The 115,343-nt window shown below is 64.5% G+C and carries 102 protein-coding genes and 1 pseudogene (2 of these 103 cut by a window edge); 43 read left to right on the plus strand and 60 right to left on the minus strand.

Annotated features, from left to right (window positions below; all coding sequences use genetic code 11):
- Together RX330_RS26500 and RX330_RS26505 are read right to left on the minus strand one after the other, a co-directional pair.
- Positions 1–276: the beginning of a DUF2848 domain-containing protein gene (locus RX330_RS26500; protein WP_317240432.1), read on the minus strand. Its footprint begins 411 nt before the window's first position; 276 of the gene's 687 nt are visible here — the first part of the coding sequence; its start codon is at positions 274–276; its stop codon lies beyond the left edge, outside the window.
- Complete coding sequence (locus RX330_RS26505; protein WP_317240433.1) at positions 269–1,618, minus strand: amidase; 1,350 nt, start codon at positions 1,616–1,618, stop codon at positions 269–271. The genes RX330_RS26500 and RX330_RS26505 overlap by 8 nt, the downstream gene beginning before the upstream one ends.
- Positions 1,619–1,795: 177 nt before the next feature.
- Here RX330_RS26505 and RX330_RS26510 point away from each other — a divergent pair, with 177 nt between their 5' ends.
- From RX330_RS26510 to RX330_RS26520, 3 genes are all read left to right on the plus strand, one after another.
- Positions 1,796–2,209: a Zn-ribbon domain-containing OB-fold protein gene (locus tag RX330_RS26510; protein WP_212081222.1), complete on the plus strand. Its 414-nt coding sequence runs from the start codon at positions 1,796–1,798 to the stop codon at positions 2,207–2,209.
- A gap of 3 nt (positions 2,210–2,212) precedes the next feature.
- A complete protein-coding gene (locus RX330_RS26515; protein WP_212081221.1) occupies positions 2,213–3,352 on the plus strand; it encodes a thiolase C-terminal domain-containing protein in 1,140 nt (379 codons plus the stop codon).
- Positions 3,353–3,494: 142 nt separating this feature from the next.
- On the plus strand, positions 3,495–4,409 hold the full coding sequence (locus RX330_RS26520; RefSeq protein WP_212081220.1) for an SDR family oxidoreductase: 915 nt from the start codon (positions 3,495–3,497) through the stop codon (positions 4,407–4,409).
- A gap of 133 nt (positions 4,410–4,542) precedes the next feature.
- Here RX330_RS26520 and ppc read toward each other — a convergent pair whose 3' ends face one another.
- Positions 4,543–7,341, minus strand: a complete 2,799-nt coding sequence (ppc, locus tag RX330_RS26525; RefSeq protein ID WP_317240434.1) for a phosphoenolpyruvate carboxylase — start codon at positions 7,339–7,341, stop codon at positions 4,543–4,545.
- 1,173 nt (positions 7,342–8,514) lie between these two features.
- Here ppc and RX330_RS26530 point away from each other — a divergent pair.
- Entirely contained in the window at positions 8,515–9,369 is an 855-nt protein-coding gene (locus RX330_RS26530) for an arylamine N-acetyltransferase family protein (protein ID WP_317240435.1), read from the plus strand.
- A 108-nt stretch (positions 9,370–9,477) separates the two neighbouring features.
- Here the strand turns inward: RX330_RS26530 and RX330_RS26535 are convergent, their stop codons facing one another.
- From RX330_RS26535 to RX330_RS26550, 4 genes are all read right to left on the minus strand, one after another.
- Positions 9,478–9,882: a YccF domain-containing protein gene (locus RX330_RS26535; protein WP_212081217.1), complete on the minus strand. Its 405-nt coding sequence runs from the start codon at positions 9,880–9,882 to the stop codon at positions 9,478–9,480.
- A 139-nt stretch (positions 9,883–10,021) separates the two neighbouring features.
- On the minus strand, positions 10,022–10,825 hold the full coding sequence (locus RX330_RS26540; RefSeq protein WP_317240436.1) for an enoyl-CoA hydratase/isomerase family protein: 804 nt from the start codon (positions 10,823–10,825) through the stop codon (positions 10,022–10,024).
- Between the two features lie 110 nt (positions 10,826–10,935).
- Positions 10,936–12,480 (minus strand): acyl-CoA synthetase, encoded by a 1,545-nt coding sequence (locus RX330_RS26545; protein WP_317240437.1) that lies wholly within the window; start codon positions 12,478–12,480, stop codon positions 10,936–10,938.
- 138 nt (positions 12,481–12,618) lie between these two features.
- On the minus strand, positions 12,619–13,428 hold the full coding sequence (locus RX330_RS26550; RefSeq protein WP_317240438.1) for a crotonase/enoyl-CoA hydratase family protein: 810 nt from the start codon (positions 13,426–13,428) through the stop codon (positions 12,619–12,621).
- 116 nt (positions 13,429–13,544) lie between these two features.
- Between RX330_RS26550 and RX330_RS26555 the strand changes: the two genes are divergently transcribed.
- On the plus strand, positions 13,545–14,417 hold the full coding sequence (locus RX330_RS26555; RefSeq protein WP_317240439.1) for an SDR family oxidoreductase: 873 nt from the start codon (positions 13,545–13,547) through the stop codon (positions 14,415–14,417).
- A 302-nt stretch (positions 14,418–14,719) separates the two neighbouring features.
- Positions 14,720–16,297, plus strand: coding sequence for a fatty acid--CoA ligase (locus RX330_RS26560; protein WP_317240440.1), 1,578 nt, complete (start codon positions 14,720–14,722; stop codon positions 16,295–16,297).
- Between the two features lie 175 nt (positions 16,298–16,472).
- On the opposite strand, the gene RX330_RS26565 is transcribed toward RX330_RS26560, so the two are convergent.
- Entirely contained in the window at positions 16,473–17,747 is a 1,275-nt protein-coding gene (locus tag RX330_RS26565) for an acyl-CoA dehydrogenase family protein (RefSeq protein ID WP_212081211.1), read from the minus strand.
- Between the two features lie 215 nt (positions 17,748–17,962).
- Between RX330_RS26565 and RX330_RS26570 the strand changes: the two genes are divergently transcribed.
- Entirely contained in the window at positions 17,963–18,742 is a 780-nt protein-coding gene (locus tag RX330_RS26570) for an enoyl-CoA hydratase-related protein (protein ID WP_317240441.1), read from the plus strand.
- 130 nt (positions 18,743–18,872) lie between these two features.
- Here RX330_RS26570 and RX330_RS26575 read toward each other — a convergent pair whose 3' ends face one another.
- The 3 genes from RX330_RS26575 to RX330_RS26585 are packed head-to-tail and all read right to left on the minus strand — an operon-like array spanning position 18,873 to position 21,025.
- Positions 18,873–19,250, minus strand: coding sequence for a DUF6285 domain-containing protein (locus RX330_RS26575; RefSeq protein ID WP_317240442.1), 378 nt, complete (start codon positions 19,248–19,250; stop codon positions 18,873–18,875).
- A 3-nt stretch (positions 19,251–19,253) separates the two neighbouring features.
- The gene (locus tag RX330_RS26580) at positions 19,254–20,240 is read right to left on the minus strand and encodes a phosphotransferase family protein (RefSeq protein WP_317240443.1); all 987 of its coding nucleotides are present in this window, start codon (positions 20,238–20,240) and stop codon (positions 19,254–19,256) included.
- Positions 20,237–21,025 carry an enoyl-CoA hydratase/isomerase gene (locus RX330_RS26585; protein ID WP_212081207.1) on the minus strand — a complete coding sequence of 263 codons (789 nt, stop codon included), beginning with the start codon at positions 21,023–21,025 and terminating at the stop codon, positions 20,237–20,239. The genes RX330_RS26580 and RX330_RS26585 overlap by 4 nt, the downstream gene beginning before the upstream one ends.
- A 192-nt stretch (positions 21,026–21,217) precedes the next feature.
- On the opposite strand from RX330_RS26585, the gene RX330_RS26590 reads away from it, so the two are divergent.
- The 5 genes from RX330_RS26590 (at position 21,218) to RX330_RS26610 (ending at position 25,547) form a co-directional block, all read left to right on the plus strand.
- On the plus strand, positions 21,218–21,997 hold the full coding sequence (locus RX330_RS26590; protein ID WP_212081206.1) for an SDR family NAD(P)-dependent oxidoreductase: 780 nt from the start codon (positions 21,218–21,220) through the stop codon (positions 21,995–21,997).
- A gap of 131 nt (positions 21,998–22,128) precedes the next feature.
- A complete protein-coding gene (locus RX330_RS26595; protein ID WP_212081205.1) occupies positions 22,129–22,509 on the plus strand; it encodes a VOC family protein in 381 nt (126 codons plus the stop codon).
- Between the two features lie 282 nt (positions 22,510–22,791).
- On the plus strand, positions 22,792–24,069 hold the full coding sequence (locus RX330_RS26600; protein WP_317240444.1) for an acyl-CoA dehydrogenase family protein: 1,278 nt from the start codon (positions 22,792–22,794) through the stop codon (positions 24,067–24,069).
- 113 nt (positions 24,070–24,182) lie between these two features.
- Complete coding sequence (locus RX330_RS26605) at positions 24,183–24,800, plus strand: flavin reductase family protein (RefSeq protein WP_317240445.1); 618 nt, start codon at positions 24,183–24,185, stop codon at positions 24,798–24,800.
- A gap of 18 nt (positions 24,801–24,818) precedes the next feature.
- A complete protein-coding gene (locus RX330_RS26610) occupies positions 24,819–25,547 on the plus strand; it encodes an N-acetyltransferase (protein WP_317240446.1) in 729 nt (242 codons plus the stop codon).
- An 86-nt stretch (positions 25,548–25,633) separates the two neighbouring features.
- Here RX330_RS26610 and yghU read toward each other — a convergent pair whose 3' ends face one another.
- On the minus strand, positions 25,634–26,509 hold the full coding sequence (gene yghU / locus RX330_RS26615) for a glutathione-dependent disulfide-bond oxidoreductase (RefSeq protein WP_212081202.1): 876 nt from the start codon (positions 26,507–26,509) through the stop codon (positions 25,634–25,636).
- 280 nt (positions 26,510–26,789) lie between these two features.
- On the opposite strand from yghU, the gene RX330_RS26620 reads away from it, so the two are divergent.
- Positions 26,790–27,923, plus strand: coding sequence for a nitronate monooxygenase (locus RX330_RS26620; RefSeq protein WP_317240447.1), 1,134 nt, complete (start codon positions 26,790–26,792; stop codon positions 27,921–27,923).
- Between the two features lie 47 nt (positions 27,924–27,970).
- Positions 27,971–29,479: an acetyl-CoA acetyltransferase gene (locus RX330_RS26625; protein ID WP_317240448.1), complete on the plus strand. Its 1,509-nt coding sequence runs from the start codon at positions 27,971–27,973 to the stop codon at positions 29,477–29,479.
- A gap of 151 nt (positions 29,480–29,630) precedes the next feature.
- On the opposite strand, the gene RX330_RS26630 is transcribed toward RX330_RS26625, so the two are convergent.
- The 7 genes from RX330_RS26630 to ltnD form a co-directional block, all read right to left on the minus strand.
- Positions 29,631–30,827, minus strand: a complete 1,197-nt coding sequence (locus RX330_RS26630; protein WP_212081199.1) for an efflux RND transporter periplasmic adaptor subunit — start codon at positions 30,825–30,827, stop codon at positions 29,631–29,633.
- Positions 30,814–33,993 (minus strand): efflux RND transporter permease subunit, encoded by a 3,180-nt coding sequence (locus RX330_RS26635; protein ID WP_317240449.1) that lies wholly within the window; start codon positions 33,991–33,993, stop codon positions 30,814–30,816. Before RX330_RS26635 ends, RX330_RS26630 begins: the two co-directional genes overlap by 14 nt.
- A 169-nt stretch (positions 33,994–34,162) precedes the next feature.
- Complete coding sequence (locus RX330_RS26640; protein ID WP_317240450.1) at positions 34,163–35,860, minus strand: methyl-accepting chemotaxis protein; 1,698 nt, start codon at positions 35,858–35,860, stop codon at positions 34,163–34,165.
- Positions 35,861–36,107: 247 nt separating this feature from the next.
- Entirely contained in the window at positions 36,108–37,799 is a 1,692-nt protein-coding gene (locus RX330_RS26645) for a methyl-accepting chemotaxis protein (RefSeq protein ID WP_317240451.1), read from the minus strand.
- Positions 37,800–37,967: 168 nt separating this feature from the next.
- Positions 37,968–39,245: a 3-oxo-tetronate kinase gene (gene otnK, locus RX330_RS26650; protein ID WP_212081195.1), complete on the minus strand. Its 1,278-nt coding sequence runs from the start codon at positions 39,243–39,245 to the stop codon at positions 37,968–37,970.
- Positions 39,242–40,024, minus strand: coding sequence for a 2-oxo-tetronate isomerase (gene otnI / locus RX330_RS26655; protein WP_212081194.1), 783 nt, complete (start codon positions 40,022–40,024; stop codon positions 39,242–39,244). Before otnI ends, otnK begins: the two co-directional genes overlap by 4 nt.
- Before the next feature lie 11 nt (positions 40,025–40,035).
- The gene (ltnD, locus tag RX330_RS26660; protein ID WP_212081193.1) at positions 40,036–40,953 is read right to left on the minus strand and encodes an L-threonate dehydrogenase; all 918 of its coding nucleotides are present in this window, start codon (positions 40,951–40,953) and stop codon (positions 40,036–40,038) included.
- A gap of 105 nt (positions 40,954–41,058) precedes the next feature.
- On the opposite strand from ltnD, the gene RX330_RS26665 reads away from it, so the two are divergent.
- The gene (locus RX330_RS26665) at positions 41,059–41,745 is read left to right on the plus strand and encodes an aldolase (protein ID WP_212081192.1); all 687 of its coding nucleotides are present in this window, start codon (positions 41,059–41,061) and stop codon (positions 41,743–41,745) included.
- A 163-nt stretch (positions 41,746–41,908) separates the two neighbouring features.
- On the opposite strand, the gene RX330_RS26670 is transcribed toward RX330_RS26665, so the two are convergent.
- The 6 genes from RX330_RS26670 to RX330_RS26695 all read right to left on the minus strand — a co-directional run bounded on the left by RX330_RS26670 (position 41,909) and on the right by RX330_RS26695 (position 47,484).
- Positions 41,909–42,613: an ABC transporter ATP-binding protein gene (locus RX330_RS26670; RefSeq protein WP_212081191.1), complete on the minus strand. Its 705-nt coding sequence runs from the start codon at positions 42,611–42,613 to the stop codon at positions 41,909–41,911.
- Positions 42,597–43,328, minus strand: a complete 732-nt coding sequence (locus tag RX330_RS26675; protein ID WP_212081190.1) for an ABC transporter ATP-binding protein — start codon at positions 43,326–43,328, stop codon at positions 42,597–42,599. The genes RX330_RS26670 and RX330_RS26675 overlap by 17 nt, the downstream gene beginning before the upstream one ends.
- Entirely contained in the window at positions 43,325–44,308 is a 984-nt protein-coding gene (locus RX330_RS26680) for a branched-chain amino acid ABC transporter permease (protein ID WP_212081189.1), read from the minus strand. The genes RX330_RS26675 and RX330_RS26680 overlap by 4 nt, the downstream gene beginning before the upstream one ends.
- On the minus strand, positions 44,308–45,141 hold the full coding sequence (locus tag RX330_RS26685; protein WP_317243974.1) for a branched-chain amino acid ABC transporter permease: 834 nt from the start codon (positions 45,139–45,141) through the stop codon (positions 44,308–44,310). The genes RX330_RS26680 and RX330_RS26685 overlap by 1 nt, the downstream gene beginning before the upstream one ends.
- Positions 45,142–45,335: 194 nt before the next feature.
- Positions 45,336–46,580: an ABC transporter substrate-binding protein gene (locus RX330_RS26690; protein ID WP_212081187.1), complete on the minus strand. Its 1,245-nt coding sequence runs from the start codon at positions 46,578–46,580 to the stop codon at positions 45,336–45,338.
- Between the two features lie 88 nt (positions 46,581–46,668).
- Positions 46,669–47,484, minus strand: coding sequence for a putative hydro-lyase (locus tag RX330_RS26695; RefSeq protein WP_317240452.1), 816 nt, complete (start codon positions 47,482–47,484; stop codon positions 46,669–46,671).
- Between the two features lie 120 nt (positions 47,485–47,604).
- On the opposite strand from RX330_RS26695, the gene RX330_RS26700 reads away from it, so the two are divergent.
- From RX330_RS26700 to RX330_RS26715, 4 genes are all read left to right on the plus strand, one after another.
- Positions 47,605–48,522 carry a LysR family transcriptional regulator gene (locus tag RX330_RS26700; RefSeq protein ID WP_212081185.1) on the plus strand — a complete coding sequence of 306 codons (918 nt, stop codon included), beginning with the start codon at positions 47,605–47,607 and terminating at the stop codon, positions 48,520–48,522.
- A gap of 32 nt (positions 48,523–48,554) precedes the next feature.
- Positions 48,555–49,805 (plus strand): Zn-dependent hydrolase, encoded by a 1,251-nt coding sequence (locus RX330_RS26705; protein WP_317240453.1) that lies wholly within the window; start codon positions 48,555–48,557, stop codon positions 49,803–49,805.
- Between the two features lie 12 nt (positions 49,806–49,817).
- On the plus strand, positions 49,818–50,729 hold the full coding sequence (locus tag RX330_RS26710) for an NAD(P)-dependent oxidoreductase (RefSeq protein ID WP_317240454.1): 912 nt from the start codon (positions 49,818–49,820) through the stop codon (positions 50,727–50,729).
- A gap of 148 nt (positions 50,730–50,877) precedes the next feature.
- On the plus strand, positions 50,878–51,951 hold the full coding sequence (locus RX330_RS26715; RefSeq protein WP_317240455.1) for a malate/lactate/ureidoglycolate dehydrogenase: 1,074 nt from the start codon (positions 50,878–50,880) through the stop codon (positions 51,949–51,951).
- 196 nt (positions 51,952–52,147) lie between these two features.
- On the opposite strand, the gene RX330_RS26720 is transcribed toward RX330_RS26715, so the two are convergent.
- The gene (locus RX330_RS26720; RefSeq protein ID WP_317240456.1) at positions 52,148–53,221 is read right to left on the minus strand and encodes a tartrate dehydrogenase; all 1,074 of its coding nucleotides are present in this window, start codon (positions 53,219–53,221) and stop codon (positions 52,148–52,150) included.
- A gap of 156 nt (positions 53,222–53,377) precedes the next feature.
- Between RX330_RS26720 and RX330_RS26725 the strand changes: the two genes are divergently transcribed.
- From RX330_RS26725 to RX330_RS26735, 3 genes and pseudogenes are all read left to right on the plus strand, one after another.
- Positions 53,378–54,154, plus strand: coding sequence for an SDR family oxidoreductase (locus RX330_RS26725; RefSeq protein ID WP_317240457.1), 777 nt, complete (start codon positions 53,378–53,380; stop codon positions 54,152–54,154).
- A gap of 112 nt (positions 54,155–54,266) precedes the next feature.
- Positions 54,267–55,685, plus strand: coding sequence for an amidase (locus tag RX330_RS26730; RefSeq protein ID WP_317240458.1), 1,419 nt, complete (start codon positions 54,267–54,269; stop codon positions 55,683–55,685).
- Positions 55,686–55,695: 10 nt separating this feature from the next.
- Positions 55,696–56,345 (plus strand): annotated as a pseudogene (locus RX330_RS26735) (aspartate/glutamate racemase family protein).
- On the opposite strand, the gene RX330_RS26740 reads toward RX330_RS26735, so the two are convergent.
- Positions 56,342–56,989 (minus strand): TetR/AcrR family transcriptional regulator, encoded by a 648-nt coding sequence (locus RX330_RS26740; RefSeq protein WP_317240459.1) that lies wholly within the window; start codon positions 56,987–56,989, stop codon positions 56,342–56,344. The pseudogene RX330_RS26735 and the gene RX330_RS26740 sit on opposite strands and share 4 nt — an antisense overlap.
- 153 nt (positions 56,990–57,142) lie before the next feature.
- Between RX330_RS26740 and RX330_RS26745 the strand changes: the two genes are divergently transcribed.
- The 4 genes from RX330_RS26745 to RX330_RS26760 are packed head-to-tail and all read left to right on the plus strand — an operon-like array spanning position 57,143 to position 60,589.
- Complete coding sequence (locus RX330_RS26745) at positions 57,143–57,352, plus strand: ferredoxin (protein WP_212081176.1); 210 nt, start codon at positions 57,143–57,145, stop codon at positions 57,350–57,352.
- A 57-nt stretch (positions 57,353–57,409) separates the two neighbouring features.
- Positions 57,410–58,639, plus strand: a complete 1,230-nt coding sequence (locus RX330_RS26750) for a cytochrome P450 (protein WP_212081175.1) — start codon at positions 57,410–57,412, stop codon at positions 58,637–58,639.
- Between the two features lie 36 nt (positions 58,640–58,675).
- Positions 58,676–59,338: a sulfite oxidase-like oxidoreductase gene (locus RX330_RS26755; RefSeq protein ID WP_212081174.1), complete on the plus strand. Its 663-nt coding sequence runs from the start codon at positions 58,676–58,678 to the stop codon at positions 59,336–59,338.
- 27 nt (positions 59,339–59,365) lie between these two features.
- The gene (locus tag RX330_RS26760; RefSeq protein WP_212081173.1) at positions 59,366–60,589 is read left to right on the plus strand and encodes a bifunctional alpha/beta hydrolase/OsmC family protein; all 1,224 of its coding nucleotides are present in this window, start codon (positions 59,366–59,368) and stop codon (positions 60,587–60,589) included.
- 9 nt (positions 60,590–60,598) lie between these two features.
- Here RX330_RS26760 and RX330_RS26765 read toward each other — a convergent pair whose 3' ends face one another.
- On the minus strand, positions 60,599–62,029 hold the full coding sequence (locus tag RX330_RS26765; protein WP_317243975.1) for a PLP-dependent aminotransferase family protein: 1,431 nt from the start codon (positions 62,027–62,029) through the stop codon (positions 60,599–60,601).
- A gap of 101 nt (positions 62,030–62,130) precedes the next feature.
- Between RX330_RS26765 and RX330_RS26770 the strand changes: the two genes are divergently transcribed.
- A complete protein-coding gene (locus RX330_RS26770) occupies positions 62,131–63,045 on the plus strand; it encodes a DMT family transporter (protein ID WP_317240460.1) in 915 nt (304 codons plus the stop codon).
- Here RX330_RS26770 and RX330_RS26775 read toward each other — a convergent pair.
- The 16 genes from RX330_RS26775 to RX330_RS26850 form a co-directional block, all read right to left on the minus strand.
- Complete coding sequence (locus RX330_RS26775) at positions 63,024–64,082, minus strand: YeeE/YedE family protein (protein WP_317240461.1); 1,059 nt, start codon at positions 64,080–64,082, stop codon at positions 63,024–63,026. The two genes, RX330_RS26770 and RX330_RS26775, sit on opposite strands and share 22 nt — an antisense overlap.
- Positions 64,083–64,084: 2 nt before the next feature.
- On the minus strand, positions 64,085–65,089 hold the full coding sequence (locus RX330_RS26780; protein ID WP_317240462.1) for a zinc-binding alcohol dehydrogenase family protein: 1,005 nt from the start codon (positions 65,087–65,089) through the stop codon (positions 64,085–64,087).
- 76 nt (positions 65,090–65,165) lie between these two features.
- Positions 65,166–66,497 (minus strand): phenylacetate--CoA ligase PaaK, encoded by a 1,332-nt coding sequence (gene paaK, locus RX330_RS26785; protein WP_317240463.1) that lies wholly within the window; start codon positions 66,495–66,497, stop codon positions 65,166–65,168.
- A 25-nt stretch (positions 66,498–66,522) separates the two neighbouring features.
- Entirely contained in the window at positions 66,523–66,972 is a 450-nt protein-coding gene (gene paaI / locus RX330_RS26790; RefSeq protein WP_317240464.1) for a hydroxyphenylacetyl-CoA thioesterase PaaI, read from the minus strand.
- A gap of 101 nt (positions 66,973–67,073) precedes the next feature.
- The gene (gene paaE / locus RX330_RS26795; protein WP_317240465.1) at positions 67,074–68,156 is read right to left on the minus strand and encodes a 1,2-phenylacetyl-CoA epoxidase subunit PaaE; all 1,083 of its coding nucleotides are present in this window, start codon (positions 68,154–68,156) and stop codon (positions 67,074–67,076) included.
- 2 nt (positions 68,157–68,158) lie between these two features.
- Positions 68,159–68,662 carry a 1,2-phenylacetyl-CoA epoxidase subunit PaaD gene (paaD, locus tag RX330_RS26800; RefSeq protein ID WP_317240466.1) on the minus strand — a complete coding sequence of 168 codons (504 nt, stop codon included), beginning with the start codon at positions 68,660–68,662 and terminating at the stop codon, positions 68,159–68,161.
- A complete protein-coding gene (paaC, locus tag RX330_RS26805; RefSeq protein ID WP_317240467.1) occupies positions 68,656–69,432 on the minus strand; it encodes a 1,2-phenylacetyl-CoA epoxidase subunit PaaC in 777 nt (258 codons plus the stop codon). The genes paaD and paaC overlap by 7 nt, the downstream gene beginning before the upstream one ends.
- The gene (gene paaB / locus RX330_RS26810) at positions 69,432–69,719 is read right to left on the minus strand and encodes a 1,2-phenylacetyl-CoA epoxidase subunit PaaB (RefSeq protein ID WP_008136594.1); all 288 of its coding nucleotides are present in this window, start codon (positions 69,717–69,719) and stop codon (positions 69,432–69,434) included. Before paaB ends, paaC begins: the two co-directional genes overlap by 1 nt.
- A gap of 9 nt (positions 69,720–69,728) precedes the next feature.
- Complete coding sequence (gene paaA, locus RX330_RS26815; RefSeq protein WP_212081164.1) at positions 69,729–70,721, minus strand: 1,2-phenylacetyl-CoA epoxidase subunit PaaA; 993 nt, start codon at positions 70,719–70,721, stop codon at positions 69,729–69,731.
- A gap of 77 nt (positions 70,722–70,798) precedes the next feature.
- Positions 70,799–71,665 carry a phenylacetic acid degradation operon negative regulatory protein PaaX gene (gene paaX / locus RX330_RS26820; RefSeq protein ID WP_317240469.1) on the minus strand — a complete coding sequence of 289 codons (867 nt, stop codon included), beginning with the start codon at positions 71,663–71,665 and terminating at the stop codon, positions 70,799–70,801.
- 90 nt (positions 71,666–71,755) lie between these two features.
- Positions 71,756–72,526, minus strand: coding sequence for an esterase/lipase family protein (locus tag RX330_RS26825; RefSeq protein ID WP_317240470.1), 771 nt, complete (start codon positions 72,524–72,526; stop codon positions 71,756–71,758).
- A 202-nt stretch (positions 72,527–72,728) separates the two neighbouring features.
- The gene (locus RX330_RS26830) at positions 72,729–74,015 is read right to left on the minus strand and encodes a DUF445 domain-containing protein (RefSeq protein ID WP_317240471.1); all 1,287 of its coding nucleotides are present in this window, start codon (positions 74,013–74,015) and stop codon (positions 72,729–72,731) included.
- Positions 74,016–74,197: 182 nt separating this feature from the next.
- Positions 74,198–74,653 (minus strand): phasin, encoded by a 456-nt coding sequence (locus RX330_RS26835; RefSeq protein ID WP_212081160.1) that lies wholly within the window; start codon positions 74,651–74,653, stop codon positions 74,198–74,200.
- 199 nt (positions 74,654–74,852) lie between these two features.
- Entirely contained in the window at positions 74,853–75,446 is a 594-nt protein-coding gene (locus RX330_RS26840) for a GNAT family N-acetyltransferase (RefSeq protein ID WP_212081159.1), read from the minus strand.
- On the minus strand, positions 75,443–76,525 hold the full coding sequence (locus tag RX330_RS26845; RefSeq protein WP_317240472.1) for a PHA/PHB synthase family protein: 1,083 nt from the start codon (positions 76,523–76,525) through the stop codon (positions 75,443–75,445). Before RX330_RS26845 ends, RX330_RS26840 begins: the two co-directional genes overlap by 4 nt.
- The gene (locus RX330_RS26850; RefSeq protein WP_317240473.1) at positions 76,522–76,905 is read right to left on the minus strand and encodes a hypothetical protein; all 384 of its coding nucleotides are present in this window, start codon (positions 76,903–76,905) and stop codon (positions 76,522–76,524) included. The genes RX330_RS26845 and RX330_RS26850 overlap by 4 nt, the downstream gene beginning before the upstream one ends.
- A 163-nt stretch (positions 76,906–77,068) precedes the next feature.
- Here RX330_RS26850 and RX330_RS26855 point away from each other — a divergent pair, with 163 nt between their 5' ends.
- Complete coding sequence (locus RX330_RS26855; RefSeq protein ID WP_212081156.1) at positions 77,069–77,983, plus strand: alpha/beta fold hydrolase; 915 nt, start codon at positions 77,069–77,071, stop codon at positions 77,981–77,983.
- Between the two features lie 117 nt (positions 77,984–78,100).
- A complete protein-coding gene (locus RX330_RS26860; protein ID WP_317240474.1) occupies positions 78,101–78,565 on the plus strand; it encodes a nuclear transport factor 2 family protein in 465 nt (154 codons plus the stop codon).
- Positions 78,566–78,585: 20 nt separating this feature from the next.
- On the opposite strand, the gene RX330_RS26865 is transcribed toward RX330_RS26860, so the two are convergent.
- The 6 genes from RX330_RS26865 to RX330_RS26890 form a co-directional block, all read right to left on the minus strand.
- Positions 78,586–79,260, minus strand: a complete 675-nt coding sequence (locus RX330_RS26865; protein WP_317240475.1) for a spermidine synthase — start codon at positions 79,258–79,260, stop codon at positions 78,586–78,588.
- Positions 79,261–79,359: 99 nt separating this feature from the next.
- Positions 79,360–82,596, minus strand: coding sequence for a bifunctional cytochrome P450/NADPH--P450 reductase (locus RX330_RS26870; RefSeq protein WP_317240476.1), 3,237 nt, complete (start codon positions 82,594–82,596; stop codon positions 79,360–79,362).
- 130 nt (positions 82,597–82,726) lie between these two features.
- Positions 82,727–83,722, minus strand: coding sequence for an alpha/beta fold hydrolase (locus RX330_RS26875; protein WP_317240477.1), 996 nt, complete (start codon positions 83,720–83,722; stop codon positions 82,727–82,729).
- Positions 83,723–83,732: 10 nt separating this feature from the next.
- Positions 83,733–85,283, minus strand: coding sequence for a wax ester/triacylglycerol synthase family O-acyltransferase (locus tag RX330_RS26880; RefSeq protein WP_317240478.1), 1,551 nt, complete (start codon positions 85,281–85,283; stop codon positions 83,733–83,735).
- Between the two features lie 47 nt (positions 85,284–85,330).
- Positions 85,331–86,131, minus strand: coding sequence for an esterase/lipase family protein (locus RX330_RS26885; RefSeq protein ID WP_212081150.1), 801 nt, complete (start codon positions 86,129–86,131; stop codon positions 85,331–85,333).
- Complete coding sequence (locus RX330_RS26890) at positions 86,132–86,389, minus strand: DUF6489 family protein (protein ID WP_212081149.1); 258 nt, start codon at positions 86,387–86,389, stop codon at positions 86,132–86,134. It lies immediately after the preceding gene.
- Positions 86,390–86,693: 304 nt separating this feature from the next.
- On the opposite strand from RX330_RS26890, the gene RX330_RS26895 reads away from it, so the two are divergent.
- The 12 genes from RX330_RS26895 to RX330_RS26950 all read left to right on the plus strand — a co-directional run bounded on the left by RX330_RS26895 (position 86,694) and on the right by RX330_RS26950 (position 100,766).
- The gene (locus tag RX330_RS26895) at positions 86,694–88,289 is read left to right on the plus strand and encodes an ABC transporter substrate-binding protein (protein WP_317240479.1); all 1,596 of its coding nucleotides are present in this window, start codon (positions 86,694–86,696) and stop codon (positions 88,287–88,289) included.
- A 103-nt stretch (positions 88,290–88,392) separates the two neighbouring features.
- On the plus strand, positions 88,393–89,373 hold the full coding sequence (locus tag RX330_RS26900) for an ABC transporter permease (protein ID WP_212081147.1): 981 nt from the start codon (positions 88,393–88,395) through the stop codon (positions 89,371–89,373).
- Positions 89,374–89,384: 11 nt separating this feature from the next.
- Positions 89,385–90,356 carry an ABC transporter permease gene (locus RX330_RS26905; RefSeq protein WP_317240480.1) on the plus strand — a complete coding sequence of 324 codons (972 nt, stop codon included), beginning with the start codon at positions 89,385–89,387 and terminating at the stop codon, positions 90,354–90,356.
- A gap of 28 nt (positions 90,357–90,384) precedes the next feature.
- Complete coding sequence (locus RX330_RS26910) at positions 90,385–91,371, plus strand: ABC transporter ATP-binding protein (protein ID WP_317240481.1); 987 nt, start codon at positions 90,385–90,387, stop codon at positions 91,369–91,371.
- Positions 91,368–92,357, plus strand: a complete 990-nt coding sequence (locus RX330_RS26915; RefSeq protein WP_317240482.1) for an oligopeptide/dipeptide ABC transporter ATP-binding protein — start codon at positions 91,368–91,370, stop codon at positions 92,355–92,357. Before RX330_RS26910 ends, RX330_RS26915 begins: the two co-directional genes overlap by 4 nt.
- 81 nt (positions 92,358–92,438) lie before the next feature.
- Entirely contained in the window at positions 92,439–94,244 is a 1,806-nt protein-coding gene (locus RX330_RS26920; protein ID WP_317240484.1) for a gamma-glutamyltransferase family protein, read from the plus strand.
- Positions 94,245–94,253: 9 nt separating this feature from the next.
- Positions 94,254–94,964: a DUF1028 domain-containing protein gene (locus tag RX330_RS26925; RefSeq protein WP_317240485.1), complete on the plus strand. Its 711-nt coding sequence runs from the start codon at positions 94,254–94,256 to the stop codon at positions 94,962–94,964.
- Positions 94,961–95,950, plus strand: coding sequence for an ABC transporter ATP-binding protein (locus RX330_RS26930; RefSeq protein WP_317240486.1), 990 nt, complete (start codon positions 94,961–94,963; stop codon positions 95,948–95,950). Before RX330_RS26925 ends, RX330_RS26930 begins: the two co-directional genes overlap by 4 nt.
- Positions 95,951–96,125: 175 nt before the next feature.
- The gene (locus tag RX330_RS26935; RefSeq protein WP_317240487.1) at positions 96,126–97,229 is read left to right on the plus strand and encodes an ABC transporter ATP-binding protein; all 1,104 of its coding nucleotides are present in this window, start codon (positions 96,126–96,128) and stop codon (positions 97,227–97,229) included.
- A 23-nt stretch (positions 97,230–97,252) separates the two neighbouring features.
- Positions 97,253–98,776, plus strand: a complete 1,524-nt coding sequence (locus tag RX330_RS26940; protein WP_317240488.1) for an ABC transporter substrate-binding protein — start codon at positions 97,253–97,255, stop codon at positions 98,774–98,776.
- 157 nt (positions 98,777–98,933) lie between these two features.
- On the plus strand, positions 98,934–99,875 hold the full coding sequence (locus RX330_RS26945) for an ABC transporter permease (protein ID WP_317240489.1): 942 nt from the start codon (positions 98,934–98,936) through the stop codon (positions 99,873–99,875).
- A gap of 3 nt (positions 99,876–99,878) precedes the next feature.
- Positions 99,879–100,766, plus strand: a complete 888-nt coding sequence (locus RX330_RS26950; protein ID WP_063196278.1) for an ABC transporter permease — start codon at positions 99,879–99,881, stop codon at positions 100,764–100,766.
- Between the two features lie 49 nt (positions 100,767–100,815).
- Here RX330_RS26950 and RX330_RS26955 read toward each other — a convergent pair whose 3' ends face one another.
- The 9 genes from RX330_RS26955 to RX330_RS26995 form a co-directional block, all read right to left on the minus strand.
- Positions 100,816–101,562 carry a hypothetical protein gene (locus RX330_RS26955; RefSeq protein ID WP_212081137.1) on the minus strand — a complete coding sequence of 249 codons (747 nt, stop codon included), beginning with the start codon at positions 101,560–101,562 and terminating at the stop codon, positions 100,816–100,818.
- Positions 101,563–101,571: 9 nt separating this feature from the next.
- Entirely contained in the window at positions 101,572–102,822 is a 1,251-nt protein-coding gene (locus RX330_RS26960; RefSeq protein WP_317240490.1) for an adenylate/guanylate cyclase domain-containing protein, read from the minus strand.
- Complete coding sequence (locus RX330_RS26965; protein WP_212081135.1) at positions 102,819–103,208, minus strand: response regulator; 390 nt, start codon at positions 103,206–103,208, stop codon at positions 102,819–102,821. Before RX330_RS26965 ends, RX330_RS26960 begins: the two co-directional genes overlap by 4 nt.
- Entirely contained in the window at positions 103,205–105,253 is a 2,049-nt protein-coding gene (locus RX330_RS26970) for an ATP-binding protein (RefSeq protein WP_317240491.1), read from the minus strand. Before RX330_RS26970 ends, RX330_RS26965 begins: the two co-directional genes overlap by 4 nt.
- 155 nt (positions 105,254–105,408) lie before the next feature.
- Complete coding sequence (locus RX330_RS26975; RefSeq protein WP_212081133.1) at positions 105,409–108,504, minus strand: MexW/MexI family multidrug efflux RND transporter permease subunit; 3,096 nt, start codon at positions 108,502–108,504, stop codon at positions 105,409–105,411.
- 71 nt (positions 108,505–108,575) lie between these two features.
- Complete coding sequence (locus RX330_RS26980) at positions 108,576–109,769, minus strand: efflux RND transporter periplasmic adaptor subunit (protein ID WP_317240492.1); 1,194 nt, start codon at positions 109,767–109,769, stop codon at positions 108,576–108,578.
- 1 nt (position 109,770) lies between these two features.
- Positions 109,771–110,457: a TetR/AcrR family transcriptional regulator gene (locus RX330_RS26985; RefSeq protein WP_317240493.1), complete on the minus strand. Its 687-nt coding sequence runs from the start codon at positions 110,455–110,457 to the stop codon at positions 109,771–109,773.
- A 158-nt stretch (positions 110,458–110,615) separates the two neighbouring features.
- Positions 110,616–111,206, minus strand: coding sequence for a thiamine pyrophosphate-dependent enzyme (locus RX330_RS26990; protein WP_317240494.1), 591 nt, complete (start codon positions 111,204–111,206; stop codon positions 110,616–110,618).
- Positions 111,203–111,745, minus strand: a complete 543-nt coding sequence (locus RX330_RS26995; protein ID WP_212081129.1) for a phosphonopyruvate decarboxylase — start codon at positions 111,743–111,745, stop codon at positions 111,203–111,205. The genes RX330_RS26990 and RX330_RS26995 overlap by 4 nt, the downstream gene beginning before the upstream one ends.
- Positions 111,746–111,850: 105 nt before the next feature.
- On the opposite strand from RX330_RS26995, the gene RX330_RS27000 reads away from it, so the two are divergent.
- Both RX330_RS27000 and rocD read left to right on the plus strand, forming a co-directional pair.
- On the plus strand, positions 111,851–113,071 hold the full coding sequence (locus RX330_RS27000; RefSeq protein WP_317240495.1) for a cytochrome P450: 1,221 nt from the start codon (positions 111,851–111,853) through the stop codon (positions 113,069–113,071).
- Positions 113,072–113,278: 207 nt separating this feature from the next.
- Entirely contained in the window at positions 113,279–114,493 is a 1,215-nt protein-coding gene (rocD, locus tag RX330_RS27005; RefSeq protein WP_317240496.1) for an ornithine--oxo-acid transaminase, read from the plus strand.
- Positions 114,494–114,842: 349 nt separating this feature from the next.
- On the opposite strand, the gene RX330_RS27010 is transcribed toward rocD, so the two are convergent.
- Positions 114,843–115,343 carry the 3' portion of a hypothetical protein gene (locus RX330_RS27010; RefSeq protein WP_317240497.1) on the minus strand. The gene runs 267 nt beyond the window's last position, so 501 of the gene's 768 nt are visible here — the last part of the coding sequence; the start codon falls outside the window, past its right edge; the stop codon is at positions 114,843–114,845.

Here is a 115,343-nt window from a genome sequence, read left to right on the forward strand (position 1 = left end):
GCCCTGCCAGCCTATCAGCACGAACTCGACCTCGCCGGAGGAATCACCGCCGGTGCATTCGATGCTCTCTTCCTGGGTCAGCCGCCGCGCCGATGCGCGATAGTAGATCGGCGTCGAGGCCGGCGGGGCAATGCCCATCTCCTGCAGCTCCTTGATATGCTTGTCGCGCGCAACGGGATCGCGGCCGGTCCAGCCGGCGATGACCATCTGGTCGATCGCCAGCGTCAGCGGCGTGGTGGTGTCCCGGGCATCGACGGTGAAAGTGAGATCAAACACGAATGACGGCCTCCATGCCGGCAGCAAGCTCGAAAATACGACGGTCCGATCCGCCCGCGCCCGCCAGCATCAGGCCGACGGGAACTTCGCCCTGGCGATGCGCGGGCAGCGAGATGGCGCAGCCGTCGATCATGTTGATCAGGGTGCAGTTGCGCAAGGCGCGCAGGTTCTCCCTGGTGAAGGCCTTGTCGTCGGCGAGATCGGCGATCTTCGGCGGCGTGTTCGCGGTGGTCGGCAGCACCAGCGCGTCATAGGGCGCGATGCGCGCGTTGACGCGGGCGATCAGCGAGCGGCGCTCGTTGAGGAGATCGATGTAATCGGCCGCGCTCTGCGCCTCGCCGCGCATGATCCGCACGGAGACGCGGGGATCGTAGACGTCGCCCTTCGCGTTGATGAGATAGCGATGCCAGGCGTAGCTCTCGGACGCGGCAAAGCCGCCCTTGGCGTTCATCGGGCCGATATCGTGGAACTCCGCCATCTCGATGCGCTCGATGATGGCACCATGATCGGACAGCGATTTCAGCGCTCGCTCGAAGGTATCAGCCACCTCTGTGTCGAGATCGTCGAGTGCGATCGTGGTCGGCACCGCAAGCCGCATGCCCTTCACGGGCCGCGGCTTCAGCGCCGTGATCGGCTCGTTGGCGAGCACGGCATCAAGTATGGCACAGCAACTGACCGATCGTGCCAGCGGCCCGATGCTGTCGAGCGAGAACGACAGCGGCACGGAGCCATCGAGCGGCACGCGCCGCTGCGTCGGTTTGTAGCCGACAATACCGTTGAAAGCCGCGGGAATCCGGCAGGAGCCGCCGGTGTCGGTGCCGAGTGCGCCATGCGCCATGCCGTCGAGCACGGAGACCGCAGCGCCCGAGGACGAGCCGCCGGGCACGTGGCCTTCGGCACGGTTCCAGGCACCTTTCGGCGTGCCGTAATGCGGATTGATGCCGATGCCGGAATAGGCGAACTCGGTCATGTTGGTGCGCCCGATCACGACGAAGCCGGCCTTGCGCAAGCGCGCTACCGTCGCGGCATCCTGCTCGGCCGGCGGGGAATCGTCGAGCGCGCGCGAACCGGCGCGCGTCACCTGGCCCCTGATGTCGAACAGGTCCTTGATCGAGATCGGGATGCCGGCATAGCGCGACGGCGCCGCTTTGGCTTTGCGCAGGCCGTCCATCGCGTCGGCCGCCGCAAGCGCGGCCTCCTTGTCGACATGGATGAAGGCGCGCTGGCCTTCGCCTGAGGGATCGGCAATCCTGGCGATACAGGCCTCGACCAGCTTGCGGGCGGTGGTGCGGCCGCTTTCGAGGTCCTCGGCGAGCTTCGCCAGTGTCGGAAATTCGGGCATGTCTGTCTCACGGAATATTGTCGCGCGCAATCTATAGCGCTGCCTCAGTTCGACACAAGCATTGTGCGCATGATGGCATGCATGCGTATTGCTGGACCGTTGACGCCCCATGGTCGATTGTCGCATCAAGATCGAAACAGGCGGGCGTGAAGCCTGTCTCCTGGAGGAGCCGCCGAGATGGCCGAACCGCAGCGAGCGCGACCGAAACCGACGCCGGAGACCCAGCATTTCTGGGACGGCACGAAGGCAGGCGAATTGCGCCTGCAACGCTGCGACGCCTGCGCGCATGTCTACTTCCCGCCGCGCCCATTCTGCCCCTCCTGCGCCTCGCGCAAGGTTTCGGTCTTCAAGGCGAGCGGTAAGGGCTTCCTCTACAGCTACGTGATCAACCACCGTCCCGCCGCGCCCGGCTTTACACCGCCTTACGCGATCGCGGTGGTCGAGCTCGACGAGGGGCCGCGCATGATGAGCAACATCGTCGACTGCCCGCAGACGCCGGAAGCGCTCGAACTCGACATGAAGCTGGAGGTCGCCTTCCAGGCACTCGACGACAAGATCACCCTCCCCGTCTTCCGTCCGGCGAAAGGGTAAGTCATGCGCAGCAACCGGGTTGCCGTCGTCGGCGCTGCCGAGACCACCGAGCTTGGCGTCATTCCCAACGCCTCGCAGCTTCAGCTTCACGCGGATGCCGCGCTCAACGCCATCGCGGATGCCGGGCTCAAGCTGTCCGATATCGACGGTTTTGCCACAGCGGTCGAGACGCCGCAGCAGGTCTGCCACTATCTCGGCATCAAGCCGACCTGGGTGGACGGCACCTCGGTCGGCGGATGCTCCTTCATGCTGCATGTCCGCCATGCTGCGGCGGCGATCGAGGCCGGCCTGTGCAAGACCGTGCTCATCACCCATGCCGAGAGCGGTAAGTCGATGATCGGCAAATTGCCACGCTCGACGCCGGCCGACAGCCTCAACGGTCAGTTCGAGGCGCCCTATGGCGTCTACGGTCCGCCCAGCATGTTTCCGATTCCCGTGTTGCGCTTCATGAAGACCTACGGCATCACGCATGAACAACTCGCCTCGGTCGCCGTGGTGCAGCGGGAATGGGCGGCGAAGAATCCACGCGCCATGATGAAGGACCCGATTACCGTTGCCGACGTGCTCAACTCGCGCATGATCGCCTATCCGTTTCGCCTGCTGCAGTGCTGCCTCGTCACCGACGGCGGCGGCGCACTGATCCTGACCTCGGCCGACCGCGCCAGGGATTTTCCGAGGAAGCCCGTCTACATCATGGGCACCGGCGAGAGCGTGGAGACGCCGATGGTCAGCCAGATGGAGACCTTCAACTCCTCGCGCGCGTTCAAGACCGCGGGTCCACTGGCCTTTAGGGAGGCCGGCATCGCGCACAGGGACGTCGATCATCTCATGATCTACGATGCGTTTGCGCATCTCCCGCTCTTCGGCCTCGGCGACCTCGGCTTCATGCCGTATGAGGAGACCGGACAATTCATCGCGGACGGCAATACACGGCCCGGCGGCAAGCTCCCGCTCAACACCAATGGCGGCGGATTGAGCTACATGCATTCGGGCATGTACGGCATGTATGCGCTCCAGGAGAGCGTGCGCCAGATGCGCGGGATCGCGCCGGCGCAAGTGCCGAATGCGAAAATTTCGGTGTGTCACGGCGTCGGCGGCATGTTCGCGGCGAGTGGCACGATCGTGTTTACGAACGAGAGGTAACTGACTGTCATTCCGGAGCGCGCGCGGCGCGAGCCCGGAATCCATCTGACCGCAACGACGGTAGCGGGATGGATTCCGGGTTCGTCGCTTCGCTCCGCTCTGGAATGACAGCGGAATTTGAAACGTATAGCGGAGAACCCACATGAGCAAATCGCTGCAAGACAAGGTCATCATCGTCACCGGCGCAGGCCGCGGCATCGGGCGGGAGATCGCGCTGCTCTGCGCGGCCGAGGGTGCCAAGGTCGTCGTCAACGATCCCGGCGGCGCCGCCGACGGCGCCGGCTCGAACGCTGCGCCGGCCGAGGAGGTGGTCGAGGAGATCAAGAAGCGCGGCGGCACCGCGGTCGCCAATTTCGAATCGGTCGCCGAAGCCGTCCCCGCCAGCAAGATCGTGAAGACCGCGACCGATCATTTCGGCCGGCTCGACGGCGTCGTCAACAATGCCGGCATCCTGCGCGACATGATCTTCCACAAGATGAGCGTGGAGGCGTTCGAGGCCGTCATCAAGGTGCATCTGATGGGCTCGTTCTACGTCTCTCACGCCGCGGCGCGTATCTTCCGCGAGCAGGAGAGCGGCTCCTTCGTGCACTTCACCTCGACCTCCGGCCTGATCGGCAATTTCGGCCAGGCCAACTACGCCGCCGCCAAGCTCGGCATCGTCGGGCTCTCCAAGTCGATCGCGCTCGACATGGGCCGCTTCAACGTCCGCTCCAACTGCGTCTCGCCGTTCGCCTGGACGCGCATGATCGGGACCATCCCGACCGAGACCGAGGCCGAGAAGGCGCGCGTCGAGAAGATCAAGCAGATGGGACCTGAGAAGATCGCCCCGCTCTGCGGCTATCTGATCTCCGATTCCGCCAAGGACGTCACCGGCCAGATTTTCGGCGTGCGCATGAACGAGATCTTCCTGTTCAGCCAGAACCGCCCGATCCGTTCGGTGCAGCGGAGCGAAGGCTGGACTCCCCAGTCGATCGCCGAACACGGCATGCCCGCGCTGAAGGGCTCGTTCTACAAGCTCGACCGCTCGGCCGACATCTTCACCTGGGATCCGGTGTAAGCAGCACACTCTCTACGCGTCATGGCCGGGTTCGTCCCGGCCATCCACGCCTTGACCCACGGCACGAAGAACGTGGACGCCCGGGACAAGCCCGGGCATGACGTCGGGAATGGAGCGGCAACATCGCTCTCAATTACCCCGTATTCCGCAGCCCTGCCGAGATGCCGTTGATCGTCAACTGAATCCCGCGCAGCACCTGCTCGTCCGGGTTCTGCGCGCGATGCTCCTTCAAGAGCTCGACCTGAACGTGGTTGAGCGGATCGAGATAGGGGAAGCGGTGACGGACCGAGCGCTCCAGCAGCGGATTGCCCTGCAGCAGCCGGTCCTGGCCCATGATGTCGAGCAGCGTCTCGATGCAGGAATGCCATTCGCGGCGGATGCGGCCGAAGATCTTCTCGCGCAACGCCTCGTCCGGCACGAGCTCGGCATAGCGCGAGGCGATCGCGATCGAGCTTTTCGCCAGCACCATGTCCATGTTCGACAGCAGCATGCGGAAGAACGGCCATTCCTGGTAGAGCTCTTTCAGGAACGGCATGCCCTTGTCGGGATGATCCGCGATCCACTGCTCGACCGCGCTGCCGAAGCCGTACCAGCCCGGCAGCATCAGGCGGCATTGCGCCCAGGAGAACACCCACGGAATCGCGCGCAGATCCTCAATCGCGCGGGTCTTCTTGCGCGAGGCGGGGCGGCTGCCGATGTTCAGCGTCGCGATCTCGTTGATGACGGTCGAGGACCAGAAGTACTCCACGAAGCCGTCGGTCTCGTAGACGAGGCCGCGATAGGCTTTGAAGGCGAGGTTCGACAATTCGTCCATCGCGGTGAGATATTCGCGGCGCGGCGCGCTCTGGCGCGGATGCAGGAGACTTGCTTCGAGCGTCGCAGCCGCCAGGATCTCCAGATTGTTGCGGCCGACCTCGGCATTTGAATATTTCGACGAGATGATCTCGCCCTGCTCGGTGATGCGGATCTGGCCGTTCACCGCGCCGCCGGGCTGCGCGATGATGGCATCATAACTCGGCCCGCCGCCACGGCCGACCGAACCGCCGCGGCCGTGAAACAGGCGCAGCCGCACATGATGCCGCTCGAACACCTCGACGAGACCGATCTCGGCCTTGTAGAGCTCCCAGCCCGAGGTGACGAAGCCGCCATCCTTGTTGCTGTCGGAATATCCGAGCATGACCTCCTGCACGCTGCCGCGGCTGTCGACCAGACGGCGGTAATCGTGCAGCGACAGCATGCGGTCCATGATGCCGCTTGAGGCCTGCAGATCCTCGATGGTCTCGAACAGCGGCACGATGTTGATGGCGCTGCGCCCGGAGGGATGGACGAGACCGACCTCCTTCAGGAGCACCGCGACCTCGAGCATGTCGGACATGCCCTTGCACATCGAGATGATGCATTGGGGGATGGCGTCCGAGCCGAACTTCGCGTGAGCTTCCGCGGCGGCATGGAAGACGTTGAGCTCCCCCATGGTCTCGTCGCTGTACTTCACGAAGGGCGAGACCAGCGCGCGCGTCGAGCGCAGTTCGTTGGTGAGCAGCGAAATGCGGGCGTCCTCGCCGAGCGCGAGGTAGGACATGCCCGGGTTCGCGGCGTCCATCAGCTCGGCGATGGTGCGCTCGTGCACCGCCGAGTTCTGGCGGATGTCGAGCCGGGCGAGGTGAAAGCCGAAGCAATCCACCGCGCGCCTGAGCAGCCGCAACCGGCCGCGGGCAATGACGCGCGCGTTGTTGGAGATCAGCGAGCGGTGCAGCACGTCGAGATCGGCCTGCAACTCCTTCACGCTCTCGTAAGGCTTGCCCTTGCCGACCGGCCGGCGCGTGATCTCGACCTCGAGCTTCTCAGCCGTTGCGGTAAGGCGCGCATAGATGCCGGAGACCGCGAGGCGATAGGGCTCGCCGCTCCGGTGCGGCGAGGTATCCGGCGAGCGCTCCGCCAGGTTACGCAGCTCCTCGGAGACATCGGCCAGATGCGCCGCGATGGACAATTCCGAGCCGAGCACGTGCACTTCGTTCAGATAGAACTGCATGACGCGGCTCGACTGCAGCCGCAGCGTGCCGCGCATGACGTCGGCGGTGACGAAGGGGTTGCCGTCGCGGTCGCCGCCGATCCAGCTGCCCATGCGCAGGAACGAGGCAAGCTCGCCCGCCGCCTGCTCGCCGCCCTCGTCGAGCTTGTCTTCCAGCGCATTGACGAGGCGCGGCACCTCGCGCAGGAAGGTGTAATCATAGAACGCCAGGCCGTTGGCGACCTCGTCGAGCACAGTGAGCTTGGTCCGGCGGAGCAGATTGGTCTGCCACAGCGTCAGCACCTCGCGGCGCAGCTGCTCGTCGCTGGCATCCGCCTCTTCCGCGGTCAGCGCGATGCGCTCGCGCCGATCCAGCAGCGCGGCCACCTGCATTTCGCGGTCCATCGTGCTCTTGCGGCGGACTTCGGTCGGGTGCGCGGTCAGCACGGGGCTGACGAGAGCGTCCTTGAAGAACGTCCTCAGTTCGGCCGCGCTCAAACCCGCATCCTTGGCATTCGCCAGCGTGCCCGCGAGCATCCCTGCCCCGCCGCTCCTCGAGGCGCTGCGTGCGCGCATCTGGCGGATGTTGTTGTGGTCCTCGGCGATGTTAGCAAGATGCGAGAAATAGCTGAAGGCGCGCACGATCCGCAGGGTATCGGGGATCGACATGCCGTCCAGGATTTGCTCGAGCTCGCGGCGGGCGAGCCGGTCCTCGTCGCGGTGAAACCGGATTGAGGTCTGGCGAATGCGCTCGACCAGGTCGAATACAGCAGCGCCCTCCTGGTCGCGCACAGTGTCCCCGAGGATGCGCCCGAGCAGACGGATGTCATCCCGCAGCCGCGTCTCCGCTTCCGTGGCCTGGACGTCCTCGGGACGGTTGGGGCGCTGCTCGGCGCTATCGGATGGAATGGTCTGGAGGGACATGGCTCGCTCCTCTCGCAGAGCTCCCTGCGGCTCCCCGGCCTGTCGAGTGTGCGATATTTTTCTACCGCAACGCAAGATGAACTTGGGAGCGGTGCACACGGCCACTGCGCCGTGTCCCGGACCTGCTGCAATGCCTCCTAGCGTTGCTGCGCAGAGCCGACCCCGGAGCCGCACCGTTCCTGCCGCGATGTGGGCCCCGGCTCTGCAGCGTGTCGCTAAGGAGTGCCGCGTTGCGTCCATGGCAGTAGAGCCGATCTCGGCAAGCACGCCTTCGCGGCCTCGCGGCGCGTTCCGCCCGAGCTTTTGCTGTCCGTTTCGCCCCCATCGAGAACAAAGGGCGCAGGGAAGGCCGGGCGCCGGCTGGCACCCAGGGTCCGCACGCGAAAGACGCACGCGGGGTGACCACAGGTGACGCCGGGACATCCCGGCCTTCCCTGCGCAATGGTTTTACGGCTTATGGCGTGCTCTCCCCGGGGAGCGATGCACTATTGCCCCCGTCGCCTTGCGGATCGCTGATGCGCGCACCCGGTCGGGCCGCGTCATCACCGCAAGCCTTGACGCACAGACCCCGGGCGTCAGGACCACACGCTTTTGCCGTCCGCGGACGTCCCTCCCCGGACAGTGGGAAGCTCGCGCGTGCTCGCCCCCAACGCCGAAAAGAAACGCTGTGACCGCGCCGTGTCGTATCGCGGATCGCGATGGCTCACGAGGCTTGCCCGCCCTGCCATCCCGTCGCGCGCCGGCGCTACCGCGTCCACCGCATCCCGGCCACCGTATCGTGACGATCGCGAAACGTCCCTTTGACGGGCCGGGATGGAATGCGGTTTAGCCGAAACATCGAATTCGGTCAATCAGAATATTTCGCAGTGATGTCCCTTGACCTTCATGTGGCGTGTTTTGCCCGTCGGGTGGCGCGAGGCGTTGTGTGGGCAGCACCGACTGAGAACGCGTAACGCGCAGGATGGGTCGAGCCTTGCGAAACCACCTACCTCGTCATCGACGGACGGATGGATGGGTTTCGCTGGCGCTCTACCCATCCTGCGAGCCAAGCACGCCTGCACAACCGATGCGTTAGTCACTGACGGGCGCTGCCATCGATCCACGTAGCACCGGCCGTTGCTCCGATTCGGCTTTCCGGATAAATTCCATCGAAAGCTCGGGGGAGCCCATCCAATGAGTGCGCCTTCATTTGATCAGAAAGCTTGGTTGGATCGCATCGGACATACAGGCTCGCTTCAACCAACTCTCGATACTCTGCACAGACTCATTTTTTCTCACTCTCATACGATTGCTTACGAATCTCTCGACATCATGCTCGGCAGAACGCCGAAGCTCGACATTGCTTCTCTGCATCAAAAGATGATTGTCGGCGGTCGGGGCGGCTACTGCCTCGAGCAGAACATGTTGTTCCGCGAAGGCCTTCGGTCGCTTGGCTACAATGTCACCAGTCTGCAAGGGCGAGTCGTGCGGGGTATGGCGATCGACGCGCCGCGCCCGGCGATCCATATGCTGCTCCAAGTGAACTTGCCCGAGGGTCCATATTTGGCAGATGTCGGCTTCGGCAATCTCGCGCCGACGTCAGCCCTGCTGCTGCGTGAGCATGTCGAGCAGGATACGCCGCACGAGCCCATGCGCTTCATAGAGGTTGGCGGAGAACTCACGCTGCAGGCAAGGCTTCGAGACGAATGGGAACATATTTATCGAGTGATCCCGTACCCGAAGTACGACGGCGAGTATGAGATCACGAACTGGTATACGGGCACACACCCGGATGCGCCCTACCAGAGCAACATCATCGCGGCGCGCCCGGGCCCCAATCGAACACGCATCACTATATTCAATCGCCGCATCACCGTACGACATGCAACGGGAGAAGCGGACAGACGCCAGGTGGCGGACGAGGCCGAGTTCCAAACCGTACTGCGAGACCAGTTCGGACTCAACATGTCGGATGAAGAGATCCGAACCTGTATCGATGTCATGGAGCGCAAGGGCGAGAAGGGCGCCCCTCATCCATTCTTCGCTTGACATAGCCACAAATGAGCGAGGCGAGGCGTGGAGAGATAGTTTTCTTATGCGCGCCGATGAGGTGCTCGAATGACTGAAGCCCACTCCTGAATCCTGCCGGTACGCGCCTCAGGCGGGCACGATCACCTTGCCGATCGGCCAGAGCGCGATGCCGGCGAGCTTCAGGTGGGCCCAGGCAAAGGGGATGCCGATGATGGTGATCGCGAGGGCCAGCGCAGTCAAGAGGTGGCCCAGCGCCAGCCACCAGCCGGCGAGCACGAACCAGATGATGTTGCCAATCAGCCCGAGCGGGCCGGTTCCGATATCGCTCATGCCGGTCACGTCGTAGCGGTTGACCGCTCGCGAGCCGAACGGCAGCAGCGTGTAGACGGCGATGTTGAACGCCGCCCGCGCCCAGGGCAGGCCGATGATGGTGATGGCCATGATGATCGCAGCGATCAGCCAGCCGAACGCCATCCAGGCGCCGCCGATGAGGATCCAGAGGATGTTGAGGAGGATGGAAACGGGGGCCATGGGATGATCCGTTAGACGATGACGCCCTCTATATAGGATCTAAATCTGTCTCTGCTAAGACGGCAAGGTAGCCCGGATGAACGAAGCGACATCCGGGACTTAACTCTCACCGTCCCGGGTATCGCTGCGCTCACCCGGGCTACTGCCCTTCAAATTTCGGCTCCCGCTTTTCCATGAACGCCTTCATGCCCTCGGCCATGTCCTGGGTTTTGAACAGCGGCAGCAGCTGGAGATAGACGTGGTGGACGTGGTCGTGGAAGGTCTCGTTGAGGCCCATCCGCATCATCCGCTTGGAGGCCTGCACCGCAAGCGGCGCGTTTGCGGCGATCTCGCGGGCGATCGCGGTGGCACGGGTCATCAGCTCCGCGTCCGGTACGACCTCGTTGGCGAGGCCCCATTCGAGGCATTCGCGGGCACTGAGGGTGCGGCCGGTGAAGATCAGCTCGGACGCCTTGGCCCAGCCGAGCATGCGCGGCAGCAGCCAGGTGCCGCCGGATTCCGGCACCACGCCGCGCTTGACGAAGGCAGCGGCTAGTTTCGAGGACTCCGCCATGATGCGGATGTCGCAGCCGAGCGCGGTGTCCATGCCATAGCCGGCCGCGCCGCCGTTGACGGCGCAGATGGTCGGCTTGTCCATCGCCTGCAGGACTGTCGGCGGCGTGTTGCGGAGGTTGATCGTGGTTGGCGACGACGCGGCGCTGAGGCCGTTGCCGTCGCGCTCTTTGCGCAGATCGAGCCCGGCGCAGAACGCCCTGCCCTTGCCGGTGAGGATCACGACGCGGACGTCCTTGTCCTCGTTGGCTTCGGTGAGCAGCCGCGCCAGATCGTTCAGCATCGGCCCGGAGATGGTGTTCATGCGTTCCGGCGCGTTCAGGGTGATGGTCGCGATGTGATCGGCGATCTTGTAGAGGACTTCGTCGGTCGCAGCTGCCGCGTCGTTCATGGAGGTCCCTTCCCTGATCGGTTCTGTAGCCCGGATCAACGAAGCGACATCCGGGGCTCTACTCTCATATCGTCCCGGCCATCGCTGTCGCTCATCCGGGCAACGGACTGTCAGATCTTCCGACCCGTCTGCTCCCAATAGGGATCGCGCAGGCGGCGCTTGAATATCTTGCCGGAGTCCTCGCGCGGCAGGCGGCTGCGGATCTCGATGTGCTTGGGCACCTTGTAGTCGGCGAGATGCGCCTTCAGCGCGGCACGAACGCCGGCGGCCTCGAGCGTGACACCAGCTTGCGGCTCCACCACGGCCATCAGCGCCTCGCCGAATTCGGCGTCGGGGATGCCGAACACGGCGCAATCATGCACGCCGGGAACGGCATGCAGCACGGACTCGATCTCGGCCGGGTAGATGTTGACGCCGCCCGAGATCACCATGTCGCGCTTGCGATCGCAGATGAAGACGTAGCCGTCTTCGTCGATATAGCCGACATCGCCGGAGGTGATGAAGCCGTCGCGGTCGATCTCGGCGCGCTTCTCCGGCTTGTTGTGATAGGTGAAATCGGCCAGTTCGGCCATGCGGGAATAGATCTCGCCGATCTCACCCACGCCGAGCAGGCGACCGTCCTCGCCGAGGAAGCGCAGCTCGGCGCCGGGCGAGATTTTGCCGACGGTGCCGGGCTTCTTCAGCGCGTCCTCGGAGGTGGCGAAGGTGACCGCGCTGGATTCGGTCGAGCCGTAGAATTCATAGATCACCGGGCCCCACCATTCGATCATGGCGCGCTTGATCTCCGCCGGACACGGCGCGGCGGCGTGGATGACGTGGCGCAACGAGGAGACGTCGTATCTCCTGCGCACCGCCTCCGGCAGCTTCATCAGGCGGATGAACATGGTCGGCACCATGAAGATGGTGTCGATTTTGTAATGCTCGATCAGCTCCAGGAATTCTTCGGCCTCGAAGCGCGGCATCAGCACCAGCGCGCCGCCGAGTTTTCCGGCGCGGATGCCGAACGAGTTCGGCGCGGAATGATAGAGGGGGCCCGGCAGCAATGCGCGGGCGCCGGGCTTCAGCCCATAGATCATCGCGCGCATGCGCTCGCCAGCCGCCTGCTGCTCCGGCGTCGGGGCATTGCGGCGGACGCCCTTGGGATGGCCGGTCGTGCCGGACGTGTAGATCATGTTCATGGGCTGCGGCACCACCGGGCCGTCATAGGGCTGGTATCGCGCGAGCCAGGATTCGAAATCGATCGCGAAGCCGGGCGTCGTCAGATGGTCTGGATCGATCCTGTAGTTGGACAGGATCTCCGGCGGCGTCGGCACGCTGAGCACGGTGACGCCCTCCGGAATCGCATCGCGCAAGGCGTGCAGCATGTCGGCATGTCCGATCAGCACCGACGTGCCAGTATCGTCCAGGATGTAGTTGATCTCCTCCGGCTTGAAATGCCAGTTGATCGGAACGCCATAGGCACCGAGCCGCATCGCGGCATAGGCCGCCTCCAGGAACGCGATGTCGTTGCGCATCAGCATGCAGACGCAATCGCCTGGCTTCACCCCGATCCTGGCGAGGCCGGAGGCGATGCGGTCGGCACGGGCTGCGACTTCGGTGTGGGTGCGGCGGCGATCGCCGGAGACGATGCCGAGGAAGTCGGACGTTTCGCTCATTTTTGCTTTTCTTTGGAGTTGTGATCGTCATTCCGGGGCGATGCGAAGCATCGAACCCGGAATCCATTTGGCGACGGAGCGTGTGGCTCGATGGATTCCGGGTCTGCGCCTCCGGCGTATCCCGGAATGACAGGAGGGCTAATCCGCATACTTCGCCGCGCGCTTCTCTAGATTGGAGCGCACCGCCTCGGTCTGGTTCGGGCTGCCGATCAGCTTCTGCTGCTCGACTGATTCCGCGAGCAGCGCCGGACCCGGATCGACGGAGAGATTGTTGAGCAGCCGCTTGGCGGCGCGGATCGCATCGGGACTCTTGCCAGCGATCTCGCGCGCGGCTTCCAGTGCCGCGGCGCGCGGGTCGTCGCAGATGCGGGTGGCGAGGCCGTAGGTCATCGCTTCCTGTGCCGAGAAGATGCGGCCGGTGTAGGTGAGATCGCGCAGGATATCGTCGCGCACGAGGCTTGCCAGGATCGGGGTGCCCGCCATGTCAGGCACGAGGCCCCATTTGATCTCCATGATCGACATCCGCGCATCCGCCGAGAGGAAGCGCATGTCGGCGCCGAGCGAGAGCTGGAAGCCGCCGCCGAAGGCGACCCCATGTACTGCTGCGATGACGGGCACCGGAAGCTGGCGCCATCCCCACACCGCCTGTTGCGGGAAGTTGGCCTGGCCGTGCGTGCGCTTGGTGAGATCGCGATTTTCGCCACCCGGAATTCCGTTGCCGCCCTTCTCCTTCATGGCGGCAAAGCGCCCCATGTCGAGCCCGGCGCAGAAGGCGCGGCCCTCGCCTGAAAGCACGACGGCGCGCACGCCTTTGTCCTTCGAAAGCCGGTCTGTGGCGGCGACAAGCGCCTCGAACATCGCCTGATCCAGCGCGTTCATCTTGTCCGCGCGCACCAGGCGCACGTCGGCGACGCCTTCCGAGATCGAGATCGAGACGCGCTCTTCCATGGACGAATTCTCCCCGAGTTCTTGCCTGTTCTTGTTCAGTGCCGCTTTACAGGACGCCTGCAGCCGGATTTAGTCAATCGACCAATTAACTGACAATCCGTACGGGAGAAACAGCCATGTTCAAGGAAAATCTTCTGGCCGGACGGCGCATTCTCGTGACCGGCGGCGGAACCGGGCTCGGCAAGTCGATGGCGGCGCGCTTCCTCCAACTCGGCGCCGAGGTGCACATCTGCGGCCGGCGCAAGATCGTGTGCGACGAGACCGCGACCGAGCTGATGGCCGAGTATGGCGGCCGCGTCACCAGCCACGGCGTCGACATCCGCAACGCGCTCGCGGTCGAGGAGATGGTCGAGACCATCTTCCGCGACGGCGGTCTCACCGACCTCATCAACAACGCCGCCGGCAATTTCATCTCGCGCACCGAGGAGCTGTCGCCGCGCGGCTTCGACGCCGTCGCCAACATCGTCATGCACGGCACCTTCTACGTGACCCATGCGGTCGGCAAGCGCTGGATCGCGGACAAGCAGCCCGGCAACGTGGTGTCGATCACCACGACGTGGGTGCGCAACGGCTCGCCTTACGTGGTGCCGTCGGCGATGAGCAAATCGGCGATCCACGCCATGACGATGTCGCTCGCCACCGAATGGGGCCGCTACGGCATCCGCCTCAACACCATCGCGCCCGGCGAAATCCCGACCGAGGGCATGAGCAAGCGCATCAAGCCCGGCGACGAGGCCGGCGCGCGCACCAAGGCGATGAACCCGATGGGCCGCGTCGGAACCATGGAGGAACTGCAGAACGTCGCGGTGTTCCTGATCTCCGGCGGCTGCGACTGGATCAGCGGCGAGACCATCGCGATGGACGGTGCACAGGCGCTCGCGATGGGCGGCAATTTCTACCAGCTCCGCGACTGGAGCGACGACGACTGGAAAACCGCGCGCGAGAGCATCATGGCGCAGAACGAGAAGGATCGGGCGAAGCGGGGGTGATGGCGCGTTTGCAACGGCGAGGATGTGTGAGGGGTTAGCGCTGTCACCACGCCCTCGCGTGTCGTCCCCGCCTAGTGCGCAATTGCGCACGGGGGCGGGGACCCATAGCCACAGGGAGATGTGTGGCGCTCGGCTGGTAGCTCCGAATCTTCGCCAAATCCTTGCTGCGGCGTATGGGTCCCGGATCTGCGCGCGCTTATGGCGCGCTTGTCCGGGACGACAGTGTGTCCATCTCCACCTTGTCTTCAACCACGGATGACGCCACACTCCCCGGCATAAAAACAAGACTCCACGGGAGAAACATGTCCACACAGCCATTGGCGACTCTCGCCGACATGGTGCGCGAACGCGCCAAGAGCCGCGGCAACGCCGTCGCCTACGAATTCGAAGGCCGCCTCACCAGCTTTGCCGAGTTCGATATCAAGACCAACAAGGTTGCCAATGCGCTTCTCGCAATGGGCGTCAGACACGGCGACCGCATTGCCTATCTCGGCAAGAACAGCGATCTCTATTTCGACCTCTTGATGGGCGCGATGAAGGCCGGCGTCGTGATGGCGCCGGTGAATTGGCGGCTGGCGGGGCCCGAGGTCGCGTTCATCGTCGAAGACTGCAAGGCGCCGGTGCTGTTCGTCGGGCCGGAGTTCATCACACAGGTCCGCCAGATCAAGGACCAGCTGCCGGGCGTGCGCACGATCATCACCACAGAGGGCGGCGCGGCGGAGTGGCAGGATTTTGCGGCGTGGCGCGATGCGCAGAGCGGCGACGATCCCAAGGTGCCGATCGCTAGCCGCGACATCGCGATCCAGCTCTACACCTCGGGCACCACAGGCAAGCCGAAGGGCGCGATGCTGTCGCATGCCAATTTCCTCAACCTGGTGCAATCGGGCAATGCCGAGGACAAGCCGGAGTGGAACCGGTGGTCGACCGACGACGTGTCGCTGGTGGCCATGCCGGTCTTTCATATCGGCGGCTCGGGCTGGGGCGTGATGGGGCTCTATCACGGCGCCCGCGGCGTCATCGCGCGCGAATTCGATCCGACCAGGGTGCTGGATTTCTTCGAACAGTCGGGCATCACGAAACTGTTCATGGTGCCCGCGGCGATGCAGTTCGTGGTGCGGCAGCCGCGCGCCAAGACGGTCGATTTCTCGCGGCTGAAATACATGCTCTACGGTGCCTCGCCGATACCCGCGGCGCTGCTGAAGGAGTGCATCGAGGTCTTCAAATGCGGCTTCGTGCAGCTTTACGGCATGACCGAGACGACGGGCACGATCGTCGCGCTGCCGCCGGAGGATCACGTCGAAGGGCTGGAGCGGATGCGCTCGGCCGGCAAGGCGCTGCCGGGTGTCGAGATCGCGATTTTGGACGCCGAGGGCAAGCCACTGCCACCCCGCGAGGTCGGCGAGATCGCGACGCGCTCGGGCTCCAACATGGCAGGCTATTGGAACCTGCCGGAGGCAACCGCCGCGACGCTGCGCGGCGACGGCTGGCTGCGCACGGGCGACGCCGGCTACATGGACGAGGACGGCTACCTCTATATCCACGACCGCATCAAGGACATGATCATCTCCGGCGGGGAGAACATCTACCCCGCCGAGGTCGAGAGCGCGCTGTGCGACCATCCTGACGTCGCGGAAGCCGCCGTGATTGGCGTGCCCGACGACAAATGGGGCGAAGCGGTGAAGGCCGTCGTGGTGATGAAGCCGGGCAAGCAGGCGAGCGCCACCGACATCATCAATTTCACCCGGACGCGCATCGCCGGCTACAAGACGCCGAAGAGCGTGGAGTTCCTGCCGGCGCTGCCGCGGAATCCGTCAGGGAAGATTTTGCGGCGGCAGTTGCGCGAGCCGTATTGGGCGGGGAAGGATCGCAGGGTGAATTAGCTCCAGCTCTCTCCGCAACGTCGGCCCCGGGCGCGCGCAGCGCGAGCCCGGGACCCATAACCACAGGCAACAGTTTTGCGAAGACTCGGAGTTGCCGGCTAGCCCCAAATTACTCCCTGGGGTTATGGGTCCCCGCCTTCGCGGGGACGACCGTGGGGAGACATATGTGCAGGCCTCAATGCTTCCCCGGCCCCATATAGCCGAACAGGAATCCCGCCACTTTGCGCATCTGGATCTCCTCGCTGCCTTCGGTGATCCGGTAGCGGCGGTGGTGGCGGTAGATGTGCTCGAACGGCTTGTGGCGCGAATAGCCCATGCCGCCGTGGACCTGCATGGCGCGGTCGGCGGATTCGCAGCAGAGGCGGTTTGCCCAATAGTTGCACATGGAGACGCGATCGGAGAGCGTGCGTTCGATCTGCTCCTCGGTGAGCTGGTCCATCTCCCAGGCGGTCTTGCGGATCAGAAGACGCAGCATCTCGGCTTGCGTGGCGAGCTCCACCAGCGGGAACTGGATCGCCTGGTTTTCGGCGAGCGCCCTGCCGAACGGTTTTCGCTCGCGCGCGTATTTGACGCTCTCGCTGATGCAGTAGACCGCAGCCCCCAGCGAGCTCGCGGCCTGGCGGATGCGGTTCTGGTGCACGAAGCACTGCGCCAGCGACAGGCCGCGGCCGACCTCGCCGAACAGGGCGTCCTCGGCCACGAACACGTCGGTAAAACTGACGCGGGGATGGTCGGTCGGCATGTTGAAGGTCCACATGTATTCCTCAACCTTCACGCCATGGCTTTTGGCCGGCACCAGGAAGCAGGTGATGCCGCGGGCATCGCCGTCATTACCGCTGGTGCGCGCGAACAGCGCGCAGTGGGTGGCGACGTGCATGCCGGTGGTCCACATCTTCTCGCCATTGATGATCCAGCCCTTGACGTTGTCGCGGGTCGCGGGCACCGCGCGCGTCTCCATGTGGGTCGCATCCGAGCCGTGATGCGGCTCCGTCAGTCCAAAAGTGATGCGGTACTTGCCCTTGATCGAGCCGTCGATCATCGCCTTCTGGTCGTCGCGGCCGTAGCGATCGAGCATGGTGACGACGGGGAAATTGCCGACGACGGAGTGCTCGTTCTGGAGGTCGTTGTGAAGGCCGAGACCCTTGGCGGCAAAATGCTCGCGGATCACGGCCATCCAGAGGTTGGAGCCGTCCTTGCCGCCATATTGCTTCGGCACCGGGAAGCGCAGATGTCCGGCGGCGTCCGCAAGGTCCTTCGCCTTCCGCAGCAGCGCCTCCCATTCGTGCCGCGGCAGGCCGCCATTCTCGAAATCGGTGCGCGCCCATTCGCGGCGATGATCGAAGAAGCGGATGTTGTCATCGGCCTCTTCCAGCGGCTTGATCTCGCGCTCGATGAAACGGTCGAGCTCTCCGAGGTAGGCGACGAGATCGGCAGGCAATGAGAAATCCAAGGGTTCTCTCCCGGAATGATCTTGTTGTTTTGCGTCAAGGCGCTAGGCGCGCTTTTGCTTCACATGATTAAGCGGAGAAGAGTGCGCACAAGTCAAGCAACGCGAGGCTTGTCGGGCACGCAAGGCGCACCAGCGCAATTCAATGGTGTCGAACGGGACCCGCGCGCTACTATGCCGGCCAATATTCCTTCACGAGAAAATGCGGGGAGCACGCGATGGAGCTGAAATTCTCGAAGGTGGAACGCAAGGGGCCAATCACGATCGTGACGCTGTCGCGGCCCGAGGTCTACAACGCGCTGCATACCGATGCGCATTTCGAGCTGCAAAAGGTGTTCGACGATTTTTCCACGGACCCCGAGCAGTGGATCGCGATCGTCACCGGCAGCGGCGACAAGGCGTTCTGCGCCGGCAACGATCTGAAGTGGCAGGCCGCGGGAGGAAAGCGCGGCTGGGACAAGGGCGGCTTTGCCGGCCTCACCTCGCGCTTCGACTGCGACAAGCCGATCATCGCCGCGGTGAATGGTGTGGCGATGGGCGGCGGCTTCGAAATCGCACTGGCGTGTGACCTCATCATCGCCTCGGAGAACGCGACCTTCGCGCTGCCCGAGCCGCGCGTCGGCCTCGCGGCACTCGCCGGCGGCCTGCACCGGCTGCCGCGGCAGATCGGACTGAAGCGCGCGATGGGCATGATCCTGACCGCGCGCCATGTCAGCGCCAAGGAAGGCCTCGAGCTCGGCTTCGTCAACGAGGTGGTGCCGCAGGGTGAAGCGCTGACGGCCGCGCTGCGCTGGGCCGAGATGATCGGCAAGAACTCGCCGATGTCGATCCGCGCCTCGAAGCAGGCGATCCAGAAGGGGCTTGCCGTGTCGCTGGAACAGGCGATCGAGGAGCAGCGGGAGTACCCGGCCGTGAAGGCGATGGTAGCCTCGCAGGACTACATCGAGGGGCCGAAGGCGTTCTCGGAGAAGCGGCCGCCGAAATGGGTGGGGAAGTGACCGCGCTTTGCGCGGTCATTCCGGGGCGCGCCGACAGGCGCGAGCCCGGAATCCATTGAGCGTCAGAGACGGTGGATGAATGGATTCCGGGCTCGTCGCTTCGCGACGCCCCGGAATGACGGGGAGAGAGCTAGCCTTCTCGGCCCAGCTCCCGCTTGTACGATGCGTAATTCGGCTGATCGACGGCGAGCTTGTCCATGGTGGTTGCCCACAGATGCCGGGCAAGGCCCGGTGTTGCGAGATCGACCTCGCCCTTCGCGATACGCTCCGCCAGCGCGCGATTGAGATCGGTCACCGAGCCGTCGATGCCGAGCAGCGTACGCAGCCGCTCCACCTCCGCAGCATTACTCCCCTCCTCCCGCGTCAATTGCCGCGTCACGAGGTCGAGGATGTTGATGGCGACGCGCAGCTTGAAGGCCTGGTGGCCGGAAATCAGCGGCGTGATGTCGTTGCGGAGGAAGTCGGCGACTGACTTCGTCAGCTCGACGGGTATTGGCTCGTCCTGCATGTGTCAGCTCCCGCGCGGCGCCAGCAGCCGCAACAGATCGATTTCGGTCTCGGACGCGCGGCGGCCGATCATGGCGCGCTCCATGGAGTGGTCCGGGCCTTCGCGAAAACGCTGCATCATGCCGCCGCACATGATGCCCCAGCGCAGCGTGCCCATCACCTCCCAGAATTTAACGCGTGACGGATCGACCTTGCGGCCCGCGGCCTCGTAGCCCGCGAACAGCTCTTCACGCGAGCCAAAGCCGCCGACGGGCTTGTCGATCTCCCCGAAGCGCCAGGAGTTGACGCAGACCCAGCCGAGATCCTCCATGGGGTCGCCGAGATGGGCGAGCTCCCAATCGAGCACGGCACGGACCCCGTCGGCGCCGATGATCAGATTGCCGTTGCGGAAATCGCCGTGCACCAGCGTGGTCTCGGCCGACGGGCCGGGATCGTGGTCGCGCAGCCAGCGCAGCGCCAGTTCGAACACCGGCTTTGGCCAGTTCAGGCTGCGATAGTCACGCTCGAACTCGGAGATCTCTTGAGTTGCGCCGCGGCTACGCAGCTCCGGCAGCTTGTCCTTTGGCAGTCGATGCAGGCCAGCGAGAATGCCGCCGATCTGGCGCGCGAGATGGGGCCGCGCCGCGGCATATTCGTCATCGCGAAGAATCTTGCGTGCAATGGTCTCGCCCTCGACCCGTTGCATGATGAAGCCGGTGCCGAGGTCGTCCTCCGGTCCGAGCAGGTGCATCACGGACGGCGACGGCACGCCGGCCTCGTAAGCGAGCTGCATGAGTTGCGCTTCCGCCGCAAGACCCGCCGCACGCGTCGGCGCCGCGCCATAGCCTTTCGGCGAGCGGCGCAGGATCGCACCGATCGGCCCATCGGGATGCACGATGTCGAAGCGCCAGGTTTCCTGGCTGGCGCCGCCGGACAGTTTTGCTGCGCCGCTGACGCCGGTCGCCCCCTTGCACCAGCGCCGGACGCTGCGCGAAAGCTCCGCCTCGATCATTTGCCTTTGAACTGCGCCGGCCGCTTCTCCAGGAACGCGCCGACGCCCTCGCGGAAATCCTGGGTGTCGCCGGCGCGAAGCTGGCACTGGAATTCGAGGTTGAGCTGATCCTCGAAGGAATTTTCCGGGCTGTCCCAATAGAGCTTGCGGATTAGCGATAGCGCCACCGTCGGGCCGCTGGCGAGGTCGCGTGCGAGCTTCATGGCTTCCTCCATCAGCGCGCCGTCATCGTAGACGCGGTTGACGAGGCCCCATTCCAGCGCCTTCTCGGCCGGCAGCCGCTCGCCCATCAAGGACAATTCGATCGAGCGCGCCCGGCCGATGAGGCGCGGCAACAGCCAGGTGGAGCCGCAATCCGGCACGAGACCGATGCGACGGAACGCCTGGAGGAAATACGAGGAACGCGCGCATAAAATCATGTCGCCGAGCAGCGCGAAGCTCATGCCGGCACCCGCCGCCGGACCGTTGACCGCGGTCACGATCGGGCAGTGCAGATTGCGGATACGGCGCAGGAAGGGATGAAAGCCGGTCTCCAGCGTCAGCCCGGCCTTGGTCTTCTTCGTTTGGTTGTTGCGGCCCTGAAGGTTCGCGCCGGTGCAGAATGCCCGCCCCGCGCCGGTCAGCACGACGCAGCGCACCTCGTCCTTCTTCTCCTCGATCGCGTCGAGCGCTTCGGCGAGGCCACCCAGCATATCCACGGAGACCGCGTTCATCACCTCCTGATGGTCCAGCTTGAGGATCGCGACCGAACCGTCGAAATCGAGCGTGACGTGTTTGAACTGCATGGTTTCCTCGTGAGTTACCGGCCTTGAATCAGTTTCGCTGCCCGGAATTTTGCTTTGCCGGCGGGTATATTTGATTTTTGGCGCGGTCTTGTCCATGGTGATCAGAGCATAGCAAGCAATCTTGCGCGCAGCTGCTAATGGGCCGTGTGCCAGAAAGCTTGCCAAGAACCTGCCAATAACAGGAAACGCGCCATGAACCTTTTCGACCTCACCGGCCGCGTGGCCGTGATCACCGGCGGCAATGGCGGCATCGGCCTCGGCATCGCACAGGCGCTCGCAGGCCAGGGATGCAATGTCTCGATCTGGGGCCGTAATGCTGACAAGAACAAGGCTGCTGCCGCGAGCATGGCGGGGCTATCCGGCAAGGTCGACGCCCGCGTCTGCGACGTCACCGACCCGGCTTCGGTCAACGCGGCGATGAAGGGGACGCTCGATACGTTCGGCCGGGTCGATGGCTGCTTCGCCAATGCCGGCATCGGCGGCGGCGGTCGGCGTTCCTTCGTCGAGCGCACCGAGGAAGAATGGCGAACGATGTTTTCGACCAATCTCGACGGCGTCTTCCACGCTTTCCAGGCCGCCGCGCGTCACATGACCGATCGCGCCAATGCGGGCGATCCGTTCGGCCGGCTGGTGGCGACCTCGAGTCTGGCCTCGATCTTCGGCACCGCGCGCAACGAGCATTATGCGGCGACCAAGGCCGCTATCAATGCGCTGGTGCGCGCGCTCGGCGTCGAACTGGCGCGCCACGGCGTCACCGCGAACGCGATCCTGCCCGGCTGGATCAAGAGCGACATGACGTCCGGTCTCATGGCGAACGACAAGTTCGTCGCCAACGTGATGCCGCGGATTCCGGTGCGGCGCTTCGGCGAGCCAAGCGATTTCGGCGGCATCGCCGTCTATCTGATGAGCAAGGCGTCGTCGTATCACACGGCCGACACGTTCGTGATCGACGGCGGCTATACCGCGTTCTGATGCCTCGCAGGGTGGACAAAGGCGCCCTTGCGCCGCGCCCACCACAGGCATTTTCCAATGTCGTGGTGGGCACGCTGCGCTTTGCCCACCCTCCGGCTCCTCGTATTGCAAGCGCAGAAGGGAATGGGCAAATGTTCTCGCACGTTATGATCGGCACCAACGATCTCGACAAGGCCAAGTCATTCTACGACAACCTTCTGAGCACGCTCGAAGTGCGACCAGCCAGGGTGGACGGCCACCGCATCTTCTACATCACCAAGACCGGCGTGTTCTCGGTGTCGAAGCCGATCAACGGCGAACCGGCGACCTGCGCGAACGGCGGCACCATCGGCTTTGCTGCCAACTCGCCGGAGCAGGTCGATGCCTGGCACGCAGCGGGTGTCGCGGCCGGCGCAAAATCGATCGAAGATCCGCCCGGTGTGCGGCAGGGCCCTGGCGGCAAGCTCTATCTGGCCTATCTGCGCGATCTCGACGGCAACAAGATCTGTGCGATGCATCGGATGCCGAACTGAACCACACATGCCGCTGTCATTCCCCGCGAAAGCGGGGAATCCAGTACGCCGCGGCGTCTCGGCTCAATCACTTCGTCTCTGGAATACTGGATCGCCCGGTCTTCGCCGGGCGATGACAGCGGAGAGTGAGCAGCCGCCCCCACACTCCATTCAAACAACATTTCAAACGCCCTCGCGAAATTCCATCGCATGGCATGGCTGCGTTTGAAAAAATGTACGCTCGCACTTTGGCCGCGCTGCGACTATTCTTCCCAGAACGATCTCAGCGTCCCGGGAGGAACAATGACAAAACACACCTACATTCCCCGCACCACCAACTACACCCTCAATCCCGGCGACGAGCTCAACGATCTGCGCATGTCGGACCAGGTCCGACCGCTCTATGACCACGTCAAGAAATTCATCCGCGACACCGTCGAGCCGATGTCGATCGAGTTCGCCAAGGCCGGCGAGGGCAAGGAAGATCGCTGGAGCTTCACGCCGAAGCAGCTCGAGGTGCTGGAGAAGGCCAAGAACAAGGCCAAGCAGGAAGGCCTCTGGAACTTCTTCCTGCCCGATGACGAAACCGGACAGGGCCTGAAGAATCTCGACTACGCCTATATCGCTTCCGAGCTTGGCAAGAGCCCGCTGGCTTCGGAGAGCATGAACTGCTCGGCACCCGACACCGGCAACATGGAGGTGCTGGAGCGCGTCGGCACCAAGGAGCAGAAGGAGAAGTGGCTGAAGCCGCTGCTCAACGGCGAGATCCGTTCGGCCTATGTCATGACCGAACCGAATGTCGCCTCCTCCGACGCCAAGAACATCTCGACGACGGCGAAGCTCGTCGGCGACGAGTGGGTCATCAACGGCGAGAAATATTACATCTCCGGCGTCGGCGATCCCCGCTGCAAGATCCTCATCGTGATGGTGAAGACCAATCCGGATGCGGCGCCGAGCAAGCAGCAGTCGCAGATCCTGGTGCCGCGCGATACGCCCGGCGTCGAGGTGCTCGGCCCCATGTACGTGTTCGGCCAGGACCACGCCCCGCGCGGCCATATGCACATGCGCTTCAACAATGTGAGGGTCCCGAAGGACAACATCCTGCTCGGTGAAGGCCGCGGCTTCGAGATCTCACAGCTCCGTCTCGGCCCCGGCCGCATCCATCACTGCATGCGCACCATCGGCAAGGCCGAGAAGGCGCTGGACCTGATGGTGCAGCGTGGCCTCACCCGCGAAGCCTTCGGCAAGAAGATTGCCCATCTCGGCGGCAACATGCAGATCATCGCCCAGGCGCGATGCGAGATCGAGGCAATGCGGCTGATGGTGCTGAAGGCCGCCAAGGCCATGGACGTGCTCGGCAACAAGGAGGCTCGCGTCTGGGTCTCCATGGTCAAGGCCATGGTGCCCGAACGCGCCTGCAAGATCATCGATCAGGCGATCCAGATGCACGGCGCCACCGGCATCTCGCACTGGACCCCGCTGGCCGAGATGTACCAGGACGTCCGCCATCTGCGCTTCGCCGACGGTCCGGACGAGGTGCACTGGATGGTGGTCGGACGCCACGAACTGAGCATGGCGTGATCTCAACTCGTCATGCGCGGGCTTGACCCGCGCATCCATCGAAGGAAGCATTTCTTCAGGATTGATGGATTGCCGGGTCAAGCCCGGCAATGACGACTTGCCCAGGAGCCCCTATGGAATATGCCGCCAGCGACCTCACGCCTCGCGAGCGCTACAAGGTGCTGACCTCTTTCATCCTGCCACGGCCGATCGCCTGGGTGACCACGATCGGCCCGACCGGCGTCGTCAACGCCGCGCCCTTCAGCTTCTTCAACGCCTTCTGCGAGGATCCGCCGCTCTGCATGTTCGCGGTGAACCGCAAGCCAGACGGCCAGGACAAGGACACCTTCCTCAACATCCAGCGCACTGGCGAATTCGTGGTCAATATCGCCGATGAGCCGCTGGCGCGCGCCATGCACGAGTCTAGCGGCGATTTTCCGGCTGAGATCGGCGAGCCCGACTATCTCGGCCTGAAACTCGCACCGTCCAAGCGAATTGCCGTACCCCGGCTGGCCGATACGCCCTGGGCGATGGAGTGCAAGCTCTGGAAGCTGATCGACGTCAATGACGATCGCAAACTGATCATGGGCGAAGGCCTCCACTTCCACATCCGCGACGAGCTGTGGGACGACGAGGCCATGCGCGTGCACATGGACCGCTATCACCCGATCGGCCGCATGTTCGCCGACCGCTACTGCCGGACCGACGATCGCGTGGTGTTTCCAGGGGCGGAAGGCGTGAAGGCCAAATAGTCGAACCAGGGAGGCGAGATGATGCCCGAAACTTTTCGCGACAACGAGGAACGCGGTCGGTTCGAGCTCGACGTCGACGGGACGATCGGCTTCGTCACCTACCGCAAGACCGAGGGCGCGATCACGCTGGTGCACACCGAGGTGCCGCCGGAGCTCGGCGGCCGCGGCATCGGCTCGAAGCTCGGCCGCGCCACGCTGGATGCGGTACGGGCGCAGGGGCGCAAACTCTCCGTCGAGTGCGACTTCATCCACAACTTCATGCGCAAGAATCCCGGCTATAACGATCTCTTGACGGATGAGAGGGATGCGCAGGCCGAGCCTGAGGCGAGCTATCGCGCCGGTTGCTTCTGCGGAGCGGTCGAGGTCGAAGTGAGCGGCAAGCCGATGTTTGCGGGATATTGCCATTGTGCCGACTGCCAGGCCTGGTCGGCGGCGCCGATCAATGCTTTCAGCCTTTGGAAGTCGGACGGTGTGCGCATCACCAAGGGCGAGGCAGAGCTCGGGACATTCAACAAGACCGAGCATTCCTATCGAAAGTTCTGCAGGCGCTGCGGCGGCCACGTCATGACCGAGCATCCGCGGATGCGGCTGACCGACGTGTACGCCAATCTGCTAAAGGGGTACCAGCACCAGCCGACGCTACATGCGAACTACGCGAGCAAGATGGTCTCGGTCAGAGACGGCCTGCCGAAATATGCTGACTTGCCGGCGGATCTCGGCGGCTCTGGCGAGATGCTGCCGGATTGATCGTAGGACGGATGAGCGAAGCGCAATCCGCCGAGCAATCTCCAAGGGATGGCGGATTACGCCTTCGGCTCATCCGCCCTACGCCTCTACGTCGCGGGCGCGATCTTGTCCTGGGTCTTGGTCTCGAAATCGGACGCGTCATGCCGCTCGTGGAGCTGGCTGGCGGGATCGCCAGAGACGCGGTTGACCATGCGGCCGCGTTTCACGGCGGGGCGCTGCGCGATCTGGTCGGTCCAGCGCTGTACGTTCTTGTAGTCCTGCACCGAGAGGAATTCGCCGGCGCCATAGACCAGCCCCTTGGCAAGCGCGCCGTACCACGGCCACACCGCCATGTCGGCGATCGTATACTCCTTGCCTGCGAGATATTCGTTGTCCGCGAGGCGCCGGTCGAGCACGTCGAGTTGGCGCTTGGTCTCCATCGCGAAGCGATCGATGGCGTATTCGATCTTGGTCGGCGCGTAGGCGTAGAAATGGCCGAAGCCGCCGCCGAGATAGGGCGCGCTGCCCATTTGCCAGAACAGCCAGGACATCGCCTCGGTGCGGGTCTTGACGTCCTCCGGCAGGAAGGCGCCGAATTTCTCGGCGAGGTAGAACAGGATCGAGCCGGACTCGAACACCCGGATCGGCTCCGGACCGGAGCGATCCATCAGCGCTGGAATCTTCGAGTTCGGGTTGATGTCGACGAAGCCGCTGCCGAACTGATCGCCGTTGCCGATCTTGATCAGCCAGGCGTCGTATTCGGCACCCTTGTGGCCGAGCGCCAGAAGCTCTTCCAGCATCACCGTGACCTTCACCCCGTTCGGCGTCGCCAGCGAATAGAGCTGGAGGGGATGCTTGCCGACCGGCAGTTCCTTGTCGTGGGTCGGGCCGGCGATGGGGCGGTTGATGCTGGCGAACTGCCCGCCATTCTCCTTGTTCCAGGTCCAGACCTTGGGCGGCACATAGGCGGGGGTGTCGGTCATGCGAGGGCTCCGGCGGAAAGATGCGCTTGCATTAATTAGCCCGGGAATGGCCAATGACAAGGGCACCGCAACGCATTGCCGGGCGAGGCTGCTTCACGTTTTGTCATGGCACCCCTTCCCCGCTGTCAATCCGGGGCGCCTGCAAGACGGCGCGGCCTGCGGATGGAGCCGACGCCTACACACAAGATGCCTCGCCGAATCCGGCATGTCATCGATCGGGTCGCGTCAGCTTGCTTCGCGACGAAAGCAGCGAGAACGCGCAGGCCGCCGGGAGGGAGCTATGAAATCGCCGATCTGCGACATGCTGGGCATCGAGTTCCCGCTACTGGCTTTCAGCCATTGCCGCGACGTCGTCGCCGCCGTCAGCCGGGCCGGCGGCTTCGGCGTGCTGGGTGCCACGGTGCACACACCTGATACGCTCGAACGCGAGCTGAAATGGATCGACGATCACGTCGACGGCAAGCCCTACGGCATCGACGTGCTGATTCCCGAGAACATCTCGACCGCGGGCGAGAAGGACGTCACCTGGAAGAGCCTCGAAGCGCGCGTGCCGCAGGAGCACCGCAGCTACACGCGCGATCTCCTGAGGAAGTACGACATCGAGCTGACCACGACTGAAGTGGACGCCAACCAGCCGCAGCCCTTCGACGGGAAGACGGCGCTCGAGCTGCTCGAGGTCGCGTTCAATCATCCGATCCGACTGATCGCCAATGCGCTCGGCGTGCCGCCGAAGGCAATGATCGAGATGGGCAAGAAAAACGGTGTGCCGGTCGCAGCGCTCGTCGGCGCCAAGGAGCACGCGCTGCGCCAGGTCGCGGCCGGTGTCGACATCCTCGTGGTGCAGGGCACCGAGGCCGGCGGCCATTGCGGCGAGGTCTCGACCATGGTGCTGGTGCCCGAGGTGATCAAGGCGATCAAGAACATCCGCGACGTGCCGGTGCTGGCGGCCGGCGGCATCATGACCGGTCGTCAGATGGCGGCCTGCATGGCGATGGGCGCGGCCGGCGCCTGGACCGGCTCGGTGTGGCTTGCGACGGTGGAGGCCGAGACCACCGAGATCTTTCGCGAGAAGATGATCGCGGCGTCCTCGCGCGACGCCGTGCGATCGAAGGGGCGCACGGGGAAGCCGGCGCGGCAGCTTCGCTCGGTCTGGACCGATGCCTGGGATCGCGCGCCGGACAGCCCGGGCGCGCTGCCGATGCCGCTGCAGAGCATCATCAGCCGCGATGCCTTCAACTCGATCGACCGGGCTGCCGCGAGCGGCAACGCGAGCGCGCGCGATCTCGTCAGCTATTTCGTCGGCCAGGGCGTCGGCCTGATCGACAGCGTGAAGTCCGCCGGCGCCGTGGTGCAGGAGTTCAAGGAAGATTTCGCCGAAGCCATCGAGCACATGAATGCGCTGGTGGCGGAGTGAGTCGCGGCCAGCGTGCTCGAAATCTGAAAACGTGAAGCAAAGAAGAAATGACCAATACCCAAGAAGACCGCATCCCCGTCATCGTCGGCGTCGGCGAGATCGTCGACCGTCCGAAGGAGATCACCGAGGGCCTCGAGCCGCTCGATCTGCTCGAACAGGCGCTGCGGCGCGCCGAGGCTGACGCCGGCGCAAAACTGCTCTGCCAGGTGCAATCGCTCGACGTCGTCAACTTCCTGAGTTGGCGCTATCGCGATCCGGAGCAGCTGCTGGCGCAGCGGCTCGGCATCTCGCCCGCACATTGCTATTACGGCCCCGTCGGCGGCGAGAGTCCAATCCGCTACATCCACGAAGCAGCCAAGCGCATTGCGCGCGGCGAATGCACCGTGGCCGCAGTCTGTGGCGCCGAGGCGCAGTCGACCGCGACCAAGGCGGAGCGTGCGGGCGTCAAGCTGCCATGGACCCCATTCGCCCATGACGTCGAGGAGCCCAAGCGCGGGGCGGCGTTTCAGAAGCCGCTGGCGGTGAAGCTCGGCGTGTTTCGCCCCGTCACCGTCTATCCCTTCTATGAGGCCGCCTCCTCCGCCCATTGGGGCCAGACGCCGCGCGAGGCGATGACCGAATCCGGCACGCTGTGGTCACGCTATTCGGTGGCCGCCGCGCAAAATCCCAATGCCTGGCTGAAGCGGCGCTATGCGCCTGAAGAGATCACGACGCCGACCGCGGACAATCGTTTGATCGCCTGGCCCTACAACAAGCTGATGGTCGCCAACCCCAGCGTCAACATGGGCGGCGCGCTGCTGCTCACCAGCCTCGCCAAGGCGCGTGCGGCGGGCATTGCGGAGGACAAATTAGTCTATCCGCTCGGTGGTGCCTCGGCTGAGGAGCCGCGCGACTATCTCTTGCGCGACCAGTTCTACGAAAGCCATCCGCAGAATGCGGTTCTGAAGTCCGTGATGGATCTCGCCGGCGGCGACGGCAAGAGGTTCGACGCGATCGAGCTCTACAGCTGCTTCCCCTGTGTGCCCAAGATGGCGCGGCGGACGCTCGGGCTTGGCGCCGACGTGCAGCCGACGGTGACGGGCGGCCTCACCTTTTTCGGCGCGCCGCTCAACACCTACATGACGCATGCCGCCTGCGCGATGGTGCGGCGTGTGCGCGACGGCGCCAGACTCGGCCTGCTCTACGGCCAGGGCGGCTTCGTCACCAAGCATCACGCGCTTGTGCTGTCGAAGACGGCGTCGCGTGAAGCGCTGGCGCAGGAGACCAGCGTGCAAGGCGAGGCGGACCGCAACAAGCGCGCGGTGCCGGAGTTCGTCGCGGAGGCTTCGGGCAGAGGCAAGGTCGAGAGTTTCACGGTGCTCTATGGCCGTGGTGGCGATGCCGAGCACGGCGTGGCGATGCTGCGGACAGAAGACGACCGACGCACGCTCGCGCGGATCCCGGCGAGCGATGGCGCGACGCTGGCGCATCTGCTGAATATGGATCGGACGCCGGTGGGGTCGACAGGAGAAATCGCAATGGCGGCGGATGGCGTGCCCGAGTGGCGGATGGCGTAGCTCGCGCTCGTGTCCCGGACGCGGTGCGGCGCGAAGTGCCGCTCCGCAGCGCCGGGACCCAGAAGGCCGCATTGAACTCTGTGAAACAAACCGGGCCCCGGCTCTGCAGCGCATCACTTCGTGCTGCGCTGCGTCCGGGGCACGAGACCCCTCACCCCTTCGTCGGCTGCTTCTCCGACGCGGTCGCTGGCTTGGCCTTGGCGCCAACCACGCGCACTGCGTCCCCGTTGGAGAGGCCGTCCGGCGGCGCTGTGATGACGCGATCGTCCGCGGCGATGCCCGAGGCCAGCTCGATCTCGCGGCCGAGATCGCGGGCGATCGTCACGGGCTTGAACAGCACTCTGTCGTCCGGGCCGACGGTTGCGACACGCAGGCCGTTGCTGTTGAAGATCAGCGCGCTAGCGGGGATGCTGAGCGGCGCAGAGTCGCGCTGGAGATTCAACTTCACGCTGGCATAGCCGCCGGGCATCAGCTCGCCTGACGAATTGTCGAGCCCGAGCTGCATGCGCGTGGTGCCGGAGGCGACGTCGACGGCCTGCGAGGAAGCTTCCACGGTCGCCTGAAAGGTCCGGTTCGGGTATTCGGGCAACGTGATGGTGGCCTTGGCGCCGATCTTGATCGCCGGGACATAGTTCTGGGGAACATTAACGTAGACGCGCAGCTTGGTGATATCGGAGATCACGAACATCGCCGGGCCCGAGCCGCCACCAGCATTGATCAGCGCGCCGACGTCGGTATCGCGCGCGGTCACGACGCCATCGAATGGTGCGGTGATCTTCTTGTAGCCGGCCAGTGCTTCCAGCCGCTCGACATTGGCCTTGCCCGAATTCACAGCAGCGTTCTTGTTGGAAAGATCGGCGGTGCGCTCGTCGATCTCCTGCGCCGAGACGAAGTTCGAGGCGACGAGCGTCTTACGCCGGTTCAGCGTCGCTTCCGACAGCCGGGCGCTGGCCTGCTGGCTGGCGAGGTCGGCGCGGGCCTGCAAGAGTTGCTGATCGAGGTCCGGCGCCTCGATCTCGGCGATCACCTGCCCTGCCTTGACGCGGGCGCCGATGTCTGCGTTCCAGCTCTTCAGGTAACCCGACACGCGCGCGAAGATCGGGGCGCGATAATAGGCCTCCAGCCGGCCCGGCAGATCGAGGGTGGCGTGGAGCGCCTTGGCGTTGGGCTGGGTTACCGCGACGCTGGGAATGGCCTGATCGTCGGTCCATTCCTTCAGCTTGGTGCCCTGCTCCTCGCGGGCGCGGATGCCGGTGCCGACCACAAGGCCTGCCGCAATCAGCGCCACCACGCCGAAGATGCCCAGTTTCCGGTGCGACACCGGGGAGCGGGGTTCAGTGGGCGACATGCGCGGTCTCCGATGGGGCGGCGGCTTTGGCGCCTTGTTTCTTGTGTACCATGCTGAACACCACGGGAACGAACATCAGCGTGGCGAAGGTTGCAAAGATCAGGCCGCCGATCACGGCGCGGCCGAGCGGCGCATTCTGCTCGCCGCCCTCGCCGAGCCCCAGGGCCATCGGCGCCATGCCGATGATCATGGCGAGCGCGGTCATCAACACGGGACGGAACCGGACGAAGCCGGCTTCGAGCGCGGCCGCGATGGGATCGCCGAGTTCCTCGTATCGCTCGCGGGCGAAGGAGATCACGAGCACGCTGTTTGCGGTGGCAACGCCCATGCACATGATGGCGCCAGTGAGCGCGGGTACTGACAGCGTCGTCTCAGTCATGAACAGCATCCAGACGATGCCGGCGAGCGCGGCCGGCAAAGCGGTGATGATCACGAACGGATCGGACCAGGACTGGAAGTTCACAACGATCAGGAAGTAGATCAGCACGACGGCACCCAGCAGGCCGAACAGCAGGCCGGTGAAGGCACTGTTCATGGTCTGCACTTGGCCGAGCAGCACCACGGAAGACCCCTTCGGCACCTCCTTGGCGGTGTTGGCTATCAGCTGACGGATGTCGGCGGCGACAGCGCCGAGATCGCGGCCTGTGGTCGTGGCAAAAATCTGCACCATCGACTGGATGTCGTATTGCGACACCACCGCGCTCGAGGTCGAGCGCTTGATCTCGGCGATGCCGCCGAGGATTGGCGACTGCGAATTGCCGGCCGCGGTGATCGGCAGCGTCTGCAGCGCGCTGAGCGAATCGATATGGTATTGCGGTGTCTGCATCACGATCGAGTAGGACACGCCGTTATCAGGGTTGAGGTAGTAGGTCGGCGCCACCTGCGAGGATCCGGCGAGATTGACCACGAGGCTGTTGGTGACGTCGCGCTCGGTCAGGCCGACATATTGCGCGCGGGTACGGTCGACGTCGATGTTGAAGGTCGGGTTGTTCGGCGATTGCTGGATACGCGCATCGGCAACGCCGGGAATCTTGCGGACCTTCGCCAGCAGGCTGTTGGCGTAGGCGAAGTTGGCGCTGAGATTGGCGCCGCGGATTTGCAGGTCGATCGGCGCCGGCGCGCCGAAGTTCAGGATCTGGCTGACGATGTCGGCCGGCAGGAACGCGAAGCTGACCCCGGGAAACAGGCGCGGCAGCTGCTCACGGAGCACCCTGACGTGCTCCTCTGTCGGCTTGTGGCCCTCCTTCAGCTTGATCTGGATGTCGCCGTCCTGCGGGCCGATCACGCCGGTATTGTTGTAGGTCATGTTGATGCCGGAGATCGGCATGCCGATATTGTCGGTCATGGTTTCGATCTCACCCGGGATCAGCTTGCGCACCGCCTTCTGGATGTCCGCGAGCTGGTTGGCGGTCTCCTCGACGCGGGTGCCTACTTGCGTGCGGACATGCATCAGGATGTTGCCGGCATCGACCGCCGGAAAGAAATTGCGCCCGAGAAACGGCACCAGCGCGAAGGACGCGCCGACGACGCAGAGGAAGCCGATCACGAACACCGCGCGATGCGCCAGCGCAAGTCCGAGGAAGTTATGGTAGCCGCCGCGGATACGCTCGAACCGCGCCTCGAAGCCGCGCTGAAACCAGACGAAGGGATTGCGCGATTTCGGCGGCCCGCCTTCGTGATGGACGTGCGCCTTGAGCAGATAGTTCGCCATGGTCGGCACCAGCGTGCGCGACAGGATGAACGACCAGATCATCGCGAACATCACGGCTTCCGCCATCGGCACGAACAGGAAGCGCGCGACGCCGGTCAGGAAGAACATCGGCACGAACACGATGCAGATGCAGAGCAGCGACACGAAGGCCGGCGTCACGATCTGGTTGGCTCCGTCGAGAATCGATTGCTCGACCGGCTTGCCCTGCTCCAGATGGTAGTTGATGTTCTCGATCGTCACCGTGGCGTCGTCGACGAGGATGCCGACCGCGAGCGCAAGCCCGCCGAGCGTCATGATGTTCAGCGTCTCGCCGATCGCCGACAGCATGATGATGGCGCCCAGCACCGACAGCGGGATCGACACCGCGATGATGATGGTCGAGCGCCAGCTGCCGAGGAACAGCAGGATCATGACACTGGTGAGCAGCGCCGCGATCACGCCTTCGAAGGCGACACCCTGGATTGCGCCGCGGACGAACACCGACTGGTCGCCGATGAAGCCGATCTTCAGCGCGTCAGGCATCTGATCCTTGACGTCGATGACCTTCTGCTTGATGCCGGCGATGATGTCGAGCGTCGAGGTCGCGCCCGCTTTCAGCACCATCATCAGCACCGAGCGGTTGCCGTCGACGTGGACAATGTTGGTCTGCGGCGGATTGCCGTCGCGGACGGTCGCGACGTCGCGCACATAGACCATGGCGCCATTGAAGGTCTTGATCGGCAGATCGCCGAGCTCGTCGATCCGGAGCGGCGAGTTATTGAGCTGGATGTTGTACTCGAACTGACCGATCTTCTGGGTGCCGACCGGTGTGATCAGGTTCTGGGCGGCCAGCGCATTGGCGACGTCCTGGCCCGAGAGGCCGCGGGCCTGGAGCGCAGTGGGATCGAGGTCGATCTGGACCTGACGCTGCTTGCCACCGAAGGGGTACGGGATCGCCGCACCGGGCACGGTGACCAGGGGCGTGCGCAGCTGGTTGATGCCGATATCGGCGAGATTCTGTTCGGTGAGCCCCTCGCCTGACAGCGCGACTTGAATGATGGGCACGGTGGAAGCCGAATAGTTCAGGATCAAGGGCGGCGTCGCACCCGGCGGCATCTGCTTCAGCAGCGTCTGCGAGATCGCAGTGACCTGGGCGTTGGCGGTGCGGATGTCGACGTTCGGCTGAAAGAAGATCTTGATGATGCCAAAGCCGTTGTACGAATTGGCTGCAATGTGCTCGATGTCGTTGACCGTCGTCGTCAGAGCACGCTGGAACGGCGTCGTGATGCGGCCGGACATCTGGTCGGGCGGGAGGCCGGTGTACTGCCAGACCACGCCGATCACGGGAATGCGAATGTCCGGGAAGATGTCGGTCGGCGTCCGCAGCGCCGCGAGCGGTCCGATGATCAGCAGCAGAAGCGCGAGCACGACGAAAGTATAGGGCCGGCTCAGGGCGATACGGACCAGTGCAATCATGCGCCAGGCAATTCCAGGTCAAACGAGAATGTGGAATCCGCCCCCCGGGCGATCCCCGTTCCCCTTTACCTGAGCACCACCGGAAACGCTAACCTCCGGCAGACTTTCCGCCTTCACTTCCTTGCTACCGCACTGCGAAATCTACATCGCAGCCATGCGGCCGCATGCCTCACGCGGCACGGACCGAATTGAGGAACTTGCCGACCTCGAGCTTGAGGCGGTTGGAATCGCGCGACAGCATCTGCGCCGCGGACAGCACCTGCGAGGACGCCGAGCCGGTTTCGGACGCGCCGCGCTGGACGTCGCCGACGTTGGACGAGACCTGCTGGGTGCCCTGGGCGGCCTGCTGAACGTTGCGGGCGATTTCCCGGGTTGCCGCGCCCTGCTGCTCCACGGCCGCCGCAATCGCCGCGGCGATTTCCGACAGACGCGCGATGGTGCCGCTGATCTCGCCGATGGCGCTGACTGAATCCTGCGTCGCCGCCTGAATGCCGCCGACCTGCTGGCCGATCTCGCCGGTGGCCTTGGCCGTCTGCTCGGCGAGCGCCTTGACCTCGGAGGCCACGACGGCGAAGCCGCGGCCGGCCTCGCCCGCTCGTGCCGCCTCGATCGTGGCGTTGAGCGCCAGCAGATTGGTCTGGCCGGCGATCGCATTGATGAGCTCGACGACGTCGCCGATCCGGGATGCGGCCCGCGACAATTCGCTGACACGTTCGGTGGTGGCATGGGCCTGGCTGACCGCCTCGCTCGCGATCCGGGAGGAGTCCTGCACCTGACGGCCGATCTCGCGCACCGAGGACGACATCTCTTCGGCGGCCGACGCCACCGAGTGGACATTGGTGGATGCTGCTTCCGAGCCGGATGCGACCACTGTAGCCAGCTCCTGCGCCCGGCCCGCGGTCGAGGACAGCGTCGAGGCCGACGCCTCGAGCTCGGTCGCGGCCGACGAGACAGTCTCGACGATCTCTCCGATCGCGGCCTCGAATCCGTCCGCGAGTTTGGTCATATCGGCTTTGCGCTGCGTCTCGGCACGGCGCTGCACCGCCTGCACCTCGTCGCGGCTGAAGCGGATGATGGTCTGCACGGTCTGGAGGTTGCGCAGGGCCTCACCGATCTCGTCGTCACGCTCGATCACGATGCGGTTGTCGAGCTTGTCCTGCACCAGGTTGACCAGGGTCTCGTTGAGATGCTGCATTGGTCCCTGGATCGCGCGCATCGTGGCAAAGCCGGCGAAGCTGACGACGGCGGCGCCGACGACGGCCAGCAGCGACAGGATCAGGCCGGCCGAGCCGCTGGTAGAGAGCGTCGCACCGCCGATGCCGAGCGCAAGCATGAACAGCAGCTGGAGTGCCATCGTCGTGACGAGTCTCGCCTTCAGCGTGCCGGTGAAGACGCTGAACCGGTCGAGCCACGAGCGGCGGCGAATGATGCCGGCGTCGATGCGATAGCCATGCGGCTTCTTCTCGCGGATCGCAGCGTAGACCTGTTCGGCGAGCTTGCGCTGGTCGGCCGGCAGTCTTGTACGGATCGAGGTGTAACCCTTGACCTGACCGTTCTCGCGGATCGGAGAGGCCGTCGCGAGCACCCAGTAGAAGTCGCCGTTCTTGCGGCGGTTCTTCACCGCGCCGAGCCAGGGTTTGCCCGCCTTCAGCGTGTCCCAGAGGTTGTCGAACGCCTCGGGCGGCATGTCGGGGTGACGAACGATATTGTGCGGCTGGCCCATGAGTTCCGCCGACGTGAAGCCGGCGGCGGCGATGAAGTCCTCGTTGAAGTAGCTGAGCTTGCCCTTCAGATCGGTCCGCGAGACGATCAGCGTCTCGTCGCTAACCGGATACTCGACATCGGTAACAGGAAGATTCTTGCGCATCGGGGCTCCAAAGACCGCATTCAGGATGAAATTATTTCAATACGAGCCCTGCCACGCACCAGGCTCTCTCCCAACTTTAGTAAATCCGATTTAACCATCGATGAAACGACTCGCCCGTAGGATTACGGGCGAGTCCTGAACACGCCAACTGCGGGCGGCGCCATGCCAGCCGGCAAGAACGAGACGAGCGGCGCTTTTGGCGCCGCTCGTGTTTTGATCGGACGAGGATCTGCGCCGCGCGGACGTTCTACGCCGCGCGGACGTTGGTCAGGAACTTGCTGACCTCGTTCTTCAATCGGCCGGAGTCGTTGGACAGCATCTGCGCCGCCGACAGCACCTGCGAAGAGGCGGTGCCTGTTTCGGTCGCGCCGCGCTGCACGTCGGTGATGTTGGAAGAGACCTGCTGGGTTCCATGCGCCGCCTGCTGGACGTTGCGGGCGATCTCCTGTGTCGCCGCACCCTGCTCTTCCACCGCGGCCGCGATCGCCGAGGAGATCTCCGACAGGCGTTCGATGGTCGAGGAGATCTCCTTGATGGCACCAACCGAGTCGTTGGTCGCCGCCTGGATGCCGGAGATCTGCTGCCCGATCTCGCCGGTCGCCTTCGCTGTCTGCTCGGCGAGCGCCTTGACCTCGGAGGCCACCACCGCAAAGCCGCGGCCGGCTTCACCGGCACGTGCGGCTTCGATGGTCGCGTTCAGCGCCAGAAGGTTGGTCTGGCCGGCAATGGTATTGATCAGCTCGACGACGTCGCCGATCCGGGCAGCCGCCTTGGACAGCTCGCTGACGCGCTCGGTGGTGGCGCGCGCCTGGCCGACGGCATCGCCCGCCATCCGCGCCGATTCCTGCACCTGACGGCTGATCTCGCCCACCGACGAGGCCATCTCCTCGGTCGCCGACGCCACCGATTGCACGTTGGTCGAGGCTTCCTCCGAGGCTCCGGCAACGGTGGTCGCCAGCCTCTGGGAGCGGTCGGCCGTCGAGGTCAGCGTCGAGGCGGAGGCCTCCAGCTGGGTCGAGGCCGACGACACGGTCTGGACGATCTCACCGATCATCGTCTCGAATTCGCGAGTGATGTCGTCGACCCGGCGGCCGCGCTCGATCTTGGCTTCGGCATCCGCGGCCGCAGCCTCGTCCGCCGCCTTCTTCGCGATCAGCGCCTCCTTGAAGATCTGGAGCACGTCGGCCATGGCGCCGATCTCCGTCTTCTCGCCGCGATGCGGGACTTCGGCCGAAAGGTCGCCCCGGCCCAGCGCCTGCATCGGCTCGGTGATGGAATTGATGCCGCTCGAGACGTCGCGGACGAGATAGAGGCTGAGACCAATGCCGATCACGACGGCGACGCCGAGAATGACCGACACCAGCATGAAGGCATAGGCGTAGCTGTCGGCAGCATCCAGAGCGGCCTGTTCGCCGCCCTTGGTGTTGAGCTCGATGTCCTTGTTCAGGATCTCATCGGCCTGAAGACCGATCTTGTTGACCGTCTTGCTGTTGAGCTCCTGCGCCTCTTGCGGCACCTTGCCGGCCTCCTTGCGCGACAGCGCCATGACCTCTTCGGTGCCCTTCTTGTAATCGTCCCAGAGCTTGGACCATTGGCCGTAGAGTGCCCGCTCTTCCGCAGAGGTGATCATCGGTTCGTACCTGGCCCGCACTTTGGCGAGCGCCTCTATCACGGTGGCGGCGGTCTTCTCCGTCGCGAGCTTGTCCTCCAGGGTCGGGGCCAGCATATGCTGACGAACCACGTTGCGATACGTGATAACGCTGGCGCGCAGATCCCCGATCACCCGCACGCTGGGCATCCAGTTCGTGGTGATGTCGACGGTGTTCGCGTTCATCGACCGCATCTTCGTGATGGCGAGCAGGCCCATGCCGGTCATCGCGACCAGCAGGAACGCCACGACGCTGATGATCTTGGCGCGAATGGAGATATTGGCGAGCATTATCGGGTCTCTTTGTGCTGGAGCCGGCGCGCGTCCGGGAATTACGAATCAATCAAAGGGAGCAGCGCCGACATCCCACACCAGAGCACCTGAGCAGACGTTAACTACGACTCCGTACGAGTACGGAAGCCAGAAAGAAATGAATGGGGGCCTAAGAATGCCCTGCGCTCAGCGCATGAGCCCAAGCGCATCGGAGAAGAACTCAGCGCCGCCGAAATTTCCCGACTTCAGCGCAAGCAACATCTGGCCCGCCTCCGCACCGACCGCGCGCAGCACCGGGACGCCCGCCGCAATTTCTACTCCTACGAGAAATCCGGGAATCTTCAGCCGGTCGACCACGGCGCCCGAGGTTTCACCACCGGCAACGATCAGGCGCCGAACGCCCGCCTGGACCAGGCCTTCGGCAATGTCGGCCATGGCCTGCTCGATGGCATGCCCGGCGGCGTCGCGGCCGTGGCGCGCCTGAACGGCGGCAACGGCTTCCGGTGTCGCGCTCGAGGCGATCAGAACGGGACCATCCGCCAGCCGAGGCCGGGCCCAGGCGAGCGCGCGCTGCGCTTCGCCAGTACCTGCAACGACCTGCTCCGGGTCGAGATGTAACACCGGCATGACACGTTCGGCATTGGCGATCTGCTGAAGCGTCGCCTGCGAACAGCTTCCGGCAAGACATGCTGCTGGCCCGCCGACGGTAGCTCCGGACTCGCTGCTCGCGGCGGCGGGCTTGACCTTTCCGGTCGACACCAGCGCCCGCGCGAGGCCGAGGCCGATGCCGGACGCACCGACCGACAAGCGATGTTCGCCGGCCACGAAGCCGATGGTTTCGAGGTCGCGGTCGAACACGGCGTCGATGATGGCCGCGCCGATGCCCTTGCCCGCAAGCTCCGCCAGCCGCGCTCGCACCGCATCGGCGCCGCGCGTGACGGCGGCGAGGTCGACGAGGCCGATCTGCGTCTTGCTCTGGCGCGCCAGCACGCGCACCAGATTGGAGTCCCGCATCGGGTTGAGCGGATGGTCCTTCAGCGGGCTCTCGTTGAGCGGGACGGCGCCGACGAACAAATTGCCCTGGTACACGGTGCGACCGGTCTCGGGGAATGCGGGCGTCACCAGCACGTTCGCCTCGCCGCAATCGGCGCGCAGCGCGTCCATCACGGGGCCGATATTGCCGGCGTCGGTGGAATCGAAAGTCGAGCAGATCTTGAACAGGACATGGCGCGCGCCACGGCTGCGCAGCCATTTGTCTGCCGCGCGCGAACGCGTGACGGCAAGGCCGGCCTCGATCGAGCGGCTCTTCAGCGACACCACGACGGCGTCGACCTCGGGCAATGACAGATCGTCCGCCGGCACGCCGATGGTCTGCACGGTGCGCAGGCCCGCGCGCGTCAGCGTGTTGGCGAGATCGGACGCGCCGGTGTAATCGTCGGCGATGCAGCCCAACGCAAGTGTCACGGCTTCACTCCTGCGTAAGGCTTGAACCAGGCAAGGCCGTCGGTGGTCTTGCCGCGCGGGTTGTATTCGCAGCCGACGAAGCCGGTATAGCCGAGGCGGTCGAGCTCAGTGAACAGGAAAGGGTAGTTCAACTCCTCGCCGTCGGGCTCGTTGCGCGAGGGAATGCTGGCGATCTGGATGTGGCCGATGACCGGCATCATCTCGCGAAGACGCATGGTGACGTCGCCATGGATGATCTGGCAGTGATAAATGTCGAACTGGAGTTTCAGGTTCGCAAGCCGCAGTTCCTGGATCAGGTCGCGCGCGAAACCGAAATCGTTCAGGAAGTAGCCGGGCACGTTGCGGGCGTTGATCGGCTCGATCACGATGTCGATGCCGTGGGGGGCGAAGAATTCGGCGGCCCACGCGACCGATTTGTAGAAGGCCTCGATCGCGACACGCTCACCGCGGTTGGCGATGCCGGCCATCAAATGCAGGCGCTTGACGCCGGTCGCCTTCGCATAAGGCAGCGCGGTCTCCAGGCTCGCCTTGAGATCGGAGAAGCGCGAGGGGAGCGCGGCGAAGCCCTTCTCGCCGGCATTCCAGTCGCCCGGCGGCAGGTTGAACAGCGCCTGGGTCAGCCCGTTGCGCTCGAGCCGCTCGCCGACCGCCGCCGCCGGATGATCGTAGGGAAAAAGAAACTCGACCGCGGTGAAACCGGCCTGCGCGGCGGCATCGAAGCGATCGAGGAACGGCACCTCGGTGAACATCATCGAGAGATTGGCGGCAAAACGCGGCATCGGAGTTCCCCTTACTTGTCGCCGGGCAGCTTGACGCCGGTGACCTGCGCATACATCCGCGCCACCGACGCATCATCGTCGCGGCCCATGCCGGCGGCCGAGGTCATCAGGAACATCTGGAGCGCTGCGGCCGAGACCGGCACGGGGAATCGGGCACTGCGCGCCATGTCCTGGATGATGCCGAGATCCTTGACGAAGATTTCGACTGCGCTGCGCGGCGTGTAATCACCGTCGAGCACGTGAGGCATGCGGTTCTCGAACATCCAGGAATTGCCGGCGGAGGCCGTGATCACCTCGTAGACCTTGCGGATGTCGAGGCCCTGCTTGGCCGCGAATGCCATGGCTTCGCTGGCGGCGGCGATGTGCACGCCGGCGAGCAACTGATTGATCATCTTGAATGCCGCGCCCTGCCCGGCGGCATCTCCGAGCTCGTAGAGCTTTGCGGCCATGGCGTCGAGGGCGGGGCGCGCTTTCACAAACGCGGCGGGACTGCCGGAGGCGAGAATCGTCAGCTCTCCCTGTGCGGCGCGCTGCGCCCCACCGGAGATCGGCGCATCCAGATAATGCCGGCCTGTCGCCTCCAGCTGCTTGGCGAGGCGCCGCGCCACATCCGGATCCATGGTCGCCGAGGATATGAAGACGCTGTCCTTCGGCATGGTCTCGGCGGCACCATCCTTGCCGAACAGGATCGTCTCGGTCTGCGCGGCGTTGACGACGACGCTGACGACGATATCGGCCTCCTTGGCCGCCTCGGCCGGCGTCTTGGCGCCCGCGCCGCCATCCTTCACGAACCGCGCCACTGCGTCAGCCGAAACATCGCAGCCGGTGACGTTATGGCCGGCACGCTTCAGCGAGGTCGCCATGCCGTATCCCATCGAGCCGAGGCCGACGATGGCGATGTGCTGTTTTTGAGACGTGGAGGCGGACATATGCAACTGACCCTTGCGACGTTTCCCGGACGGCCGGCCTTCGCGGCGGCTCGGCGAACCGATAACACGGCTTGGCCGCGCTGCCAAAGCGTGAGACAAGCGGACATGACGGCCATGAGGACTGAAAACAGCAACGAGACCCGGCTGCGCGAGGACGTTTGCCGCTTCGGACGGTCCCTGTTCGAGCGCGGGCTGACGCCAGGCTCCTCCGGCAATATCAGCGTCAGGCTGGATGGCGGCGGCTGGCTGGTGACGCCGACCAATGCCTCGCTCGGCTTCCTCGATCCCGCAAAGCTGTCGCGGCTGGACGATCAGGGCCGGCTGGTCTCGGGCGATGCGCCGACCAAGGAAGTTCCGCTGCACAATGCGCTCTACGACACGCGCGGCAGCGCGCGCGCAATCGTGCATCTCCACTCCACGCATTCGGTCGCGCTCTCGATGCTGCCCGAGATCGACCCGCGCGCCGCGCTGCCGCCGATGACGGCCTATTACCTGATGAAATGCGGCGCCACTGCGCTCGTGCCCTATTATCGCCCCGGCGATCCCGCGGTCGCGGACGCGATCAAGGGACTGGCAGGAAAATATTCATCGGTGCTGCTCGCCAATCACGGTCCTGTCGTCGCCGGCGACACGCTGGAAGCCGCGGTGTTCGCGACCGAAGAGCTGGAGGAGACGGCGAAGCTGTACCTGCTGCTGCGCGGGATGAACCCGCGCTATCTGTCGCCGGAGCAGGTGCAGGATCTGGTGAAGGTGTTCGGGGTCGCGCTGCCGGAACACGGGCACGGGCATTAGCGCCACATGCACCGGCGTCATCCTGAGGTGCGAGCCTTGCGATGCAATTGCATCGCAAGGTGAAGCCTCGAAGGATGGGCTACGGACGCTCGCAGCGCATCCTTCGAGGCGCGCGAAGGGCGCGCACCTCAGGATGACGGCAGAGTATGCCGTGGCAATCTAGCTACAGCCCCAGATACGCCTTGCGCACATCCGGATTGCCCTTGATCTCGCTCGCTGCGCCCTGCATCAGCACGCGGCCGGTTTGCAGGATGTAGGCGCGGTCGGCGATCTCGAGGCACTCGGCCATGCGCTGCTCGACGATCAGCACGGTCATGCCGGAGTCGCGGATGAGCTTTACGGCTTGAAAGATCTCGTCGACGAGCTTCGGCATGATGCCCTGCGACGGCTCGTCCAGCATCAACAGCCGCGGGCGTGTCATCAGCGCGCGGCCGATCGCGAGCATCTGCTGCTCGCCGCCAGAAAGCGTCTCGGCGCGCTGCTCCAAACGTTCCTGGAGACGTGGGAACAGCTTGAAGACGAGATCGAGCGGCTCTTCGCGGTTTGCCTCGCTTCGGTAGAGGTAGCTGCCGAGGCGGAGATTGTCGCGCACCGACAGGCGTGGAAACAGGCGGCGGTTCTCCGGGACATAGGCGATGCCGGTCGCTGTGATGTGATGCTGCGCCATGCCGTCGAGGCGCTTGCCGTCGAACGTCACCGTGCCCGAACGCGGGCGCTCGGCACCGGCGATGGATTTGAGCAGCGTCGACTTGCCCGCGCCGTTGGCACCGGCCACGCAGACGATCTCGCCCTTCTGGACCTCGATCGAGACCGCGGAGATCGCGACCAGGCCCTGATAGGCGGTCGTGACTTCACGCACGCTGAGCATGACGATCTCCCAGATATGCGCTGATCACCTTGGGATCGCGGACGACATCGGCGGGTTTGCCCTCGACCAGCACCTTGCCGAGGTCGAGCACGATGGCGCGGTCGACCAGCGGCATCACGATCTCCATGACATGCTCGACCATCAGCACGGTGATGCCGGCATCGCGCACCTTGCGCACAAGTGCGACACCGGTCTGCGCCTCGGTCGGCGTCAGGCCGGTGAGGACTTCGTCGAGCAGCAACAGCTTCGGCTCGGTCGCGAGCGCACGGGCGACTTCGAGGCGGCGCTTCTCGGCCGGCACGAGGTCGCTTGCGAGCACGTCGGCGCGCGCCGCAAGGCCGGTGAACTCCAGCACCTCATGCGCCTTGCGGCGGGCCTCACGCATCACCGTGTTGCGCACGAGCGCACCGACGATGACGTTGTCGATCACGGTCATGGTCTCAAAGCTCTTGACCACCTGGAAGGTACGACCGATGCCGCGTTGGCAACGCTGGGCCGCCGGCATGCGGGTGACGTCCTCGCCATCGAACAGAATCGAGCCTTGGGTGGGCGGCAGCACGCCGGCGATCAGGTTGAACAGCGTCGACTTGCCGGCACCGTTGGGACCGATCAGGCCGACGATCTCGCCGCGGCCGACCGAAATCGAGACGTCGCTGTTGGCGACGAGGCCGCCGAAGCGTTGCCAGACCCCGCGGGTTTCGAGAAGCGGCGTCATCGTGCGGCTCCCGTCTTCTTAGGGCGTGAAAACAGGCTCAGCAGGCCTCGTGGCAGGGCCAGCGAGATCAGGACGATCAGCGTGCCGTAGACGATGAGGTCGACACCGCGCCCCGAGCCGCCGAACTTGAAGCGCGTCAGTTCCGTCAGCGGGATCAGAATGGCGGCCCCTAACACCGGCCCCCACAGGGTGCCGATGCCGCCGAGCACGGCGGGCAGCGCCATCAGCAGCGAAAACTGGAAGCCCATGACGCTCTCGGGATCGATGTAGGAGACGAACTGGGCGTAGAAGCTGCCACCCACCGCGACCAAGAAGGCAGAGACGGCGGCCGCGCCCATCTTGGAATTGAACACGTCGACACCGAGACTCTCGGCCGCGTCAGGATTGTCCTTCACCGCGCGCCACCAGAATCCCCATTTGGAGTTTTCCAGCCACCAGGTGACGAACCAGGCAAGGCAGCACAGTGCGAGCGCGAAATAGAAATACGGCAGCTTGGTGCGCAGGAACTGGAATTTCAGCCAGCTGTCGCCGCGGATCGGAATGGTGATGCCCATCGCCGCACCGGCCCATTCCCAGTTGTGGAACAGCAGCAACCCGATCTCGGCGATGACGATGGTGGCGATCACGAAGTAATGGCCACGCAGGCGGAAGAACGGATAACCGAGCCCCATCGCGATCAGCGCCGACACGACGCCACCCGCCAGCATCCCGAACCAGGGCAGCACGCCGAACTTGGTGAACAGCAGTTCGGTCGTGTAGGCACCCAGGCCGAAATACAAGGCGTGCCCGAGCGAGATCTGCCCGCAATAGCCGGACAGGATATTCCAGCTCTGTGACAGTCCCGCATACATCAGCGTCAGGATCAGGATGTTCTGGACGACGACGTCCTTCACGAACAAGGGCGTCGCTGCGGCGATCGCGGCAAGCATCGCAGCGATGATGAGGTCGCGGCGGCGCCGCGTTGCAAAATCCTTGTCCATCACATCGATCCGAACAGGCCGCGCGGCCGAATGAAGACGACCAGCAGATAGACGGCGTAGATGCCGACCGATTTCAGCGACGGCGGCAGCACCAGGGCCGTGGTGGCTTCGACGAGGCCGACGATGATGCCGCCTGCGAAGGCGCCGAACACGCTGCCGAAGCCGCCGAGCGCCACCGTGACGTAGGCGATCAGGGCAAAGGACGCGCCGACGTCGGGATAGATGTAAAAGAAGCTCGCCATGATCGCGCCGGCAAGCCCCACCAGCGCGGCGCCGAGGCCCCAGCCGAACGCGAACACGCGGTTCTTGTCGATGCCGACGAGTGCGACGGCGCCGGGATCTTCGCGGGTGGCTTCGATCGCGCGGCCGAAATCGGTGCGGTGGATGAAGAAGTAGAGGCCGGCAAAAGCCGCGATCGAGACCAGCGCGCCTACCAACTGGGGCTCCGGCAGGAAGATGCCGGCAATCGAGACGGTTTTGCCGCCGAGCCAGGACTGCGGAATGCTGCGATAATCCGGAGTGAAGAAGAACTGCGCGAGGCCGCGCATGACGATGGCAAGGCCAAAGGTGGTGAAGATCTGCACCATGCCGGCGTTGGCCTTGGCCCGCATGGCGAAGCGTACAATGAGTAAGTAGATCACCGCCCCGAACACGAAGAGCGCCGCAGCGACCAGCGGCGCCGACAGCAAGGGGTCGATGGCGAAGAACGCGAACAGGAAGAAGGACAGGTACATCGCGATCATCAGGAACTCGCCATGGGCGAAGTTCGTGACGTCCATCAGGCCGAAGATCAGCGCAAGGCCGACGGCGATCAGTCCGTAGAGCAGGCCCATGAGCAGGCCGCTCGCGAGACTCTGGATAATGGCTTGGGCTGTCAAAAGTCGTCCCCCAAAATAGATCCTGCCCCTGAGGAGCGCGCAGAAGGGCGCGTCTCGAAGGATGGCCAGCCCCGTCCTTCGAGACGCGGGCTATGCCCGCTCCTCAGGATGAGGGCGGGAGCTGCACCTGAGCTCCCGCGTTCCCAATCTTACTTCATCGGCCAGATCGCCTCGGCGATCGCGGCCTGCGGCGGGAAGATGGTGACGAACTTGCCGCCGACATATTGCAACAGCACCGGGTCGGCGTCGTTGTTCTGGCCCATCTCGTCGAATTTGACCCGCTTCCAGGGCATGATGGTCTGCTCGCCCGGGATGTCGGTCGCCGCCAGCGCATCGCGGATCTTCTCGCCGTCGGTCGACTTGGCGCGGCTGATGGCGTCCGCGAGGATGATCAGGCCCATGAACTGGCGCGAGGTGAGGTCGTTGAAGTCCTTGCCCGACCGCGCCTTGAACATGTCGTTGATCTTGCCGACCATCGGGCGCTTCTGCGCGAGGTCGAGCGAGAAGGTGCCGCGCGAGATCACGCCTTCGAGCTTGTCGCCGACGGCATCATAGAGCGCCTTCTCGGAGAATCCGGCGTCCTGCGCCACGATCGCGTTCGGCTTGTAACCGAGCTCGGCCATGGTCTTGACCAGCAAAATGCCGTCCGTGGTGTAGCTCGATGGCATCAGCACGTCCGCATTCGCGGACTTGAGCTGCTGCACCTCGGCCGAGAGCGAGGGCGAGTTGGCGCGGTACTTGATGTCGGTGACGATCTTGTAGGCGCGTTCGCCGGCGATCTTGGCCTGGGCGTTGCCGGAATCGGTGCCGAAGATGGTGTCCTCGTGGAACAGCGACAGCGTCTCGATCTTGGTGCCCTTCTTCTTCATGGCATCGAAGAAGTCGAACATCGCGGCCGAGTACATCTCGTCATGCGGCGCGGCGCGGAAGTAATATTTCAGGCCGCGGCGATGCAGGCTCGGCGAGGAATTGTCGGCGGAAACGAACGGGACCTGGTAGCGTTCGCAGATCTGGCTGACGGTGACGGCGACTGCGCTCTGATAGGTGCCGATGATGGCGCAGACCTTCTCCTGCGTGATCAGGCGCTCGGCCTCGGCGCGGCCCTTCTGCGGATCGGCCTGGTGGTCGGCGAACACGAGACGGATCTTCGCACCACCGAGACCCGGCAGGCCCTCGCCCTTGGCCAACGGAAGGTCGAAATCGGCATCCTTGTTGATGACCTCGAGCGCGGTCTCATAAGCCTTCTGCGCGTCGACGCCCTGCTGCGCGCTGCCGCCGGAGAACGGATAGATCACGCCGATCACGACTTCAGGGGTCTGGGCGCGCGCTGCCAGCGGCACCAGCGCAGCGGTGGCGGTGGCTCCCAACAACACGTCGCGGCGAGTGATCGTCATGGCAAAGTCCCCTGTCATTGAATTTGGCTGATCGAATGAAGCGATTGATGGATGCGGTAAAGCCCGAACAAGCAGCAGACGCTGCCTACTAAATCACGGCCATGGTCTTGTTCTTGAGATCCGTCACCAGCATCAGGCCGGGCGAATGCGTGATCGCGAACGGCAGCTTGGCGGCGTTGATCACTGATTGCGGCGTCACACCGCACGCCCAGAACACCGGGATCTCGTCATCGGCAACCGGCACCGGATCCCCATAGTCAGGCTTGGTGATGTCCTTGATGCCGATCAGATGCGGATGGCCGAGATGCACGGGCGCACCGTGCACGGCTGGATAACGCGAGGTGATCTGCACCGCACGGATCGCGTCCGCCGGCTTGAATGGGCGCATCGACACCACCATGGGACCGGCGAACGGCCCCGCCTCGCCGCAGGCAATGCTGGTGCGGTACATCGGCACGCGCACGTTCTGCTCGATGTGGCGGATCGGCATGCCCTCGTCGAGCAACGCCTCTTCGAACGAGAAGGAGCAGCCGAGCACGAAGGTGACGAGATCGTCGCGCCAATGCTTGGTCACGTCGGTCGGCTCGTCCACGACCTCGCCGTCGCGCCAGAGGCGGTAGCGCGGCACGTCGGTGCGGATGTCGAGATCGGCGCCGAGCGCCGGGATGTGTGGACTGCCGACGTCGGACATACCGATGATCGGGCACGGCTTCGGGTTGAGCTGGCAGAAGCGGTGGAAGGCGCCGGCATATTCCGCAGGCAGGATCGCCAGATTGCCCTGGACGAAACCGGGGGCGACACCGGCGGTGGAAGCGACAAGCCCCCCGCGATAGGCCAGCCGGGCCTTGCGGCTCGGAAGGGCGTCGGGCGTTTCAGTTTGCTGCGCTGCCACCAAAACAGTCATGTAATCGACCTGCCTATAAACTCGACAAGGACAAGCCAACACCAAGCGTGCTATAAAGTCTAATCGTCATTTCTAATCAATATCGATAAATAAAGTTTATCGACTGGGGAAATCCTTCCAATGCTGGACTTCAGGTCGATCGAGACATTCCTCTGGGTTGTGAAGCTCGGCAGCTTCCGCGGCGCCGCGCAACGGCTCAACACGACCCAGCCGGCGATCTCCCAGCGCATCGCCCAGCTCGAGCGCGAGATGGGCGTGAAGCTGCTCAACCGCGATCATCGCGTGGCCTCACCGACCCCGAGCGGCCGGCAGATGATGGTCTATGCGGAGAAGCTGATCGGCCTGCGGGCTCAGATGATCGCGGAGATCGGCGACCGGTCGGCGATGCGCGGGGTGATGCGGCTCGGCGTGGCCGAGACCATCGTGCACACCTGGCTGCCACGCCTCGTGAAGAGCGTGAACCAGGTCTATCCGAACCTGTCGCTGGAGATCGAAGTCGACATCACGCCGAACCTCACTTCGCGCCTGCTCGCGCAGGAGATCGAACTCGCGTTCGTCGTCGGACCGCTGTCCGCCTCTGGCGTCCACAATCGCGTGCTCGCCGACTATCCGATCGGCTTCCTCGCAAGCCCCTCCCTCGGCCTTGGCAACGGCCCGGTGACGCCGGCGGAGCTCGCACGGTTTCCAATCATCACCTTCCCGCGCAAGACCAAGCCTTACGAGGTCGTACGCGAGGTCTTCGACCGCCCCGACCTGCCGCCGATCCGTCTGCACGCCTCCGCTTCGCTTGCGACCGTGATCCACATGGCGGTGGAAGGGCTCGGCGTCGCCGTGATCCCCGACGCCATTGTGGAGCACGAGATCGCCGACGGGCGGCTGCAGCTGCTCGACACCGATCTTGCGATCGCGCCGTTGACCTTCACCGCGAGCTGGCTCGCCTCGCCCGACGTCGTCGCCGTGGAGCGCGTCGCCGAGCTGGCCCGGCAGATTGCGCAGAGCAGCCTCGCGGTTGACGCGCCCGCGCTGGCGCGTCATTGAAACAGGCGCCGGACAAAAGAGAGAACGACCGCATGAGCCGAGCCGCCACCAATTTGCAAATCGATTCCGCCCGCCTCTGGGGGTCGATCCACGAGACCGCACAATTCGGTGCGACAGCCAAAGGCGGCGTGCGGCGGCTGACGCTGAGCAACGAAGACAAGCAGGTTCGCGACTGGTTCCGCAAAGCGTGCGAGGACGCCGGACTCGAGGTTCACGTCGACGCGCTCGGATCACAGTTCGGCCTGCGCAAGGGCCGCGACATGTCGAAGCCGCCCGTCGGCATCGGCTCGCATCTCGACACCCAGCCTACCGGCGGCAAGTATGACGGCATTTTGGGGACACTCGGCGCGCTGGAAGTGATCCGTACGTTGAACGATGCCGGCATCGAAACCGAGGCGCCGATCTGCGTGGTCAACTGGACCAACGAGGAAGGCTCGCGCTTCGCACCTGCGATGATGGCCTCCGCGGCTTACGTCGGCGACTTTACCACGGACGACATTTTGTCGCGCAAGGACGCCGAGGGCACGACGGTCGGCCAGGCGCTCGACAGCATCGGCTATCGCGGCGACAAGCCCGTCGGCTTCCAGAAGCTCGGCTGCTTCGTCGAGCTGCACATCGAGCAGGGACCGATTCTGGAGGCCGAAGGCAAGACCATCGGCGTGGTCGATTCCGGCCAGGGCGTGCTCTGGTACGATGGCAGGATTTCCGGCTTCGAGAGCCATGCCGGCTCGACGCCGATGCCGCTGCGGCGCGATGCGCTGGCGACGTTGTCGGAAATCGTGCTGGCGATGGAGTCCATCGCGAAGAAGCACGGGCCGAACGCGGTCGGCACCATCGGCGAAGCCGTCATCGCAAATCCTTCGCGCAACGTCATTCCCGGCGAGATCGCCTTCACCATGGATTGCCGCAGCGCCGATGGCGCCATCATGGACGCGCTCGATCGCGATCTGCGCGCAGCGATTGCGGAGATTGCCGCGCGCCGCAAGGTCGAGGTCAAGATCGACCTGGTCTGGCGCAAGCCGCCGACGCATTTCGACCCCAAGCTCATCGCGGCGGTCGAGAACGCGGCGAAGACGCTCGGCTATTCCTCTCGCCGCATCACCTCCGGCGCCGGCCATGACGCCTGCAACCTCAACACGATCATGCCGGCGGCAATGGTGTTCGTGCCCTGCAAGGACGGCATCAGCCACAACGAGCTGGAGGATGCCACGCAGCCGGATTGCGCCGCAGGCACCAACGTCCTCATGCATACCGTGCTGGCGATCGCCGGCCTCGCGTCCTGACCGGAGAAAACCATGCGCGGAGTATTCGTCGACGCCAATGAATCGCTGGCCGTCATCATGGAGCGGCTGGAGCAGCCCGGCGATCCCAAGGTGCGGATCAACCGGAATCCCGACATCAAGCCGGAGCAATATCCTGAGATTCTCGATGGGGCCGAGATCGCGATCGTCGACCACACCGCGCTGCCGACCGAGGTCGCGAAGAAGTGCACCGGACTGAAGCACGTCGTGTTCCTCGGCACCGGCGCACGCAGCTACATGAACCCGGAAGAACTCGCCGAGCTCGGCATCTCCGTGCACCTGATCAAGGGCTATGGCGACACGGCCGTGGCAGAGTCTGCAATTGCGCTGATGTGGGCCTCGGCGCGCGTCATCGCAATGATGGACCGCGAGATGCGCGCCGGCAACTGGCTGCGCGAGGATGGCATGCAGCTCACCGGCAAGACGCTCGGCCTGATCGGGTTCGGCGGCATCGCGGCAGAAGTTGCACGCATCGCGGCGGGCAGCGGCATGAAGGTGATCGCCTGGAACCGCTCGCCGAAGAGCCATCCGGGTGTGGAGTTCACCGATCTCGACACGCTGCTGGCGAAGAGCGACGTGGTGTCACTGCATCTGCTGCTCAACGACGAGACGCGCGGTATGATCACGCGCGAGAAGATCCTTGCGATGAAGCGCGGCGTCATCTTCGTCAACACCGCGCGCGCCGCGATCGTCGACGAAGCGGCGATGATCGACGCGCTGAAGTCGGGTCATATCCGTCATGCCGGTCTCGACGTCTTCAACACCGAGCCCCTGCCTGGCGATCATCCGCTGACGAAGATCCCGAACGTGACGCTGTCGGCGCACTCGGCCTTCCGGACGCCGGAGGCCAGCGAGAACCTGATTGAAGCGGCATTGGTCCACTGCCGCCGGATCGTGAATTCGTAGGGTTGGTTAGCCCTGCAGAGGCGCGAAGCGCGTCGGCAGGGGCATAACCCACCATTGTCTATTCCGCGGGGACAGAAGCGTGGGTTACGGTTTCGCCTAGTCCACCCTACGCTCCCCGCCAAATCGCGAAGGTATAAGAGCAACAGCAATGGCCGACTATCGCACCATCAAGGCGGAGCCGCTCACCAACGCCATCCGCGCCATCGTCAAGGCCGGCGGCTCCTCGGACCGCGAGGCCGAGCTCGTGTCCAGCAATCTCGTCGAGGCCAATCTCAAAGGCCACGACTCCCACGGCGTCGGCATGATCCCGCGCTATGTCCAGAGCGTCACCAATGGCGGCCTCGCCGTGAACGCGCACGTCAAGATCGTGCTCGACACCGGTCCGCTCCTCACCCTCGACGGCCTCACCGGCTACGGCCAGGTGATCGGCCATGAAGCGATGGAGCTCGCGGCCGAACGCGCCAAGAAAAATGGCGTCTGCCTCGTCGGCCTTTCCAACTCGCACCATATCGGCCGCATCGGCCACTGGGCCGAGCAGTGCATCGACCACGGGCTGGTCTCGATCCACTTCGTCAACGTGATCTCTCGGCCGATCGTGGCGCCCTGGGGCGGCAGCGATGCGCGCCACGGCACCAACCCGTTCTGCGTCGGCATCCCGCGTGCAGGCAAGGACCCCATCGTGCTCGACTTCGCCACCAGCAGGATCGCGCAGGGCAAGACCCGCGTCGCCCACAACAAGGGCGTCGCGCTGGAGCCCGGCACCATCATCGACAATGAAGGCAAGCCGACGGTCGATCCGCGCTACACGGTGATCCCCCCGTACGGCGCCATCCTTCCCTTCGGCGAGCACAAGGGCTCGGGGCTTGCGCTGGTGTGCGAAATCCTCGGCGGCGCGCTCTCCGGCGGGCAAGTGGTCAAGGGCCCGTCCGACGGCAAGTACAACGTCCTCAACGGCATGCTCTCGATCGTCGTCGATCCCGCCAAGCTCGGCACCGGCGAGAACCTCGCGCGTGAAGTCGAGAGCTTCGTCGCCTGGCACACCGGCTCACCGCCCGCTTCCGGCGTCGACAAGGTCAAGATCGCCGGCGAGCCAGAGCGCGAGACCAAGACGAAGCGCCTCGCCGAAGGCATTCCGGTCGACCCGACCACCTGGCAGGAGATCATCGAGGCCGGGAAGAAGTTCGGGCTGGATCAGGCGGCGATCGAGAAGATCGCGGGCTGAACGGCCTGACGCGGCGCGCAGTCTTCCCTTCTCCCCTGTGGGAGAAGGTGGCGCGAAGCGCCGGATGAGGGGTTGCCTCCGCACGCAATTCCTCAAGTCATGGGCCGGCATCTGCCGAGACAGCGCCCTCACCCGGCTCGCCGCTACGCGGCGAGCCACCCTCTCCTACAAGAAGAGTGGGCAAGAACGCCCAGCCTCAATCCACCATGTCCGCAACAGCCTTGCCGCAAGCCGTCGTGTCGGCGTTGCCGCCGAGGTCCTTCGTCCGCAGCGTGCGTTCGGCGAGCGTGCGCTCGATCGCCTCCACGATCGAACGGCCGGCTTCCTTTTGGCCGAGATGCTCCAGCATCATCGCGCCCGACCAGATCATGCCGATCGGGTTGGCGATGCCCTGCCCGGCGATATCGGGCGCCGAGCCGTGCACCGGCTCGAACACCGAGGGGAAATCGCCTTCGGGATTGATGTTGCCTGACGGCGCGATGCCGATCGTGCCGGTGCAGGCCGGGCCGAGGTCGGACAGGATGTCGCCGAACAGGTTGGAGCCGACCACGACGTCGAACCAGTCGGGATGCAGCACGAAGTTCGCGGTCAGGATGTCGATGTGGTACTTGTCCCACTTCACGCCGGGAAACTTCTTGGCCATCGCCTCCACGCGCTCGTCCCAATAGGGCATGGTGATGGAGATGCCGTTGGACTTGGTCGCGGAGGTCAGGTGCTTCTTCGGCCGCGACTGTGCGAGCTCGAAGGCGAACTTCAGGATGCGGTCGACACCGGTGCGGGTCATCACCGTCTGCTGCGTCACGAACTCGCGGTCGGTGTCGGGGAACATGCGGCCGCCGACGGAGGAATATTCGCCTTCGGTGTTCTCGCGCACCACCCAGAAATCGATATCGCCGGGCTTGCGGCCCGCCAGCGGCGACGGCACGCCGGGCATCAGCCGCACCGGGCGCAAATTCACATATTGGTCGAACTCGCGACGAAACTTGATCAGCGAGCCCCACAGCGAGACGTGGTCCGGAATCTTGGCCGGCCAGCCGACCGCGCCGAAATAGATCGCATCGTGCTTGCCGATCTTCTCCTTCCAGTCATCCGGCATCATCTGGCCGTGCTTCTCGTAATAGTCCCAGGACGAGAAATCGAAATGGTCGAAATGCAGGGCGACGCCGTGCTTCTTCGCCGCGGCCTCCATGACGCGCAGGCCCTCGGGAATGACTTCCTTGCCGATGCCGTCGCCGGGAATGACCGCGATCCGGTATTGTTTCTTGCTCATCGAGAACGTCCCTTTTTGGTCCGGCAGCCGCCGCCTTTTTGACCGCACTGCAATGGACCAAACGCGTCGGCAGTGCAACGCTGCACTGCAATGTTGACCGTGGCGCGGCCGAGCGCCTACTGGTTTGATCCTGTTCCAATTCCGAGAGTACCCCCAATGGATCTGCATCTGCGTGGCAAGCGCGTCCTGATCACGGGCGCGTCGAAGGGCATCGGCGCTGCCGCGGCCGAAGCATTTGCCGAGGAAGGCGCGCATCTCCTGCTCGCCGCCCGCAGCGGCGATCAGCTCAAGGCGCTGGCCGGGCGCTTACGCTCGGCGCACCAGATCGATGCCGCAACGAGCATCGTCGATCTGCGCAAGGCCGAGGACGTGGCGCGGCTGGCGGAAGAAGCCGCCGACATCGACGTGCTCGTCAACAATGCCGGCGACATCCCCGGCGGCTCGATCGACAAGATCGACGAGGCGACCTGGCGCCACGCCTGGGAATTGAAAGTGTTTGGCTATATCAACCTCACGCGGCAGATCTACGCGCAGATGAAGGCCAAAGGCGGCGGCGTCATCGTCAACGACATCGGGGCTGCCGGCGAGAAGTTCGACGCCAATTACATCTGCGGCAGCGCCGGCAATGCCGCGCTGATGGCCTTCACCCGCGCGCTCGGCGGCAAGAGCCTCGCCGACAACATCCGCGTGGTCGGCATCAATCCGGGGCCCGTCGGCACCGATCGCCACGTCACGCTACTGAAGACGCGGGCCAAGCACCAGTTCGGCGACGAGAGCCGCTACAAGGAATTCCAGAAGAGCCTGCCGCTCGGCCGCCCTGCGCATGCGCGCGAGATCGGCGACCTCATGGCGTTCCTGGCCTCGGACCGCGCGGGCTATACGTCGGGCGTGATCTATACGGTGGACGGCGGCATCAGCGCCGGGTGGGGTTAGTTTTCCGTCATTGCGAGCGGAGCGAAGCAATTCGGCAATGTGTCCGGAGCGGCAGTCTGGATTGCTTCGCTGTGCTCGCAATGACGACACAATGAGCACAGGAGTGAAATAATTGTCTCAAGACCTGATCCGCGAAACTGCATGCACCGTCGTCGACAAGCTGCGGTCTGGCGATGTCTCGCCGCTCGAGCTCCTGGATGTGCTGGAGAAGCGCGTCGGTGAAGTCGACGGCAAGGTCAATGCGCTGCCGACACTGTGTTTCGATCGCGCGCGGGACAGCGCCAAGGCCTTGATGCGCAAACCCGCCGGCGCGCGCGGGCTGCTCGCGGGCCTGCCGGTGCCGATCAAGGATCTGACCGACGTTGCGGGCGTCTTGAACACACAGGGCTCGCCGATCTTCAAAGACAACATCCCCGCCAAGTCCGACCTGATGGTCGAGAACCTCGAGGCCAATGGCGCGGTCGTCTACGCAAAATCCAACACGCCGGAATTCGGCGCCGGCGCCAACACCTTCAACGAGGTGTTCGGCGCAACGCTCAATCCCTGGGACACGACGAAATCCGCGGCAGGCTCCTCCGGCGGCGCCGCGGTGGCGCTGGCCACCGGCATGGCCTGGCTCGCGCAGGGCTCGGACATGGGCGGATCCTTGCGAAGCCCCGCAGCCTTCTGCGGCATCGTCGGCATGCGCCCGAGCATCGGCCGCGTCGCGCATACGCCGAAAGTAGCGATCGATCGCAATCTCGGCGTGCAGGGCCCGATGGCACGCAATGTCGAGGACCTCGCGCTGCTGCTCGATGCCATGAGCGGCGATTATGCCGACGATCCGCTGTCGCTGCCGGCGCCCGCGACCTCGTTCCTGACATCCGCACGGTCCGGCAAGAAACCGAAGCGCATCGCCTATTCACCTGACCTCGGCATCACCCCTGTCGATCCCGAGGTGAAGGCGATCACGCGGAAGGCTGCGGAACGTTTTGCCGAAGCCGGTGTCATCGTCGAGGAAGCGCATCCGGACTGGCGCGAGGCGCATGAGTGTTTCCACGTGCTGCGCGCCTTCGATTTCGCGATCAGCAAGGCGGAGCTGCTGCGCACCAAGCGCGACCTGCTCAAGCCCGAGGTGATCTGGAACATCGAGGAAGGCCTCAAGCTCACCGTGGAGCAGCTCGCGCGCGCCGAGGCCCAGCGCGTCGGCATGACCGCGCGGGCGGTCGAGTTCTTCAAGACCTATGATCTGCTGCTGACACCCACCACAATCGTGCCGCCCTTCCCGATCGAGCACCGCTATGTCGCCGAATGCGCCGGCAAGAGGTTCGACAATTACGTCGAATGGCTCGGCATCGTCTACGCCATCACACTGGCCTGCTGCCCCTCGCTGTCGCTGCCGTGCAGCTTCACGACGTCCGGCCTGCCGGTCGGCGTGCAGGTCGTCGGCGCACCGCGAAGCGACGCCGACGTGCTCGCGGGCGCGAAGGTGCTGGAGGATATATTGGGCCTGCGTAGCACGACGCCGATTGATCCGAAGGTGAAGAACTGACATCTCTCCAATGGCGACGCCCCCTCGCATCGCCCTCATCCACGCCCTCAAGCACTCCATCGCCCCGATCGAAGCGGCTTTTGCGAAGGCGTGGCCGGAGGCGCGGCTGATGAACCTGCTCGACGACAGTCTGCCGGCGGATCTGGCGCGCGACGGAAAACTCAATGACGCGATGACCGAGCGCTTCCTGGCGCTCGGCAATTACGCGGCGACGACCGGAGCGAACGGGATCCTGTTCACCTGCTCGGCCTTCGGCCCCTGCATCGAGGCGGTCGCACGCGCGCATGCGCCGATGCCGGTGCTCAAGCCCAACGAGGCGATGATCGAGCGCGCGGTGACGATGGGCAAGCGCATCGGCCTGCTTTCGACCTTCCCGCCGACCTGGTCTCGATGCCCCCGGAGTTTCCGATGACCGTCCAGATCGTGCCAAAGCTTGCCGAGGGCGCGCTGGCGGCGCTCGACCACGGCGACCGTGCCACGCACGACCGGCTGGTCGTCGAGGCGTCAAAGGACCTGCGCGATTGCGACGTGGTCGCGCTGGCGCAGTTCAGCATCGCAGCGACGGCACCGTTGGTTGCGGAGGCCACCGGCCGCCCCGTCGTGACGACGCCTGACAGCGCGGTCGACAAACTGATGAGACTCCTGAAAGCAAAGGCTTAGACGTCGGCCTTCTTCTGGCGGCGCGCGTCCTTGATCGCCGCCGCGAGCGCGGCCTTGGTCTCTTTGACGAAATCCTCGACCAGTTCCTCGCGCGTGGCATGGGCGGCCTCGCCGGTGAACAGGCCCTGCTCTGCCAGCATCACCACCCCGTGCAACGCCGCCCAGATCTTGAGCGCTTGCCGCTCGCGCAAATAGCCGACGGCAGGCGCTTCGAGGGCTTCGATCACGAGCGAAAAAGTCTCGCGCGTGGCCTCGTGCAGCTCGCTGCCCTTGGCTGCGCATGAGACGGTGCGCGATGCGAACATCAGACGGTAGATGCCATTGCGGCGCAGACCGAAATCGAGGGTGACCTGCGCCAGTCGCGACAGCTTTGATTGCTTCGACGTACCAGTCATCGCCTCGCGCAGGATCGCGCTGAGCTGCCGGAACGCCTCCGCCGTCACCGCTGCAAGCAGGGCCTCGCGGTCGGCGAAGTGCCGATACGGCGCCGGCTGAGAGACGCCGAGTTGCTTGGCCAGCGCCTTGATGCTGATCGCCTCGGCGCCACCGTGCTCCGCCTCGCGCAGCGCGGCCTTGATCAGTGCGTCACGGAGATCGCCATGATGGTAGGTGTTCTCGGGCTTGCGAGCGAGTTGGGAGCGCATGTCGAAGGCAAGCCTATAAGTTTGCGCTTGACAGGGGAAGTCTGTCGCGAATGTAATAGCATATAACTTAGAACAAGCGGCAAATGCCGCGACAATGTCGTCAAGAGGAACGCGCCGCCTTCCAGCAGCGCGCATACGACCGAGGAAGCCGCCATGACAGAGCGATTGAGGGTTCACGTCGATCCCGACAAATGCCAGGGCCACGCCCGCTGTAAGGCGCTCGCGCCCGAGCTGTTCGAACTCGACGAATACGGCAATGCGCACGAAGCCGGCGACGGCATTGTCCCGCCGGGCCTTGAAGACAAGGCCTGGCTCGCCAAATCCAATTGCCCGGAAATCGCAATCGACGTGACCGAGGAGTAGCGCGGGCTCCCTGTGCCCGCGTGCCCGATCCGAACACCAGCCCGAGGATTCCCCGACATGTCCGACGTCAGCCAGCCTGTCGCCCATCCGCCGGTCACCGACTGGGTCAACGATTTCGACCACACCGACCCGCAATGGACGGAAGATCCGTTCCCGATCTGGGATGAACTGCGCGCCGCAAGCCCCGTCGTGCACACCGACCGCTTCCTCGGCTGCTACATGCCGACGACCTATGAAGCCGTGCGCGAGATCGCCAACGACACCGAGCATTTCTCCTCACGCCGCATCATCGTCCGCGACGTTCGTCCAGAGGTCGCGAGGAACGCCGCTCCGCCGATCACCTCGGATCCGCCCGTGCACAAGCCGGCCAAGCAGCTCCTGCTGCCGCCGTTCACGCCGGACGCGATGAAGAAGCTGGAGCCGCGGATGCGCGCGATCTGCAACGAGCTGATCGACGGGTTCATCGCCGACGGCAAGGTCGACGCCGCAGCACGCTACAGCAAATACATTCCGGTTCGAGCCATCGCGCATATGCTGGGCATCCCAGAGAGCGACAGCGATCTGTTCATCCGCTGGATCCACATGATCCTCGAACTCGGCATCAAGGACGAGAGCAAGCTGCTCCAGGCCGTGCAGGAGATGAGCGCCTATTTCAGCGCGCATATCGAGGCGCGCAAGAACAAGCCGACCGACGATCTCGACGATCTCATCTCCTACCTGATGAACGCCAGGGACAAGGAAGGCAACCCGCTCGAAGACTCGCACGTCCTGGGCTCGCTGCGCCTGCTTCTGATCGCCGGCATCGACACCACCTGGAGCGCGATCGGTTCCTCGCTCTGGCATCTTGCGAAGACACCGGCCGACCGCGAGCGGCTGCTCGCCGAGCCCGCACTGATTCCGACCGCGGTAGAGGAGCTGCTCCGCGCCTATTCGCCGGTGACGATGGCCCGCGAGGTGGTGAAGGAGACGACGATCTCGGGTTGCCCGGTCAAGGCGGGCAACATGGTGCTCCTCTCTTTCCCGGCCGCGAACCGCGACCCCAAGGTGTTTCCGGATGCTGACAAAGTCGTGATAGACCGCCGCGAAAATCGTCACGCCGCCTTCGGCCTCGGCATCCACCGCTGCGTCGGTTCCAACCTGGCGCGCATGGAGATGCAGGTTGCGCTGGAGGAATGGTTGAAGCGCATTCCAGACTTCGCGCTCGATCCGGCAGGCACCGTGACCTGGTCGCAGGGCACGGTACGAGGCCCGCGCCAGTTGCCATTTCTGCTGGGAAAGGCGATGTAGGTCTTTCCAACACGAGTATGGAGAGGCTGGACGGCCATGGCTGACGACAACGAGCCGCCCGACAGCAAACTGACGCGCACCAAGGAGAAGTGGGCGCGCGAGGGCCGCTTTCTCACGGGGAAGATCACCCGGCCGCAGGAACAAAGACTGCCGCCCGGCCAGCACCTCACCAAGGACTGGCCCGTGCTCGATCTCGGGGTCGTGCCGCCGGTGTCGCGCGAGCGCTGGCGGCTCGACGTCTACGGTGCGATCGAGACTCCCGTGTTCTGGACCTTTGCGGAGTTCGCTGCGCAGAAGCAGGCCCGGTTCACCTCCGACATCCACTGCGTCACCACCTGGTCGCGCTACGACAACGAGTGGGAAGGGCTCGCCACGCGCGAGCTGCTCGCGGCCTGCCAGCCCCGCGAGGATGCACGCTTCGTCACACTGCATTGCCATGACGGCTACACCACCAACCTCGCGCTGGAAGACTTTGCCGCCGAGGACGCGCTGCTCGCCCATAGCTGGTCCGGCCAGCCGCTGACGGAGGAGCACGGCGGCCCCGTGCGTCTGGTCGTGCCGCATCTCTATTTCTGGAAGAGCGCCAAATGGCTCCAGGCCATCGAATTCCTGACCGAGGACGCGCCGGGCTTTTGGGAAGTCCGCGGCTATCATAACCGCGGTGATCCCTGGGCCGAACAGCGCTATTCAGACGATTAGAATTCCAGGCAAGAACGGGGGAAGCCCATGCCGACCGAGCGCTTTCAATTCACCGGCGAAGGCGGTCATCAGCTTTCAGCCGCACTGGAATTGCCCGACGGCGAGCCCGCGACCTACGCGCTGTTTGCGCATTGCTTTACCTGCGGCAAGGACACGCTGGCGGCCAAGCGCATCGCGGTCGCGCTCGCAGCCAAGGGCATCGCGGTGCTGCGCTTCGACTTCACCGGACTCGGCTCGAGCGAAGGCGATTTCGCCAATTCGACGTTTTCTTCGAATGTCGCCGATCTGGTCCGCGCCGCCGATCATCTGCGCAGTGTCCGCAAGGCGCCGTCGATCCTGATCGGCCACAGCCTCGGCGGCGCTGCGATCCTCGCGGCCGCTGAAAATATCCCGGAAGCCAGGGCCGTCGCGACCATCGCGGCCCCATCCGACCCGGCGCATGTGACCGGCCTCTTCAAGGAGCACCTCGACAACATCCGCACGCAGGGCGAGGTCGAGGTGTCGCTCGCTGGACGCCCGTTCCGGATCAAGCGCGAATTCCTGGAGGACATCGCCGAGCACGCGCTGATGACGGATATCACCGGTCTGCACAAGGCGCTGCTGGTGATGCACTCGCCGGTCGATGACACCGTCGGCATCGACAATGCGACCAGGATCTTCGTTGCCGCCAGGCACCCCAAGAGCTTCGTCTCGCTCGACCATGCCGATCATCTGCTCACCAAGCCGGCCGATGCGCTCTATGCGGCCGATGTGATCGCGGCCTGGGCAAGCCGCTACATCGACACCGCCAAGCCCGCCAAGGCGATGGATCTGCCCGAGGCGCCGCGCCAGGTGGTGGTGCAGGAGACCCGGAAAAGCAAGTTCAACCAGATCATCACCGTCGGACCGCATCGACTGGTGGCGGACGAGCCGGTCGCCGCCGGCGGCGAGGACGCCGGTCCCGGGCCCTATGATTTCCTGCTCGCAGGCTTGGGGGCCTGCACCTCCATGACCATGCGGCTCTATGCCGACCGCAAGTCGCTGCCGCTCGAACGCGTGACCGTCGCGCTGAAGCATTCCAAGATCTACGCCAAGGACTGCGCGGAGTGCGAGACGCGCGAGGGCATGCTCGACCAGATCGAGCGCGACATCACGATGGACGGCGCTCTCGATGCCGACCAGCGCAAGAAGCTGATGGAAATCGCGGACAAATGTCCGGTGCACCGGACACTGACCTCGGAGATCCGGATCGTGACGAGGGCGGCGGACTAGCCACTTGCACTAGAAGCACGATGCCATCGTCCGCACGGCCGCGCTGATCTCGCTCTCGCGCCAAGCCGCAAAGCCGAGCAGAAAGCCGTGATCGCGGCGCCGACCAAGCGCCAGGCTGGACAGGGCGCGCGTCTCGACCCCCGCGGCGACCAGCCGCTTCACCGCCTCCTGGTCGGCAGTGCCGCGCTTGAAGCGGGCGACGAGCTGGATGCCGCCCGGAGGCACTTCGACAGAGAGCTTCTCACCCAGCTGCTGCTCCAGTTCCTCGACGAGATGATCGCGGCGCGCGCGATAGAGGCGGCGCGTGCGGCGCAGATGTGCGAGGAAGTGGCCGTCGGCGATGAATTCGGCCAGGGCCTCCTGAACGTGGCTGGCGGCGATGAGCCCGACATGGCGCTGCGCGATCTCCAGGGTGCCGACCAGCGCCGGCGGCGCGACGAGATAGCCAAGCCGGATATCCGACGTCATCACCTTCGAGAAGGTGCCGACATAGAACACGCAGCCATGGGCATCGAGCCCCTGCAAGGCCGGCACCGGCCGGCTGTCATAATGGAATTCGCCGTCGTAATCGTCCTCCACGATCCAGGTCTTGCCGGGCCTGCTCAGGCTGAGAAACTCGGCGCGGCGGGCGAGCGACATCAACCGCCCCGTCGGATGCTGATGCGAGGGCGTCATGAAGATCAGCCTTGGCGCGGCAAGTCCCGGCATCCGTCGCATGCCCTGCTCGTCCAGTCTGATACCGGTCACGCGCGCGTTGGAGGCCCGGAAGGCAGCCACAGCACCGGGATAGCCGGGATCCTCGACCCAGACCTCGTCACCGGCCGCAACGACGGTTGCGGCAATCAAGTTCAATGCCGCCTGCGCGCTCGGCAGGATCATGATCTGGTCCGCGCTCGCGCGGACGCCGCGGCTGGTGGCGAGATAGCGCGCCAGCGCCTCGCGCAGGCGCGCCCGGTTCACCGATCCGAGCCCACGCTTGGCCGCACCTACGGCGCTACGGCGCAGACAGCGCGCCCAGACCTCGTTCGGAAATTCCCTGAAATCGCCGTGCCCCGGGCGCAACGGCTTCAACTCTCCCTGATAGGACATCGGCCAGTCGACCTGCTTGAGCCTCGAAGCCCAGGGTGAGAGCCGCGGCCTTGCGGAGCGCTTGCTCGATACGACGGCGCCGGTCAATTCGGTACGCTCGCGGCCGTCGACAGCGACCACCGGACGGCGGCCGGGCGAGGCTTCGAGATATCCCTCGGCAGCAAGTTGCTCGAACGCATAAGTGACGGTGTTCCTGGAGACGCCGAGATCACGCGCGAGCCGGCGGCTCGACGGCAGCGTGCGGCCTTTGCCGAGGCGGCCGCTCGCGATCAGCTCTCTCAGCCGGCTCGTGAGCTGGGCCACCAGCCCCTCGCCGTCAGCCCGTTTCAAGTCGATCAGGGCCCAGATCATATCATCGGAAACTGGCACCTTGTTCTTCTCCAATCTGGCACTTTTTCAAGTGCCAGATTGGATGCTATCCGCGCAACCGGATTGCTTCAAGGAGATCCGAGATGAAGGCCCTGTCACCTCGCGCCGCCGTCGGCCTGTTCCTCATCGTGGTGCTGGCCTGGGGCGTGAATTGGTCGGTGACGAAGCAACTGGTGCAGTTCGTCCCGCCGCTTTGGAGCGCGGCGATCCGGAGCTGGATCGCGCTGATCAGCCTCACGGTGATCCTCGGACTGAGCAACAATCTCGTGATCCCGGAACGACGCGACGTGCCTGTCATCCTCAGCGTCGCGCTGCTGCACATGACGCTGTTCTCGATCCTGGTCGCCGCCGGCCTTCGCTTTCTGCCTGCCAGCAAGGGCGTCGTGCTGGGCTACACCACGCCGCTCTGGGTCGCACTCGCCGCGCCCATGCTCGGAAAGGACACGCTGACCGCGCCGAAACTCGCCGGCGCCCTGCTCGGACTGGCCGGGCTTGCCGTCATCATGAATCCGTCGTCAATCGACTGGACCAATACAGGAATCCTGCTCGGCGCCGGCATGGTCATCCTCGCCGCAATCTCCTGGGCCGCGAACATCATCTATATGCGTGCGCATCGCTGGATCGCCTCTCCGCTCCAGCTCCTGCTCTGGCAGGTGCTCGTGGCCACGGCCTTGCTCTCGACCCTGGCAATGACCTTCGACGGGCTGCCGCAAATCGAGTGGTCATGGAGGCTCGTGTCGCTCTTTCTGTATTCGGGACTGATTGGGACGGCGCTGGCCTATTGGGCGATGTCGATGGTCAACAAGAGCATCTCGGCGCTGACGACATCGCTCGGCACCACCGGGACGCCGCTCGTCGGCATCGCAAGTGCTGCGATCTTGCTGGGTGAGCCGATCGACATCAGCCTTGCCATCGCGGCCGGACTGATCGTCACCGGTATCGGGCTTGCGACACTCGGCGACCGCCTGTTGCGCGGTCAGGCCATTGCAAGCGGCTGAACCCGCAAGTTTCCGCGCAGGCCGGCCGTCGTGCCGAGAAGGATGCCCGCGACTGCGACGAACGAGCCCAGCGCGAGTGTCGACATGCCGGTGAGCCCCTGCCCGATCGAACAGCCGAACGCCATCGCGCCGCCGATCCCCATCAGTGCGGCGCCGCCGCCCGAGCGCAGCATGTGGCGCGGCGAGGAATAGCCTTCAAGCTTGAAGCGGCCCGTGGCCAGCGCCGTGGCGAGGCTGCCCGCGAAGACGCCGGCCACGGTCGCGATACCGAAGTTCAGCGTCAGGCCGGTCGAGAGCATCGCGTATTGCAGGCTGTCGGCGATCGGCGCGACGAAGGTGAGCGTGGTCACCGCGACCGGATTGAAGTCGTCGGCGCCGAGATAGCCGGTGACGAGCCAGCCGGCTGCAACCAGGAGACCAACGATGACGCCCGCTGCGATCTGGCCCGGCGAGCGGCGGAACCCCGGATGCGCGACGGCAAACAGGACCAGCGCGGCGACGATGACCGCCGCAGCCAGCGCGCGAGAGAGAGGTTCGGCGAGACCGAGTGTCCCCAGCAAGGACGGCAGCGAATTGGCGCTGACGGTGGCTTGCGAGGCCTGAACCAGGGCGATGCGCGCCGGCGCGATGAGGCCCTTGAGCGTCATCTGCGCGGCAATGGCAAGCACGATCACGACGACGAAGGAGCGGAGGTTGCCGCGGCCGAGCAGCACCAGCGCGCGCGAGCCGCAGCCGTTCGACAGCACCATACCATAGCCGAACAGCAGACCGCCGAGGAACAGCACAGGCACCGAGAAAGTCTGTTGCAGGTAGATCGTCTTGCCGAGATCGACTACGCCCTTGCCGGCGAGGAATTGGCTTGCGGCGATCGCCACCCCGATCGCCAGCGCATAGGTCCGCACCAGCCGCCCGTCCCCCTCGCCCAGCCAGCCGCGCATGCTGCTCATCAGGCAGAAGCCGCTGAGCAGGCCGACGGCGCCGTAGATCAGGCCGATGACGAGGCCGGCGAGGACGACGAGCTGAGCGGACGCTTCCACGATCACGGCTTCAGGATCACCCGGTCACGCGAGGAGCCGGCAACGGCGACGTAGGACTCCTTGGCACGCTCCAGCGGATGGACGGCGCTCGGCTTAATCGGGAACGGTTTCAAGTGGGCGCTGGCAAAGCCAGGGCCGAGATCACGGAGCACCGCACCGGTTGCGGCCGAGGACAGGCCGAGCGTGTCGATGCCGACATAGGTGTGCTGTCCCCGGTAGAACTCGAGAATGTTGAACTGCACGATGCGGTCGATCGCGGCGATTAGGATCTGGCGGCCGCGCAAGGCGAGCGACTTGTGCGCCGCCTGGAAATAGGGATCGCCAACGGTGTTGAAGACGATGTCGGCGCCCTTGCCGCCGGTCAGTTCGCGCACGCGCGCGGCAACGTCCATCGCGGAGGCGTCGATCACCTTGATCGGTGCGTTGGCATGGCCTTCGTAAGCTTCCGCCTTGCGCACCACGCCGATGACGCGCGCACCCTGCCAGGTCGCGATCTGCACGGCAGCCTGGCCGACCTTGCCGTTGACGCCGAACACCAACACGGTCTCGCCATTCTTCGGTACGCCGGCGCGGCGAAAGCCTTCCATGGCCGTGACGAAGGGAACGCCGATACCCGCGGCTTCCTCCCAGGAGACCGTCTTCGGCTTCTCCACCACGGCGTCGGCCTCGACCACGAGATGGCTGGCGTGGGTGCCGTCGCGGCGGATGCCGAGATCACCCGAGGAGCCGAACACCTCGCGGCCAATCGTGCCGGCGGGCCCGTCGATCACCACGCCGGAATAATCTCGGCCGGGCGTCCGCGGGAACACCGCATAGGGCATCAGCCCGGTCGCGGCCTTGACGTCGGACGGATTGACGGCCGCCGCCCTCACCTCGATCAGGAGATCGTTCGGGCCGCGCGTAAGCATCTGAGGCTCAATCACTGGCGCAAGTGCGGCCGCGTTTTCAGCCTTGGCATTGAGGCGCACGCAGCGCGCTTCGACGGTTTTGGTATCGGCTGGCGACATAAAAAGACCCGTGATTTATCGCGGCCTTGTCGCCCTTGGGGCCGGTCAAGTCAATCCGTCAAGACAACACGTCAAGTCAGTCTTTGAGCCGCTTGTCGTACAGGCGTTTGGCCTTGCCGAGCGAGCGTTCCAGCGTGGCCGGCGCGACGACTTGCACCTTCGAGCTGATCCCGATGGTGTTCTTGATGTGGGTCGAGACGCGATCGGCGTGATCGACGAGCCCCCGGCCATCCCAGCTCTCCGACCTCGCCTCGGCGATGATGGTCAACTCATCCATGCGGCCTTCGCGGGTCAGCTCCAGAATGAAATGGCCGCCGCACCAATCGGTCGCGAGCAGCACCTCCTCGATCTGGGTCGGGAACAGATTGACGCCGCGCAGGATAATCATGTCATCCGAGCGGCCCGTCACCTTCTCCATCCGCCGCATGCCGGGGCGCGCCGTGCCCGGCAGCAGCCGCGTCAGGTCGCGGGTGCGATAGCGGATCACGGGAAAAGCTTCCTTCGTGAGTGAGGTGAAGACCAGCTCGCCCTTCTCGCCGTCCGGCAGCACCGCGCCGGTCTCGGGATCGATCACTTCGGGATAGAAATGATCCTCCCAGATGTGCAGGCCGTCCTTGGTCTCGATGCACTCCTGGGCGACGCCCGGGCCGATCACTTCGGAGAGACCATAGATGTCGGTCGCGTCCATGTCGAAGGCGTCCTCGATCTCGCCGCGCATCGCATTGGTCCAGGGCTCGGCACCGAAGATGCCGACCTTGAGCGAGCATCGGCGCGGGTCGAGCTTCTGGCGCTTGAACTCGTCCAGGATCGCCAGCATGTAGCTGGGCGTCACGGTGATGATGTCGGGTCGGAAGTCGTTGATGAGCTGCACCTGCCGTTCGGTCATGCCGCCCGAGATCGGCACCACGGTGCAACCGAGCTTCTCGGCGCCATAGTGGACGCCGAGGCCGCCGGTGAAGAGACCGTAGCCATAGGCATTGTGGATGATCATGCCGGTGCGGCCGCCGGCCGCGCGGATAGAGCGCGCCATCACCTCCGACCAGGTATCGATATCGGCCTGCGTATACCCCACCACGATCGGCTTGCCCGTGGTGCCGGAAGAGGCATGCACGCGCACCAGCTTTTCGCGCGGCACGGCGAACATGTTGAAGGGATAATTGTCACGCAGGTCCGTCTTCACGGTGAACGGAAACTTGGAAAGATCGGAGAGCTCGCGAAAGTCGGACGGATGCACGCCGGCTTCGTCGAACGCCTTGCGATAATGCGCGACATTGTCATAGGCGTGCTTCAGCGACCAGGCCAGCCGCTGCTTCTGCAGCGCCATGATCTCGTCGCGCGAGGCGCGCTCGTGCGCGTCCATCTCGGCGCTATAGGAGCTGCCACCTTCCTTGCGTCTCGTCAGAGCCATCCTCGTTTCCCCACATTGGTCGTTCTTATTTGTCTTGCCCCGGCAGCCACGTGCCGGGAATGACACGCGAGTGACCGCGGAATTCCGCGATGACGGTGTCGCCTGCGGTGACACGCACGTCATAGATGCCGGAACGGCCTCCGCGTGTGACCTCACGTGCCTTCGCAACGAGGCGATCCCCAAGCTTGCTCGGCTTGATGAAGGTGATCTGTCCTTGCGCGGCAACGACGCGATGGTTGTGCGAGTTGCAGGCAAACGCAAAGGCGGAATCGGCGAGCGTGAAGATGAAGCCGCCATGAGCGATGCGCTGGCCATTGACCATGTCCGGCCGCACATTCATTGCGAGCGTCGCAAAACCCGGGCCGATCTCGACGATCTCCATGCCGAGACCCTTGGAGGCATCGTCCTCCGCCCACATCGCCTCGGCGCAGGCGCGGGCAACATCCTCAGGCGACAAAGCGGCTTTGACGTTCACGCGCCTCTCCCGGTCAAATGCTTGCCCATGATGTTCTGCTGGTTGGCCAAAACTGTCAAATAATGCGACGCATTTGCATCGCCGGCGTCTGATGCGCCTGCTCAGACATGGTCATAGTCGACCACGACGCGCTCCGACGACGGCTTGGCCTGGCAGGTCAGGACGAAGCCTGCCTTCAGCTCCCAGGGTTCCAGCGAATAATTGATCTCCATCGGCGCTTCACCTTCGACCAGCTTGGCGCGGCAGGTCGAGCACATGCCGCCCTTGCAGGCGAAGGGCAGATCGATGCCCGCGCGTAGCGCGGCATCGAGGATCGCCTCATCCTCGGCGACCGGAACGTCGCGGCGCTTGCCGTCGATGATCAGCGAGGCGATTGCTTTCGGCGGCGCGTCGGAAGCCACCACCTTCTTCGGCCGCGGCTTGCCGCCGAATTCGGAAACGAAGCGCTCGACGTGAATGCGTTCCTGCAGGATGCCGAGCGCGCGGCAGGTCGCCTCGATATCTTCGCTCATGCCAAGCGGCCCGCAAATGTAGACATGATCGACGCTTCCCGCCGGCACCAGCGAGCGCAACAGCACCCTCACCTTGTCACCGTCGAGCCGGCCATGCAGGATCGGGATGTCCTGCTCCTCCCCGGAGATGACGTGGAAAATCGAGAGGCGATCGATGAATCGGTCCTTCAGCTCCTCGAGCGCTTCGAGGAACATGATATTGTCGGTGGTGCGGTTGCCGTAGAACAGGAAGAAGCGGCTGCCAGGCTCACGCGCCAGCGTCCCCTTGACGATCGACAGGATCGGCGTGATGCCGGAGCCTGCGGCAAAGCCGACATGGATGCGCGCGGCGTCCGCCTGGGGGACCGCACCGAAGCGGCCCGTCGGCGTCATCACGTCGAGCTCGTCGCCGCATTTCAGCTCGTCCGCCGCCCAGTTCGAAAACGCGCCGCCGTCAACCTTCTTCACGGCGATGCGGATCTCGCCGTCGTCGGGGCCGGAGCAGATCGAATAGGAGCGGCGTACTTCCTCGCCGTCCAGCGTGGTGCGAAGCGTGAGGTACTGGCCGGGCGTGAAGGCGTAATCGCGGGCGAGTTCGCCGGGGATGGCGAAGGTCATCGAGACGGCGTCGGAAGCCTCGCGACGGAGGTCGCTGACGGCAAGGCGATGGAAGCGTGGTGCGGCGGCTGACATGATCAATGACACTTGAAATAGTCAAAGGGTTCGCGGCAGGACTTGCAGCGCCACAGCGCCTTGCAGGAGGTCGAGCCGAATTCGGACAAGACTTCGGTCTTGTCAGAACCGCATTGCGGGCAGGCCACCGCCTGTTCACCGAACAGTGCCCGGCGCGAGCTTGAGGCTTGCGGCGGTGCGATGCCGTAGGCGCGTAGCTTTTGGCGGCCCTCCTCGCTCATCCAGTCGGTTGTCCAGGCGGGTGACAGCACGGTGCGGACCTTGGGACGGTGAAAGCCTGCGCGCTCCAGCGCCATCTCGATCTCCAGCGCGATCATGTTCATCGCCGGACAGCCGGAATAGGTCGGCGTGATCGCGACCTCGACATGTTCACCATCGAGCGCAACCTCGCGCAGCACGCCGAGATCGGCGATGGTCAAGACCGGGATTTCCGGGTCGACCACGCTTGCCGCGGCATCCCAGGCACGCCGGCGCAGCTCGCTATCGCGCTCCAGTACCCTCACCACGTCAGCCCCGGGAAGGTACGCTGCATCGATTGCAGCTCGGACAGGAGATGGCCGAGATGTTCGCTGTGCCGGCCCACACGGCCGCCCTGCTGCATCCAGTCGTTCTGCGGCAGCTCGAGTGTCGCCTCGCGGGCGACATCAGACACCGTCGTCAACCAACGACCGCGCAGGCTCGCCGGATCGATGGCGACACCGCCATGGATCAAGGCGCGCTCGCCATCGTCAACTGTAAACATCTCGCCGGTGAAGGCCCAGAGCTGATCAACCGCGGCCTGGGCGCGGGCGTGGCTCTCATCGGTGCCGTCGCCGAGCCGAATGATCCACTCCGAGGCATGGCGCAGATGATAGGCGCTCTCCTTCTCGGACTTGGCGGCGATCGCGGCAAGCGTCGTATCGCGCGAGGACATCATCGTGCGCCAGTAGAGATCGGCAAAGGCGGAATAGAAGAACTGCCGCACCAGGGTCTGCGCGAAATCGCCATTGGGCTGCTCGACCAGCAGCAAATTGCGGTACTGCCTGACGTCGCGCAGATAGGCGAGCTTGTCCTCGTCGTTGTCCCTGCCTTCGACCTTGGCAGCGTAGCTGTAGAGCTCTCGCGCCTGGCCGATCAGGTCGAGCGCGATGTTGGAGAGCGCCATGTCCTCTTCCAGCATCGGCGCATGCCCGCACCATTCCGACAACCGATGCCCGAGGATCAGCGCATCGTCGGCGCGGCGCAGCGCGTAGAGCACCAACGGCGTTTCGGAGACCTCGATGTTGGCGGTCGCCATCACATGTGCCCCACTTCCTCGGGCACCTCGTAGAAGGTCGGATGCCGGTAGATCTTCGATTCCGCCGGCTCGAACATCATGCCCTTCTCGGCGGGATCGCTCGCGGTGATCGCGGTGGACGGCACGACCCAGATCGACAGACCCTCGCCGCGACGCGTGTAGATGTCGCGAGCGGCCTGCAGGGCCATCGTGGCATCGCTCGCGTGCAGCGATCCCACATGCTTGTGCGCGAGCCCGTTGCGGCTGCGAATGAAGACTTCCCACAGCGGCGTGTTCGGCGTGGCCATATCGATCTCCTATTCGGCGGCTTGTGCGGTCTGACGCTGCGCGCGCTTTGCGGCGTAAGCGGCCGCCGCTTCGCGCACCCAGGCGCCTTCTTCATGTGCCTTGCGCCGCACGGCTATGCGATCGCGGTTGCACGGTCCATTGCCGGCGAGTACCTGCTTGAATTCCGTCCAGTCGATCTCGCTGTAGCGCCAGTGCCCGTCGGCGTCCTGAATCATGCCGGGATCCGGAATGGTGAGGCCGAGATATTGCGCCTGCGGCACGGTGGCATCGACGAACTTCTGGCGCAGCTCGTCATTGGAGAAGCGCTTGATCTTCCACTTCGTCGAGGTGTCGCTGTGCTGGCTCGTCGCGTCCGGCGGGCCGAACATCATCAGCACCGGCCACCACCACCTGTTCAGCGCATCCTGCGCCATCGCCTTCTGCTCGTCCGAGCCGCGGCACAGCGTCAGCATGATCTCGTAGCCCTGGCGCTGGTGGAACGACTCCTCCTTGCAGACGCGGATCATCGCACGCGCATAGGGGCCATAGGAACAGCGGCACAGCGGGATCTGATTCATGATCGCGGCGCCGTCGACCAGCCAGCCGATGGTGCCGATATCGGCCCAGGTCAGCGTCGGATAGTTGAAGATCGAGGAATATTTTGCCTTGCCGGCCAGCATGGCGTCGACCAGCTCTTCGCGCGAGGTGCCGAGCGTCTCGGCCGCGGCGTAGAGATAGAGCCCGTGGCCGCACTCGTCCTGCACCTTGGCGAGCAGCGCGGCCTTGCGGCGCAGCGTCGGCGCGCGCGTGATCCAATTGCCTTCCGGCAGCATGCCAACGATTTCGGAATGGGCGTGCTGGGAGATCTGGCGGGTGAGCGTCTTGCGATAGGCCGCCGGCATCCAGTCGTTCGGCTCGATGCGCTCTTCGGCATCGACTCTGGCCTGGAACTGCGCGGCTTTGCCAGCGTCCTCCAGACCGCGATCGTCAGCCTCGGCCGTGTTCAGCGCCTGGGTATACATGCGCTTTCCTCCCATTTTGTTGGGAGACAATATATAACGAAAATCACATCATGCAAGATATTTCTGTAACATGAAACTTAGACCCCGAACCTCCTTTCCAGGAGTTTTCGCGCAGGCGGCAATGGCCCTTTCTCGTTGGTTCCATGGCCATCAAGCCATTGTTCGGAGGGGACAAGCAGCGCGCGATAAATTTCACCGCAGACCTGCCGCGCCGCCCTACCCGGCCAGTCCCGCGGCAGCAGGCTTTCCGGCAGCAGCGGATCGCGCAGCACGACGCGGCGGTAATAGTGGATGAGCAGGATACGTGCGGTGAAGGCGTCGGCCCCGGACAGATCCGTGCCGCGCGCGATCGCGGCGCGAAGCGGCTCGAACGTCTTCATGAATTTCAGATAGGCGTCCGCGGTGCGGTCCAGCGGCCAGCTCGCGCTGAGCAGACGACGTCCACTGTCATCTTCCGCCGAGACCTCGAGACGGATCGCACCCGAGGCTTCATCCGGCACCGGCACGCCTGAGGGGGCAACCCACACTCCTGGCAGCGGACTGCCGAAACCGGCATTGCGCAGCGCTTCGCGCGAGACGTCTCGGTCCTCGCCATTGCCGATCAGCAGCAGTTCGAACCGCCCGGTCCAGTCGGACGGCGGCGGATCGTAGATGTGGCGCGTCGCAGCCTCGAATGTCTGCCGGCCCTTGTCGGCCAGGCGATAAAAACTGTTGCGGCCGACCTTCTCGCGCGTCAGCCAGCCATCGGCAGCAAGACGAGACATCGCGGTTCGGACGACGCCGCTGTCGATATCCAGGCTTTCGAAGAATTCCAGCAGCGTACCCAGCCACACGGAGCCGCCACGCGGCACGATGGCATCGCCGAACACGGTGATGACGATGGACCCGGTGCGCGACGGTTCACGCTTGAGCTGGTCGATGATGCGAGAGAGCGGATGCGCCATGCGCGAGGCATAGCGCGTTTGGTGTCGCTGCGACAATGGATTGGCGGCTGCTCTCCCTTCCCCGCGAGCGGGGCAGGATGAAGAAGCACACTAACGATGCGGATCGGGATATACCACGCTGCGCCAGCCGCTCCGGTCGAAGGGACGCCACTGGCCTTCCTTCTGCGCGAGGCGATCGGCGACCGCGTAGACCACGGCGGGATGATGGCCCATGCCGCAATGGCTGCTCTCGACCTCGATGCTCTCGGTCTGAGCCCCCGTCTTCTCCATGCAGCCCTGCCAGGCACAGACGCCGTCGGTGCGGCTGAAGATGGCGGTGGTCGGCACCGGTGGCGGGGCGGCGAGCTCGCCGCCGAACTGCGGGTCGATTTCGTCGGACTTTCGCCCGCTCGCCCATTCATAGACGCGCCAAGCGTTGGTCGAACGCGGATCGCCGGCAAACGGACTGCCGAGCGTGATCACCTGACGCACGCGCTCCGGCATCATCTTGGCGAGCTGACGCGCATAGAGGCCGCCGAGACTCCAGCCGACCAGGCTGATCTTGCGACCATGCGTGTCGCTGAGCTCCCGAACCAGGTCCACCATCGCATGCTGCACGCCATCGCGCAGGCCGTAATTGCGGCCCTGGCGCCAGCCGCTCATTGCATAGCCCTTGCTGGTCAGAAATGCCCGCAGCGCGCGCGTGGACGCGTCGGAGGCCACGAGGCCCGGCAGCACCAGCACCGGATGCCCATCGCCGCGCGGCGCGAGGCTCAGCAGCGGCAGCGCGCCGAGGAACGCGCCGAACTCATGGATCGCGCGCCCTTCCAGGAACATCAGAGTTCGGGACGGCGGACGCAACGTCTGGGCAGTAGCGGTCATCAATAGTCCCCTGGGAAGAATTGCTGAAAAGGCCGCCGGCCGCGACGCCGGCAAAACGGGTATGAATTCCAACACGCCGGCGACTTGATCGTTCCGCAGCGCAACATGAATCAGCTAGGCGGCCGGTTCCCGACATTCAAGCGGGAGAGGCGCGAGGCTACAATAGGCCCGCGCGTTAATGCTAACGGCAGTGACGCAAAAGTCACAGCCATCGGAGCAGGAATTCTACGGAGTACAACGCGAGCCCGGCGAGGCCGCCGATCAGCGAACCGTTGAAGCGGATGTATTGCAGGTCGCGTCCGATGTTGATCTCGATCAGCGAGATCAACTGCGCCATGTCCCAAGCCTTGACCTGGTCGGAGATGAAGATCGAAACGCCGCTCTTCTGGTCGGCGACGAAGCTGCGCAGCACCGCCACCAGACCCTTGTTGATCTCGCCGCGCAGCTCGGCATCGCCGGCGAGCGCCTCGCCCGCCGCGACGAACATGCCCGCGAGATGATGTTGCAGCACCGGTGTCTCACCGCTCGCACTGCGCTCGATGAATGAGCGCGTGTTGGCCCACACCGTGCGGGCGAGATCGGCAAGCTCGGGCCGCGCCAACAGATCGCGCTTCAATCCGTCGATGCGGTCGATATAGGCCTGATCGCTGCCGAGCCGGTCGACGAAGCTCAGCACCATGCGGTCGAACTCACCGCGGAACGGATGCTTGGGATCGCTGCGCACCTCATTGAAGAACGCCGTGGCGGACGCCACGATCTTGTTCACCAGAAACTTGTCGGCGCGATACAGCCTGAGCAGGGTCGGCAATTCCGCACGCACCTTCTCGCGGATCATCCCCATCGTCTCTTGCTGGTTCAGCGTCTCGTGCATCACGCGCAGGAGATCGTCGAACAGGATCTGGTGCCGTCCCTCCGCGACGAAGCCGCGCAGCGTACCGGCAGCGAGCGGCGCAAGATCGATCGCCTGGAGCTGCGAGGACATGCGACGGATGATGAAGGTCATCAGTCCCGAACTTTCCGTCGCGGAGACAGCCTCGGGCAGCAGGCGCAGCGCAAAGCGTGCAAGGTCGTCGCTGCGCTTGCGATCGCGCAGCCAGTCGGCGACGAAGGAGCCGAAATCGATCTCCTTCAGCTTGGCCTCGACGGGACCCGCTTCCAGGAAATGCACCTGGATGAATTCGCCGAGCTTGTCGGCGATGCGGGCCTGGTTGCTCTGGATGATCGCGGTATGCGGGATCGGCAGGCCGAGGGGCCGCTTGAACAGCGCAACCACGGCATACCAGTCGGCGAGGCCGCCGATGGTCGCAGCTTCCGCGAAGGCGGCGACGAAGCCGAACACGGGATGCACGGGGAGAAGCCACTTCGCGACGACGAACAGCGCCAGCGTCGAAGCCAGCACGAGCGTCGCCAGCGCCTTGACGCGGCGCAGCTCGGCCGCGCGTTCGGCATCGCCGGGGGAATCGAAGGAGAAGGTGGCGGGTGGGGTCATCGTGAATTGGAGATTACGTCATTCCGGGGCGGTCCGCAGGACCGAACTATGGTGCGCACTTGCGCACCAGAGAATCTCGATTCCGGGCTCGCCCTTCGGCGCCCCGGAATGACGGCTGTGACAAAAAACAAAAGGCCCGCCGAAGCGGGCCTCAAATTTCAGTTTGCACTCAAGGCGCCGGATCAGGCCGTCTTGTTGTAGACCTTGGCGAAATTGTCCTGAGCGGACTTCGCGCCATTGGCGGCGAGCTTGCCGAAATAGTCGGCGGTCGCCTTGGCACGCGAGACGAACACTTCGCCGCGCGAGCGGAGCAGGCCCGACTGGATCTCGACCGCCTCGCTGAACGACTTGGCGGAAGCGAGCTTGTCGATGCTCGAGAAGAACGCCTCGGCGTCCTCGTAGATCGCCTGCTGAATGTTGCGGCTGATCTTGCCGGCTTCAGTGACGGACTCGGTCACCGCGTTCTCGACGGCGGCGGTCACGCGCTCGGAGCCGGCGAACACCTCGGCAGCACGGTCCTTGGCGGTGTTGGCGGTCTTCTTGACGAACTCGCGGGCGGCCTCGGGAACTTCCAGATTCTGGATGTTCTTGAAAGCGTCCTTGAAGCCCTCGAAAGCGGTGTTGGTTTCAGTGGTCATGGGGTTCTCTCCATCCTCATTGGTCTGAGCTATGGGCTCACCCCGTCCGCATTGGCCCGGGGCCCGATCTATATGGCATAGTTAATTGTGCGATGCAACATCTATGTTGCAATGCGACATCACGAGATCGTGAACAGCCTTAACGAGAGGCAATCTGGTGCCTCCTTGCCCAGGCGGGTTCCCGCGGCCCCAGCCGGCGCTAGGGCTGCACCGCCCCCGGCAGCCCATAGGCCTCCATCTGGGCCTGGACCTGCGCGATGTTGTGCCCGAGCACGACGATGTCGTGGGTCTTGCCATCGACATCCCGAACGTGGTCCCGCAGCAGCGCTTCAGCCTTGAAGCCGAGGCTCTCGAACACGGCGATCGCCGCCTGCTGGTCGACCGTCATCTGGACCGAGAGTTTCTCCAGGCCGGCGCCGAGCGCGAGGGCAAAAGTCTCCTGCGACAGCGCCCGCCCCACCCCCTTCCCGCGCACATCGAGCGAGACCACCATGCGGATCTCGCCGACATGGGGCGACCAGGAGTGAGGATCGCGCACCAGGGTGCCGCAGCCGACAACCTTGCCGTCCCTGACCGCAAGCAGGCTCGTGATCGCGCCGCGCTCGATCTCCTTGACCCAGGCCGACAGCACCTTCGGCTCGCTGATGTTGCGCGGCAGAAACAGCAAATCGTGGGTCGGCAGGCCCTTGCCGAACGCGAGCACCGCGGCCTCATCCGCGGGCGCCATCAGGCGAATCTCGATATCGCCCGCGTCGGTTCCGACGTGACGCGGATAGGAACGCTGTTCGCTCATGTCGATCTCTTTCCCAGCCAGGAATCCAGTTTTGGCCATAGCCGCTTCACCGCGTTGGCGCCCGCGACGAGCGAGACGTGACCGCCTTTCAGCATCACCTCTTCCTTGTCCGCAGATCCGATCTTCGCAATCAGGTGCTTTGCGGCCTCATAAGGCACGATGTGATCGTGCTCGGCGACCGCGTGCAGGATCGGCACCTGGATGTCTTCGAGCTTCGCCGCGCGGCCGCCGACCGACATGGTGTCGTTGAACAGCTTGTTGTCCCACATCAGGTCCTTGGTGATGGTGCGGAAATACTCGCCGGCCAGCGGCAGCGTGTCAGTCGCCCAGCGGTCGAACATGCGGTACGATTTGACGAACTCGTCGTTCCAGATGTTTTCCCAGAGCTGGATCTGGCTCACCGTGCGCGAGGCCGGGCGCAGCATCTCGAACGAGGACAGGATCATCTCAGGCGGCACATTACCGACGCTGTCGACGAGACGGTCGACGTCGAAATAGCGGCGGTCGGAAAAATTCGAGAACAGTTTCATTTCGCGGAAGTCGATCGGCGTGGTGAAGCAGATCAAATTCTTCATCGGCCCGTCCTTGTGGATCGAGCCGTACAGCAGCGACAGCACGCCGCCGAAACAATAGCCGATGACGGAAACGTCCTGCTCGCCGGAATCCTGCTGCACCCGGCGGACGCAATCCGGAATGAAGTCGAGGACATAGTCCTCCATCCGCAGGCTCTTTTCCTCCGGCCGCGGCGCGCTCCAGTCGAGCATGTAGACGTCGTAGCCGCGCTTGAGCAGGAATTCGATGAAGCTCTGCCCAGGGACGAGGTCGAGAATGTAGCCGCGGTTGGTGGTGGCCATCACGATCAGCACCGGCACGCGGTAGATTTCGTCCGACATCGGCCGGTAGTGGTAGAGGCTCATGGTGCCGCGCGAATGCAGCACGTCTTTCGGCGTCGAGCCGAGCGAAGGGCCCGAGGTCGAGAAATATTCGACGCCCTTGATGCTGCGCTGAATCGCACGCTGCACCTCGGACTGGATGCGCTCCGGAATAGCTGCGAAATCGAGCCCCGTCGGTGCGTTCATGTATGCTCTCCGCCTTCTGAGGGCGGACGCTTCGTCCGTGGTGGCCGCGGCGCGCCGTCGAACCCTTGCGGGATCCCCGAACGTGCCGCCATCTGACTCAGCATCGACTTCATCTCGCCGATCTGAGCTTCGATCGACTGGAGGCGCTCGGCAAGACCCGTGACTTGCTCCCGGCTCGGCAGGTTCATGGTGACCAGGTATTTTTCCATGAGCTCGCCGAGCTGCTTCTGTGCACCTGCAGCAGCCCCGCCCGCACGGTTCATCGCCTGTGAAAATTCCGGAGACGACATGGCTTGATTGGCGAAAGAGTTGAACCCCTTCTCCATCTCGCCCACCATCTTCTGCCACATGGCAACGGGATCGTTGGTCTTGTCGGTCATCGGCATCCTCCTGAAATCGAGAGCTGCGATGCCCTTCTTTTCCCGCCATACCACACCGTTGCGCGGTGCCGGTCAACCGGCAGGTCGCCCAGTGCGGCGCACACCGCTTCTTTACGGCGTGAAACCGTGCGATACACAAACATCAAAAACCAAGGGAACGCCCGTGACCACCCATCAGCCGCCCCAGACCGTCCGCGCCAACGGCATCGACATCTGCTACGAGATCTTCGGCAACGACAACGCGGAACCGCTGCTGCTGATCATGGGGCTCGGGGCGCAGATGATCCATTGGGACGATCCGTTCTGCGAGCAACTTGCCGCGCGAGGCTTTCGCGTAATCCGCTTCGACAATCGCGACATCGGCAAGTCGAGCCATCTGACCGGCGGCAAGCGGTTGACGCCGTTCGAGCTGCTGAAGCTGCGCTTCCTCAAGATTCCCGTGACGGCGACCTACAAGCTGATCGACATGGCCAGGGACACGATCGGGCTGATGGATGCGCTCGGCATCAAGTCGGCGCATCTGGTCGGCGCGTCCATGGGCGGCATGATCGCGCAGGAGGTGACGCTGTCGTTTCCGGAGCGCGTCCGTTCGCTGACCTCCATCATGTCGACCACGGGTAATCCGCGCGTGCCGCCGCCGACACGCGAGGCTGCCGCCATGCTGATGGCGCCGCCGCCGCGCAGCAAGGAGGAATTCATGATCCGGTTCGGCCAGACCTGGAAAGTGCTGCGCGCCGGGCATTTTCCCGAGGAGGAAGCGCTGGACGTTGGTCGGGCCGAGCGGGTGTTCGCGCGCGGGCTCAATCCGGCCGGCGTTGGCCGGCAGCTCCGCGCCGTCCTTGCTTCCGGCAGCCGCAAGGAACGGCTGCAAGGCGTGAAGATCCCGACGCTGGTGATTCACGGTACCGTCGATCCCCTGGTCCGCCCCGAGGGGGGCAAGGACACGGCCGAGTCAATTCCGGGCGCAAAGCTCCTGATGATCGAGGGGATGGGCCACGCGCTGCCGATGCGGTTCTGGCCGGAGATCATCGGCGCAATCGACAAGCATGCGCATGGCGCGGCGGCGCGGGCGGCGTAGACGCCGGTCTCCTTGCGGTGACCATGTGAGCGGCCGGTTACTCCTTAACGAGAGCCGGCACGGAAGCTATACAGGTCCTCCTCAATCCCAAAGAGGCCGCGGCCTCGCGGAGTTCACATGCATTCCATTGTCCGGCCAGGCGCCACGATCGTTGCCGCCATCCTCATGCTCTCGCTGGCCAATGGCGCCGCGATGGCCGGTAGCACGCAAGACGAAGCCAATCGCAAAACCGTGCTCGACTTCTACGACAAGGGACTCAATCAGAAGGACGCCGATGCCGCCCTCGCCCATGTCGGCGACCGCTATGTCCAGCACAATCCGAACGCGGCCGATGGCGCGGATGGCTTTCGAAAATTCATCGGATTCCTGCGCGAAAAGTTTCCGAATTCGCGCAGCGAGATCAAGCGCAGCTTCGTGGACGGCGACTACGTCATCCTCCACGTTCACGCGGTTCGCGAGCCCGGCACCCGAGGCAATGCGATTGTCGACATCTTCAAGCTGGAGAACGGCAAGATCGTCGAGCATTGGGACGTCGTGCAGCCGATCCCGGAAAGCCCCGCGAACAACAACACGATGTTCTAGCTCGGAGCGTAGCCCGCCGTTTAACTTTTCCTTGCGATCCAGATCACGTGGCGTGCGCCGCCGCCCCTTCCGGTGGCGCGGACGTTGACTTCATTGACGTCGAAACCGGCGCGGCCAAGGCGTTTGGTGAACGCCGGATTGGGTCCGGACGACCACACCGCGAGCACGCCGCCGGGCCGCAGCGCCATCTTCGCCGCCGAGAGCCCGCTCGCGCTATAGAGCGCATCGTTGCCCTTGCGGGTCAGTCCTTCCGGCCCGTTGTCGACGTCGAGGAGAATGGCGTCGAAAGCAGACCGCTTTGCCCGGATGATGTCGCCGACATCCGTTTCCCGGATACTTACCCTTGCATCATCGAGACTGTCGCCGAAGACCTCCGCCATCGGGCCTCGCGCCCAGGCCACAACAGACGGGACGAGCTCGGAAACAACGATCTTCGCCTGGCCTCCGAGCACCTTCAGCGCCGCACGCAACGTAAAGCCCATGCCGAGGCCGCCGATGAGGACGACGGGCTTTGCAACCTTCTCGATCTGCTTGGCCGCCAATGTTGCGAGGGCCGCTTCCGAGCCCGACAGCCGGTTGTTCATCAGCTCATTGGTGCCGAGCTTGATGGAGAACTCCTTGCCCCGCCGCATCAGGCGGAGCTCCTCGTCGGAGCCGGGGATCTTGGCGGTGTCGATCTTTTCCCAGGGAATCATGCCAGACGTTTAGCACGATCGAAAAGGTTCCCCGAAGCATGGTCGGTTACGCCCTGCGATTGCGCTATGCGCAATCGCAGGGCTGACCCGCCCTACGATCTAGCCGCCCGCCCACACGTCCAGCACATAGCGGTTCTTGGTCCCCATCTCCTCGATCCACCGCGCGCCCGCGGCCGCATCGCTGCCGCTCTTCTCGCGATGGATCGCGACCAGGGCCGCCTTCACGTCCGGCTCCATCTTCCCGCCGTCGCCGCAGACATAGATGACAGCCCCCCGCTCGATCAGCGGCCACACCTTGTCCTTCTGCACGGCCAGCACGTGCTGCACATAGGTCTTCGGTCCGTCCGCGCGCGAGAATGCCGTGAACAGCTCGGTGATGCCGCTTGCCGCCAGCGCCTTCAGCTCGTCCGCATAGAGAAAATCCTGGTCGGGATGGCGGCAGCCGTAGAACAGCATGGATGGCCCGAGCGTCGCGCCCTTCGCCTTGCGCGCGGCGCGTTCCTGGAGAAAGCCGCGGAACGGCGCGAGGCCCGTGCCGGGGCCGATCATGATGATCGGCACCGAGGGATCGTCCGGGAGCCGGAAACCGGCCTTGGTCTCGCGCACGGTGGCGTAGATCGCATCACCGGTGCGCCGGTTGGCGAGATAGTTCGAGCAGATGCCCTTGTAGGTGCCGCGCCCCGACGCGGCCGGCCCTTCGACCACGCCGACCGTGATGCTGCAGCGCGCCGGGTCGACCGACGGCGAGGACGAGATCGAGTAATAGCGCGGCGCCAGCAGGGAGAGCATTTCGAGATAGACGTGAAACGGCAATTCACAGGCCGGATATTCGAGCAGCAGGTCGAACACAGATTTGCGCCGGGACAGAATCTCGCTGCGGTAACGCTCGAGTGGCTCGCCCTCCTCTCCGACGAAGGCCAGCAGCTTTGGCTTGGTGACGGGGCAGCGCGTGTGCTCGGCCATGATCTGGATCTGCTTCCGTGTCGCGACCTGCTGCAGCTCGACGAACTCGCTGAGCAGGCGGCTGACCGAGACGGCATCCCCGACCAGCAATTGCGCGCGGCGCCCTTCTGCGACCTGCAGCCTGATCTGGTCGGCCGGCAGGAAACCGAAACGGCGGGCAACAGAATCCACCAGCGTCGGATCGTTGCGCGGGACGACGCTGAGGTGATCACCGACGCGATAAGTGACGTTGGCCGGCAACTGCACCTCGATGTGGCGCGTCGAACGCTCGGACGGATTCGAGCCGTTCTTGTTCTGAAGCTCGTCGTTGACCAGTACCTTCATCGCCACGGCGCCGCCCTGGGCGACGATGGTGTTGACGGCGGTCACCGCCACCGGCTGGATCGCGTAAAGCGGATCGTCCTCTGCGGTGCGGGTGAAGTTCCAGTCGATGCCGAATTCCTTGGTGGCGACCTGGGCGGCAGCCGGGAACCATTTCTGGAACTGGCCGTCGAGATCGCTGCGCGCATCGCCCTCGCCGCGCGGAAAGACCGCGCGCGCGCCGTGAGCCGACAATTGCTCGTCGATCAGGCGCGGCACCGATTGATAGGTCGCAGCCCAGTCACTGTTGCCGCAACCGAACACGGCGTAACGCACACCGGCAAAGGCATCCTTTGGCAAGTCGCCGCCGAGCCATTTGACGAACTGCGTGGCATTGTCCGGTGGCGCGCCGTTATAGGAGGCGCAGATGATCAGCACGCCGCCCTCCTGCGGCAGCTTGCCGACGTAATCGTCGAGCGGGCCGAGATGCACGGCAAAGCCGTTGATCTCGGCAAGGTCCGCCATGCGCGTCGCGAGCTCTTCCGCCGTGCCAAGATTGGAGCCATACAGCACCAGCATCGGCGTGTTGTGGCCGGGCCGGGCCGTCGGCTGGCGCGGCGCCTTCGGCGCCGAGGATACAGCCGCGACGGGCCCGCCATAGACACCGCGCTCGCGATCGGCACGGGGGCGCACCTTGATCTTGAAGCCTTCCGGCTTCATCGTCAGCGTCTCCTTCAGGTGCATCTGGTAGCGCTGGTGATCGATCAGCTTGAAGCGCTGCAGGATCATGCCGAGCGCCAGCGCCGCCTCGTGCATCGCAAAGCCCCGGCCGATGCAGGCGCGCTGGCCGTTGCCGAACGGCTTCCAGGCATTGATCGGCCGTTTGGCCTCCGCCTCACGGCTGAAATTCTCGGGATCGAAGGCATCGGGATTCGGCCCCCACACCGAGGGATCGCGATGCAGCGCGGTCACCAGGATGGTGGTGAAAGTCCCCTTCCTGAGCTTGTACTTGCCGCCGCCGATGGTCTCGTCGTTCAGCGGCGAGATGCCGTAAGCCGGCGCCGGCGGCCACAGCCGCAGCGCCTCCTTCAGGATCTGCGTGATGTAGGTGAGCTGCGTCACCTGCTGGTAAGTCGGCTTTGCATCGACATTCGGACCGAGGACGCGATCGACCTCGTCATAGGCCTTCTTGAGAATGTCCGGATGCTTGAGCAGCGCATAGATCGTGCACGACAGCAGCCCGCTGGTGGTCTCGTGTCCGGCGATCAGGAACGTGTTGATCTGGTAGCGGATGTTGACGTCGTCGAGCTGCTCGCCGGTCGAGCGGTCTACGCCGGTCATCATCGCGGCCAGCATGTCCTTCTTGTCGTCGATCCCCTCCGCACTCTTGCGGCGCTCGGCGATGATCTCGTCGACCATCTTGTTCATGAAGGCAACGTCTTCGGCGAGCGTCTTGCGCCGCTTCTGCATCCAGAGCTGCTCGAGCGGCAGGCCGCGTGTCATCATGATGGTTTCGAGCGAGCGCACCAACGACTCGACGAAGGGATGGTAGTCGCGGCGGTAGAACGAATTGAAGCGGTACTCGAAGCCGCACAGGCCGATCGTGTCCAACGTCAGCGCGGTCATGTCGTGGACGACATCGATCTCGTCGTCGGCGTTGAGCCGCCCCCATTTCTGGACGAGTTGCTCGGCAATGTCGACCATGCTCGGGTGATAGGACTGCATGGCGCGATTGCCGAACGGCTGCAGCAGGATGTTGTGCGCCTTGCTCCAGTTCGGTTCCCTGGTGTCGGCCGTGAACAGACCATCGCCGCCGACCGCACGCACGCGCCGCAGTGCGCCGCGCACCGTCTTGTCGAACCGCTTCTCGTCGGAGAGTTCGTCGACGAGATCGTGGCCGGAAACGACGACGATCGGCGAGCCCATCATGTCGAGCCAGAAGATCGGACCGAGCTCCTTGGCAAGTCGCGTCAGGTGCTGCACGGGGGCTGCCGCGTCCAGCGACAGCATGTTGCCGACCACCGGCTTGGTCGGCGGATGCGGGATCGGATCCAGTCGGTTCTTCGATGACATTAAATGCGCTTCCCCCTCTTGCCGTCATTCCGGGGCGATGCGTAGCATCGAACCCGGAATCTCGAGATTCCGGGTCCGGTCCTTCGGACCGTCCCGGAATGACGTCTCATTTGCAGTGACGACTGCGTCGTCAGCCAAATCGCCTTCTACGCCATTCGATCAGCTTGGCGCTGACCTCCTCCGGCTTCTCCTGCTGCGTCCAATGACCGCTATCCTTCACCAGGTACTTCTCGAGATCGCCGATCAGCTTCTCCATGCCGTCGGCAGCCGATGGCGGCAGCACCGCATCGTTCTCGGCCATGATCATCAATGACGGCACATGGATATGATGGTCCAGCCCTTTCGACCGCTCCCAATTGCGCGTGAAGTTGCGATACCAGTTGATGCCGCCGGTGAAGCCGGTTTTCGTGAAGGTGTCGACGAACACTTTCTTCTCGTCCGCGGAAAGAATCGGCGTGCGCGGATCGACCTTGGCATCGTAAGCCGCGATCATCTGCGGAAAGGCCAGGTTGGTCTTTGCCGAAGCGCCAACGCCTGCGATCGGCGGCGCTTCCGGTTTTGCCTCCGGCCGCGCCAGCGGCTTGCGCATGAAGGCGTCGAACGTCTGCTCGACGCGGCTGCCGAAGATCTGGTCCGGCTTGCGCGCGGGATCCTGGAACTGGACGATATACATCTGGTCGCCGAAGCGCTGGCGGAACAGCGCGATCGGGTCGATCGGGCTGCGGTCCCAATGCGGGGTGTTGACGCCGACGACGCCGGCCACGCGCTGGGGATGCCGCAGCGGCATCTGCCAGACGACGAAGCCGCCCCAGTCGTGACCGACGAAGATCGCCTTGTCGATCCCGAGATGATCGAGCAGACCGACGAGATCGCCGGTCAAATGCTCCATGTCGTAGTCCTCGACCGGCTCCGGCCGATCGGACGCGCCATAGCCGCGCTGATCCGGTGCGATCACGCGGATGCCGGCCTCGCTCAGCGCCTTGATCTGATGACGCCAGGAGAAAGCGAGCTCGGGCCAGCCGTGGCACAGCACGACCGGCGGCTTGTCGTCGGCCGGGCCTGCCTCGTAATAGCCCATGCGGATTCCGTTCGTCGTCGCGAACTTGAGCGGCGGCATTTCAATCATTGCAACATTCCTACTCAGCGGCGCCTTTGATGTCCGCCGCCGGCGGCGCGTAGGCCGCCTCCAGCGCGGCAAACTCCTCCGGCAGCATGTCGCACATCACCTGCACATGCGGAATGATGTTGGCACCGACGATGAAGCCGAAATCGAGCTGGTCGCGATAGCTCTGCACGGTGATATTGAGGGCCTGGCCGTGGGTCGAGATCGAGACCGGGAAGATGTGCAATAGCTCCGCGCCGGCGGCATAAAGAGTCTGCCGCGGTCCCGGCACGTTGGACACGGTAATGTTGGCGGCCGGCGGCAGCACGTCCGACAGGTTGGAGCGGCTGTAGAGCAGCGCGAGGATCTGCACCATGATCGGCGCGCCCAGCATCGAGATGTTGGAGACCTGCGGCATCAGTGCCCGCAGCGGATGCGACATCTCCTTGGACTTGGTCGACTGCGCGATGATGGCCTCGAGCCGGGCCTTGGGGTCCTCGATGTTGGTCGCGATCGAGCAGATCATGCCGAACACCTGGTTGTTGGCCTCGGTGTTGCCCTCCTCCCGCAACGAGATCGGCACGGCGGCGGTCAAGGATTTTGCCGGCAGCGTGCCGTATTGCTGGAGATAGCGGCGGACCACACCGGAGGCGAGCGCCAGCACGACGTCGTTGAGCTTGCCGCCGGCCTGCTTGGCCAACGCCTTCGCCCGTGACAACGAAATCGACACGCCGGCAAAGCTGCGCTCCGAGGAAATGGTCTTGTTGAGCATGGTCGGCGGCGACACCATGCTGGCGAGGCTCTCGCGCGACTTCGGATCGGAGACCTTGCCGAGCACCTCGGAGACGCTCTTGAGCACGGTGGGAATGTTGCCGGCGAAGCGCACCGCGCTCTCGATCTGGTACATCGCATTGTCGAACAGGATCGAACCGATATCGCTCTTGCCGGTGCGCGGCAATTGCAGGTTCTTCGCGGCGGCCGACGCATCGAGCGGCTGAGTGAAGAGCTGCTGATAGGAGTCGAGCAGGTTGGCGGCGATGTCGCGCGGCTCCTGTCCGGGCTTGCTTCCAGCCGCGGGCGGATCGACCTTCCGGGGCACCGGAGAGACATCGTAGATCATGCTGGTCAGCGCCGCACCGGCGCCGCCGTCGATGGCGGCATGGTGCATCTTGGAATAAAGTCCGACCTCGCTGTCCTTCATGCCCTCGAACACGTAGAACTCCCAGAGCGGGCGGGCCCGGTTCAACAGTTTGGCGTGCATCCAGCCGACGATGCGCTCCAGCGTGGCCCGGTCGCGCGGCTGCGGCAGGCTGGCGCGAAAGATGTGGCGGTCGATGTCGAACTGATCGTCCTCCACCCAGGAAGGATGATCGATGTCGAGTGGTGCTTTCTCCAGCCGCGCCTTCAGAATCGGCGCGACGTGAAGGCGCGAGACGATCATCGCCTTGAAGTCTTCGAAGAAGTCGCCTTTGTAGTCGTCGGGCAGGCGAAAGATCGCCATGCTCCCGACATGCATCGGCATTTCCGGCGTTTCCAGATAGAGAAACGACGCGTCCAGCGACGACAGCTTCTTACCGTCAGCCATAGTTCCCTCCCGCTAGATTTGACGGGCGCCTTGGCCGGCGCTTCTCGTCAGCTCGATACTGCCTGTTCCGGCGGGGCATATGCAATGGCAAACGGCCCTGCCCGGTCAAATGGCGAGAATTCCCCTTCCGGTTGGGCCAGACGGTCGGCGACGGCCCACAGCGCCGCAGGGTTCACCCCGAGCCCAATATGGCTCGCCAAGTGCACCTCGATGTTCTCGGCACGGTCGGAGGGCCGAAGCAAGCAGGTTCGCCAATTCACGACACCGTCGGCGCGCGAATAGATCGACGTCGCCGGCACCGGCAGATCGCCCGCGATCGCTTCGCGAGCTTCCGCAAAATCCTCGACCCGCTCGCCGGACAGCGCCTCGTAAAGCCGCGTGGCGTTGGTTGCCCGCACGTCGTTGGCGAAAGGGCTGCCAAGCGTGATGACATACCGAACCTTGTCGGGTGCCCACAGCGCGAGATCGCGGGCATAGACGCCGCCGAGACTCCACCCGACCAGGCTGACCTTGCGCCCCGTGGCAGCGTGGATTTCGACGAGACGGCTGCGCAACGAATCCCGCATCCGCCCCAGTCCACCAAGGTTGCGGCCCATTCGCCAGGCATGTGCATCGTAGCCGAGTTCGCTGAGATAACGCCGCATCGGCATCATCGAGAGATCGCTGGCGAGAAAGCCCGGCAGCGCCAGCACCGGATGGCCGTCGCCCCTGGGCGCGCGCATCAGAAGCGGCGACAGCAACAGGCTGGCGTTGAATTCGAACAGGCCGCGAGCCTCGGCGAGCAGCAGGCCGAGGCTCGGTGGACGAAGTCGATCTGTTTCCAGCGCCCCGGCCGGCCCGGCCGACATTTACTTCTTCTTGTCGCTGCTGCGCGAACCGCCGAGACCGGCCATGGTGACGAACATGTCCTGAAAGCGCTCCGCGATCTTCGGATCGAAGGTGAACCAGCTCTGGATCAGCGATTCCGGGGAGACCTTGTCGATGTTGGACATCATCTGTTGCTGCAGCTTGTCCATGACAGCGGTCTGCATCGGCATGACGTCCGGAAGGCCAAAGAACTGGCGGGCCTCGAGGGGGGTGCAGTCGATTTCGATGTTAACTTTCATGTCCCCTCCGGATTGAGATTCGAGCGACTTTGCGGAGTATCGCCGCGAGTTGTGGTGCGACGCAAGCGACCTGATGCAGGCGCGACTTGCCCCGTCCCGCAATCGGCCGGTATGGTCAACCAAAGTCGAAAGATGCGGTCCTCCATGCCAGGCGCCACGGTCAGCCTTGCTGCACAGCGGCGCAACTTGGCGCGTTCCTTGCTGGAATGGCGCTTGCACCGGTCGAGAACTCTGGGCAACATGGATTAATCGGCCGGCCGAACAATCAAAAACCACCGGCACAGCGACGTGGAGAGGGTCAAGAATGTCAGTATGTCGAAGTCTGTTTGCGGCGACTCTCGCCGGTACGTTCGCATTGGCGGCCTCGCCTGCGACCAGCCAGACGTTGCGCTATGCCAACCAGGGCGACCTGAAGTCCCTCGATCCCTATACGCTCAACGAGAGCACCACCCACGCCCATCTCGGTCACGTCTATCAAGGCCTCACCGCGCGCGACAAGGACCTCAAGATCATTCCGGCGCTGGCGGAGAGCTGGGAAACTCCGGAGCCGACCCGCTGGCGCTTCCATTTGCGCAAGGGCGTGAAGTTCCACAACGGCGATCCCTTCACCGCCGACGACGTGGTGTTCTCGGCCGATCGCGTCCGCAAGAAGGGGTCCAACATGCAGACCCGTCTTGCGCCCGACGTCAAGGTCGTCAAGGTCGACGACTACACCGTCGACTTCATCCTGCCTTCGCCCAATCCCATCCTGCATAACTCGTGGGATGTCTGGTACATCATGGACAAGAAGTGGGCCGAGGCGAACAACGTCGTCGATCCGACGCCGGTGGCGGCGACCACGCCGAGCTACGCCTCGCTCAACGAGAACGGCACCGGTCCGTTCACCATCGAAAGTCATCAGCCCGGCGTGAAGACGGTCTTCAAGGCCAACCCCAATTACTGGGGCAAGGTCGAAGGTAACTTGAAAGAGATCGTCTTCACCCCGATTGCTTCGGACGCAACCCGCGTCGCTGCGCTGCTCTCCGGCGAAGTCGACGTCATCGAGCCGGTGCCGATCCAGGACATCTCCCGCGTCGATTCCAGCCCGAACGCCCAGGTGCTGAAGGGGGCGGAGCTGCGCACCATCTTCCTCGGCTTCGATCAGATGCGCGATGAGCTGCTCTACTCCAACATCAAGGGCAAGAATCCGTTCAAGGACGTTCGCGTCCGCGAAGCCTTCTACAAGGCGATCGACATCGAGCTGATCAAGACGCGCGTGATGCGCGGACTGTCGACGCCCTCGGCCCTGATGATCGCGCCGGAATTGTTCGCACTGTCCAAGGAGTTCACGCGGCCGAAATTCGACCCTGATGGCGCCAAGAAGCTCCTGACCGAGGCCGGCTATCCCGATGGCTTCGAGGTCACCATGGACTGCCCGAACGATCGTTACGTCAACGACGCCGCGATCTGCCAGGCCGTGGTCGGCATGCTTGCTCGCATCGGCGTCAAGATCAATCTGCTGGCGCAGCCGAAGGCGCAATACTTTGCCAAGGTGCTGAAGCAGGGCGGCTACCAGACCTCGTTCTACCTGCTGGGCTGGACGCCGAGCACGATGGACTCGCACAACGTGCTCTACGACATCATGGGCTGCCGCGACGATGCGAAGTCTTCGCGGGGTGAGGCCAATCTCGGCGGCTACTGCAACAAGGAGTTCGACGCCATCACCGACAAGGTGCTGGTCGAAACCGACACCGCCAAGCGTAACCAGCTGATCAAGCAGGCCTACGAAATCGGCAGCAAGGACTGGTCCTACATCCCGCTACACCAGCAGGCGCTGGCCTGGGGCGTGTCGAAGAAGGTCAACCTGCCGCAGCGCGCTGACAATTTGGTCATGTTCCATTGGGCGACCAAAAAGGACTGACGTCAGTTGAACACCAGGTCCCGGCGGCGTCAGGCTTCCGGGACCTTTCCTTTTCCGGCTGACAGAGGCGTCGGCCGCACGCACACCAAGGACAGTGGAAGGCATGCTCGCTTTCACTCTTCGCCGCGCCGTTCAGGCCATCGGCGTCATGTTCGCCGTCGGCATCATCGCCTTCTCGATGTTCCGTTTCGCCGGCGACCCCGTCAACCAGATCGTCTCGATCGACACGTCGGCCGCCGAACGCGAAATGGTGCGCAAGTCGCTCGGCCTCGACGATCCCGTGCCAGTGCAGTTCGTGCGCTATTTCGCCGACGCCGCGCAGTTCAAGTTCGGCGTCTCCTACCAGTTCCGCCAGCCGGTCTCGACGCTGTTGATGGAGCGTATGCCGGCCACGCTGGAACTCGCGGTCTGCGCGACCGTGTTTGCCATGGTGTTCGGCATTCTGATGGGCGTCTATTCGGCGCTCAAGCGCGACACCGTGCTCGCCAAATTGTTTCAGGCGGTTTCGCTGATCGGCATCTCGTTGCCGACTTTCCTGATCGGCATTCTGCTGATCTATCTGTTTGCGGTGACATTGGGGTGGTTGCCCTCTTTCGGCCGTGGCGAGGTGATCAAGCTCGGCTGGTGGAGTACGGGTCTGCTCACGCTGTCCGGACTGAAGGCATTGATCATGCCCTCGATCACGCTCGGCCTGTTCCAGATGACCCTGATCATGCGGCTGGTGCGCGCGGAGATGCTGGAAGTGCTGCGAACCGACTATATCCGCTTCGCCCGCGCCCGCGGCCTGACCACCCGGGCCATCCATTTCGGCCATGCGCTGAAGAACACGCTCATTCCCGTGATCACGGTGGCCGGACTTCAGTTTGGCTCGGTTATTGCATTTTCGATCATCACCGAGACCGTATTCCAATGGCCGGGCATGGGACTTCTGTTCGTGCAGGCCGTGCAAAATGTCGACATCCCGATCATGGCCGCCTATCTGCTGATGGTTTCGCTGATCTTCGTCACCATCAATCTGGTGGTCGACATCCTCTACACCGTGGTCGATCCGCGCCTGCGCGCGACCGTCGGCCGAGCCGCATAAGGCAGCCCTGCATGTCCGACGTAGCCGCCTCCAACTCCGACAAGCAGAGCACCCCGCCCGCGCATGCCGGCCGCAGCTGGCTCAGCCGCGCTCTCGACAGCGACATCTTGTATTCGTTCCGCCGTTCCAAGCTGACGATGGTGGCGGCGGCCATTACCCTGCTGTTCTTCCTGCTCGCGATCTTTGCATCCGCGCTCGCCGTGCAGAACCCATTCGATCCGGCGCAGCTCCAATTGATGAACTCTCGGATCTCGCCGCTCTGGACCGCCGATGGCCAGAGCCCCTTCCTGCTCGGCACCGACGAGCAGGGCCGCGACGTGTTCTCCGCCATCCTCTACGGCATGCGCATCTCGCTGGCCGTGGGCGTCGCCGGCGTGATCTTCGCCGGCGCCCTCGGCATCGCGCTCGGCCTGATCGCCGGCTATTTCGGTGGCGCGGTCGATGGCGTGATCATGCGGATCGCCGATGTGCAACTCACTTTCCCCGCCATCCTGATCGCGCTGCTGGTCAACGGCATCGCCAAATCGATCTTCGGCAACAGGCTGGATGCCAACAGCATGCTGGTGGTGCTGGTGATCTCGATCGGCCTGAGTTTCTGGGTGGGGTATGCCCGAACGGTGCGCGGCTCCGTGATGGTCGAGAAGAACAAGGACTACGTCGCCGCCGCGCAGCTGATCGGCCTGCCCGCGCCAACGATCATGCTGCGGCACGTGTTGCCCAACACGATGGGCCCGATCCTGGTCATTGCCACCATCAACCTTGCGCTGGCCATCATCACCGAGGCGACGCTGTCCTTCCTCGGCGTCGGCTTGCCCGACACCATGCCCTCACTCGGCACGCTGATCCGCATCGGCAACAACTATCTGTTCGCCGGCGAATGGTGGATCGTCGCTTTCCCCGGCATCGCGCTGGCCGGGCTGATCCTGTCGATCAACCTGCTCGGCGACTGGCTGCGCGACGCGCTCAACCCGAAGCTCCGATGAGCAACACTTCGACAAGAGCGTCTCATTCATGACCGAGCCCGTTCTCTCCGTTCGTGATCTCCGCGTGGAGTTCGCCTCCCGCCGCGGCACGCTGCGGGCCATCGACGGCGTCTCCTTTGATATTGCCAAAGGCGAAGTGCTGGGCGTGGTCGGAGAATCCGGCGCCGGCAAGTCCGTCACCGGCCTGTCGGTGATCGGCCTGATCGACCCGCCCGGCCGCATCGCCGGCGGCGAGATCCATCTCGCCGGCCTGCGCATCGACAATCTGCGGCCCGACGAGATGCGCCGCATCCGTGGAAAGCGGATCGGCATGATCTTCCAGGACCCCCTCACCTCGCTCAATCCGCTATACCGGGTCGGCGACCAGATCGTCGAGACGATCAGAACCCACCTGAACCTGTCCGAGACCGCCGCCCGCCGCCGCGCCATCGACCTGCTCGCCGAGGTTGGTATCCCCGCGCCGGAAAAACGCATCGACGGCTATCCCCACGAATTCTCCGGCGGCATGCGCCAGCGCGTCGTGATTGCGCTGGCGATCTGCGCCGAGCCCGAGCTGATCATCGCCGATGAGCCGACCACCGCGCTCGACGTCTCCGTGCAGGCGCAGATCATCTCGCTGATCAAGCGGCTCGGCCGCGACCACGGCACCGCCGTGATGCTGGTGACGCACGACATGGGCGTGATCGCGGAAACCTCCGACCGCGTCGCGGTGATGTATGCCGGCCGCGTCGCCGAGATCGGTCCGGTCCAGGATGTCGTCAGAAATCCGCTGCACCCTTATGCCAAGGGCCTGATGGGCGCGATCCCGACACTGGCCGGCGACGACAAGCGCCTCATGCAGATTCCCGGCTCCATGCCGCGCCTCTCCGCGATCCCGCGCGGCTGCTCGTTCAATCCGCGCTGCGCCTTCGCGTTCGATCGCTGTCGTGTCGATCGGCCGGAGCCGCTGCCACACGGCACGCAATCGGTCGCCTGCCATCTCTACGACAACGTGCCGACGGAGAGCGCGGCATGAGCGCCCCCTTCGTTCAGGCCAGGGATCTGCGTCACGTCTTCGACGTCTCGAAACCCTGGCTCAACCGCGTGCTCGAAGGCGGCCACCTCGAATATCTCAAGGCTGTCGATCACGTCACATTCGACATCAGGAAGGGCGAGACCTTCGCACTGGTCGGCGAGTCCGGCTCGGGCAAGACCACTGTGGCACGGATGGTCGTCGGCCTGTTGCCGCCGAGCTCCGGCGACGTCCAGATCGATGGCGTCTCGATGACGGATCCGCGGCAGGCGCAGGCACGCCGAAAGCTGCGCCGACGCATCCAGATGATCTTCCAGGACCCCTATGCAAGCCTGAATCCGCGCTTTCGGGTCGATGCCATCATCTCCGAGCCGATCCGCGCCTTCGACCTGATCCAGGGCGAGCGCGACATTCAGGGGCGCGTCGGCGAGCTGCTCGGCCTCGTCGGCCTGCATCCCGACGACCGGCTGAAGTTTCCGCACGAATTCTCCGGCGGCCAGCGCCAGCGCATCGCGATCGCGCGCGCTCTCGCCTCCGATGCCGAGTTCATCGTCTGCGACGAGCCGACCTCGGCGCTCGACGTCTCCGTGCAGGCGCAGATTCTCAATCTGATGCGCGACCTCCAGGACAAGTTCGGCCTGACCTACATGTTCATCAGCCACAACCTCGCCGTGGTCCGCCACATGGCGAGCCGCGTCGGCGTGATGTATCTCGGCCGCATCGTCGAGATCGCCGAGGGACGCGAGCTGTTCGCCAATCCGCGGATGCCCTACACCAAGATGCTGCTGGGCGCCGTGCCTGATCTTGCCATGAGCGGCCGCCAGCGCATTCCAGTGAAGGGCGAGATTCCGAACCCGATCAATCCGCCGCCCGGCTGCGCCTTCAATCCGCGCTGCCCACTCGCGTTCGATCTCTGCCGCAAGGAAGCGCCGGAGCTGATCGGCGGCGTCGCCTGCCACGCGGTCAACACCGCGCCGGTCCCGGCGTGACGCGCGCGTGCCATGCCGGCAGCGCATTGGCGGCGCGGCATCTCCTGTGATCAATTGCGCGCGTCGCAAGTGAGGTAGCCCATGGCCAGCAACGTCAATCCCGATCCCTTCACGACACGCCCCGAGATCGAGGGCACGTTCGGGGTCGTCGCCACCACGCACTGGATCGCGACCGCCGTCGGCATGGCCGTCCTCGAAAAGGGCGGGAACGCCTTCGACGCCGGCGTCGCCACGGCCTTCACGCTCCAGGTGGTCGAGCCGCATCTGAACGGCCCCGGCGGCGATGTCCCTATCATCGTGCACGACGTGAAGCGTGGGCGCACCGAGGTGATCTGCGGTCAGGGACCGGCGCCGGCACGCGCCACCATTGCGCATTACAGGAGCGAGGGGCTCGACATGGTCCCTGGCACCGGCCTGCTCGCGGCCTGCGTTCCCGGCACCTTCGAATCCTGGATGATGCTGCTGCGCGATTATGGCACGATGCGCGTGCGCGACGTGCTGGAACCGGCGATCTCCTACGCCCGGGACGGCTATCCGTTGGTCGAGCGCGCCTGCGCCACGATCCAGACGGTCGAGCAGCTGTTCCGCAAGCACTGGCCGACCTCAGCGGCCGTCTACCTGCCGAATGGCGAAGTGCCGAAGCCCGGCACGCTGTTCACCAACAGGACGCTGGCTGCGACCTACGCGCGCATTCTCAGCGAGGCCGAGAGCGGCGGCGGTGGCCGCGACGCCGAGATCGGGCGCGCACGAAAAGCCTGGTCGCAGGGTTTCGTCGCCGAGGCCATCGACAAGTTCTGCCGAACGCAGGAGGTGATGGACGTCAGCGGCTCGCCGCATCGCGGCGTGCTCTCCGCCGACGACATGGCGCGCTGGCAGCCGACGGTCGAAGCGCCGCTCACCTACGATTATGGCCGCTACACCGTGTGCAAGGCCGGCGTCTGGAGCCAGGGGCCGGTGACGCTGCAACAACTGGCCCTACTGAAGGGTTTTGCTCTCGATGGGCTCGATCCGACCGGACCCGAGTTCATCCATCTCCAGATCGAATGCGCCAAGCTCGCCTTCGCCGACCGCGAGAAATTCTACGGCGATCCCAAGTTCAGCGAGATTCCGATCTCGACGCTGCTGTCGAACGCCTACAACGACGAGCGCCGCAAACTCGTCAGCGACAAGGCTTCGCTCGAACTCCGGCCTGGCTCGGTCGAAGGCTTCGGCGGCGTGGTCAAGCTCCGCCGAGCCGAGGGCCAACGCGAGGCCGTCGGCGCGCTCGGCGCCGGCGAACCGACCGTGGGGCGCTTCGGCGAGGTGCGCGGCGACACCGTGCATTTCGACATCATCGACAAGGCCGGCAACATGGTGTCCTCGACGCCTTCAGGAGGCTGGCTGCAATCCTCGCCTGTCATTCCCGAACTGGGCTTCTGCCTCGGCAGCCGCGCCCAAATGTTCGATCTGGAAGAGAACCAACCCGGTTCGCTCGCACCGGGCAAGCGGCCACGCACCACGCTGTCGCCGACCATGGCGCTGCGCGACGGCGAGCCCTACCTCGCCTGGGGCTCGCCCGGCGGCGACCAGCAGGACCAGTGGATCACCCAGTTCTTCCTGCGCCACGTCCATTGCAATCTCAATCTCCAGGAAGCCATCGACGCGCCGGCCTGGCATTCCGAGCATTTCCCGATCTCGTTCTGGCCGCGCACCGCACGCCCTGGCGTGCTCGTGGTCGAGAACCGCGTGCCGAAGGCGACGATCGAGAACCTTCGCGAGCGCGGGCATATCGTCGAGGTCGGGCCCGACTGGTCCGAAGGCCGCCTCACCGCGGCCTCCCGCGTCGGCGTCCGCCGGCGCGCCGCCGCCAATCCGCGCGGCATGCAGGGTTACGCCGCGGGACGCTAAAGGCAACACATGACCTGGTCGATCATCGCGCGAGATCCTGCCACCGGCCAGTTCGGCATCGCGGTCGCGACCCGCTTCTTCGCCGTCGGCGCACGTGTGCCCTATATCGCGGCCGGCGTCGGCGCCATCGCGACCCAGGCCTTCGTCAATCCCTATTACGGCATCGACGGCCTCAAGCTGCTGCGTGAAGGCCTGAATGTGCATGACGTTCTCGCCGCGCTGCTCGCCACCGACGACGGCCGCGAGAGTCGGCAGGTCCACATCATGGACGCGAGCGGCGAGATCGCCGCCCATACTGGGCGCGACTGCGTCAACTGGTGCGGGCACGTCGCAGGCAGCGGCTTTTCGATTGCCGGCAACATGCTCGCCGACGCCGACGTGCTCGACGAGACCGCAAAGACCTATATCGCCAATGACAGCCTGCCCTTCCCGCGCCGCCTGCTCGCGGCGATGCGCGCCGGCGAGGCCGCCGGCGGCGACAAGCGCGGCAAGCAGTCCGCCGCGCTGCTGATCCATGGCGAGGAGGAATGGCCGGCGCTGGACATCCGCGCCGACGATCATCCCGATCCACTCGGTGAGCTCGAACGGCTCGAACGTGTCAGCCAGGAGCTCTGGGTGCACTTCCGCCCTTCCATGCCGACGCGGCAAAATCCATCCGGCAACACCGATCGCAGCGTCATCGAAGCAACTATCGCCGCGGCACAGGCAAGGCAGGCATGAGCGCCGGTCCTCTCATCGAGATCACGGATCTACGCATCCGCTTTCACGGCGACGACGGCCGGATCACCCATGCGGTCGACGGCGTTGATCTCAGTGTTGCCAATGGCGCGACGCTCGGCCTCGTCGGTGAATCCGGCTGCGGCAAGAGCGTGACCTCGCTGGCCATCATGGGCCTCCTGCCGAAGCAGAGCGTGGAGATTTCAGGCGCGATCCGCTTCGATGGTTTTGACCTGCTGAAGACGCCGGACCAGACCCTGCGCGACTTGCGCGGCAACCGGCTCGCGATGATCTTCCAGGAGCCGATGACCTCGCTCAACCCGAGCTTCACCATCGGCGACCAGATCATCGAGACCATCCTGCGCCACCGCGGCGGCTCGCGGAAGAGCGCGCGCGAGCGGGCCATCGAGCTGTTGCGCCGCGTCCACATCCCCTCGCCCGAGCGGCGCATCGACGAATATCCGCACAAGCTCTCGGGCGGGATGCGCCAGCGCGTGATGATCGCGATGGCGCTCGCCTGCGATCCGCGCCTCTTGATCGCGGACGAGCCGACCACCGCGCTCGACGTTACCCTGCAGGCGCAGATCCTGGAATTGATGCGCGAGCTGAAGGCTGCGAGCGGCGCCGCCATCATCCTGATCACCCACGATCTCGGCGTCGTGGCCGAGGTCTGCGACGAGGTCGCGGTGATGTATGCCGGCGAGATCGTCGAGCGTGCGCCGGTGGATGAGCTGTTCTCCGCGCCGCAACACCCTTACACCGTCGGCCTGCTCGGCTCGATCCCGCGGCTCGACCACCGCGCCGAGCAGCTCGCGACGATCGAAGGCATGGTGCCGAACATGGCGCAGCCGCCGGCCGGCTGCCGCTTCGCCGCGCGCTGTCCGTTCGTGCTGGAGGCCTGCACCAAGGCGCCGCCGCCATTGATCGAGGTCAGCCCCGGCCACCTCTCGCGCTGCATCCGCGCGCCGCTCGAACGACTGGTGTCGTGATGGCCTCGTTCTCCCCTCTCCTGCCCCGGGCGCGGTGCAGCACAAGCGAAGCGCCATGGGCCGCCGCTGAACCGGGGCCCATCGCGCCGCAGACTGGGTCCCGGTTCAGCGTCACAACACTTCGTGTTGCGCCGCGCCCGGGACACGAGACCTGCACCGACGAGGAGCAGACACAATGACCGCGCTGCTCGAGGTCAAGGGCCTGGTCAAGCATTTCATCGCCGAGCGCTCGCTGTTCGGCCGGCCGCTGGCGCATGTGAAAGCGGTCGACGGCGTGTCCTTTTCGCTCGACGCCGGCAAGACGCTGGCTCTGGTCGGCGAATCCGGTTGCGGCAAATCCACCGTCAGCCGGCTGGTGCTGCGGCTGATCGAGCCGGATGCGGGCTCGGTGCGCTTCAATGGTCGCGACCTGCTCGCGCTGGATGCCGATGGCTTGCGAAAATTCCGCCGCGAAGCGCAGATAATCTTCCAGGATCCATACGCTTCGCTCAATCCGCGCATGACCGTCGGCCAGATCCTGACCGAGCCGTTGGCGCTGCACGGCCTCGTGCCGTCAGCGCAGCGGCGCGAGCGCGTCGCCGAGCTATTGCGCCTAGTAGGCCTCGAGCCACGGCTGGCGCGGCGCTATCCGCACGAATTCTCCGGGGGCCAGCGCCAGCGCATCGCCATCGCCCGCGCGCTCGCGGTCGAGCCGAAGCTGATCATCTGCGACGAGCCGGTCTCCGCGCTCGACGTGTCGATCCGCTCGCAGATCCTGAACCTGCTGCGCGAGCTGCAGGACCGGCTCGGCCTTGCCTACATCTTCGTCTCGCACGACCTCGCCGTGGTCAAGCACATCGCCGACCACGTGGCGGTGATGAATCTCGGCCAAATCGTCGAGACCGCGGAAGCGGACTCGCTGTTCGCAGCACCAAGCCATCCCTATAGCCGGGCGCTTTTGTCCGCGATCCCCGTGCCTAAACCGCAGGCAAAGCGCAGCCGGATTGTGCTGCAGGGAGAGATCCCCAGCGCGCTCAATCCGCCGCCGGGATGCCGCTTCCACACCCGCTGCCCCTACGTGGTCGAGCGCTGCCGCAACGAGATGCCTCAGCTGGCCGCGGATGGCATCGGACATGCAACGGCCTGCCACCGAACGTCGGAACTGCCGCCCTCCGCGGCGATCGTCCCGTCCGACGGCGGCTTTTCGCCGGTTCTTGAAAAATTGGTCGCCGCCTTCAGCGGCGGCCCGGAAGCAGTCCGCGGCAGCGGGGTTAGTTCATTGGGAACGGACCCGGTATAGCCGCAAAACAGAGGTTGAGAGCGATGAGTTTCATGCGTTTGGCAATCCTGGCGTCGGCCGTGCTGACGTCGCTCGCGGGCGCAGCCCAGGACCAAGTCCAGGCTCAGACCACGCTGCGCATCGGCATCGCCGAGGACCCTGATATCCTCGATCCCAGCATCGGCCGCACCTATGTCGGCCGCATCGTGTTCTCCGCTTTCTGCGACAAGCTGTTCGATATCGACGAGAAGCTCAACATCGTGCCGCAGCTCGCGCTGTCCCACGAGACCTCGGCCGACGGCAAGGAGATGACGATCAAGCTCCGGCCGGGCGTCAAATTCCACGACGGCGAGCCGCTCGACGCGGAAGCCGCAAAATTCTCGATCGAGCGTCACATGACGCTACCGACCTCGTTCCGCAAGTCGGAGCTTGCCAGCGTCGACCATGTCGAGGTGGTCGATCCCCTGACGATCAAGCTGGTGCTGAAAACGCCATACTCACCCTTGATCGCCCAGCTCACCGACCGCTCCGGCATGATGGTCTCACCGAAGGCGGCGAAGGAAGCTGGCGACAAGTTCGGCCTGCATCCGGTCTGCGCCGGCCCCTACAAATTCGTCGAGCGCGTCCAGCAGGACCGCATGGTGTTCGAGAAATTTGCCGACTACTGGAACAAGGACAACATCCATATCGATCGCGTGGTGTTCCTGCCGATCGTCGATGCGACCGTGCGGCTTGCGAACCTGAAGTCAGGGGGTCTTGATCTGATCGAGCGCGTGCTCGCCACCGACATCAAGGACGTCCGAGCCGATCCCAAGCTGGTGCTATCGACCGCGCCGGAGCTCGGCTATCTCGGCCTGACCGTCAATATCGGCAATGACAAGGCCAAGGGGCCACTGAGCCAGTCGGCGAAGGTACGCCAGGCGCTCGACCTCTCGATCGACCGCGAGGCCCTCAACCAGGTCGTCTTCAACGGCGAGTTCACCCCAGGCAATCAATGGGTCAGCCCGACACATCCCTACTACCAGAAGGCATTCCCGGTCCGCGGTCGTGATATCGCGAAAGCCAAGGCGCTGTTGAAGGAAGCCGGCGTCACCACGCCGGTGACGGTGGACTACATGATCCCCAAGGGCGCGGAGAACGAAGCCGTGGCCCAGGTCGTCCAGTCCATGGCCGCCGAAGCGGGCTTCGACATCAAGATCCGTGCGGTCGAATTCGCCACGACCTTCAAGCAGGCCCAGGCCGGAGAATTCCAGATCTTCCAGATCAACTGGAGCGGCCGTATCGATCCCGACGGCAATTCCTACATCTTCATGCGCAGCAAGGCACCGCAGAACGACGGCGGGTACGCGAATCCGGAAGCCGACAAGTTGATGGAAGAAGGGCGGGCGACGTCCAATGTCGAGGAGCGCAAGGCGATTTACGCCAAGCTGACAAAAATCCTGCTCGACGATTCGCCGATCATCTACATCTATCACCGCACGCTCCTGATTGCACACACGACCAAGCTTCAGGGCTACAAGCAGATGCCCGACGGGCTGGTGCGCGTGGTCGGATTGAAGTTCAAGTGACGAATCTGACGATAGGTGCGTGTCCCGGACTCGGCGCAGCGCGCAAGCGCCGCACCGCAGAGCCGGGACCCATAGCGATGACACATCGTGATAGATGGGTCCCGGTTCAGCAGCGCAGCATTGCATGTTGCGCCGCGCCCGGGACACCGGCCTAGCCATGCTGAGGTTCCTTGCCCACCGCATCGCTCAGATCGTGCCGACACTGTTCTTCGTGTCGGTGCTGATCTTCTCGCTCCAGCAATTGCTGCCGGGCGATCCCGCGCTGGTGATGGCGGGCGAGGAGCGCGATCCCGCCGTGATCGAGCAGATCCGGCAGCAGTACAAGCTCGATCAGCCGATTCCCGTGCAGTACGTCTACTGGCTCAAGGGCGTCCTGACCGGAAACTTCGGCGAGTCCTTGCGCAACAAGATGCCGGTGCGCGAGCTGATCGCGCAAAAATTGCCGGTGACGCTGCAGCTCGGCTCGATGGCGATCCTGATCGCGTTCTTCATCGGCATTCCCGCCGGCATCGTCTCCGCGGTGAAGAAGGGCACGGCCTGGGACTATGGCGCCAACCTGTTTGCGCTGTGGGGGATCTCGACGCCGAATTTCTGGCTCGGGATCCTGCTGATCTTCCTGTTTTCGATCAAGCTCGGTTGGCTGCCGGCATCGGGCTATGTCCCGCTCACCGAGAACTGGCGCGCGAGCCTTGCCGCCACCATCATGCCGGCCTTCGTGCTCGGCAATGCAATCTCCGCGGTCCTGATGCGGCATACGCGCAGCGCCATGCTTCAGGTGCTGGAGAGCGACTATGTCCGCACCGCGCGCGCGAAGGGGCTCTCCGAGCGCTCCGTGATCCTCAAGCATGCCATGCGCAATGCACTGACGCCCATCATCACGCTCGGCGCGCTGGAGCTCGGCACGCTGCTGTCGGGTGCGGTCCTGACCGAGCAGATCTTCTCCATTCCCGGTTTTGGCAAGCTGATCGTAGATGCCGTCTTCAACCGCGACTACGCGGTGGTGCAGGGGGTCGTGCTGGTCACGGCCACGGTCTACATCACGCTGAACCTCGTCGCCGATATCGCCTATATCCTCGTCAATCCCAGGCTAAGGGGTTAGGCGATGACCGACGCTGCCCTGTCAGCCACCCCTGCCACGCAAGCCTTTGAACTTGACAGCCCGGCGCGCCGCGCCCGGCGGCGGCTATTCAAGCGCAAGGCCGCCGTGTTCGGGCTCGTTGTGATCACGGCGTTCATCCTGCTTGCGGCCTTCGCCCCGCTAATCGTGCCCTATGATCCCATCGCGACGAGCTGGAGCCTGGTGCGCAAGGCCCCCACCGCGGCGCACTGGTTCGGCACCGACGAGCTGGGCCGCGATATCCTCAGCCGCGTCGTCTACGGCGCGCGCGCCTCGCTGCTCGCGGGCCTCATCTCGGTCGCGATCGCACTCGGCATCGGCGTGCCGCTTGGTCTCCTCGCCGGTTATCGCGGCGGCTTCCTCGATGCACTGATCAGCCGGATCACGGACGCGATGCTGGCCTGCCCGTTCCTGATCCTGGCAATCGCGCTCGCCGCATTCCTCGGGCCGAGCCTCGGCAATGCCATGATCGCGATTGGCATCTCGGCGACGCCGATCTTCATCCGCCTGACCCGTGGCCAGGTCCTCGTCGTCAAGGCCGAGGATTATGTCGAGGCCGCGCGCGCGCTCGGCAATCCGCCGTGGCGGATCGCGATCGCGCATATCCTGCCGAACATCCTGCCGGCACTGCTGGTACAGGCGACGCTCTCGATCGCCGCCGCCATCATCGCCGAAGCCGCATTGTCGTTCCTCGGCCTCGGCCAGCAGCCGCCGGCGCCATCCTGGGGCAGCATGCTCAACGCCGCGCAGCGCTTCCTGACCCAGGCGCCGTGGATGGCGATCTGGCCGGGACTTGCGATCTTCCTCGTGGTGCTGTCGCTGAACCTGCTCGGCGATGGCCTGCGCGACGCTCTCGATCCGAGGCAGCGGTAGAAGCCGAAACGGCCCTTTCACCTCTCCCCCTCGGGGAGAGGTGAGGACCTCAAATCACCACTTCCCGCATCACGCGGCGGCAATCCATCTCGTATTCGAGATCGACCACCGGCGGCCGGGCGAAATGCCAGGTCAGGCCGGAACGCAGAGCGCCGCGGCGGACCAGTTCGTCGACGAGGGCATGGTGGAAGTCGTGCACCGAATAAGCCTGCACGCCGGTAGTTTCCTTCCAGCCGAATCCAAACGCCGCCAGCCGGTTCTCCATCTGCGACGTCGTGGTGAAGCGCACCTTTTCACGCAGCCCCTCCGGGCTGAGATCGCGATAGCGCACGGTGCGCTCGACATAGGTGCCGCCGCCCTCGCGAGCCTCTGCGCCACCCGCGATCACGAAGCTCGGCGCCTTCGAGCGGGTCGGGCGCGTGAAGGAGAACGCGTAGAACGACGGCTCGGACGGCGGGTCGATCTCGGGACAGACATTGCTGCGCGCCACCGGATTGGTGGTGCCGTCGAAGATGCTCCATTCGGACAGCGTCTTCACATAGTGCAGGTTGAACGCGCGAAAGCCCTCTTCGCTGAAGGCCGCGGGTGAACGCAGCTCGCAGGCACAGAACGCCGTCAGCGGACGACCTGCCTCCTGAATGAATTTTGCGGCCAGTGCAAATCCTTCCGCGAGCGGCACCAGACGGTCGAAGCGGACACGCTCGATCTCATAGCCGTCGTCCGCGGCGGCACCCGCTGAGTATTGAAACACGGACGGAATGAAGCGGTAATTGCCGGCAGAGAACTGACGAATCATGACGAACTCCTATTCAAGCTGCATGCGAATGCCTTTGGCGCCATTGAGCAGGCGTTTCAGGTGAAAGCCGGCCAGGGAATCGTCGGCGTGCATGCCGACCAGCGCGGCAAAGGCCGGCATGGCCGCGGCATCGCCGGCCTCCATCTTGGCGAAAGCCTCCGAATACAGCGCCGTCTCCGGCGCTTCGTATTTGGCGGGCGGCAATGGCTCGAACGCGCGCAACGGCTCGCTGCGTCCGCGCAGCATCAGTTCCCCGACGGGGCGGCCTTGAAAGTTCTCAGCCGCCTCGGCGACGCTGCCGCTGACGCAAATGCGGGTGCCCAAATGCTTGTTGGCGGCCTCCAGTCGCGCCGCGATGTTGATGGAATCTCCATACGCGGTGTAGTCGAAGAAGCGGTTGCCCCCGAAATTGCCGACCAGCGCCGGGCCGGCGTGAATGCCGATGCGGGTGGCACCGAAGGTCACGCCCGTGGAGCTCTGGTGCGCGCGGAAGTCCTGCGCCCAGGCATCGAGTTCATGGGCGCAGGCGACCGCGCGCGTGGCATAGTCCGGCTGATCCCCGGGCGCATTGAAGAGCACCTGAATCGCGTCGCCGATGATCTTTGCGACCGTGCCCTCATGCTCAAAGACGATCTCGGTCATGCCGCCGACATATTCGTTGAGCAGCTTGCCCAGCGTCTCGGGCGGCGCGCTTTCCACCAACGAAGTGAAGCCGGTAATATCGGTGAAGATGGTGGCGACATCGCGCCACTGCACTTCGATCCCCTCGCCGTCGCCGCCTGCGGCCAGGCGCTTGGCCAGCTCCGGCGAGAAATGACGCGATAACGCGGCATGGGCGCGCTCGGCTTCGATCTGGCGCCGCCTCACGTCGCGCAGCATCTCGACATGGCGGATGGTCTTCTCGATCGTGGCTTCCAGATCGGCGAAGTCGATCGGCTTGGTCAGGAAGTCGAACGCGCCGCGGTTCATGGCGGTTCGGATGTTGCTCATGTCGCCATAGGCGGAGACGATGATGGTCGACTTCTTGTCCTCGCCCTCCTGGAGTTTCGCGAGCAGCGACAGGCCGTCCATCCTTGGCATGTTGATATCGGAGACCACCATGTCGACATGCGGATTCTGCTCGAGCGAGGCCAGCGCATCGAGGCCGTCGCGGGCAAACATGATATCGATCTGCCCGTCGCGAATCTGCCTGCGGAACTTTTGCAGGATCAGCGCCTCGAGATCCGGCTCGTCGTCGACGAAGAGGATGGTCGCAGTCATGCTGCTTGCTCGAGCCTCGTATCGATCTCCTGCCGCAGCAGCGCAAAGTCGATCGGCTTGGTGAGGAGCCCGACGGCGCCGCGCTCGATCGCCTTGCGCCGCGTCTCGGCGTCGCCATAGGCCGTGATCATGATGACGGGAACGTCAGGATGCGCAGCACGCACCTTTGGCAGCATGTCGAGCCCGCTCATGCCGGGCATGTTGATGTCGGACAGGATCAGGATCAACGAGGGATCGCGAACCTCGGCAGCACGCTTGAGTGCGTCGGGCCCTGAGGAGGCGAACTCCATCTGGAAGCGGCCGGCGCGCAACTCGCGCCGGAACTGCTGCCGGAACAGCGCCTCGACGTCGGGCTCGTCGTCGACGACCAGGATGTAAACGTTCAAGACTTGCCTCCGGGAGTGCCGCCTACCGCCATCGTGCGCGGCAGGCTGATGATGAATTCGGTAAATACACCTTGTGCGGTGTTCACGTCGATGGTGCCACCGTGCTGCTTCACGACGATGTCATGGCTCATGGACAAGCCGAGTCCGGTGCCCTCGCCGGCCGGCTTGGTGGTGAAGAAGGGATTGAACATCCTCTCCTTCACCTCGGGTGGGATCCCCGTGCCATTGTCGCGGATCCGGATTTCGACCCTGCCGCCGAGATCCTTCGTCGCAACGCTTAGAGTGGGCTCGAAGGCCTCGCCGGCGCTCTCCTTGCGCTTGGCAGTGGCATAGAAGCCGTTCGAGATCAGGTTGAGCAAGACGCGCGTGATCTCCTGGGGAAAGATGTCCACCATGCCGGCAGCGGGATCCAGCTCGCGCTGCAGCGTGACGTTGAAGGACGGCCGTTCGGCGCGCGCGCCGTGATAGGCCAGATTAAGGCTCTCCTCCACGACCGCATTGATGTCGACGGCGCGATGCTCGCCGGAGCCCTCGCGCGAATGCAGCAGCATGTTCCTGACGATGGAATCGGCGCGCTTGCCATGCTGCACGACCTTCTCGAGGTTGCTTCTGAGCATGCCAGTCAGCTCGTCGACCTCCTGCCTCGTCTTGTCCTCGAGCGCGGCCGATTGCAGGGTCTCGTTGAGCTCGTCGATCAGCTCGGTCGAGACCGCGGAGAAATTGTTGACGAAATTGAGCGGGTTCTTGATCTCGTGGGCAATGCCGGCGGTGAGCTGGCCGAGGGAAGCGAGTTTTTCGGTCTGGATCAGGCGGTCTTGCGCGGTTCGAAGCTCGTGGAGGGATTGTCGCAGTTGGGATGTCCGCTGCTCGACTTTCTTTTCCAGATCCGCGTAGGATTCCTGCAGGCGCGCGCCCATGTCGTTGAACTGGTCGGCAAGCCCTTCGAGCTCATCGCCAGTGCGGATCGAAATGCGCTGGGAGAAGTCGCCACCGCCGATCCTTTCGGCGCCGCTGCGCAGCGCTTGAATCGGCCCGACCATGCGGCGCGCGAGGAATATCCCCGCAAGCACCGCGAAGATCGACGCCGCGAGCAGCACGATCGCGAGCCGCTGCAGCGAGGCGTAGAGCGATGCATAGGCCTCCTCGACCGGCAACTCGACGAACATGGTCCAGTGCAGCGGCTCGATCGGCGCCGATGCGGTCAGGACCTTCCGTCCCTGTATGTTACGCGCTTCCTCGAGCGCATTCGCCATCGTGCCGCCGCCAGCCTGCGCGGCGCGCACCTGTGCGAGGCCGGACATGTCGGTATTGCGCAGGACCAGACTGATGTCGGGATGCGCGATCAGGCGCCCCTCCGGCCCCACGACATAGGCATGGCCATTCTCGCCGACCTTGATCTGGGAGACGACGTCCCAGATCAGCTTGAGATTGACCTCGGCGATACTGACCCCTGCGTCCTTGCGCGCGCCGGCCAGCGCCAGCGTCATGTAGGGCTCGGACTCCCGGCGGAAATAGACAGGCCCGTAATAGACCTTGTGCGCCACGGCCTCGGTGAACTTCGGATCACTGGACAGGTCGATCCCGCTCTCGATGGCATCCATCGCCAGCCGCGAGACCCGCAGCCGTTCCTTGCCGGTCGAATCGACCTGGGCGAGCTCGGTGATCCCGGGCACCTGGCGCAGCAGCCGCAGCGCGTCGAACCGGCGCTGCTCGATCGAGCCTGCCGACCAAGGCAACTGCGTGGTCCAGCCGAGCTGGCTCTCGATCTCCTTGACGAACTGGCCGATCTTGGCCGCGGCCGCCTCAGCCTGCTCGTGCTGGACCCGGATCAGCGAAGCCTTGTGCTCGCGATAATAGAAGAAGACCTCGAACAGGCCGTTCGCCAGCAGCGCGATGGCGACGACGGCCACGAACAGCGCAACATATTTGGTGAACAACCGGGTCCTGATGCCCCGTCCCGCCCCTGCGCCAGGGGCAGCGCCGTCCGGCACCGCACTCGGCAGCGTGCCGGCTCGCGAGGTGTCGGGATGGAGGGATAGGCTCATCCTGCGGAACCTAGCAAGAAGACCGGGCCTTGTCTCTCGCAAGCGCGGCAAGGCCCCCGCCCAACGATCGCGGCGTCGAATTGATGCGGTGGCAGAACGAAAAGGGCGGCAACGGCTTGGCCGCTGCCGCCCTGTGGCTTCGCCTGCGTGCGGCTTCAGGTCGGCCGCAGGGCCTTGGCGTCGAGGTCGAGTTCGGCAACCTGCCTGTTCCGCTCGGAATCGGCCGCCGCGCGGTGGTCGGTCGCCAGCACCACGTACACGGCCGGCAGCACGAACAGCGTGAACAGGGTGCCGATCGACATGCCGGCAACGACGACCAGACCGATCGAGAAGCGGCTGGCCGCACCCGCGCCGGTCGCGGTCAAGAGCGGGATCAGGCCGGTCACCATGGCGGCCGTCGTCATCAGGATGGGCCTGAGGCGGATACGGGCCGACATCTCGATGGCCGAGCGGCGGTCGAGCCGCTCCTTGACCTGGAGCTCGTTGGCGAACTCCACCATCAGGATGCCGTGCTTGGTGATCAGGCCGACCAGAGTGAGCAGACCAACCTGGGTGTAGATGTTCATGGTCGCGACGCCGAAGAACAGCGGGATCAGCGCGCCGACGATCGCCATCGGCACCGAGATCATGATCACGAGCGGGTCACGCAGGCTCTCGAACTGCGCCGCCAGCACCAGGAAGATGATGATCAGCGCGAAGCCAAAGGTGATCGCGAGCTGGTTGCCTTCCTGTACGTACTGCCGGGAGTCCGCGAGATAGTCGTGGCTGAATCCTTGTGGAAGCTTCTTGGCCTCGCCTTCGAGAAAGTCGACCGCTGCGCCGACGGTCACGCCGGGCATCGGCACGGCGGAGAAGGTCGCCGAATTGAGCTGGTTGTAGTGCGTCAGCGAATTCGGATCGGTCTTGGTCTCGATCGACACCACAGTCGACAGCGGAAGCTGCTGGCCGGTGTTGGTCGTCACGTAATAGCCACCGAGGGATTCCGGCGACAACCGCTTGGTGCGGGGCACCTGAGGGATCACCTGGTAGGACCGGCCCTCCAGATTGAAGCGATTGACATAATTGCCGCCGAGCAGCACCGCGAGCGTGGCCCCGAGGTTCTGCATATTGACGCCAAGATCTTGCGCCTTGTTGCGGTCGATCGTCACCTTCACGTTCGGCTGGTTGTAGGCAAGATCGCTGTCGGAGACGATGAACATGCCGCTCTTGCGCGCAGCGTCCTTCAGCTTCTCCATCTGCTCATAGACCGTCTGGAAGCCGGCGGTGGAGTTGATCACCATCTGCACCGGCAGACCGCCCGGCCCGCCCGGAAGCGGCGGCAGGTTGAAGGCGAAGGCCTGCACGCCCTCGATCTTGGAGAGCTCGGCCTGCACTAGCGGCTTCAGGGCAATCGAGGAGCGCGTGCGCTCGTCCCAAGGCTTCAAGAGCATGCCGGCAATGCCGCCCTGCGGGCCGTTGATGCCGTTCAGCACGAAGCGCAGATCGGTCTCGGGAAACTGCTGGAACTTCTCGTCGAGTTTTTCGCCGTAGAAGTCGACATAGTCGATGTTGGCGTATTTCGGAGCCTTGGTCACCGCGAACACGATGCCCTGGTCTTCCTCTGGCGCCAGCTCCTTCGACGTGTGCATGTAGAGGAAGCCGACGAGCCCGAGGATGGTTACCGCGAACAGGCCCGTGATGGCCTTGTAGTCGAGCGAGCGGTCGAGCCTGCGGCCATACCAGCGCGTGAGTGCGCCGAACACCTTGTTGACGCCCTTGGCGAAGCGGCCCTCTTCGGTGTTCTTCAGCAGCACCGAGCACATCATCGGCGACAGAGTCAGCGCGATCACGCCCGACACGATCACCGAACCCGCCAGCGTGAACGCAAATTCGCGGAACAGCGAACCGGTGAGGCCGCCGAGGAAGCCGATCGGCGCGTACACCGCGGCGAGCGTGATGGTCATCGAGATGACGGGGCCTACGATTTCACGCGCACCTTGCAGCGACGCCTGGACCGGCGTCTTGCCCTCCTCCAGATGGCGATGGATGTTCTCCACCACGACGATGGCATCGTCGACCACGAGGCCGATCGCCAGCACCATCGCGAGCAGGGTCAAAAGGTTGAAGCTGAATCCCAATGCGAGCATCAGCGTGCAGACGCCGATCATCGAGAGCGGAATGGTGACGACGGGAATGATGACCGAGCGGAGCGAGGCCAGGAACAGGAAGATGACCACGATCACGATGATCACGGCTTCGCCCAATGTATTCTGCACCTCGTCGATCGAAGACTGGATGAACTTGGTCGAATCGTAGGCGACCTTCATCTTCATCGAGGGCGGGAGGTTGCGTTCGAGTTCGGGGAACAGCGCGCGCACACCCTTGACCAGCGTCAGCGGGTTGCCTTGCGGCGTCGCCTGCACGCCAATGAAGATCGCGCGCTCGCCGTTGAAGGCAACGCTGGCGTCCGTGCTCTGGGCCGCAAGTTCGACGGTCGCGATGTCCTCCATCCGCACGAAGCCGCCGTCCTTGGCCTTGACGATCATCTTCTTGAACTGATTGACGTCGGTCAGACCCGTGTTCGTCGAGACGTTCGAGACGATCAGATAGCCCTTGGTCTGGCCCGCCGCAGACTGGAAGTTGTTGGCCTGGATGGCCGCGGCTACGTCCGCCGGGGACACGTTGCGGCCGGCCATCTTCTCGGGATCGAGCCATAGCCGCATCGCGAAGGTCTGCCCGCCCAAGATGTCGGCGGACGCCACGCCGTCGACGGTCGACAGCACCGGCTGCACCACACGCGTCAGATAATCCGAGATCGCCGAACCCGAGAGCTCCTCGGACGAGAAGCCGAGATACATCACGGCCGTGGTCTGGCCCGTGGTCTTGGTGACGATCGGGTCGTTGGATTCCTTCGGGATCAGGTATTTGACCGAGTTCGTCTTCGCCAGCACCTCGGTGAGCGCCTGGTTCGGATCGAAGTTCAGCTTGATGTAGACCTGGATCGTCGAGGTGCCGAGCACCGAGGACGAGGTGATGTAGTCGACGCCTTCGGCAGACGCGACCGCCTGCTCGATCGGCGTCGTGATGAAGCCCTGGATCAGGTCCGCGGACGCGCCCGGGTAGACGGTCGTGATGTTGATGACCGTGTTCGACAGTTTCGGATATTGGCGGATCGGCAGCACCATCGCCGCGCGCAGGCCGATCAGCAGGATCAACAGGCTGACGACGACCGACAGAACCGGACGCTTGATGAAAATATCGGTAAGGGCCATCGCGGCGATCTCGATTTGTTTGTCTCAAGAGAAGTGATCCGGCCAGGCCGGATCACTCGAATGTCATGGGATCAGTAGCGCGGCGGCTGCGCCGGGATCTGCGGGACCGGGTCGGTCGAAATCGACACCGCCGCGCCCGATTGCAGCTTGAGCTGGCCGACGGCGACGACCTTGTCGCCCGCCTTCAGACCCTTGACGATTTCGACGCGACCTTCGACCCGGCTGCCGGTCTGCACGAAGGTGCGCACCGCGGAGAGACTGGTCTTGCCGTCCTCTTCCTTCTTCTCGGTGATCACGAACACGGAGTCGCCGTACAGCGTGTAGTCGACCGCCGTCTCCGGCACGGTGATCACGGCCGGCTTGTCCGGTAGCACCACCGTGGTGGTCACGAACATGCCGGGCTTCAGGATCTTCTCGGGATTGGCGACCGTCGCCTGCACGCGGATATTGCGGGTGTCACTCGCGATCTGCGGCTCGATCGTGGTGATCTTGCCCTCGAAGATGCGGCCCGGATAGGCGTCGACCTTGAGCCGGACAGTCTGGCCGACCTTGAGGCTGCCGGAATCCTTTTCGGTCACGGTGAAGTTGGCCCACAGCGCGGAAAGGTCGGTCAGCGACACGATCGCCGTACCTGCCGTCAGATATTGGCCGACCTCGACCTTGCGGACGCCGAGATCGCCGGCGAAAGGTGCACGCACCAGCTTCTGCGAGATCAGCGCCTCGGTCTTGGCGATGCCGGCCTGCGCCTGGTCATAGGCGGCCTGCGCGGTATCGACGGTCGCCTGCGGACCGAACTGGCGCGCGGCGAGCTGCTTGGCGCGATCGAGCGAGAGCTGCGCAACGGTCGCCTGGGCCTTGTAGTTGGCAAGGTCGCCCTGCTCCGGCGCGTCGAACAGCTGCACCAGGGGCGTGCCGGCCTCGACACGCGTGCCCGGCTCGAACTTGATCTCTGTGACGCGGCCGTTGACGTCGGCGCTGACGTCGACCTGATGCACGGCGACGAGGCCACCGACGGCGGTGAGCAGGTTCGGCACCACCTCGGACTTCGCCTCGGCCGCGCTGACCGCGGTCGGCGGCGGCTTGTTGTTGGCGAAGAACTGCTTGATCATCTGGCCGCGGAAATAGTTGAACCAGACGAGTCCGCCGACGAGCACGGCGAGCAGCGTGCCGACGATGACGAACCATAGCACCGGCCGGACCGGACGCTTGGGAGCCTTGTTGTCGATCGGTTCGCCCGAAATCTTGTGTTCGGTTACGATGTTCATGTCATGCACTTTCTGCAATCGCCGTCCTGCCGGCATCCGCGGCCAGATCGTGGCCCAGATGCGAAGCAATTGCGGCGTCGTTAAGTCCGATACCCCTCAGGAGAAACTCGCAGAGCTGCTGCTCCAGATCGTTCGCCTTGCCGTAGTCGAGACAGGGCGCCGCCGGCAGCCTGGTCAGCGCAGCGGTCATCACTGTGTGATGCGCGAACCAGAACAGGTTGAGCGGTTCGCCGAGGCATGGCCGCGCGTCACCGCTCGCAATTGCCCGCTCGAGCGAGGCGACGAAGATCGCCCCGATCAGCGTCTCGATCTTGGCATACATCAGACGGGCGAATTCGCCGTCGTCCAGATGGCTCGTGGCCATCAGCCGCAGGCGCTGCACCTCTTCCTGGTCGGGGCCGTCGGCCATGCGAAGGAAGTGGTCGACCATGCCGCGGACCAGCTCGACCAGCGTCGCGGTCGACGGCTCGCGCTCGAGCAGCTCCATGAAGTCGGGATCGGCCTCGCATTCGTCGCTGAGGATTTCGGCGTAGAGAGCCGCCTTGGACGGGAAATGCTTGAACAGCAGCGCCTCGGAAATGGCAGCGGCGGCCGCCACGCTCTTCGTCGTGGTGCCGGTATAGCCATGTCGGGCAAAGCAGCGCTTTGCGGCACCGAGGATCAATTGACGCCTCAGGTCGCTCGTCATACGCAATGAGCTCATGGTGGGTGAGTAAGCACTCACCCACGCGGAAGTCAAGCACTATGTTGCATCGCAACCTAAGTGCGTTGTAGATTCAGTGGAAATCGGCTCCGCCCGCACGGACCGCGTGCAGGACCTGGGCGCCGCGGAATGGATTGGCCTGCCTAGATCGGCTGAAAGCCGAGGTCTCCCCGGATCCGGTTGAGGATGTAAGTCCCATCCCGGCTCGGCAAAATCCGCTCCAGGCCGGCGCTGTCGATCTTCACATTGGCAAAACGCGGCCCGGCCGAGACGTCGTGGACGGCTTTGGCAATGGCGTGGACCTCGGCCATGGTCGAGACAGCGCGGCTGTCCTCGATGCCGCAGGCCTTCGCGATGCCGACGAGATCGGCGGCGGCCGCGGTGTGGCTGGTCTGGCCGCCCGTCTCGCCATAGGCCTCGTTGTCGAGCACGACGATGGTGAGATTGGCCGGCTTTTGCAGCCCGATGGTGGCAAGGCTGCCGATACCCATCAGCATCTCGCCGTCCCCGGTAATGACCAAAACCGGCAACTTCGGCTGCGCCAGCGCTAGGCCGAGCCCGATCATCGCGGCGCCGCCCATGCCGCCCCAGAGATAGAAGTTGCGGGCGTGGTCGCCGGCCGCGCACATGTCGTTGGTCGAGGCACCCAAGCCGCCGATCGCAACGACGTCCTTGCGGTTCGCGAGCAGCGTCGAGACCACCTGGCGGCGGTCGAGGAGATTGGCCTTGCTCATTTGGTGAAAACCTTGGCGCCGATCAGGCGCTGCGACAGAAGGACGGCGGTGGGGGTGAGCGCGTTGTAGGCCTGCGACGCGGCAGCCTCCAGCACGGCCGGCACCTCGGCTGCGGTCGAGGCGCGCAGCACCTGGACGCCAGACAGCTCGAATACGCCCTGCGTGGTCGATCCCATCGGCACCTGCCACGGATTGAACTCGCCCCACTCGCCGCGCATGGTCACGAGGGTGAGGAACGGAAAGCGCAGGATCGGGATCAGCGACAGCATGTTGATGCAATTGCCGACGCCGCTCGACTGCATCAGCAGCACGCCGCGCTGCCCGCCGGTCCAGGCGCCGGCCAGGAGCGCCACGCCCTCCTCCTCGGTCGTCAGGGGAATTCCGCGCATGGTGGCGGAATCCAGCACGCGCTGGATCAGCTTCGAATGGCCGGCATCGGGCACATAAGGCACCTGCCGGACGTCGAAGCGCTGCAATGTTGCGAAAATATCATCGGGCCAAGTCGGGGCCGTGTCGGGAGCGTCAGCGCGCGCGTGCATTTTCCTGTCCGGTCAGCTAGCAGTATCGAAAGACTGTAGACGCGTACGCGCGTCATTCAGAACAACAAAAACGGCATATCGGCTTTAACCGGCGAGTATAACGGGATGAACGCAGATGCGAAGGCGCTGGCTGCAAGCTTCGACCTCGAGAAGCTGACGCCGGAGTTCTACGACAACCCCTATCCGACCTATCGTGCACTGCGGGAGAACGAGCCGGTCAAGCGCCTGCGCAGCGGCACCGTGTTCCTGACCCGCTATGACGATCTCGTCACCACCTACAAGAACACCAAATCGTTCAGCTCGGACAAGCAGCGCGAGTTCGCGCCGAAATACGGCGACACGCCGCTCTACGAGCACCACACCACCAGCCTCGTCTTCAACGATCCGCCCGCGCATACCCGCGTACGCCGCCTGATCATGGGCGCGCTGTCGCCGCGGGCGATCGCGGGGATGGAGCCTGATATCATCAAGCTGGTCGACGGCTTGCTCGATGCCATCGCCGCCAAGGGAGCTTGCGAACTGATCGAGGACTTCGCTGCCTCCATCCCGATCGAGGTGATCGGCAATCTGCTCGACGTGCCTCACGAGGAACGCACGCCGCTGCGCGACTGGTCACTGGCGATCCTGGGCGCACTCGAACCGGTGGTGTCGCCAGAAGCGGCTGCGCGCGGCAACAAGGCGGTGCAGGACTTCCTCGCCTATCTCGAAACGCTGGTCGCGCGCCGGCGCCAAAAGCCCGGCAATCCTGATCGCGACGTGCTGACGCGCCTGATTCAGGGTGAAGAGAACGGCGAGCGGCTGACCGAGAAAGAGCTGCTGCACAATTGCATCTTCCTGCTCAATGCCGGCCACGAGACCACCACCAACCTCATCGGCAACGGCCTCGTCGCGCTCGACCGTCATCCCGAGCAGAAGCAGCGTCTGATCGGCAATCCCGATCTGATCAAGACGGCGGTCGAGGAGATACTGCGCTACGAAAGCTCCAACCAGCTCGGCAACCGCATGACCACGGAGAAGGTCGAGCTCGGCGGCGTCACGCTCGATGCCGGCACGTCGGTGACGCTGTGCATTGGCGCTGCCAACCGCGACCCCGCGCAGTTTCCGGACCCCGAAAGCTTCGATATCGCGCGCACGCCGAACCGCCACCTCGCCTTCGCCACCGGGGCGCACCAATGCGCCGGCATGGCGCTGGCGCGGCTGGAAGGCGCGGTCGCGATCTCGCGCTTCCTGGCGCGCTTCCCGAACTATGCCGTGAGCGGGGCGCCGGTGCGGGGCGGACGGGTCCGGTTTCGAGGGTTTTTGAGCGTGCCCTGCTCGATCGGGTGAGGCCTCCAAAACAAAAACTGCGAAAACAACCCCATGCACAGTAGAAACCGGGTCGGGGAACGATGCCGTGTGGTTCCGCAGACCCATCTGACATTGCGGGCAAATCAGGCCTCGCCCCGCAATCGGGCGCATGAAGGCTTCCAAGGCGACAGGCCGATACCCAAATCAAGTTGAGAGCCAGTGCGCGCAGCAATGGAGCGACGACTGATGAGCTCATCCGTCATTGATTTAGTCGCAACAGAAGCACGCTTTGGCGCTCACAATTACGAGCCGATCGGGGTGGTCCTGTCCCGCGGCGAAGGTGTCTGGGTCTGGGATACCGAAGGTAACCGTTATCTCGATTGCCTCTCGGCCTATTCGGCGGTCAGCCAGGGCCACTGCCACCCCAAGATCCTGACGGCAATGGTCGAACAGGCACAAAGGCTGACGCTAACCTCGCGGGCGTTTCACAACGATCAACTCGCCTTGTTCTACGAGGAGATCGCGGCGCTCACCGGTTCCCACAAGGTGCTGCCGATGAACAGCGGCGCCGAGGCGGTGGAAAGCGCGATCAAGTCGGTCCGTAAATGGGGCTATGAGGTGAAGGGCGTGCCGGACGGCCAGGCCGAGATCATCGTCTGCGTCAACAATTTCCACGGGCGCACGCTGGGCATCGTCGGCTTTTCAACCGACCCCGAAACGCGCGCGCACTTCGGGCCATTCGCGCCAGGCTTCAAGATCATCCCGTTCGGCGACGCCGCAGCGCTGCAAGACGCAATCACCGCGAACACGGTTGCCTTTCTGGTCGAACCGATCCAGGGCGAAGCTGGCGTCATCATTCCCCCGGCCGGCTATTTCACTGAGGTGCGAGAGCTCTGCACCGCCAACAACGTGATGCTGGTGCTCGACGAGATCCAGACCGGGCTCGGCCGCACCGGCAAGCTGCTCGCCGAACAGCACGAGGGCATAGAGGCGGACGTGACGCTGCTCGGCAAGGCGCTGTCCGGCGGCTTCTATCCGGTGTCGGCCGTGCTTTCGAACAACGAGGTGCTCGGGACTTTGAGGCCCGGCCAGCATGGTTCGACCTTCGGCGGAAACCCGCTTGCCTGCGCGGTGGCGCGGGCTGCGATGCGCGTGCTGGTCGAGGAAGGCATGATCGAGAACGCGGCGAGGCAAGGCGCGCGCTTTCTGGAAGGTCTGAAGGATATTCGTGCCAACACGATCCGCGAAGTGCGCGGGCGCGGCCTGATGCTGGCGGTCGAGCTGCATCCCGAGGCCGGGCGCGCCCGCCGCTACTGCGAGGCGCTTCAGGGCAAGGGCATCCTCGCCAAGGATACCCATCAGCAAACAATCCGTATCGCTCCACCTCTGGTGATCACGAGCGACCAGGTCGACTGGGCGCTGGAACGGCTCGCTGCCACCCTGACGCAGGACTTCTCTTGAGGCGGCCTGCGTCGGAAGATCGCAATGCCAGCCGCGGCCAACGACGAACGATTCCGCCGGATGTGCGTTGACATTCGTGGGCGATTACGAGTTGGGAGCTATGATCATGCTTCCGCGTGGCGTTTGCCTTACGACTGTTTTCGTTGGTGTCTCGATGCTGGCCGCCAGCGTCGGCGCGTTCGCCCAAGGGCCCGGCCATGGACATGGAAGGGGCGGACCACCAGGGCCAGCCGCAGCACCGGCAGCGCCACCAGCCATGGCCCGTCCGGCGGCGCCGCCAGCCATGGCGCGTCCCGCGCCGGCCGTCCAACCGCCAGCCATGCCGCAGCGGCCGGCGCCCCACATCGCCTCACCGCCGCCGCGTCAGTCCCCACATTTCAGCGCCCCGCGAGCCGCCCCCCAGGTGGCGGCGCCAAGGCGCGAATTCCATCGGGCGCCGGCAGCGCCGCAACGTCCGGCCATGGCGCCGCGGCCGACACCGCATATCGCAGCCCCTTCTCGCCCAAGTGCACCCCCGGCCGTGAGCGGGGGATCGGGACCGCCACGCGAGATGCTTTCGCGCCAATCCGCGGAACGCCAGGACCGCATCGACCGCTTGCAGCAACGCGTGCAGCAATTGCAATCGCAGAAGCCGGAAGGCGCAAGGGCGCAGCACCAGCAGCAACGGTTGTTGCAGTCGCAGAGCCGCCTTCTTGAGCGCGAGCAACGCGTCCAACAGCGCTCGCAGCACGTCGAGCAGCGACAGCGCGAGATGCTGTCGCGCCAGACGACGGAGCGCCAGACCCGCATCGATCGCCTGCAGCAGCGCGTTCAGCAATTGCAATCGCAAAAGGTGGAAGGCGCGCGAGCC

It is taken from the genome of Bradyrhizobium sp. NDS-1, from assembly GCF_032918005.1.
Taxonomy (GTDB): domain Bacteria; phylum Pseudomonadota; class Alphaproteobacteria; order Rhizobiales; family Xanthobacteraceae; genus Bradyrhizobium; species Bradyrhizobium tunisiense.

Excerpts from the sequence above, each read along its gene's own strand:
- RX330_RS26505 (WP_317240433.1), bottom strand. The coding sequence starts at position 1,618 with ATGCCCGAATTTCCGACACTGGCGAAGCTCGCCGAGGACCTCGAAAGC.
- RX330_RS26510 (WP_212081222.1), top strand. The coding sequence starts at position 1,796 with ATGGCCGAACCGCAGCGAGCGCGACCGAAACCGACGCCGGAGACCCAG.
- RX330_RS26515 (WP_212081221.1), top strand. The coding sequence starts at position 2,213 with ATGCGCAGCAACCGGGTTGCCGTCGTCGGCGCTGCCGAGACCACCGAG.
- RX330_RS26520 (WP_212081220.1), top strand. The coding sequence starts at position 3,495 with ATGAGCAAATCGCTGCAAGACAAGGTCATCATCGTCACCGGCGCAGGC.
- ppc (WP_317240434.1), bottom strand. The coding sequence starts at position 7,341 with ATGTCCCTCCAGACCATTCCATCCGATAGCGCCGAGCAGCGCCCCAAC.
- RX330_RS26530 (WP_317240435.1), top strand. The coding sequence starts at position 8,515 with ATGAGTGCGCCTTCATTTGATCAGAAAGCTTGGTTGGATCGCATCGGA.
- RX330_RS26535 (WP_212081217.1), bottom strand. The coding sequence starts at position 9,882 with ATGGCCCCCGTTTCCATCCTCCTCAACATCCTCTGGATCCTCATCGGC.
- RX330_RS26540 (WP_317240436.1), bottom strand. The coding sequence starts at position 10,825 with ATGAACGACGCGGCAGCTGCGACCGACGAAGTCCTCTACAAGATCGCC.
- RX330_RS26545 (WP_317240437.1), bottom strand. The coding sequence starts at position 12,480 with ATGAGCGAAACGTCCGACTTCCTCGGCATCGTCTCCGGCGATCGCCGC.
- RX330_RS26550 (WP_317240438.1), bottom strand. The coding sequence starts at position 13,428 with ATGGAAGAGCGCGTCTCGATCTCGATCTCGGAAGGCGTCGCCGACGTG.
- RX330_RS26555 (WP_317240439.1), top strand. The coding sequence starts at position 13,545 with ATGTTCAAGGAAAATCTTCTGGCCGGACGGCGCATTCTCGTGACCGGC.
- RX330_RS26560 (WP_317240440.1), top strand. The coding sequence starts at position 14,720 with ATGTCCACACAGCCATTGGCGACTCTCGCCGACATGGTGCGCGAACGC.
- RX330_RS26570 (WP_317240441.1), top strand. The coding sequence starts at position 17,963 with ATGGAGCTGAAATTCTCGAAGGTGGAACGCAAGGGGCCAATCACGATC.
- RX330_RS26575 (WP_317240442.1), bottom strand. The coding sequence starts at position 19,250 with ATGCAGGACGAGCCAATACCCGTCGAGCTGACGAAGTCAGTCGCCGAC.
- RX330_RS26580 (WP_317240443.1), bottom strand. The coding sequence starts at position 20,240 with ATGATCGAGGCGGAGCTTTCGCGCAGCGTCCGGCGCTGGTGCAAGGGG.
- RX330_RS26585 (WP_212081207.1), bottom strand. The coding sequence starts at position 21,025 with ATGCAGTTCAAACACGTCACGCTCGATTTCGACGGTTCGGTCGCGATC.
- RX330_RS26590 (WP_212081206.1), top strand. The coding sequence starts at position 21,218 with ATGAACCTTTTCGACCTCACCGGCCGCGTGGCCGTGATCACCGGCGGC.
- RX330_RS26595 (WP_212081205.1), top strand. The coding sequence starts at position 22,129 with ATGTTCTCGCACGTTATGATCGGCACCAACGATCTCGACAAGGCCAAG.
- RX330_RS26600 (WP_317240444.1), top strand. The coding sequence starts at position 22,792 with ATGACAAAACACACCTACATTCCCCGCACCACCAACTACACCCTCAAT.
- RX330_RS26605 (WP_317240445.1), top strand. The coding sequence starts at position 24,183 with ATGGAATATGCCGCCAGCGACCTCACGCCTCGCGAGCGCTACAAGGTG.
- RX330_RS26610 (WP_317240446.1), top strand. The coding sequence starts at position 24,819 with ATGATGCCCGAAACTTTTCGCGACAACGAGGAACGCGGTCGGTTCGAG.
- yghU (WP_212081202.1), bottom strand. The coding sequence starts at position 26,509 with ATGACCGACACCCCCGCCTATGTGCCGCCCAAGGTCTGGACCTGGAAC.
- RX330_RS26620 (WP_317240447.1), top strand. The coding sequence starts at position 26,790 with ATGAAATCGCCGATCTGCGACATGCTGGGCATCGAGTTCCCGCTACTG.
- RX330_RS26625 (WP_317240448.1), top strand. The coding sequence starts at position 27,971 with ATGACCAATACCCAAGAAGACCGCATCCCCGTCATCGTCGGCGTCGGC.
- RX330_RS26630 (WP_212081199.1), bottom strand. The coding sequence starts at position 30,827 with ATGTCGCCCACTGAACCCCGCTCCCCGGTGTCGCACCGGAAACTGGGC.
- RX330_RS26635 (WP_317240449.1), bottom strand. The coding sequence starts at position 33,993 with ATGATTGCACTGGTCCGTATCGCCCTGAGCCGGCCCTATACTTTCGTC.
- RX330_RS26640 (WP_317240450.1), bottom strand. The coding sequence starts at position 35,860 with ATGCGCAAGAATCTTCCTGTTACCGATGTCGAGTATCCGGTTAGCGAC.
- RX330_RS26645 (WP_317240451.1), bottom strand. The coding sequence starts at position 37,799 with ATGCTCGCCAATATCTCCATTCGCGCCAAGATCATCAGCGTCGTGGCG.
- otnI (WP_212081194.1), bottom strand. The coding sequence starts at position 40,024 with ATGCCGCGTTTTGCCGCCAATCTCTCGATGATGTTCACCGAGGTGCCG.
- ltnD (WP_212081193.1), bottom strand. The coding sequence starts at position 40,953 with ATGTCCGCCTCCACGTCTCAAAAACAGCACATCGCCATCGTCGGCCTC.
- RX330_RS26665 (WP_212081192.1), top strand. The coding sequence starts at position 41,059 with ATGACGGCCATGAGGACTGAAAACAGCAACGAGACCCGGCTGCGCGAG.
- RX330_RS26670 (WP_212081191.1), bottom strand. The coding sequence starts at position 42,613 with ATGCTCAGCGTGCGTGAAGTCACGACCGCCTATCAGGGCCTGGTCGCG.
- RX330_RS26675 (WP_212081190.1), bottom strand. The coding sequence starts at position 43,328 with ATGACGCCGCTTCTCGAAACCCGCGGGGTCTGGCAACGCTTCGGCGGC.
- RX330_RS26680 (WP_212081189.1), bottom strand. The coding sequence starts at position 44,308 with ATGGACAAGGATTTTGCAACGCGGCGCCGCCGCGACCTCATCATCGCT.
- RX330_RS26685 (WP_317243974.1), bottom strand. The coding sequence starts at position 45,141 with ATGGGCCTGCTCTACGGACTGATCGCCGTCGGCCTTGCGCTGATCTTC.
- RX330_RS26690 (WP_212081187.1), bottom strand. The coding sequence starts at position 46,580 with ATGACGATCACTCGCCGCGACGTGTTGTTGGGAGCCACCGCCACCGCT.
- RX330_RS26695 (WP_317240452.1), bottom strand. The coding sequence starts at position 47,484 with ATGACTGTTTTGGTGGCAGCGCAGCAAACTGAAACGCCCGACGCCCTT.
- RX330_RS26700 (WP_212081185.1), top strand. The coding sequence starts at position 47,605 with ATGCTGGACTTCAGGTCGATCGAGACATTCCTCTGGGTTGTGAAGCTC.
- RX330_RS26705 (WP_317240453.1), top strand. The coding sequence starts at position 48,555 with ATGAGCCGAGCCGCCACCAATTTGCAAATCGATTCCGCCCGCCTCTGG.
- RX330_RS26710 (WP_317240454.1), top strand. The coding sequence starts at position 49,818 with ATGCGCGGAGTATTCGTCGACGCCAATGAATCGCTGGCCGTCATCATG.
- RX330_RS26715 (WP_317240455.1), top strand. The coding sequence starts at position 50,878 with ATGGCCGACTATCGCACCATCAAGGCGGAGCCGCTCACCAACGCCATC.
- RX330_RS26720 (WP_317240456.1), bottom strand. The coding sequence starts at position 53,221 with ATGAGCAAGAAACAATACCGGATCGCGGTCATTCCCGGCGACGGCATC.
- RX330_RS26725 (WP_317240457.1), top strand. The coding sequence starts at position 53,378 with ATGGATCTGCATCTGCGTGGCAAGCGCGTCCTGATCACGGGCGCGTCG.
- RX330_RS26740 (WP_317240459.1), bottom strand. The coding sequence starts at position 56,989 with ATGCGCTCCCAACTCGCTCGCAAGCCCGAGAACACCTACCATCATGGC.
- RX330_RS26745 (WP_212081176.1), top strand. The coding sequence starts at position 57,143 with ATGACAGAGCGATTGAGGGTTCACGTCGATCCCGACAAATGCCAGGGC.
- RX330_RS26750 (WP_212081175.1), top strand. The coding sequence starts at position 57,410 with ATGTCCGACGTCAGCCAGCCTGTCGCCCATCCGCCGGTCACCGACTGG.
- RX330_RS26755 (WP_212081174.1), top strand. The coding sequence starts at position 58,676 with ATGGCTGACGACAACGAGCCGCCCGACAGCAAACTGACGCGCACCAAG.
- RX330_RS26760 (WP_212081173.1), top strand. The coding sequence starts at position 59,366 with ATGCCGACCGAGCGCTTTCAATTCACCGGCGAAGGCGGTCATCAGCTT.
- RX330_RS26765 (WP_317243975.1), bottom strand. The coding sequence starts at position 62,029 with ATGATCTGGGCCCTGATCGACTTGAAACGGGCTGACGGCGAGGGGCTG.
- RX330_RS26770 (WP_317240460.1), top strand. The coding sequence starts at position 62,131 with ATGAAGGCCCTGTCACCTCGCGCCGCCGTCGGCCTGTTCCTCATCGTG.
- RX330_RS26780 (WP_317240462.1), bottom strand. The coding sequence starts at position 65,089 with ATGTCGCCAGCCGATACCAAAACCGTCGAAGCGCGCTGCGTGCGCCTC.
- paaK (WP_317240463.1), bottom strand. The coding sequence starts at position 66,497 with ATGGCTCTGACGAGACGCAAGGAAGGTGGCAGCTCCTATAGCGCCGAG.
- paaE (WP_317240465.1), bottom strand. The coding sequence starts at position 68,156 with ATGTCAGCCGCCGCACCACGCTTCCATCGCCTTGCCGTCAGCGACCTC.
- paaC (WP_317240467.1), bottom strand. The coding sequence starts at position 69,432 with ATGGCGACCGCCAACATCGAGGTCTCCGAAACGCCGTTGGTGCTCTAC.
- paaB (WP_008136594.1), bottom strand. The coding sequence starts at position 69,719 with ATGGCCACGCCGAACACGCCGCTGTGGGAAGTCTTCATTCGCAGCCGC.
- paaA (WP_212081164.1), bottom strand. The coding sequence starts at position 70,721 with ATGTATACCCAGGCGCTGAACACGGCCGAGGCTGACGATCGCGGTCTG.
- paaX (WP_317240469.1), bottom strand. The coding sequence starts at position 71,665 with ATGGCGCATCCGCTCTCTCGCATCATCGACCAGCTCAAGCGTGAACCG.
- RX330_RS26825 (WP_317240470.1), bottom strand. The coding sequence starts at position 72,526 with ATGACCGCTACTGCCCAGACGTTGCGTCCGCCGTCCCGAACTCTGATG.
- RX330_RS26830 (WP_317240471.1), bottom strand. The coding sequence starts at position 74,015 with ATGACCCCACCCGCCACCTTCTCCTTCGATTCCCCCGGCGATGCCGAA.
- RX330_RS26835 (WP_212081160.1), bottom strand. The coding sequence starts at position 74,653 with ATGACCACTGAAACCAACACCGCTTTCGAGGGCTTCAAGGACGCTTTC.
- RX330_RS26840 (WP_212081159.1), bottom strand. The coding sequence starts at position 75,446 with ATGAGCGAACAGCGTTCCTATCCGCGTCACGTCGGAACCGACGCGGGC.
- RX330_RS26845 (WP_317240472.1), bottom strand. The coding sequence starts at position 76,525 with ATGAACGCACCGACGGGGCTCGATTTCGCAGCTATTCCGGAGCGCATC.
- RX330_RS26850 (WP_317240473.1), bottom strand. The coding sequence starts at position 76,905 with ATGACCGACAAGACCAACGATCCCGTTGCCATGTGGCAGAAGATGGTG.
- RX330_RS26860 (WP_317240474.1), top strand. The coding sequence starts at position 78,101 with ATGCATTCCATTGTCCGGCCAGGCGCCACGATCGTTGCCGCCATCCTC.
- RX330_RS26865 (WP_317240475.1), bottom strand. The coding sequence starts at position 79,260 with ATGATTCCCTGGGAAAAGATCGACACCGCCAAGATCCCCGGCTCCGAC.
- RX330_RS26870 (WP_317240476.1), bottom strand. The coding sequence starts at position 82,596 with ATGTCATCGAAGAACCGACTGGATCCGATCCCGCATCCGCCGACCAAG.
- RX330_RS26875 (WP_317240477.1), bottom strand. The coding sequence starts at position 83,722 with ATGATTGAAATGCCGCCGCTCAAGTTCGCGACGACGAACGGAATCCGC.
- RX330_RS26880 (WP_317240478.1), bottom strand. The coding sequence starts at position 85,283 with ATGGCTGACGGTAAGAAGCTGTCGTCGCTGGACGCGTCGTTTCTCTAT.
- RX330_RS26885 (WP_212081150.1), bottom strand. The coding sequence starts at position 86,131 with ATGTCGGCCGGGCCGGCCGGGGCGCTGGAAACAGATCGACTTCGTCCA.
- RX330_RS26890 (WP_212081149.1), bottom strand. The coding sequence starts at position 86,389 with ATGAAAGTTAACATCGAAATCGACTGCACCCCCCTCGAGGCCCGCCAG.
- RX330_RS26895 (WP_317240479.1), top strand. The coding sequence starts at position 86,694 with ATGTCAGTATGTCGAAGTCTGTTTGCGGCGACTCTCGCCGGTACGTTC.
- RX330_RS26900 (WP_212081147.1), top strand. The coding sequence starts at position 88,393 with ATGCTCGCTTTCACTCTTCGCCGCGCCGTTCAGGCCATCGGCGTCATG.
- RX330_RS26905 (WP_317240480.1), top strand. The coding sequence starts at position 89,385 with ATGTCCGACGTAGCCGCCTCCAACTCCGACAAGCAGAGCACCCCGCCC.
- RX330_RS26910 (WP_317240481.1), top strand. The coding sequence starts at position 90,385 with ATGACCGAGCCCGTTCTCTCCGTTCGTGATCTCCGCGTGGAGTTCGCC.
- RX330_RS26915 (WP_317240482.1), top strand. The coding sequence starts at position 91,368 with ATGAGCGCCCCCTTCGTTCAGGCCAGGGATCTGCGTCACGTCTTCGAC.
- RX330_RS26920 (WP_317240484.1), top strand. The coding sequence starts at position 92,439 with ATGGCCAGCAACGTCAATCCCGATCCCTTCACGACACGCCCCGAGATC.
- RX330_RS26925 (WP_317240485.1), top strand. The coding sequence starts at position 94,254 with ATGACCTGGTCGATCATCGCGCGAGATCCTGCCACCGGCCAGTTCGGC.
- RX330_RS26930 (WP_317240486.1), top strand. The coding sequence starts at position 94,961 with ATGAGCGCCGGTCCTCTCATCGAGATCACGGATCTACGCATCCGCTTT.
- RX330_RS26935 (WP_317240487.1), top strand. The coding sequence starts at position 96,126 with ATGACCGCGCTGCTCGAGGTCAAGGGCCTGGTCAAGCATTTCATCGCC.
- RX330_RS26940 (WP_317240488.1), top strand. The coding sequence starts at position 97,253 with ATGAGTTTCATGCGTTTGGCAATCCTGGCGTCGGCCGTGCTGACGTCG.
- RX330_RS26945 (WP_317240489.1), top strand. The coding sequence starts at position 98,934 with ATGCTGAGGTTCCTTGCCCACCGCATCGCTCAGATCGTGCCGACACTG.
- RX330_RS26950 (WP_063196278.1), top strand. The coding sequence starts at position 99,879 with ATGACCGACGCTGCCCTGTCAGCCACCCCTGCCACGCAAGCCTTTGAA.
- RX330_RS26955 (WP_212081137.1), bottom strand. The coding sequence starts at position 101,562 with ATGATTCGTCAGTTCTCTGCCGGCAATTACCGCTTCATTCCGTCCGTG.
- RX330_RS26960 (WP_317240490.1), bottom strand. The coding sequence starts at position 102,822 with ATGACTGCGACCATCCTCTTCGTCGACGACGAGCCGGATCTCGAGGCG.
- RX330_RS26970 (WP_317240491.1), bottom strand. The coding sequence starts at position 105,253 with ATGAGCCTATCCCTCCATCCCGACACCTCGCGAGCCGGCACGCTGCCG.
- RX330_RS26975 (WP_212081133.1), bottom strand. The coding sequence starts at position 108,504 with ATGGCCCTTACCGATATTTTCATCAAGCGTCCGGTTCTGTCGGTCGTC.
- RX330_RS26980 (WP_317240492.1), bottom strand. The coding sequence starts at position 109,769 with ATGAACATCGTAACCGAACACAAGATTTCGGGCGAACCGATCGACAAC.
- RX330_RS26985 (WP_317240493.1), bottom strand. The coding sequence starts at position 110,457 with ATGACGAGCGACCTGAGGCGTCAATTGATCCTCGGTGCCGCAAAGCGC.
- RX330_RS26990 (WP_317240494.1), bottom strand. The coding sequence starts at position 111,206 with ATGAGCAAGGCCAATCTCCTCGACCGCCGCCAGGTGGTCTCGACGCTG.
- RX330_RS26995 (WP_212081129.1), bottom strand. The coding sequence starts at position 111,745 with ATGCACGCGCGCGCTGACGCTCCCGACACGGCCCCGACTTGGCCCGAT.
- RX330_RS27000 (WP_317240495.1), top strand. The coding sequence starts at position 111,851 with ATGAACGCAGATGCGAAGGCGCTGGCTGCAAGCTTCGACCTCGAGAAG.
- rocD (WP_317240496.1), top strand. The coding sequence starts at position 113,279 with ATGAGCTCATCCGTCATTGATTTAGTCGCAACAGAAGCACGCTTTGGC.